Consider the following 115,343-nt stretch of genomic DNA (forward strand, 5'->3'; position numbering starts at 1 on the left):
CAACTTATTCGTAAAAATAAACGTGCAAAAAATATTCACTTTAAGGTCGTCAAAGGAAAAGATCACGGAGATAGTTTCTTATTACTCGAATCTGGTCGTGCCGATGCATTTGTTATGGATGCCTCAATTCTTGCTGGACATATTGCAAAATCAAAAAATCCATCTGATTATGTCATTCTTGACACCGTACTTTCAGTCGAACCTATCGCCTGCATGCTTAGATTACATGACAAAAACTTTGAACAAGCCATTAACGATAGTATCCTACATCAGATTAAAGACGAATCACTTGAAAAGCTTTATAATAAATGGTTTATGAAACCGATTCCGCCTGCTAATACTGTTATGAACCTTCCCTTATCACAACAAACAAGATATGCTTGGAATCACCCAAACAATAAGCCGCGCGAAAGCTACACAGAAAAAGATTTATAGAATTTAAAAAGAAGAACCACACTCTTTTAAAAATTGAGTGTGGTTTATATTTTAGTTCACTTTTTAATAAATTCTGCCTATGTAGATACGCTTGATTTATCGTCCTATTTGTGAATGACTAATTTGAGGGAATATCAATTAATGGACTTTTCTTTCCTTTGTAGAGATGACCTTACTCAAACACTGGTAACAGGGTGCTTGGGCACTCCCGGCGTGAGTCATACCTATTTAGATACACTTCTTGATGGCTTTAAAAATACGGTTATACTGTCCATCACTTCACTTATATTAGCGATATTTTGTGGTGTTATTATAGGAACAATGCGCACTTTACCTAAAACATCCATCATCAATTGTGTATGTCGCACTCTCGGTGCTCTTTGGGTGGAAATTATGCGTAACATTCCCCTCCTTGTACAGGTATTTTTATGGTATTTCGTTGTTCCTAAGATTTATCCACCAGCAATGAAATTTTCCCCCATTCTCTTAATAACATGCGCATTGGGATTCTTTACATCGGCACGCATTGCAGAACAGGTTCGTTCAGGCATTGAAGCGATTTCATCAGGACAACGTTATGCTGCCATGGCAATGGGGTTTACAACTTATCAAAGTTATCGCTATATTATATTACCGCGTGCTATCCGTGCAATTATGCCGCCGCTTACTTCAGAAGCAATGGGCATTGTGAAGAATTCATCTATAGCATTCGCTGTTTCAATCAATGAACTCATGCAATTTCAATACCAAGCAATTGAAGAGATAAGTCATGTTTACGAAAACTATTTGCTTGTTACGATTCTTTATATTTTTATAGCCTTATGCGTATTCATTGTAATGACAGTCATTGAACAAATGCTCAAAATTCCTCATTTTCGAACAAAGGGAAATTGAATATGATAAATTTCATAAGCTCTCAGTTTGGACTTTATTTCCCTTTCAATTTTTCCGACTTTGATTTTTCCTTTTTTACCTTTGATGTATTTCGTTCTTACATTTTATCAGGTTTGCTCTTTAGCGTTTTTCTAACGCTTTTTGCCACAGTATTGGGATTTGTTTTCGGCACGCTTTTAGCAATGATGCGCCTTTCTTCCATAAAAATTCTTTCTTGGTTTGCAATCGTTTATATAACAGCTATGCGTTCAATACCCCTTGTGATGGTTATCTTATGGTTTTTTGTGCTTCTGCCTTTTTTAACGGGGACATCCATCGGTGCCAATAAGTCTGCACTCATTACCTTTACCGCATTTGAAACGGCCTATTTTGCTGAAATTATGCGTGCTGGTATCAATTCAGTTCCGCAAGGACAAAAATATGCGGGGCAAGCTCTTGGGATGACCTATTGGCAAAGTATGTACATTGTCATTCTTCCTCAAGCCTTTAGAGATATGCTTCCTGTCTTTTTAACACAAGTCATTATCCTTTTTCAGGATACAACCCTTGTTTATGCCATCAGTGGTCATAGCCTTTTGAATGGTTTTGATATTGCTGCTAATAATTTTGGCGTAAAACAAGAAGCTTATATTTTAGCAGCTATTTTCTATTTTGTGATCTGTTTTATACTGTCACAAATCGTTTTATATTTACAAAAAAAAGTATCCATTATTCGCTAACAGGAAAAAAAATGTCTACACATATGATCGAAATAAAAAATGTTTCTAATTGGTATGGCGAAATTAACGTTCTTAAAAATTGTACAACCAATATTAACAAAGGAGAAGTGGTTGTAGTTTGTGGACCATCAGGCTCAGGAAAGTCAACACTCATTAAAACGATTAACGCTCTCGTCCCTTTTCAAAAAGGCGAAATTTGGATTAATGGAACACCAGTTCATTCAAAGAAAACGAATCTGCCTAAATTACGCAGCCACGTAGGAATGGTATTTCAGCACTTCGAACTTTTTCCCCATTTATCGGTCACAGAAAATTTGACAATTGCACAAATTAAAGTCCTAAAACGAAGCAAAAAAGAAGCACTTGAACGGGGTTTGTTATATCTTGAGCGTGTTGGACTCATTGAACATAAAGACAAATATCCGGGTCAACTTTCTGGCGGGCAACAGCAACGTGTTGCTATTGCCCGTGCTTTAACGATGGACCCACTCGTCATGCTCTTTGATGAACCAACCTCTGCTTTAGACCCTGAAATGGTAGGTGAAGTACTCGATGTCATGATCAGCTTAGCCGAAGAAGGGATGACAATGATGTGTGTGACGCATGAAATGGGTTTTGCACAAAAAGTCTCTGGGCGTGTTATTTTCATGGATCAAGGAACAATTCTTGAAGACTGTTCATCTCAAGAGTTCTTTTCTAATCCGCAAGAAAGAACACCAAGAACGCAAGAATTTTTGTCTAAAATCTTAAGTCATTAGCCATTATATCATCATAAAAAGCCATCTCTACTGTAAACTTGGACACAAGAAAGGAGAGTTTAATAACAGATGAGAGAATGTGAAAAAATATTACAATCAGATCGTTAAAAGTTCTTATATTTTAGAATATCAGCAACCAGTGAAATTGCTGTACGTCTTTCAAATTCATCACAAAGAGAAAAAGCCTGCTCTTGCAAAGGGCGAATCCAATTTCTATCCTTTACGTTCGCTTTTTCATAAGCAGCAGTTAGCATTGCCGTACCGCGAATGATTTTTCCTTCTTTAAGCAGCATATTTCCGAGCATCGCTTGAGCAGAAGGATTTCCTTTTTTTGCAGAAAGTTGAAACCATCGTGCTGCTTGTATAAGATTCTTCTCCCTTCCCTCTCCCTTTAAAAATATTTTTCCTAAATGATACTGAGCTTTAGGATTTCCGTAATTCACCGCAGCCTGCATATAAAGACGAGCCGCATAAGAAGGATTAGGTTTCACATGTGATTGAGGAATACCTTTTTTTATATACTGAGCAAGCTTAACCAATGCATCAGAAACATAACTTTCATCCTCTGAGCCAAGATCAGCACCTTTTTCAACGATATATGCAAAAAAATGATAAGCCTTGTAATCATCTTTAGGAACACCATCACCGTTTGCGTAGATAGAACCAAGTTTCCAATTCGCACCAATATAGCCCCTCTTAGCGGCACAACGTAGCGCTGAAAGTGCCTGATTTATCTGCCCATTTTTATAAGCAGACATGCCACGTTTCAAAAAATAAAACGAACCATCATGCACTTCCTGCAAGCTATTAACATCTATTGTATAAACAGTCGAAAAAAATCCCCCTAAAGTCACAACAATCGTAGCTTTTTTCCATATCTGAAATCTCTTGACCATTTCCCCCTCTCTCAATATTAATGTTCTATCTGTTACAAATTTCTTTATAGATCTGTAAACTCTTCTTTTTAGTAAGAAATACGAGAGATTTTAAAATAAAATTTTTAAAAGAAAAGACAAATAAATGAAATTTATCAAAAATATTCAATAAAATTAATCGTTCATTTTTATATACAACAATTTGATTTTTAAATACAAATCATCACTCTATATTTTGTAACACATCCGTTAACGTTATAGGATTGTGTTGTCTTTAAAATTTATATGAATGAGTAAAAATCGTTCAATAACACAACCTGCGCTTTGAATAGAATTTCGAGAATGGGGAGAATATATGATGAATTGTAAACATTTAAGTACAAAAAATAACATGAAAGATGGATAAATATAATGATGATCGTTATCTTATAACTTCACGACTGTCTCTCCAGTTGAAAGATGAAGTTTCTCACTCCCATCAATCGGTAAAAAATCTGGTTTTTTCGGTAGATTCTAACTGCTGTTCACTTTATATGCTTTGCTTCATAGATAAAATATTGATTGATAAAGATAAATTATCATTTTCAATTTGAATCATACCCTTCACTACAGGAGGATTCCTTCCCCCTATCATATTGAAGCAATGAAAATCACTTGCGCATAAACAATAAGCAGGGTTTGCGGATGAGCTTAAAAGAGCATTTAAAACGCCTCTAATAAATACATTCAAATACAAGAGCCATCACAAAGAAACTATAATGACCTTACCCGCTAGTACCTTTATACGCTCTACAAATAAAATCCCCCCTAAATATTCACCGCTACATATAAAAAATACCACATGTAAAAATTTTATATGCCTTATTGCCCTAAATGATGGTGTTTCACAGCAATAAGGTAACATATTGATTGATAAAGATAATATACTGTTTTGCTTATTGAACGAGCCCCCCGGATATCGTAAGATTCTCTCATTCCAAACCTGTTCCATGTTGAATCAATCAAAATCATACACTTTCACGTTACAAGCAGGGAGAACCGTATGGAGTGAAACTGTGTAAGGAAGGACTAAAAACACCAATTGAACCGTTTTAAGTGCCAAAGGCTATCCCCCCACAACATTGGGCCGCTGTCAAGTGTGTAATGACGCCAACTGGTTACTTCACAAGTGCAAAGATGGGGAAACTCAATGAATTTGCCATTATATCATTCACAGGCGCCAGCGCAAAATGAGCTTAAGTACCTTAAGAGGTGTCTCTTTAATGATGAACATAGAAACGGTGCCTCCCCAGTAGAGATTTCATGATCGCATTCACCAAAGATGAACAAAAGAAAAAGTTTTCTTAAAAAAAAATCGATACCAGCCGTAATGCACTGAAATCACCCATCTAAAAATAAGAAGTTAGGTTCAGCCCAACCGCTCTAAAGCAACAGATATTTTTTTCTGCGCCGCACGCAATTCTACAACCCTATTTTGTTCATTTTCAACAATTTCTGCTTTCGCATTCTCTATAAATTTGGGATTATTTAACTTAAGCGATATTTTTTCAATATCTTGTTCAATTTTACGAACCTCCTTCCTCAAACGAACACGTTCAGCCTCCAAATCAATCAACTGTCCTAATGGCAAACAAAAAACAGCCTCTCCCAAAATCATTTGTGCTGATACTTCCGGAGCTTTATCAGAGAAATCAATGACTTCAATACGCGCTAACTTTTTAAGAAGTGCATCATAACGCTGAACACGCTCTCGCGTCACTTCCCCTCCTTCGACAACAACAAGAGGTGCTCGTGTAGCTGCTGGAATATTCATTTCAAAACGTACAGACCGAATCCCCGTGACCACATCAATAAGCCAATTAATATCAGCAGCAGCAGCCTCATCGATCAATGTTTCCTCTGGCCATTTTGTCAATGCGAGCATATCCTCACGCTTGATCTCTTGCGTTTCTGTAAGAGACCACAGCTCTTCTGTCATATGAGGCATAAAGGGATGAAGCAGTTTATAAACTTCATCTAAAACCCAAGCAGTACAAGCTTGAGCCTCACTTTTAGCATCTTCATTTTCACCCTGAAAAATGGGTTTGAGAAGTTCCAAATACCAATCACAGAATGTATTCCAAATGAAACGGTAAAGTGTGGCTGCAGACTCATTAAACTTATAATGCTCAATACCGGCCGTCACTGCTGAAATCGTTTTAGAGAGCTCTGTTAAAATCCAACGATTAAGTGCCAGCTTTGCTTGTCCTGGCTTAAAAGTTGGATCATGCCTCACTCCATTCATCTGTGCAAAGCGAGTAGCATTCCATAATTTCGTAGCAAAATTACGATAACCAGCAATGCGGGAAGTGTCCAGTTTTACATCACGACCTTGCGCTGCCATAATAGCCAAAGTAAAACGAAGAGCATCAGCGCTATATTGATCAATAAGCTCTAAGGGATCAATAATATTTCCCTTTGATTTTGACATCTTTGCGCCCTTTTGATCTCGAACAAGAGCGTGCACATAAACCGTTGGGAAAGGAACTTCACCCATAAAATGAAGCCCCATCATCATCATACGAGCAACCCAGAAAAAAATAATATCAAATCCTGTCACGGATAAAGAGGTTGGATAAAAAGTAGATAATTCAGTTGTTTTATCTGGCCACCCTAATGTTGAGAAAGGCCAAAGAGCTGATGAAAACCAAGTATCTAAGACATCTGCATCACGGATTAATTCAACCATCTCACCGTAATGAGAAAAAGCCGAATCTAAAGCCTCTTTTTCACTTTTTTCAACAAAAACTGTTCCATCAGGACCATACCAAGCAGGAATCTGATGTCCCCACCATAATTGGCGAGAAATGCACCAAGGTTGAATATTTTGCATCCAATTGAAGTAGGTCTTTTTCCAGTTATCGGGAACAAACTGCGTTTTCCCTTGTTGAACAGCTTCTATCGCTGGCTTTGCTAATTCAGCAGCATGAACATACCATTGATCTGTCAAAAAAGGTTCAATAGGCACACCACTGCGATCTCCATGAGGAACCATATGAGAATGATCATCAACTGAAGCTAAATACCCTTGTTCTTCCATCAAAGAAATAATCTTCTGCCGTGCAACAAAACGATCAGCTTTATCGAGATTTTCGACTAATATTTTTAGTTCATCTGATAAAACTAAACCATCAAAAAACGCTTCATTTTCACAGAGAAAAATCTCGGCTTTTGAGGTAAAAATATTGATTAAGCGTAAACCATTACGCTGCCCTACTTCAAAGTCATTAAAGTCATGGGCTGGTGTGATTTTTACAGCTCCACTTCCAGCCTCAGGATCAGCATGTGTATCACCAACAATCAACAACCGGCGACCAACAAGCGGCAAAAGAGCATTTTTACCTATAAGATGTTTATAACGTTCATCTTCAGGATTAACAGCAATTCCTGTATCACCAAGCATTGTTTCTGGTCGTGTTGTTGCCACTGTTATAAAAGTTGTCGCATCATTTGGATCAAAACTCTTACCCTCAAGTGGATATCTAAAGTGCCACAAATGCCCTTGAACTTCTTTTTGTTCAACTTCAAGATCCGAAATCGCCGTCAACAATTTAGGATCCCAATTGACGAGGCGCTTATCTCTATATATCAATCCTTGTTTATAAAGCGTCACAAAAACTTCACGGACAGCCTGCGATAACCCCTCATCCATTGTAAACCGCTCACGCGACCAATCACATGAAACGCCAAGGCGGCGCAACTGGTTTGCAATAATGCCTCCCGTTTCATGACGCCACTCCCAAATACGCTCGATAAACTTTTCTCTCCCCATTTCTTGACGCGTTGGCTCTTGGCGTTCTGCAAGTTGACGCTCTACAACCATTTGTGTAGCAATCCCAGCATGATCCATACCAGGCTGCCACAACACATTTCTGCCACGCATCCGCTGAAATCTAACCATTATATCTTGAATTGTCGTATTGAGCGCATGCCCCATATGAAGTGAGCCCGTAACATTAGGAGGTGGAAGCATAACGCAAAAAGGCTCTGCACCACTTTTAGAGCCCGTTCCCGCTTTAAAAGCCCCACGAGCCTCCCATCTCTTTGCAACCCGTTGCTCTATGGAAGCAGCATCATAGTTTTTTTCTAACATTCTATCCATCCATAACGCCGCTGAAAAACACAATAACAATATATGACCAAAACATGATCAGAATCTTGCAAACCCCACTCAATCGAGAGACAGCAAAATCTCAAACGAAGTCTCATAAAATAAAAAACATGTAAATAATTAAGACTATTTTTTAATCGCCTTCACAATCTCTTCACGTAAAATATCTTCCAGCAAAACAGGCAATTTAGACTGCAACCATTCAGCTATAGCTGGACGCAACACATCCTTTGCAATCTTTTCTGCAGAAGAAACACAATACGCAGATAACTCCACACGACCATTTCCTCCAGTGTCTGACTGTAACTTTCTAATCTCATCTTCATATTCTTTTGCTTTATAAACAGAATTTCGTTCTTCAGAAGAAAGCTTCATCTTTTGTACATCCACACCAACTGTATCATTTTCTACCTGTGCATTCTCTTTCTCTTGCGCACTCCTTCCCCCTTGATTTTCAGTAGAAAGACCAATACGATCAGCTAAAGCCTTCATAGCATCATCAACCGATAGGGTTGTATCATAAACACCTTCTGATGCAGCTTCTGAGCGATCTTCTGAAGCATTTACGGCGACATCTTCATTTAAAAAGTGATCAGGTTGAACCGCATTTTCCTCGATTATTTCACGAATAGATGTCAAAATTTCATCCATACTTGGCTCACGTAACACGCTTGAACTCTGTACCATACTTTACAACCTCTCAAAGACGCAACAACAAATAGAATCATATTTTCAGTGTATGCAAAAGAATCATAAGATCAACATGACTCTCGTGATATTTTCAAATATGCTTGTTATAAAGAGGGCGCTACGCACAACTTTCTGTACTTAAAAAGAACATCACCACTTTGTTTTTCAACATACCCAACAACTGATTAACTAATTTTTAAAAAACTAAAATGATTTGAGATCAAAGAGCTACTTTTATGCATTATCGAATATATTGAATTGTTTTTAAGCCTAGATAATTTGCGGTCAATTTACCAATAGAAGATTGAACGCTATAGCTTGCCACAACAGCATTACGCTCTGCCATTGCAAGCGCAATTTGAGCATTAATCAACTGAGTACGAGAATTTAAAACATCTAATGTTGTTGCCTGCCCTACACGATTTTCTTGAACACGACCTTTAAGAGCAATTTCAGCAGCACGCACACTTTCACGGTAAGCAATAACAGATGCGCGTGCACCTTCCAACTGAAACCAAGCAGAAGTAAGTGCTTGTCTCGTATTACTATGCGCTAAATCGAGTTGAAGCTGTGCCTGTCCAAGCTGTTCCTTCGATTGGCGAATCTGGGCAGACGTACGCCCCCCTTCAAAGATTGGAACACTCACCGACAATCCGATTGATTTAGAAACGCCATCCTCTCCCGCACCACTGTAAATCCGATTATAAGATGCTGTTGCAGAAAAATCAACTTTAGGGAGCAACACCCCTTCTTTCGCCTTTACATTGTAACCACTCGCATTGACTAAATATTGAGCATAAAGGATTGCAGGATGCATCACAACACTCATTTGGTAAGCCGTATCAAGATTGACGGGAAGATCTGTAGCAACGGGTGGGCGTTTTAATTTTTCAGGATCAGAACCAATAATTTGACGATAGACTGCTTCTGCTGCTTTTACATCAGCACGAGCAAGACTCAGCTCTGAAACTGCCACGGAACGTGCAGCTTGAGCTTGAGCAAGATCAACGCGCCCTCCCTCACCCACATCAAATTTTGCTTTATTGGAACGAACTTGTTCTTCAAGAGCCGCTAAATTTTCTCTCCGAAGATCAGCAACACGACGTGCCTGATAGACATTAGCATAAGCCGTCACGGTCTCCAGAAACGTATTTTGTTCAGCATTACGAAGATATTCACGTTGCGCCTGCAGCTTAACTTGAGCTGAAGAAAACATATTTTGCGTGATAAAACCGTCAAATAATCTTTGATTTAATCTCACACCTATAGATCCAGAAGTGACATAAGGACCTGTAAAAGACTTATTCCGCCCATAACTCCCAATCCCTTCAACTTGTGGTAATAACCCTGATCGCGCAATGACAACGTCATCACTGGCTATACGAACAGCCGCTCGTTCACTATTCAACTTAGCATTGTGTTGATAAGCTTTAGAAAAAGCATCCATCAATGTTTCAGCACAAACAGTCTCTGATAATAAAAGACTCAAAACCAGCAAAAAACATGCCTGAAACTTCTTGTTTATTTTAAACGCAACACACACAATAATAAACCCCAAATAAATAACAGAATTATCTTCTATTTACCAAACGAACAAGCACTAAAATACAAAATCAGATGTTTTTAAAAAACAAGAAAGAGGCTTTACAGCGAGATTAAAAGCACGACGGGCTGAAATAATTCCATCTTCTTTGATGTAGATTCGTGCTACAGCTGCATTTCCATGCCCTTCAACCACCACAAGACGTCCACCGTCTTTCATTTGATCAAAGATACCTTGTGGAATAAAATCGACAGATCCCTCAATAAAAATCACATCATAAGGCCCCTCAACAGCATATCCCTGCTCTAATGGACCATGAATAACAACCACATTATCACATTGATTACGCTCTAAAGCTTCAACAGCACGCTCAAAAAGAGAATCATTACTTTCCAACGCAATCACAGACCCTGCAAGTTTCGAAAGCAAGGCTGCACAATAACCACTATTTGCACCAATATCTAAAACAACATCTGATGATTTTACAGCAGCAAGCTGTAATAATTTCGCAAGAGATGCAGGCTTCATCAAATAGCGTGCAGGAACCTCATCTCGCTCTGGACATACAACAATATCAGCATCAAGATAGCTTAATGCTTTCACATCTTCCGATACAAAATCTTCACGAGATATCGTTAAAAAAGCTTCAAGCACTGATAAATCCGTTACATCGACTGTACGAATTTGATTGTCAACCATTTTGCGACGAAGCTCAGCAAAATCTGCAACCATAACGACTATTTTCTCCTAACCTACAAAAAAAACAAAATAGCAACAATGAAGGACTAAGATCTCTTAAACGACGGGTGTTACAAAAAACACAATAGTTAATAACTTGATTCTAACAGCACAGTCTCTCACTCAAAAGTGTCTTTACAAGTGTTAGAGAGGAATAATCTCTTTTCTTATCCCCCCTAAAAGCCGTTTCGTTTAAAATCGGTTGGAGGCCTCGCCCGGAATCGAACCGGGATACAAGGATTTGCAGTCCTCTGCGTAACCATTCCGCCACAAGGCCTCATCAACAAATATAAAGGTTTCAATAAGGGAAGGTAAAGCATCCGTCAAGGTGTAGAAACCTTCTCTCGCCTTTTTTCTGCTTATTACACAATTTATCATATTTTTTTTTAAATAAAGTAATTTTATCCTTTGCAAATCAGTATTGCTTTGCTATAGCCTCTTCAGCTAAATGATTGAGCACCGTTCCCCGGTAGCTCAGCGGTAGAGCAACCGGCTGTTAACCGGTTGGTCGCTGGTTCGAATCCGGCCCGGGGAGCCACTTTTTTACTCCATTCAGAAAATTATTTTTATTCACATCTTTAAACATGAGAGGTTCGCTTAAAAGTGAAGAAAGAGATTTTTCGCAATAAAGTAGAAATGCAATATCCTACAGGATGTTTTTTCTAGTGAACACAAAAAACAATTATTTCGTTTTAAAAAGAAAATTATTGTACAAGTTTTTTTCTTATTGGTTAACTTTAAAATAATTACTTTTTTCAAATTACCGCATCTCTATCAGAGAGCATTGTAATTTTGGGCACGTTATAGTTTACGATTTCTTTTATGAGAGAGGGATATTAAATGCCACCAGTCATGAAAAAGCTTCCGTATAATCTTTGTTCCCCACCAAAAAATAATTTTTACTCAATAAAAAAATTAAAACAGTTAAGCACAAAAATTTGCTCTTGAAGCAAGCATTTTAAAAAATGGAAGAACAGCAATCAAGATCATCTATATTATCGCCGTCCCCCCCCATAATTCTCCCTGAAAACAGAAACTCCCTACCCAAAAGTTTGTAAACAGTCCAGCTTCTTACCTAACGAGTTCCTTCTACTCATCAATTCATAAACTCTACAAACAGTCCTTTGCCTTGAATATTCATTACACTGTCATAAAAACACTGAATGCGTAAAGCTTTATAGGCTTTATATCATGCCCCTAAACAAGAGTGTTTTTACAGTGCAAACAGTATAACAATCTAAGTTGTGAAGAATGCTGTAAAAACCTTCAACCAATCATAGGCGTTTTCTCCATTGTTTTTATCCATTGTCTTGTGAATCTACACACGTATTTTGAGTTTAGAAACATCTCTTAAATCTCCCCAACCCATTTCACAATGGCTCCCGTAAATGGTATAAAATACAATCCATGGATGAGTACCATCTTTGCTCCACAATAAAAGCGATACCATCATACTATTTTCTCACGCTCAATGTTAGAAATATTCCTTGTCTTTGCAATAGGTTACAAGAAGTATTTTATTGATTGCTTAAATTTTATCCACACGACCATCTCGTTTGTAACATGCAAACAAATAGTTTTAATGGATCAATATAAACAAATTCAAAATGAGAAAATTTTACGATAGCGATGAGGTATTTAATATATAAAACAATCAATTATCATTAGATAATAAAATTTTAAATTAAAAGTTATCATTAAAGATAAAACACATCTTTTATATCAATAAAATTTATCGTTATTCATATTTTTAAAAATGGAAATAAAGCAAATAAATAGTCGCCTCTACAATGAGACTCTTTTTTTCAAAAGATTTTTAAATCAGTCCAAACATTTAAAGGTTTTCATTTTGTAGAAATGAAAACCTTTGAAAATCTCTCTTATTTTGGCAAGAAGGTTGTATATCTCTCTTTTTAATGAAGAGGAATCGATAAAAGTAAAAAACTCCTAAAATACGATCTCTTTTCAAGATTCTGTTAAGCAGCCTTTTTAACTGACTTGCACTTTGCACGCTTTGCCGCTGCTTTTGCCTTTTTATGCCTCTCATTTGGAGATGAAGAATTCTTCCGCTGTAACTGTGCAGCATCATCTTTTCGACCTAAAAACCGTCTCTGGCGTTTAGATTTTTTTAAACGACGTTCTTTATTGTTTTCTTTTTCTCCACTTTGGAGCGCATTGAGCTTTTCTGGAAATGCTGCAAATTGTTCTGGAACAGAGTCAGACACCAATTTCATACGAATCAAGCGCTCTACAGCACGCAACCGTGTCCTTTCAATTTTTTCGTCAAAAAGCGTAAGTGCTTCACCAGATGCCCCATTGCGTCCTGTCCGACCAATACGATGCACATAACTTTCAGCTTCATCTGGTAAGTCGTAATTAATAACGTGGCTTATTCCTGGTATATCGATACCACGTGCAGCAATATCTGTTGCAACAAGGATCTTTACCGATCTTTCACGAAAAGCTTTTAAAGCAGATTGGCGAGCACCTTGTGATTTATTCCCATGAATTGTTGCAACTAAATAGCCATTCTTTGCTAAATGAAGTGTGACAGCATCAGCCCCATGTTTCGTTCGAGTAAAAACAATAACCGAATCAAAAGCTGGATTTGTCAAAAGTTTACTTAAAACATTCTTTTTTTCACTGGTAGGAACACAATATAATTTCTGGGTAATCTCTAAAGCTGTAGTACCTTGAGGAGCAACTTCAATCTTAACTGGATCATTGAGTAAACACTTTGCAAGCGCAGCAATTTCTTTCGGCATTGTCGCAGAAAAAAGGGCTGTCTGACGCTCTTGATGCAAAAGCTTTGCAATTTGCTTAACGTCATGAATAAACCCCATATCCAACATACGATCTGCTTCATCCAAAATCAAAAAACGAGATTGAGAAAGATCAACACACTTTTCACGAACAAGATCTCTTAAACGCCCTGGAGTCGCGATCAAGACGTCCACACCTGCTGCCATACGTTTGATTTGTTTTAAACGTGATACCCCACCAAAAACAAGACACGTCGAAAGATGTGCTCCTTTCGCCATAGTGCGAATCGCTTCATCAATCTGAACAGCAAGTTCACGCGTTGGCGCTAAAATCAAAGCACGTGCAGTTTTAGGACAGCGTTTATCACCCAAAGCTAAAATTTGACTTAAAATAGGTAAGCCAAATGCCAAGGTTTTTCCAGAACCTGTCTGTGCAATCCCTAAAATATCGTGTCCTTTCAACATCATTGGAATAGCTTGTTCTTGTATAGGCTTAGGTTTACTCATTCCAGCAATGCATAAATTTTTAATCAAAAGAGTAGGCAAACCTAACTTTGTAAAAACATCTTCTTTTTTTATAGGCAAAATAAAATCTTTCCTCAGCTGAACAACTTTCACAAAGTAACCCGCTGAACTCTCGACTCAAGAATCCGCGCAAGAGAAATCCTTGACATTTTAAACGAAGCAACACTTAAAAAGCGACCTGCGCAACTCATGAGAACCTTGAAATCAAGGTAAAGGCATACAATTCCATTTTATAAAAAGCTAACAAACCAGCTTAAATACCTTCACCCTTATTATCCTTGGATTATGATAAAAAAGCAAGGGCTTTACGAAATACATTTACCGCAACAAAAAAATATTAAATCGTTTATTTCTTGATAATTGTCTTCATCGGTAAATGTACCTTGATAAAATCAGGATAAATCTCAAGAAAAACTGGATTTTGTAAAGTTTTTTGACCGCCATAAATTAAATACCATTGAGCTTTATCGAAAATCGCCAAAGTTTTATATTGAATAATGCGATCCTTCATCTCAAGAACCGTTGGAATTAAAGCATATAAAGTACCATTATCTGTTTGAAGATACTCTATATTTTCTTTATCTAAACAATAAGCACCCGCAGGCAAATTCTCAAATTGCCTATGCAACTGTTGAAGAAAATTACCTCGCAAAGCATCCTCTGTTGTATTCAATCGACGTGCCATCTCTTTATAAAGCCGCTCAGGCATATAATGAGATATAAGCGAAAAATCCCCACTTTTTATAGCATTATTGACATCAACAACTATTTTTGAAAGTTCAGTTTTTTGTATTGTTGTTGGCTGAGATGCTAAACTCTGTTGATGAACAATCAAAAAGAAAAAGAGACTCACCACAAAATAAAAAATAGATTTCATTTTTACACTTCTTGTTTTCGTAAAATTTCAATTTCTCAAATAACAAAATCAAATAATGTTTGATCATCAGTAATATCACGATAGCGCCAACCTAACGCTTGAAATTTTTCCTCTAAGAGACGAAAATTATCGTATTTTTTTGTTTCAATCGCAACCAAAACAGAACCAAAGTTTCTCGCTGATTTTTTAAGATATTCAAAACGCACAATATCATCATCCGGTGATAATGTGGAAAGAAAATGACGCAACGCACCAGGATGTTGCGGAAAACTAAAAATAAAATACTTTCTCAAGCCTTGGAAACGCAAAGAACGCTCTTTAATCTCTGGCAAACGCTCAAAATCAAAATTACCTCCTGAAATAACGAGAAGAATTTTTTTACCCTTTAAATCTTGAGGTGGAATACTGTTAAGCGCATCAATCGATAAAGCACCAGCCGGTTCAAGGACCACACCCTCAACATTAAGCATTTCAACCATCGTAGAACAAACACGATTCTCAGGAACTGTAATGACAGAATCAGGGGGAAATTGCTTAAGAATTGTATAGTTTAGTGCACCAATTTCAGCCACCGCAGCCCCATCTACAAAAGTATCAATATTGTCCAGTTTGACTCGTTTTCCACTCTCCAAACAAGCAAGCAAGCTTGCAGCTCTTTGAGGCTCAACAAAACGAAGCTTTGTGTTCCAACCATATTCACGTAAAAACTTGCTCACCCCACTTGCCAAACCACCTCCTCCTACCGGCACAATCATTAAATCCGGCTCACTTTCTCCATTGAGTTTTTTCCATTGCAAAGCAGCTTCGCAGAGCACAGTTGCCTGCCCCGTAATAATGCGAATATCATCAAAAGGAGGCGCCATCACACCACCGCTCTCCACAACAAAGGATTGCGCAGCTTCATAACATTGATCAAATGTTTCACCAACCAAACGAATATTGATAAACTCTTTACCAAAAATACGTGTCTTCTCAATTTTCTGTTGTGGCGTTGTCATAGGCATAAAAATCACACCTTTACGTTTAAAATAACGACAAACAAAAGAGACTCCTTGCGCGTGATTCCCCGCTGAAGCGCACACAAATGCAGAATCTGTCTCTATACTGCTCAGCATTTCTGAAACAAAATTAAAAGCACCACGAATCTTATAAGACCGCACCGGTGTTAAATCTTCACGCTTCAAATAAATTTCTGCATCATATTTTTGGCTTAGAAAATCATTTCTTTGAAGGGGTGTTTCAGCAAACACGTGATGCAATCCCACCATAGCTTTTGTGACGTCTTGAATAAATTTACTCATAACACTGATCATTTCATGCTTTGTTTATATTATACAGGATTCTTCTAGCGATAAAGAAAACCATTGTCAGTCAAAATTTCACTAAAAAAAATGAATTTTTTTTCTTTTGTCATTAATTCTTGATTCAATAAAAGATATAGCTTATGAGAGAACTCTCATCGCGGACGTGATGAAAACGGTAAACATAGCAGACTTAAAATCTGCCGGTCGAAGACCTTGCGGGTTCAAGTCCCGCCGTCCGCACCATTTATATGCATTTTTTTGTTTTCTAATCATTTTGGAAATAATATCTTTAGACAATACGATAACAATATTATCAAATGAAACTGTAATAATGCGAAAGGTGGATTATCCCTTCTTTGCAAATAAGTGTTTTAGCCATGCTTTATGAATCATAAGAAATTTCATACTTAATAATTTAAGCAACTCTTCCTTACTTCCTCATCGTCACTCAAAGTCAAAGACTTTTTCTTCACCATCAAGTAACATTTACAATGCATAAAATTTCAAAAGATAAAGGTCCTATCAAAGATAGGACCTTTTAAACTTAAGTTTATTTATTTCCAAAAAACTAGAATTTATAAGCTATTCCTGCACGGAAGTCATTCGTCTTATATTTAATTTCAATTTCGTCTTTAAATTTCTTTTTACCAAAATCTGAATAACGATATTCCGCACGTACAACAAGATTATCTGTCATCGCAAAATCAACACCACCACCAAGAGTATAACCAACCATCGTTTTTGTCACATCCGATGTCTTATTAAAGGATTCATCTCCTGTAATGACTGTCGACAAAACATCTTGAAATTGTCCATAGGCGATACCACCTGCAATATAAGGCATCACACGATGAGCAGATAACCCTAAACGCACCCGTGTCGCACCCGTCCATTTTTGTTTGAATGTATGATTAAAAGTTAAACTATTTTTTTCTTCTTTATTCTCTGGATCAGATCGAGAAAAGCCTCGCCCCTGTAGTTTTACCCTTTTCAAACTCTTCTCTTCTGTACCTTCAGTTCCTTCAGTGCCTTCAGTGCCCGATCCACCAGGCTCAGTTCCTTCAGTGCCAGACCCACTAGCGCTAGATTCTTCAGTATGGATGAAAGTTTTTGTATCCTTTTTTTCCGTTAAAAGGATATCCGTATCAAGCCCAACAATCAAATTATTACCAAGATCAAAATTAACACCCGCATACAAACCACCTACAAACCCAGAAAGCTCAGGCTTATATTGTTTCTCAAGGGGCACCCATGGCTTATTTTTACTCTCCTCATCAGGATAGAGAGGAGTATCAACATCACGCGTTGTTCCAGAAATTTTACTTGAAAAGCCACCAATTTGACCTCCAAAATAAAAACCGCTCCAAGAAAAATCTGAAGAAGTAACAACTTCTGAAACAACATGTACTGGCTCTTCCGGAGCCACCACATCTGCAGCCTGTAGTATAGAAGGTGAAATTAAAGAAAAAACAGATGCTGTTATAAATTTTGTATTCATAAAATTATACCCCATTGCTAAATTAAATATAATAAAAAATCACATTTAGAAAAACAAAGTTTTATAAAATACTATGCCGCAAAATATTCTGCACTCCTTATATAGATAAATTTAAATATATTTAAAAATCTCTATATAAATATATCATTACATCAAAATTTAAGTTTGGCAAATAAATTTTAATAGATTTCAAAATATAATAATATAAATACTTAAAAAAATAAATGTTTAATGTAAATAATATATTTTGTTTTTAAATACAACAATATAAAAACATTTTGCATTAAAATTATATTATAAAAATACAAAATAAAATATTTTATGTCTCTTTTAATGAGATAAATGCTTAAAAACAATAAAGTAAATTTTTAAAATTTATAAAAATAATGTAATTATTTTGTATAAAATAAATATTTATTAAAATTATTATCAGTATTAATATTCTTATATCAAAAATACATACCATAGATTATCTCTATATATAAAATAATAGCTATTTTATATTAAAATAATCCATTATTTCCTACCCTTTTCAAAGAGAGAGATTATTAACACAAACAATATCTTTATTCTTCCAAAGTTTGTCTTCAAACAAAAATATTTCAATCATTTTATTTAAAAATTGCTCTTCCCTTACTAATTTCTATATTATCATCTACTTTTATTGCAAAACGATCTTTATTAGGAAAAGTAATAAAGCATCCCTTCATACAAATTGTTATCGTTTGATACGTATTTAAAGAAAATCTTAAAGGTATACTGCCTTCTACAACGATGATAGACTGCATCTTTAAATCAGTATTCTTCACTGTTGCAGCAAAAGATGTTATGGAAAAAATATTCAACAGAGTAACTGTAATAAAAGCATAAGTATATCTCAACATTCTAAGATTCCTTCCTCAATAAAACGCTTATATAAGACAAATCGAAGGGTGTTGGTTACATGAGAAGATGCGGTAATATTAGGTACATAAATAGCCAAATTAAAGGAAAAACTCTTGCTATCAAATGCCGTAAAACTCACCTGTGGGATAGGATTTTTTAAAACGCCTTCTGTCGAAGAAGCAATCTCTAACAAAATTTCAACAACATGCTCTGGAGTAACTTTAGATGATACAGCAACTGGAATATCAATTCGCCCTATTTTATTGCGTCGTGTCCAATTACTAACGTTATTATTAATAAGGCTTGAATTGGGAATAATAATCGTTTTACGTTGAATGGTCTCAAGTTCTGTTGCACGCACACTAATACGCTTAACAATCCCCCCTACGGATCCGGATTCTATATAGTCCCCTATTTTAAATGGTCTTCCAACTAAAATAATAAGTCCAGAGACAAAATTTTGAACAATATTCTGTAAACCAAAACCTATACCAAGTGAAAGTCCCCCAGCAATAAGAGCAAAATTTCTAAGATCCAAACCTGCCATTGATAATCCTGTCAAAGCAGACACAACAACGCCCCCATAACTTATCACTGTTTTGATAGAATTACGGATACCAGAATCGAATTCTCCGTGAGACAACACCACATGATCTAACCAACCAATAAATCGGCGAATAAGGAACCAACAGACACAAAAAGAAATAATTCCTGTTAAAAGAGAAATCAAAGAAAGAGTCATATTTCCAATCTGAAAACCGGTCACCGATTGCCAAAAAACTGCTTTTAAATCAGAATAGGAAAATCCAAACTGTGCAGCAATTGGCATTGCACAAAATACAACAACAAACAAATTGAGAAAAACGCTTACAACAATTCCCAATTGATTCATCGTTTTTTCTTCTAAACGAAACCTCTGCATCAAAAAATGACCAACCGCTGTTTTCATAAATTGTCCTTTAGTTCCAATTTCTTGAGCGCTTTTTATGCCTAAATACATGAGAACTAAGAATGCTCCATTAATCATAATCTGCTGCATAATAAAACGTGCAAGACCAACATAGCCTAAAAAATTCAACACGAAGAGCAGTAATCCCAAGCCAATAAAAGGAATGCGTATATAAAATGGCCAAAAATATGGTTCTCTTTTCTCTCCTTGAAAAGACTTATGTCTAAACTGCAAAGGGATAAATGCTATTATAAACAGTAATATTGCGACAAGAAAAACAGTAATAAAACTTTTAGCAATCGTCAAAGATAGAGGCGCTGAAATAATTTGATAAATACTATCAAAAACAGCATCAAATGCCAAAATACTTCCTAAAGAAGTGAGTAAAATCACCAATTGAGAAGCAGACGATGATGTAATATTGAGAAGACCTACATGGAGCCTATTCGATGATAGAAGAACAACCGCTAAGCGATTGATTAAAAATACTAAAATAATTTGACACCCTATCGTATCAAAAACAATCATAAGCTTACCCAGATCTAAATTAAGTTTACGAAACAAAAACAACACAAGATAAACGCAAAGAACACAGATAAGCGAAGGGAGGAAAACTGAAATAAAGGCAATCAATAAGCGTTGTAAATAAGATATTTCCTCGTTAAACTTAGTAAAATGGCAGTATACATGGACAAGAATCTTACGAGAAAAGTATGAAAGTCCCAAAGTAATCAAAAGTGGAATCAAAAAGCAAAGAAAAAGATGTAAAGGCTTGAAATAAAAGACAAAATTACACCAAGAGCTCAACAATAAAAGAAAATCTGATGAAGCCTCTTTTGTTTTTTGAACAAGATGTTTAATCATCGGGATCGAAAACTCAAGCCTATCGGTCAGTTTGCGTTTAAAAAGCTCACGAGATTGAGAAGTAGAAAGTTCAGCTATTCTATTTGTCGCCAAAAAAATTGCTTCAAACCGAAGCATAATACGATTAATTTTAGCCTTTTGCTCTATCAAATAAGCATATTCCTTCACTGAACTTTTCAGTTTTTTTACATCATGATGAAGCTCGGCTAATTGATCAAGAAGTGAATTAATCTCATTAAGAGGAGAACGCAAAACAAATGCTGCCTCAATAGCACGTTCACTGATATCTTCTGCACGTAAGCGCAGTTCTTCCAAAGCACGCTCGTCCTCTGTTTTTTTGTCAAAATCTCTTTTTAAAGCTTCAGTATTTTCTTCAAGATCCTTAATAATAAACTGTTGTTGTTGAATAATTTCATCAACCGAATAAGAAGCTATGGTCTGTTCGACAATTGTATTTTGTGCCCCCCTATTCCCCCATGCAACAGAATTAAAAACAAAGATAATCTCCAAAAGAAGGAAAATTATATGGGTATTTTTTCTACAAAATGAATACATATCTACCTTAGGCGCACAAAAAGGATTTTATATCCCCTTTTTTAATATAGTATAAGGTAGATAATTTCAACTTTTATAGAATAATCTTATAAAAGCTTTCCCTTATCCTATAATACTGATAAAAGAAAAGGATAATCGTAAGCTGAACTTAACAGATTAAAGAAGGCACTCTCGCATGCTTTTTTTGTACTTCTATTGCAAAAAAGAAAATTTGCTCCCTTTAACAACTTGGATTTTTTTGTCCAGTCTGGGTGTGTTTTTAACGAGCACCCTAGAAATGCGTGCTTATTTAATCAAACAATCACACACCAGTAATCTCATTAAAACGAATAAACTTTATTCACAAAACAAGTATGACCAGTTGAATGTTACCACAACTGAAAACAAGAAACCTGTAACATTCCATACAGAATCTATTTTTATGAAGATCTTTCAAAAGATCCTAACATTGAATCTCTTTTTAATAAAGATTCCAGCTATTGATACACGACTTCGTAATTTTCAAATGCAATATTTTTCAAATAAACGTGCTCCTCCCAATGAACAAACCTAATCCTCTTCCTTGAATGATAAAACTGAATTATAAAACGATCATCTTATTTTACTTGTGCTTTTAACTTTGAATAACTGTTAGATTGCCTATTAGCGGAATATATCATGCGTACACCAGGTTGGTTAACTACCCTTTATTGCTTTATTCTTTTGAGCAGCATTTATGTTGCCTTACCGAATTTATTTTCACACGAACAAGTTAAAAATTCAAAATTCTTACCCGACACCCGTGTAGCCCTTGGTCTTGATCTTCAAGGAGGCTCTTCTCTCCTGCTCGAAGTTGATAGCAAAACGTTAAAACGCGATCAATTACACATCGTTTTAAGCAACGTGCGCAATACATTGCGTGAAAAACAAATCCGTACCTCAAGTGTTCGTATCATTGAAGATAGCGTTGTTGTCCTCATTTCTGATGCATCACAAACTGAAAAAGCACGCGCTGCTTTAAAAACATTAATAACCCCCATACACAGTAGCTTTGGTACGACAGAACATAACATCACAATTAGTGCTCAAAATGAAACACTGCGCGTCACACTAACGGAGGCAGGTATAAAAGATCGCGTAAGCAACGCTATTGAACAAAGCTTAGAAATCATCCGTCGCCGTATCGATCAAGTTGGTGTTTCAGAACCAGCGATCCAAAAAGTTGGAAATGATCGTATTATGGTCCAATTGCCTGGCTTACAAGATCCAAAACAACTGCGAGATCTTTTAGGTACAACCGCTAAGATGAGTTTTCATCTTGTTCCTTCTAATGTGGATCCCAATAATCCCCCTATAGGTGTCTCCATTCTTCCTGGATATACGGATGAAACACAACGTTATGCAATTTATGATCAAATTGCCTTAGATGGAAATGTCCTTAAAGACGCCCGTGCTGGTTTCGACCCGCAAATTCCAGGACGTTCTATTATTTCATTTACGCTAGATTCGGCTGGTGCAAAAATATTTGCCGATATAACACGACAAAATATTAACCGTCCTTTTGCTATTGTTCTGGATAATAAGGTTTTAACAGCGCCTACCATCAATAGTGTCATTCCCAATGGACAAGGTCAAATTACCGGAAACTTTGATGCCAAAGAAGCCTCAACTCTGGCTGCTCTGCTCCGTGCTGGTTCCCTTCCCGCCCCACTCACGGTCATTGAAGAGAGAACGGTAGGTCCAAATCTTGGAGCTGATGCCATCCAAATGGGACTCTACACAGGCATAATCGGCTTTATGCTTGTTGCAATTTTTATTTTTCTTCTCTACCGGATTTGGGGATTGATTGCCAATATAGCACTAGCGCTCCACACGATTTTAACATTTGCCGCCCTCAGTCTCCTCGGTGCGACGCTAACCCTGCCTGGTATTGCTGGTATTATCTTAGGCATCGGTATTGCCGTTGATGCGAATATTCTCATCAATGAACGTATCCGTGAAGAAAGTCGAAAAGGTGTGAGTGCTTTTGCAGCTCTAGATCGTGGTTTTAAACAGGCTTTTGCAACCATTGTTGATGCAAATGTTACAGCAATTATAGCAACTGTTTTACTATTTTGGTTTGGCACCGGTCCCGTTCGTGGTTTTGCCGTCACAATGTTGCTTGGTATTATCATCTCTATGTTCACCAATATCACCATTGTACGCATCATCATGATTTGGATTGTTCGTAAATGGAAAATCAAAAATTTGCATATTCACTCTGCTTTCAGCATTATCCCTCAAAATACAACTTTCCATTTTATGAAAGCGCGATTCATTGGTATTGGTGTCTCAATTATTTTATCAATCGCTTCAGTTTTTCTCTTTTTTAAGCCTGGCTTGAATTTCGGAATTGATTTTATTGGCGGCAGCCAAATGAGTATTACCACAAAAGTACCAGCAGACCTAGCAACCCTGCGTTCCAAGCTTTCTGTCCTTAATATTGGTGAAATTACCCTGCAAAATATCGATAACGAAAACACCGTACTCATTCGCATGCAGAAACAAAGTGGGAGCGAAGCACAACAAACCATTGCCATTGATAAAGTCAAAACAGCTGTACAAAATATCTATCCCGATACTACATTTGATCAAATAGAAGTTGTTGGCCCCAAAATTTCAGGCGAACTTGCCACAGCGGCCTTTACGGCTGTTATTCTTGCCGCTATTGCTATGACTCTCTATATATGGTTACGCTTCGAGTGGTTCTTTGCCATTGGAGCCATTGTCACACTCATTCTAGACACCACAAAAATGATTGGCTTTTTTGCTTTATTTCAATTTGATTTTAATTTAACAGCCATCGCTGCGCTCTTAACAATTGTTGGATATTCTATAAATGATAAGGTTGTCGTCTATGATAGAATGCGCGAAAATATGCGCCTTTATAAAAAAATGCCGTTGCGTGAGCTGATTGATCTGTCAATTAACCAGGTTCTTGTCCGTTGCTTTTTTACATCAGCCACAACAATTCTTGCTATGCTTCCCATGGCGATCTGGGGTGGAAGTGCTGTTCATAATTTTGCATTGCCTATGGTCTTTGGGATTATTATTGCAACATCATCCTCTATCTTTATCGCTGCACCTATTTTACTCCTGCTCGGAAATTGGTGGCGTGAACGCAGTAATCGTGTAAATACTAAAGCGAAATGAAAATGTCCTTTAATTCATATGATACATCATTCCTCCCATCTCAAAGAAATAAGAGATATCTTCATTCCTTCGCTTTTTAATCAAGAATAGAAAATAATCCATGCTCCACGACACACCACTTATCACAACCATTGTTGCCGGTTTATGTTTAGCATTTCTTTTGGGAATGATTGCTAGCCGTTTGCGGATTTCACCCCTTGTGGGCTACTTGTTAGCTGGCGTTATCGTGGGGCCCAATACAGGCGGATTTAAAATAGATTCCGTTATTATCAACCAACTCGCTGAAATTGGTATTATTTTGCTCATGTTTGGGGTTGGATTACACTTTTCATTAAAAGACCTTTTATCTGTCAAAGCGATTGCTGTCCCCGCTGCTATTGCGCAGATGGCATTTTCTACTCTTCTAGGCTTATGCCTTGGTCTGATTATGGGATGGAGCCTTAGCGGAAGTTTGATCTTCGGTCTTGCTTTATCCATAGCAAGTACTGTTATCCTGTTACGTGCCTTGCAAGAACGTCATCTTATTGAAACAGAAAAAGGGCGCATTGCCGTTGGATGGTTGATTATTGAAGATTTAGCAATGGTCCTTATCCTTGTTCTCATCCCATCCTTAGCAAGCACCCTTAACAGTACCAATAAAGAAACATTGGATCCTCTCGTTCAATGGTTGGATTTAAGTATTTGGGGTGTTTTTGGTCTCACCATCTTGAAAGTAATTATATTTATCGCACTGATGCTCGTCATTGGACGACGCGTTATCCCATGGCTTTTAAAAATGAGCGCACACTCGGGATCACGTGAATTATTCCGTCTTAGCGTCTTTGCTATTGCCCTAGGCGTAGCTTTCGGAGCTGCTCATTTATTTGGTGTTTCTCTTTCTCTTGGTGCTTTTTTTGCCGGTATGGTCATGAGCGAATCTGAATTAAGTCATCGTGCCGCTGAAGAATCCTTACCCCTGCGTGATGCTTTTTCTGTTCTCTTTTTTGTTTCTGTAGGCATGTTATTTGACCCAGAAAAACTCTTGACTCATTTTTTTCCTCTCTTAGCAACCTTATTCATTATCGTCATTGGAAAATCTGCTGTTGCTTTTTTCATCGTTAAAGCTTTTCGCTATTCGAATGCAACGGCTTTGACGATTGCTGCAAGTCTTGCCCAAATCGGAGAATTTTCCTTTATCCTTGCTGGTTTAAGTCTAAGCTTAGGACTTTTAAACAATGACGCTCATGATTTAATTCTTGGAGGAGCAATTTTTTCTATTTTGCTCAATCCTCTTGTTTTCATTGCCTGTAATAAAATTAAAAAGCGTTTAGAAAAGTTTTCTGCCTCTTCACAAAATACCCAAACAATCATTGATATTGATCCACAAGATCCAGATCAAGATTTTTTACCAATGACCTTAAAAAACAACCATATCGTCATTATTGGCTATGGTCGTATCGGTAAGTGTATTGCATTATCTTTAATAAATAGAGATAAACCTATCGTAATTGTAGAAGAATCAAAACGCCTTTCTGATAAAGCAATTTCAGACGGCTTTGAAGCTATTTGCGGTAATATCATTCAACAAGAAATCATGAACGCAGCCAATATAAATAATGCACATAAAGTTGTTATTACAATGCGAAGTACCATTGAAGTAGGAGAATGTATTGTGAATATACGTGATATGAAGAAGGATATCCCAATAATCACTCATGCATTATCGGACACAGAAACAGCTTATCTCGTTGATTTAGGTGCTGATGTTGTAGTAACGGATGATGAAGAAATTGCCAATGGCATCATAAAGCATATAACAGAACCAAAATCTGTAAAGAATATGCATAATCATAAAAATTTATAGAAAACATAAAATGGATAAAGAAGCGTGAAAATAAAGCAATTTATATGGCCCTTAATTGGTATCTTAGCAATGCTGATATCTATTCGGATTCTTTATATAAAGCTCTCTGCCATTTCGTTTGGAGACGTATTGGAACGTTTGAGCGATTTAAATGCACAGCACTGGTTATTAGCCTGTCTATGTTCTCTCCTTGCTTATGCTGCTCTTGCTGGATATGATCGCATTGCCTTGCAACATCTAGGCCATAAAATTTCTTGGATTTTTATCGCTATCTGTTCATTTACAACTTATGCTCTTTCACACAATATCGGCGCTTCTGTTTTTTCTGGTGCCATTGTGCGCTATCGCGCTTATAAAATGAAAGGATTAAATGGAACAGAAATCGCCATATTAGTAGGTTTTTGCTCTTTTACTTTTATAATTGGCACAATCTTACTGTTGGGGATCGTTTTGGTTCTGCAACCCGAAATTATCACCCTCATTCATGAAGGACTTCCTGAATGGCTTGGAACAACAGTTGGAGCAGTTTTACTCAGTTGCGTAGCACTTTATACGTTTGGGAGCTGGCTTCAATTGAACCCCTTACGCTTGGGCAAGAAAATTCAGCTTTCCTATCCACGGCTAAAAATTGTTATTCAACAGCTCCTCATTAGCCCCCTAGAGCTTTTAGGAGCAGCAGGAATTATCTATGCTGTTCTCCCCTACAATGCAGATATTCATTTTATTTCTGTTCTTGGTGTTTTCCTAGCATCTTTTACGCTAACGCTTCTCTCCAATGCTCCAGCAGGCGGCGTAGGCGTTCTTGAAGCGCTCTTCATAACAGGTATGCCCAATGTAAATCCAACGGATGTTATCGCAGCACTTATTGTCTTTAGAATACTTTATTTGATCATACCATTCATCATTTCATTATTTGTGGTCGCCATTTTTGAAGCGCAACAATATTGGAAAAAAGCCCCAAAAACACCACCTAAATAAATAAAAGGCTATCAATGTCCTCTTCTTTGTGTGCCCATAAATGATATAATCATGCCGGAGTTCAATTGCATATGTAAAAGAATACAATTGTTATTTGTATTTATCTTTTTTACTTTCAAACCTGAAAGGCTCCCTTTATAAGAAGCTGCCCCCTGAGAAAAACATAGAAATATTTGTCTATTTTCCCGCAAAAAGACTCCCATAAAATTAAAAATATCTATCCGTATAGAAAATCGTTTCTACAACATACAAAACATTGATTTATAAAGATAATTTATCATTACTCAACTTAAATGAGAACCTTGAACCCCATAAGATTCTCTCATTTCAAACCTATTCTATGGTAAATCCAATAAAAAACACTCGCTTGCACATCACAAGCGGGAAGGACCGTGTGAAGTAAAACTGTGCAAGAAAGGACTAAAAATGCCTTTTCTGAAGAGTCTCAAACGCCAAAAGCTACCCGGTATAACACCCAAGAGCTCGCAAAGTGCGTGGCGTGCTGGCTTACTCCTACTCCTCAGTTTCACTTAGCCTCTTATATCCTAAAAATTTTTACACAACCAATAAATTATTTAGAGTACAACATAAATGGTGGGTGATGAGGGGATCGAACCCACGACCCGCTGATTAAGAGTCAGCTGCTCTACCGACTGAGCTAATCACCCATGAGCTTCCCAAAAGACGAGAATAAGCGTTTCTATAACGCTCCTAAGGATAGATGTCTAGATATTTTGTTGTTTTTTAATAGCCTTATCGTCTGTAGGATTTAAAATATGATATTCACCACTTGATCTTATATAAAAATAGACCCATTATAAGAAGCTCTATAAATAAATGTTCTGATTGTCATACAGAATCTATCGTTGGAGGATTATCGAGCATAATGCCCGAACAAAATTTAGAGGAACCTTCTTGTCGTTGTCAGCGGAATGGGGCATCGTTTCATTTTATCAATAATCATATGCGTTTAAGCAATATTTTTCTGTTTTTTTCTTTGAATGTAAATTTTTTACATTCAAAGTTCATGGTCCTATGCACGAATTAAAGCCTATGAATTTTTTTTGTCAATCACGCGCTTTTAAGCTTTTAAAAGGTGAGAAATGATAGAATGGATCACAGATCCCCATGCGTGGTTTGGTTTGATCACGTTGGTTTTTCTCGAAATTGTTTTAGGAATAGATAACCTTATCTTTATTGCAATTTTAGCTGAAAAATTGCCATTGCATTTGCGTGACCGTGCACGCTTGATAGGTCTTACTTTAGCACTAATCATGCGGCTTTTCCTTCTTACAGTTATTGGGTGGGTTATGAGACTCGATACGGTCATTCTTTCACTTTCATCTTTTGTCTTTAGTTGGCATAGCTTTATTTTAATTGGTGGTGGAGCCTTTTTGCTAGCAAAAGGAACATTAGAATTGCATGAAAGATTAGAAGGAGTATCGCATGAAAGAAAAACAGGCGCTGCTTATGCTGTTTTTTGGCAAGTCATTGTTCAAGTTGTAGTGCTGGATGCCGTTTTTTCTCTCGATAGTATTATTACCGCAACAGGTATGATTGCAAAAGAGCAAGCAGCAGTTATGTATATCGCAGTCATTGCTGCTATGGGAGTGATGATGTGTGGCTCTGGCTCTCTCATGCGTTTTATTAATCGTCATCCCACTATTGTCATCCTTTGTCTTGGATTTTTGATGATGATTGGTTTTACGCTCATTGTTGAAGGATTTGGTTTTCATATTCCCAAAGGATATTTGTATGCTGCTATTGGTTTCTCTGTTCTCATCGAAGCTTTTAATCAAATTGGACGTCGTAACCGAGAAAAGATGATTACAACAAATGATCTACGCAGTAAAACCGCTGGTGCTGTTTTAAGACTCTTAGGAGGGGGCAGTAAAGATAGTCATCTTGCTGAAACTGTAGATGTCATTGCTGAACAGGCTGCAGCTTCTGAGTTATTTAGACCAGAAGAAAAGGAGATGATTCGTGGTGTTCTCGATTTAGCTGATCGTCCTGTTCGCTCTATCATGTCGCCTCGAAATGAGATTGAGTGGTTAGATTTAAATGCTGATGAAAATGAAATGCGTGAAGAATTACAAAAGGTTAAACATAGCCGCTTAATTCTTGCGCGTGAAAAAGTGGATGAATTTGTTGGCGTCGCGTTAACAAAAGATCTTCTTTTGAATTTGGCTGAGGGTAAAAAGATTAATTGGAAAAAAGCGATGCGAGAACCCCTTGTTGTTCATGAAAACACAAGTGTTTTACGATTGATGGAGCAATTACGTCATTCTTCGATTCAGCTTGCAATTATTGTTGATGAGCACGGATCTTTTGAAGGGATTGCAACACCAACCGATATTCTTGAAGCTATTGCAGGAGACTTTCCTGATGATGATGAAGAGCTCATGATCGCAGAACAACTTGAAAATGGCAGCCTTCTTGTCGAGGGATATGCTGATATCCGCCGTTTAAGCGGTTATCTTGGGCGTAATCTTGTTGATGAAGCAGATCGTTATACGACTCTGGCAGGCTTTATGCTTTGGCAGTTTGGTCATTTGCCAAATGAGGGAGAAAGTTTTGAAACGGATGGTTTATGCTTTAAAGTAATTGAAATGGAACGCCGAAACATATCTAAAATCCTTATTTCTCCACTTGTTTTACCAGAAAAAAGCTGATTCTTTTGATCTATAAAGTAAGTAAAAAGTTTTCACTGATGATTTGCGAAGATCACTAAAAGAGAAAATGTGCAAAATTATTTATCAATGGTTATTAATCTTAAAAAAGAATGACTTTATACAATATAATGATTCATAATAATTATTTATCGTTTTTTTCATTAAAAGACTCTGTCACTTTCACATCAAAAAAGCAGCTTTCAAAGGTCAGATTGCCGTGTTAGGATAGGCGATTACTGATAAGTTCACTTAACTGATGAAAACGGCTTTGAGCTCTACCCTGAGATCGTTTTGAAAAGAAACTTAGAGAGTATATTGCTCGATGAATTGGAAATGTACCATTCAGCATCTGCAATTTCATCAATAAATGATGAAAAAAGCTTTAGAGATTTGATGGTTATCGATTACAGAGAAATAACTACAATGAAAATCGCTATAACCGATAGAATAACTGAAATAAGTGAGTTTGACAAACCTCTGACTGACTTGGGTGCTTAATTTTATTTCTTCAACTCTTAAAATGAAGACAACTTTCCTGATGAAATTCTGGAAAAATTGATGTCTTATTAATCTGGCATGCAAAAATAACAGAGAAAACAGCCAAGAAATTGCATAAATGTAAAATAGCAGGACGATTTGGTATCGGTTGTGAACAATTAGATTAAGAAGAGCTAAGAAAACACGGTGTTGAATTTGCTAACACCCTTCTTCTTGTATAGACGAAACCGCCGACGATTTAGCAAAAAATATGATAAAACATCGTAAGAAAACAATCTTAAAATATGCCGTCTCAAACATAAAACCATTGAGTTGGCTGTGTTCGGGAAAATAGGAAAAGAAACGCTAAAACGTTAAGACTTTTTAGATTCAAAATTCTTGTCTATGACCCATAAAGATGAAGATCTCGCTAAATCACTCAACGTCAAAACTTTTAAAAGATAGAAATGCACGTCTAGAATAATCTGATATGGTATCACTACACCTCCCTCTTACCAACAAAACATATGGGAATATTTCATTCAAAATGCCTCCAAAAGAGTAGAAAAAAAGCTATCTTTGTGAACCTCAAAAGGATAAAATATTCAGCGATTTTGATTGCTTAGAAAGCATCTAAGCGAAAATCCTAAGTTCCACGCATTCCCTGATATTTTCCCCATAGAACCACCCAATAGCCCCCTCTCATTAAAGCTTAGAGAAACGATACTTTCTGGTTATCTTCAAGATTGGTCATTAATCCATATAATACATATTTTTTTTAAAATCACACATATCGATATAAGAAAAAATATTGTTTCCCTAGTGATATCTTTTTTATATAAAAGGAAAAGAAAAACTTGGAGGTTTCCTATGATTAATAATATTTACTGTGTCGGACTCAATTATATTGAACATGTTCATGAAATGGGGAATGTTGTTGAAGATGAACCTGTTATATTTAGCAAACCGAATAGTTCACTCATCTTAGGAAATCAAATTGATCTTCCTGATTTTTCCAAAGAAATACATTTCGAAACTGAGATTGTGCTCAGAATCTCAAAGGATACCTTTATGGTCAATGAAAGAGAAGCTGAAGAATGTTATGATGCTGTAGCGGTAGGTCTTGATCTAACAGCAAGAGATTTGCAAACAAAATTAAAAGAAAAAAAGCTTCCTTGGCTTTTGTCTAAAGGTTTTAAAGGAGCCGCGTACGTCTCTGATTTCATAAACAAGGAAAAAATTAAGGCCCCAATAACCTTTACAATGAAGTTGAATAACGAGATAAGGCAAGTTGGCAATACGAAAAATATGATCTTTAGCTTTGAGAAAATAATATCATTTTTAAGTCACTACATTCAGCTAAGGCGTGGTGATATCATATATACAGGCACTCCACAAGGAGTAGGAAAACTCTCTAAATTTGACAGAATAGAACTCTATCTTGAAGATCAATTAATCTCAGAGCTAAAAGTAAAATGAGTCATCAAATACTGACCTTTTTCATTATTTCATTTTTTTAGTCATCTCACCGGGACCGAATATGGTTCTTAATAATTGATCATGCAACAAGGTTAGTAAAAAAGAAGGCATTTGCTAACGTCTTAAGATTGTGTACAGCAACATATGCACATGGAGCGTTTTCCAGGTGTATCAGCACGCATTCTCAACAACAAAACGCTCTTCCTTTTAGTAAAACTCATGGGAAGCTGCTATTTATTATATATGGGCTTTAAATCGATTAAATCTGGAATACATAGCTTAAATTCAAAAGAAAGAATATCAACGAATGAAAAAAGCATTGTCGGTAAAACAAAGCTTTTTACCAGCTATATGGACGGTTTTTTTAACACAAATACTAAATCCCAAAGTACCAATATTTTACATAGCAGCCTTTCCAAAATTCTTAGCTTTTGGCAGTAGCATAAAAAAGGCTTTGAACTTGTAACGATACATTCTTTCAACATCTTTGCATGGTTTACTTTAATGACCATTTTTATATCATTCGCAAGCGCCACTTTAAAAAAGAAAAAAATAAAAGGATGCATTAATAGTGCAACAGGAACAGTTTTATCGCTATTTTCTTTTTTCATTTTCTTTGGATAACACTTCCTCTTTTGATAAGAGGTTGCAAAGCTAACAGAGTAATCTTTTCATGATGTTGTCTTTCACTATGAATAGTCAAACCTCTCACAGAGCTTATATAATCCTGAATTTTTTCTTATTTTCTCTGTAAAACTGAAGAACATTGCTTTTTTATCGTAGTCTCAAAAACTTTTGTATAAGCGATATGAAATTATCGCAACGTTTTATCAATATCTAAATGAAATTCTTATTCACCACTTTAGAAAAAAGCTAAAACACCCCTCTTTTCTTTTGTGAAAAAAGTTTCCCCCTTTTCACTTATAATAGCATCATAAAAAATAAAACATTGATTTTAGAAATCATGTATTTTCTATCACTAAAGACTTTTCCCTATACTTAAGATGCCAACGCTCTAATGCTACTTCGGTAAAATTAAAACTCTCTCTATCATCAATAGCAACATATTGATTATAAAACTAACAACTTTCTGAAATAACTTTAAAGGCTCCTATAGGGTGATGCCTTTTTTTAGCCATTTATTTGTTATCAAAATAACAAATAAACTCCCGCTCCAAATATCTATCAGCTTATTTAAGAGGAAAACACTCTCTTTTTTTTAAACCATCTTCTTGTCGTTATCCACACAAAATCATAAAAAACGTTTTTTTCCTTTACACCTCATTTATATCATGCTTCGATACGAAATAATGCCTTTTTTAGTATAATTTAATCTCAAAATAATTAAAGGGAACCCCCAAAAAATGAACCGTAAAGAAAATTTAAAAGACGATCCTCAGAAGAAACTGCAACGTGGTCTAGATAACCGTCACGTACAACTTATAGCCCTTGGTGGGGCTATTGGAACAGGGCTCTTCATGGGATCAGGAAAAACGATTAGTGTAGCCGGCCCTTCCATCATACTCGTTTATGCTGTTATTGGATGTGCCCTATACTTTGTCATGCGTGCAATGGGAGAATTATTGCTTTCTAATTCACAATATCGGTCTCTTATTGATTTCTCAACCGATATGCTAGGACCAGGAATCGCTTTTTTTGTTGGCTGGAACTATTGGTTAAGCTGGGTTGTGACAGGAGCTGCAGATATTATTGCTATCATTAACTATATGCATTTCTGGTGGCCAACACTTAATCCATGGATTGTTGTTTTTGCTTGCATTGGTTTCTTTTTAATCCTTAACCTTCTTGCTGTAAAATTTTTCGGTGAACTTGAATTCTGGTTCGGTCTTATCAAAGTCGTAGCGATTTTAGCATTAGTTATTGTTGGATTTTATATGATCGCTACAGGTTTTACCTCTCCCAATGGTACTGTCGCTTCTCTTGGTCACGTATGGAATGGTGGAGATATATTTCCCCGAGGAATTACAGGTTTTTTTGCCGGATTTCAAATTGCCATTTTTTCTTTTGTTGGGATTGAAATTGCTGGAACAACAGCAGCTGAAGTCAAAGAACCTAAAAAAGTTCTCCCTAAAGCAATTAATGCAATACCGGTGCGTATTGTCCTCTTTTACATCTTTTCTCTTGCTGTGATTATGTCAGTTACACCTTGGGATCAAATCGTTCCAGATAAAAGCCCCTTTGTCTCCATGTTTTGGCTTGCTGGCATTCCAATAGCTGCTGGTTTGGTCAATTTTGTTGTTCTCACTTCAGCAGCCTCTTCAGCAAACAGTGGTATTTTTTCCACCAGCCGTATGATATACGGTCTTGCAACACAAAAAGGCGCTCCTCCAATTTTAGGAAAGCTTTCTAAATACCATGTTCCAGCCAATGCTCTATTCTTTTCCTGCCTATGTATTTTAGTAGGATATACAATTGCATCATCATCTCCAAGCATCATAAGTGCTTTTACAATTGTGACAAGTATTTCAGCGATTGCATTTTTATTCGTATGGTCCGTTATTTTGATTAGCTATATTGTGTATCGTCGCAATCACCCTCATCTACATGCTGAATCCGTCTACAAAATGCCGGGAGGGATCATTGTGTGCGGGATTGTGTTAGTGTTTTTTGCTTTCATGCTCTATTTGTTAACATTAGAACATGATACCCTAATAGCTTTAAAATACAGCATCTTTTGGTTTATTTTCTTAGGCATAATGTATTTTATGTTTATAAGAAAAAAAATTGCTCCAAAGAACAAATAACATCTATACAAAACGGCTCAAAAAAGGGTAACTAAAGTTACCCTTTTTCTCCTTAACCTCCTCCTCACACTTCAAAAGAAGAGGATTCCTCTCTGCGCCGGTTTGTAAACAATCTGACTTGTCAAGGGAGATGCTGTTGACCACTTATATGGTTCAGCTACATAAGGCTCTATGGAGCCCCCTGCCCTGAATACTCACCCACCACTCATTCTAAAAATACCTAATGTGTAGAGTTTTCCTCTATCACTACTCTAAACAACGGTGTTGTACAGCATAATAGGATAAGACATGAGTTATTCTGTAAAGAATTTTCTATAAAGTTCACTTAAATTGTTTACTAATAAAATATTTAGAGTTTACATACCCCCCAAATTTTTATGCAACTTTTTTCAAGATTAAAAACACATCTCTAAATGGAATATATCTTAACAGTCATCTACAACAACAAAAGTTTCTATGAAAATATTTTTTCTTTTTTTAAATAAATGGTAATTCTTATTTTTTAAAAACTATTTTTAATATAGTTTTTATATGTTAAAAAATTATTATAATAAATATATTTATTAAATTAATATATACAGATATATTATTTATTATTAATACTAATTAATTAATATAATTATAATATATATTTATATTAAATGTGTATAAATGTCCAAAAATTAAAATTTTATACTAAAATTTATATGATATTAATTTTTCATAAAATAATTATAACATTAATTAATAAAATTTTTTCTTTATTTATATAAATTCATAGAAAAAAATTCCTTTACTCCTTAACCATATCATGTTCCGATAGAAAGAATTACCTTTTTTAGGGTAATTTTCATCTTAAAATAACTAAAGGGAACTTCCCAAAAATGAACAAACAAAATTTAGAAAAAAAAACTAAGAAGAAATTGCAACGTGGACTACATAACCGCCACATACAACTTATAGCCCTTGGTGGAGCGATTGGAACAGGTCTCTTTATGGGATCAGGAAAAACAATCAGTGTAGCAGGTCCCTCAATCCTCCTCGTTTATGCGATTATTGGTTGTGCTCTATACTTTGTCATGCGTGCTATGGGGGAATTATTGCTTTCTAATACACAATACCGATCTTTTATTGACTTCTCCACTGATCTCCTAGGACCATGTGCTGGTTTCTTTATCGGCTGGACATATTGGTTATGTTGGATTGTCACTGGAACTGCTGAAATTATTGCTATTGTCACTTATGCACACTTTTGGTGGCCTGAACTCAATCCATGGATTCCTGTTATCATTGGGCTTATGTCCTTTTTAATCCTCAACCTCGTCGCCGTAAAACTCTTTGGCGAACTTGAGTTCTGGTTTGGTTTTATCAAAATCGTAGCAATTTTAGTCTTAATTGTTGTGGGATTTTATATGATCTTCACCGGCTTTGTCTCTCCAAATGGGTCAGTTGCTTCCCTTAGCAATATATGGAATGGTGGAAATCTTTTTCCACGAGGAATTACAGGCTTTTTTGCTGGATTTCAAATTGCTATTTTTGCTTTTGTTGGCATTGAACTCGCTGGAACAGCGGCTGCTGAAGTAAAAGAACCTCAAAAAGCTTTACCACAGGCTGTTAATTCAATACCAGTCCGCATTGTATTCTTTTATATTGTCTCTCTTCTTGTGATTATGTCTGTGATACCTTGGGATCAAATAAGTCCAGAAAAAAGCCCATTTGTAACCATGTATGCACTGATTGGTATTCCAACTGCCGCCGGTTTGATGAACTTTGTTGTCCTCACAGCTGCCGCCTCTTCAGCAAATAGTGGAATTTTTTCTACCAGCCGTATGGTATATGGTTTAGCGACACAAAAAGGAGCTCCTAAATTTTTAGGAAAACTTTCTCGTAACCACGTTCCAGCCAACGCATTATTGTTTTCATGTTTATGCATCTTATTAGGTTATGCAATTGTATCGTTATCTCAAACCCTCATAGCTGCTTTTACAATTGTTACGACGATTGCCGCAACTTTATTTATCTTTGTATGGTCTATCATTTTGATCAGCTATATCGTCTATCGTCGCAATCGTCCTCTCCAGCATACTGTCTCTCCTTATAAAATGCCAGGAGGTGTTGTTATGTGTTGGGCGCTTCTCGTTTTCTTTGCATTCATTATTTATTTATTGTCATTAGAAGCAGATACCGCCATAGCTTTAAAATACACGCCAACATGGTTTATATTTTTAGGCATTGTATATTTTCTTTTTGGAAGAAAGAATTATGCAAAAACTTAAAAATAAAGCCCCTAAAAAATAAAACCTATGTGCAAAAAACATATCAAAAAAGGGTAACTCAAGTTACCCTTTTTTGATATTTGTTTATAAAACTATAGGCGTGAAAAAATATCTCCTAGAGGCTTTAATTACGCTCTTTATCAACCAAAGCATTAGATTTTATCCAAGGCATCATAGAACGAAGTTTTTTACCAACTTCTTCAATAGGATGATTATCATTTAAACGCCGCATACTTTTAAAATGAGCAGCACCAGCTTTATATTCTTGAATCCAATTCGATGTAAATTTACCTGTTTGAATATCTTTCAATATACGTTTCATTTCTGCTCTGGTTTCATCCGTAATCACACGTGGACCAGACATATATTCGCCCCACTCAGCTGTATTAGAAATCGAATAATTCATATTTGAAATGCCCCCTTCATACATGAGATCAACAATCAGTTTAACCTCATGTAAACACTCAAAATAAGCCATTTCTGGTGCATAACCTGCCTGTGTTAGCGTTTCATACCCTGCTCGAATCAGTTCAACAAGACCACCACATAGAACTGCTTGTTCACCAAAAAGATCAGTTTCACACTCTTCTTTAAATGTTGTTTCAATCACCCCAGCACGTCCACCACCAAGTCCACATGCATAAGATAATGCTACACTATGAGCATGCCCTGAAGCATCTTGTGCCACCGCTATTAAACAAGGAACACCACAACCACGTTGGTATTCATGACGAACAGTATGCCCTGGACCTTTAGGAGCAATCATCACAACATCAACGGTTTTTTTAGGTTCAATCAAGCCAAAATGAATGCTCAAACCATGGGCAAAAGCAACCGCTGCCCCATCACGTAAATGGTCATGAATATGCTCTTTATAAATATCAGCTTGCAATTCATCGGGTGTTGCCATCATGATGAGGTCTGCCCATTTTGCTGCTTCAGCAACGCTCACCACTTCAAAACCATCAGCCGTAGCCTTTTTAACTGTTTCCGACCCTGAACGCAAAGCAATTTGCACATTTTGGACACCAGAATCTTTCAAATTTAAAGCATGCGCACGCCCTTGAGAACCATAACCAACAATGGCCACTTTTTTCCCTTTAATGAGATTCATATCCGCATCACGATCATAATAAACACGCATAAAAACACTTCCTTCTTTTTCTATTTAAACTAGATTTCAGATAAATTTATTAAATAAGAAACATTATCTTCAGTGCATCACATACTCATAAAGACAAAAAAATGCCGCTTATAAGAACACAGTAATTGAATAATCTTTAAAGTTTACATATTGTATAGAAAAACCTGTGGTCCCCAGACATTCCCAAAACATATACGGATCCCCAAATAAACTTCAACCGCTGTCCTACAAAAATGGTACTTACAAAAAAGCAATATTTCTAAAGAAAATATATCTGCTAAGATTCTATTTTTCTATCGCACAACAAAACATTATATCCTAAAAATTAAGATACAACATACAATTTCTAACATGAACCAAATCAATACGGATAGCAAGAAAAATTAGAAAATAACAAGTATTGTTTTAATACAACCTTTAAAAGCATATACAAAAAGATCTTTAGAATAATGGAAAGGATGCTTTTACTTTTTCCATTCTTTAATATCCACGCCTCTCACGAGAAACAGAATGCCCCCATACCGCCATTGTATTATTTACAGGGTGCTCTTATAAAAAATTTTAATGCGCTCGAGCCTTTTTCAAGAGGCCCCTATAATAACCTAAAATTTTAATAATCTAAGATTTATTGCGCACCACCCTCTTTACTTCATAAAGCGATAAGACGATATCATCATTCGATTTTCTTGCTCTCAATGTTGCAATAGCTCTTATTGCTTTAAGCCTATTCACAAAAAGAAGATTTTAAAACTTCCTCATAATGGATGCCACGAATAAAAAACATCCCATACACTCAAAAACAAAAGATAGAAAACGACCAAAAACAGAGCAGCAATAGAGTATTTATAATACACGCTAATGCTATTTATCTAAACATATATTATGTTTTAAGATAAATTGGCAAAGCTTTATAAAAATCTCTTTTCCAATTTTTATAGAGAGAAAAATTACGATAATAACCGGATAAAACGCTGAACAGTCTTATGCATTCCATACTCCAACGCATCAGCAATAAGCCCATGGCCAATAGAAACTTCATCAAGCCAAGGAATATTTTTGACCAGAGCAGGAAGATTCATAATCGTAAGATCATGTCCTGCATTCATACCCAACTGCAACTCTTTGGCTCTTTTTGCGGCTAAAACAAGTTTATTGAGCTCTTGATCTTGTGTTGTTTTGTCCTGAAATGCAGCACCATAAGGTCCAGTGTAAAATTCCACACGATCAGCCCCTATTGCTTTAGCAATATCAAGACCATCAATAGTAGGGTTAGCAAAAAGTGACACACGAATCTTTCTTTTTTTTAAACGCTGAATAATAGGGGCTAAAAATTCTGCATCATGAGCAAAATTCCAACCATGATCAGACGTTGACTGATCTGGATCATCAGGAACAAGCGTCATCTGATCGGCATAGTTTTCAGCGATATCCAAAAATTGATCACTTGGATAACCTTCAATATTAAACTCAGCAGGAGGAAAAATGTTCTTTATTAAACCGTATATATCTGGCAAATCCGCAAAACGAATATGCCTTTCATCGGGGCGTGGATGGACTGTCAAACCTGCCGCTCCAGCGGCAAGCGCTATATGCCCAATATTCTTGATATTTGGCCACGGAAGATTACGTCGATTGCGCAAAACAGCAACAGCATTAAGATTAACCGAAAGTTTTACCGCCATGCCTATTTCCATTTTTCTACAGTGTGTAACAAGATAGAAAAAAGGCATTTTCCATCTGAATTTCAGATGATACACATATTTTCTCTATCGAACAATCGTTAAATGCTCTGCTGCGCGGGTAATTCCCGTATAAAGCCAGCGTGCATACATATCACGAAATGCAAAGCTTTCATCAAACAAAACAACGTTATTCCATTGAGAACCTTGCGCTTTATGAACCGTCAATGCATACCCATAATCAAAATCATCATAGCGCTTTTTTAATTGCCATGAAATTTCCTGATCAGGATTTTCAAACGCTGCTTTTAAAAGTTTAATCTTTGCTACCCCACGCTCACTTTCTTCTGGTTTTACAAGAAGATTAATGCTTGGTTTAACTGTCTCCTTCTGTGAAGTCATCACCTTCCATAAAGAGCCATTTAACAAACCTTTAGGAGGATCATTGCGCAAACACACAAGCTTATCTCCCGCTTGCGGATAATCTGCTGTAAATCCCTTTAACATACGCAAACGCTGATTATAAAGGTGGCGCGTACGATTAATCCCTACCAAGACCTGATCAGCTTCCAAAACCAATTGTTGATTGACCTCTTTACGTGTCACAACGCGCGCTTCTCCATAATCACCATAAGCAATATCGCGTCCTTCACGCACATCCATAGCAAGACGTATAATCGGATTATCCCGCGCTTGGCGATGAATTTCTGAAAGAAGAAAATCTGGTTCCCCATTGGAAAAAAAACCGCCACCAGATATAGGAGGCAATTGACCTGGATCACCAAGAACAAGAATTGGTGTCCGAAAGCTCATTAAATCACGTGCCAATTGTTCATCGACCATCGAGCACTCATCAACAATAATGAGTTTAGCTTGTGCGGCAGCACTTCTTCGATTTAATGTAAATGTTGGAGCAATAGACTTTTTTCCCGTAATTTCATCGGAAACTTCCTCTTCTCCACGTGGACAATAAATAAGAGAATGAATCGTACAAGCATTGCTTGCACCTTTAGAACGTAAAACCTGCGCCGCCTTCCCTGTAAAAGCAGCAAACTGGACAGAACCATCAACTGTTTCTGCAAAATAGCGCGCAAGCGTCGTCTTACCGGTTCCCGCATAGCCAAAAAGGCGAAAAAGAGGAGAACGCCCTTCCCTCAACCACGCGGCAACAGCCTTCAATGCATTATCCTGTTCCCGTGAAAACTGCATAGCTTACCAACATAAGATTTGCATAAAAAGAGCAGTATTTTGAAAAAAACCGACTATCAAGAAAAACTTTTTTATTAAGAATTGCTGACACACGCTCATCTAACAACTTTCGTAGCACAATTATCAATTATTTACCCATTGCGTTTCAAGATATTATAACAATAGCAATTTATCTATACATCGATCTCCTTGCTAACACCTTATACTTATCAAATAAAATATCATCTTTTTACAACAGTAACACCAACAATGGAATATGCATATCTTAAATTTAAAATAACACCTATACACGCTTTTTCTAACCAAAATTGAGAATGAGAAAAAGAGCATTGCCATTGCAAAACCCTCGCTAGAAAAAATGTCCTTAACAGGATAAGAATAATGTAATTTTACGAATACTATTTTACATAATCAATCAACTTTCTTGCACATAAAAATAAAGTACATCCACTATGGCGAAATAATAATTAAATATATCAAAAACCTTTTGGCAGAAATAGAAATAGCTCTCAACAAAACGACTGAATCCTATGATAATACACCTATAAAGGTCTTCTCTCCCTCTTATCATGATTTTAATAAATTTACTCTTCATACGACAAATAAGTTATATCTCAATGAATAAAGAGAAACATCACGCTTATATGAAGCACGCTTTATCTCGCACAAATATATCGCTTTTTCTGTTTCGACAATAAAATCTGGTTCGTAAATATGGCCTTCTTGGTAGTCTATTATAAGAAAACTGGGACATGGTTTCATGTCCAGGGTAGCCCTTCAAATTCATCCTCCAGAATATGAGAAAAATGCAATTATCCATCTCCTGAGTCAAACTTTTTCTTTTTGTCGCAATGTGTTAAAGTTTATAAAAACGAACTGATTAATACTATTCTTATTGCTAGAAATAACAATGAAATCAAGGGAGATAATTTGTTAATAGACTTTATGTCAAAATATCCGCGGTGAGATTTGCTTTTTGGTTGTTTTAGCAATGAAATAATGAGCGCCAATATTGATGAGTGAAACGGGAGGTTTAAATTGAAAATATTAATTCCAGATGATTATCAAAAAGCCACCCTAACATTACAGTCTATTACAAAATTGATGAAATCGCATGAAGTGCTGGTTATAAATAATTTAGCGAAAGAATGTGATTTAGAAGATAAGCTCAAAGAGATCGATATTCTTATCTTAATCAGAGAACGGACTAGAGTTGATAGAAATCTTCTCCTGAAACTGCCAAATTTAAAATTAATCTGCCAAACAGGCCCTATAGGTTCACATATTGATATAGAAGCGTGTAGAGACTTAGGAATTGAAATATTAGATGGTGGTGGAGATCCAACTTCTGCTGCTGAATTTGCGTGGCTCTTAATGATGTCTGCGCGTAGAAAACTCTGTAAATCTGTGTCTGATATGCAAAAAGGACAATGGCAAACAACATTTGGCAACCAAATGAAAGGGGCTACTCTTGGAATATACGGGTTTGGGCGTATTGGTAAAATGGTTGCTCAATATGCTGAAGCTTTTGGCATGTCCATTTTGGTTTATGGAAGCGAGCGTGCAACGCAAGAAGCAAAAGATTTAGGTTATCATTTTACGTATTCAAAAGATGAATTTTTTACACGTCCTGACATTATATCCGTCCATTTACGTTTAAGCGATAAAACCAAAGAAATCATACAATTAGATAATCTATTGAATATGAAACCTCATGCTATTTTTGTCAACACAGCACGTTCAGCTTTGGTTGAAAAAGGGGCGATAGAAAAAATACTAAGTTTGGAAAATTCAATTTATTTTGCACTGGATGTTTATGACAGCGAGCCGGTATATGAGAGCAAATTATTGCAATCAGATAGAGTTCTTTGCACACCGCATCTTGGTTATGTAACTGGAGAAAGCTTTGAAAATTACATTGAAAAAGCTTGCCAAAATATAGAGTCTTTTATGAAGAGCGCTTAATGCCGGCTGAGCTAACGTTTGTAAAATTCATCTTATAACGCTAGCGTATCAAATTTGCACGACACATAACAGCTTATTTCCTTAAATTAAGCATATTTCTTAGCTTTCATATTAATACCAATCGTATTGACAGATTTTTATGTCATTAGCATAAAATCACTCATTTATTGTTGCAATCATTATTAAAAAAAGTACACTTTAATTGGAGGGGGCATCGTGCGCAATAATAAATTTACAGAAAAGAATTATTATAGATGGATTGTATTGCTTGTTGCCACTATCGTTCAAACATCAGCCTGCTTCTTTGTTCAAGGGATTGGTCCTTTAGCTGAATTTTTTAAGAAGGATTTCTCTCTTAGTGACTCTCAGATAGGTTTGCTATCTTCAGCAGCGTAGTTCCTACCTATTATTGGGTTACTTGTAGCTGGTGAATTACGAGACAAGTTTAACGAGCGTTATATTGTTGGCGTTGGCGCAGTCGGCGTTTCTGTCACTCTTTTGTTTGGAACAATCGCAAATAACTATATTTCCCTTTTGGTTCGTTTGCTCATTGTAGGGGGATTTTATAGTTCTGCTCAACCAGGTGACGCTCAATCTGTTTCTTCATGGTTTCCACAATCGCAGCGCGGATTTGCAATGGGAATAAGGCAGGCGGGGCTCCCATTAGGTGGGCTTTAGCTGGTATCGTTCTTCCTGCTAGTGCGCTTGTCTATGGCATACAGGGTGCGTTTTTGGTCGGTGCCATAGTTTCTTTTTTAGGTGGCTGTCTATTTATTATTTTTTATCATTCACCAGCAAAAGGTGTCGCTATCGTTCCAAAAAGTAAGGAAAGAGTTTCGTTCTATGCAAATGTAAGATCTCGTCTTGCAATGTTGGCTGCGCCGCATATGAAGAACATTATTTCTTCAGGCGTTTCACTTGTGATCGTTCAATATGTTTTAACCATTTTTATAACGATTTATTTTTATAGAATCTATCACCTATCTTTAGATAAAAGCGCTTATTTGTTTTTTGTTTCACAGGCTTCTGGTGCTTGAGGAAGAATTATTTTAGCAGCGTAGAGTGATCATTGTAGAAAAGGACGATTTTTTCCTGTCTTGTTTTACATGATTGCAATCGTTTTTGGATTTTTAATATTAATTTTGGGCATGAGTGGATCCATAATTTATTTAACTATTTTATCTGCTTGGTTAGTTTTTTTGGAATGGGATGGTATGGCCCTTGGGTTGCTTATATTGTAGACTCTTCGCCAAAAGAAAGCGTTGACTTTTCTCTGGGTTTAGCCATGTCTGTCAATCAAATCGCAATGATTACCGCTCCACCATTCTTTGGAATTAAGCCAAGATTTTACAGACAGTTATTTACGAACATGGCTGATTTTAATTATTGTTTTTTACTTTTCTTAATAAAAAAGTAGGGAAATATAACTGAGGAAGAAATTATAATGATCAATGAAAACACTTTTGAGTTGAGAAATGTCGAAAGAGACAAACTTTGGAAGGCTTTAGATCATGTTATTTATGATCCATACGGTGGTACTGAATATTCGCTTGAGCTAAAAAAGTAGCATTTTCGCTGCTACCCCATAAAATATTGACAATTCTTATGAATCAAAAGGGGCTATTACCCCTAAACCATATTTAATCTTTGAAAACTTTCCCGTTAGTAGACAAATTAATACGTCGCCTCATCCTTATAATTTAGATGCGTCTTGTAAAAGTGGCTATATTAGCGAAAATTTAATTATGATGTTTTCTTTATTAATCGGAGAGCCTTACTCAATGAAGTTTGAAGGCAAACATATAGTCAATAACTAGGTATCCTTTAGAGGATAATAAAAAAGATTATACAGGATTAGGATCTGAAGTTGAGTTAGATTTTCATATAGAAAATGCCGCACTACAATTTATAACGGGTTTAAATTTATCTCCTAAAGGGGGCCTTTATCTGGTGTTCGCAATGATGTTAATGGCCCGTTAACGAGAATATCTGATGCACATCTCGCTTTAAAACTTTTAAGTGAGGAGGATTTGAGGAGCTTAAGGGATAATTCATATATAATCAATATTCCCTATAGATGGAGAAAAAATGGGACAACCTCTACAAGTAAAGTGCCCCTCGTTCAAGGGAACCGTGAATTCCCAGATATCAGCGCTGTTTTTTATCCGGGCATGTTAGAACCCCAGTCAAAAAAAGCCAAGGAAGCTTTAGATCATTTTTATGAAGCTATTAAAGCTGTATCTTTTGGGATTAATGTACAACCAGGAAGATTATTATACATTGATAATAGAATAGCTCTACACTCTAGAGATAAATTTGGGGGATCATTTGATCATTATAAAAACCCAATGCGGTGGATTCAAAGAGTGTTTGTGTCTGCTGATTTATGGAATCATAGATATGTAGAACAAATAAAAGAAAGGGTATTTAATTTTCAATCTTAATGTCCTGATAATGATATGATGTTGAGTATTATTCTGGTTTAGACATATTGACGACACATCTCATATGATAGATTTCTCCCGCATAATCAGGTGAGGTTACGACCTGATTATAAGCTATGGTGGCCTATTGAATTTCTATGGCTGCATTTAATCTTCGTTATTTTTGCCCTTCCTTTCAAGCCGCTAGGGGGATTCTCCGATCAAGCCCTTGAAAGAACGATTGGGGATAATTTCATAATGCGAAACCAAAACATAGTGACAAACTTTTCTATTGTTTTCATAGTCATAACTGTTTGCATGGTTGCCCCCATCAAGCACGGTGGCTTTTTTTTGCACGACGGAATCTTTCCCATATGAGACAACATAATTAATTTATAATAGATAATTCAATGTATTATCTAAAAAATGCAACGAAATCGCTATTAATGTGAACACATGAATTTAAAAAAAACATCGTGTATAAATAAATTCAAACATAATTGGGCACACAGCTTATAACATTTTTAGATGAATAAATAATAAGATAGCCCATGTCTTTAAACAAAGAATGAAAATCATAAAATCAGCTCTAAGGCTAATAGATACTCTTCGCAAAGAAGAAACAGAGATGAAGCCTCCAAAGACTTCATCATCTCCATCCTTCACCATTTTTCTAACATATTCATTTTATACAAGAATTTTCCCTTCAGAAGAAACAGCATTTGCAATAGCTTCCTCACTTGCCTCATCGGGTAATAACATCTCATTATGGGCACATCCCGATGGAATCATAGGAAAACAATTTTCTAAATGATAAACACGACAATCAAAAAGAACAGGCTTATCACAGTCAATCATCTGCTGAATTTTATCATCAAGTTCATCGGGTTTTGAACAATAAATTCCCACCGCTCCATAAGCTTGTGCCAATTTCACAAAGTCAGGCATAGACTCCGTATAAGAATGAGAAAGACGATTACCATGCAGCAATTGCTGCCACTGGCGAACCATTCCCATATACTGATTATTTAAAATAAAAATTTTTACAGGTGTATCATGCTGAATAGCTGTTGCAAGTTCTTGAATATTCATCTGAATGGAGGCATCACCAGAAATACATACAACAAGTGCATCAGGATGGGCTATTTGAACACCAATCGCGGCTGGCAGACCATACCCCATCGTTCCAAGACCACCAGAAGTCATCCAATGTTTTGGTTCATCAAAGTGATAATACTGCGCGGCCCACATCTGATGCTGTCCGACATCCGTTGTGATATAAGCACGAGCATCTTTGGTGAGTGCATAAAGCCGTTCAAGAGCATATTGTGGCATGATAACATCTTTTTTTTCCGTATATGCCAATGAATTGCGTGATCTCCAGCGATTAATTTGTGTCCACCATGTTTTACGACTTTCTTGATCAAGCTTTGACTGATGCTTATGCAAATGTTGCATTATATCTGCCAAAACATGCGCCACATCGCCAATAAGTGGAACTTCTGCTTTGACAGTTTTATTGATGGAAGAAGGATCAATATCAATATGAATAATACGCGCATGAGGTGCAAATGCATCAAGGCGCCCCGTGATACGATCATCAAATCGTGCTCCAACAGCCAACATGACATCACAATCATGCATAGCCATATTCGCCTCATAGGTTCCATGCATTCCCAGCATTCCGAGCCAATTTTTTCCAGAAGCAGGATAAGCACCAAGTCCCATTAAGGTTGAAGTAATCGGAAAATCCCCCAATTGAACCAAATTACGCAAGAGCTGGACAGCCTCCCCTCCTGATGAAATGACACCTCCACCAGAATAAATAACAGGGCGTTTTGCCTCAACTAAAAGAGAAAGGGCAGCTTCAATAGCCTCACGATTATTTCCTTTCAACGATGGAAAAGAATGTAAAAGCTTCTGAACTTGAGGTGCTCTATAAAATCCTGAAGCAAATTGAACATCCTTAGGAATATCAATCAAAACCGGTCCTGGACGCCCTGATTGAGCAAGAGAAAAAGCTTCATGAATAATTTCTGCAAGATCATTGACATCTTTAACCAGCCAATTACCCTTCGTACAAGGCTTTGTAATTCCAACTGTATCAGCCTCTTGAAAAGCATTTGTTCCAATCACCGTTGTTGACACCTGACCAGAAAAACAAACAAGAGGGATAGAATCCATGAGAGCATCCTGCAAAGGTGTCACAGCATTCGTTGCCCCTGGACCAGACGTCACAAGCATAACCCCTACCTTTCCAGTACTGCGTGCATAGCCTTCAGCCGCATGCCCTGCGGCTTGTTCATGGCGCACCAAAATATGCCGGAGTGTATTTTGATGATAAAGAACATCAAAAATAGGCAAAACAGCCCCACCAGGATAACCAAAAATATGTTCAACGCCTTGATCTATAAGAGCCTGAACCACTATTTCAGCTCCCGACATTATTTTTCCATTTAAACTCTCTTGCTGTTTTGGATCATTTCGCATTTTTCCCACTCACCTACTTTGATAGGACAATAAAAAAGCCCCTAAAGGAGCCCATAAAAAAAGACCCCTAAGGAGTCTATTACACAACACATATTGTATGATCACCCCCCATTATTCCAACGCATAAAATATATAAAAAAATTCCTTATAGAAGGATTTCTAATTCCATTGAACCCATTCGTCAATAAAAAATTTATTCTTCACAAATTATCTTTTGCAAATTCTTCTATAAAGCTCTAGCTTTTTCATCAAGAAGTAAGCATCCATTCTTCATCAAATTGATGACGAAACCAAGTCATTTGTCTTTTTGCATATCTCCTCGTTTGTGTTTTCGCCGCTTCAAGAGCATTTTCAAAGCTTCTATATCCATCCAAATAAGCCATAAATTCAGGTATACCAATCGCTTTCATCACTGGTAACGAAGGAGAAAGCATAAGTTTCTTCATAGCCACCACCTCTTCTAAAACACCTCTTTCAATCATAGAGTCCAAGCGTTTATGAATGCGTTCATAAAGCAAAGCACGTGGTCGCATGAGAAGAATTTTTTCAGCACGACTGGGCGCAATGAGAGGCGTTGTTTTTTGCTTCTGCCACCAACTCAGCTTCTCACCAGTCGCATCATAAACTTCCAAAGCACGGACAATACGCTGTCCATCTTGCGAAGAAATTTTTTCAGCAACAACAGCATCAATCTGTAACAACTGGCGATAAAGACTTTCAGCCCCCTCTTTATTAAGCAGCAAGCGCCATTTCTGCCGTACAACATCTGGAACATGAGGGATTTTTGAAATTCCCTCCAAAAGAGCACGAAAATAAAGTCCTGTTCCACCAACAAAAATAACGGATCTCGACGTAAAAGTAACCAACAGCTTCTCAACATCACACAACCATTGTCCTACTGAATAATTCAAAGTAGGACTCACATGACCATAAAGATAATGGGGAACAATTGCGGTATCAGCCTCTCTTGGCCGTGCCGTTAAAATATTTAAAACGTCATAAACCTGCATTGAATCAGCATTAATAATAAGAGCATTTTTTTCTTGAGCCATTTGCAAAGCAAGTTCTGACTTCCCACTTGCCGTGGGTCCTGCTATCAATGTAATTGTTCTCAGTGTCATGAATAGCAATTCCTACCAATCAGCAACCTATTACAACAGGCATGGCTGCCCGCAAAGTTCCTGTATTTTTTCTCTATTCTCATCAAAGTAAAAACTTTAAACAAAAATACCAACAAGACTTCTCCTTAAGATCAAGCCTCCCTTATGAAAATTATAAAAAAGAAACTTCATAATAATATCAAAGGAGTTTCAAAGCATTTTTCGCTATCATAATTCAATAACCAATCACAGCCATAATAATTCTGTCTGTTCACGCAATAAAAATATACCCTTTGTCTCATTTATGAAAATAATACTGAGCTTAATCTATAAAATAGCTTTATTTTTTCCTATAAAAACAGCATGTAACTCTGATGGATAATAAGAAGCTCAGAATTTTTTCTTCACACTCTCTTTTTTATCACTCTTTTTTTATCTATCACAAAGAACGATCTCAATATACCGATAACCATTTGTTTATAATGTAATTTTACTCCAAGAGTTTTTTTTCAAACTGAAGAGAAAAAACGCCCTCTACAGCACACAAAATATAATCACAAAGCGCTGAAAATCTCACTCACATAAAACATTATTTATAATAATAATTGAGCGTTTTATTTATAATAGTTGAGCATTTTGCAATTTGCATGCAAGCCCCCAATATTATAAGATTGACTCATTTCGCCTCCTCTCTCATAAAGCATCATATCAATACCATTCACCTGTGCAATCTAAAGATATAAAAATCACCGTAAGAAAGACGGCGAATATCTCACCTATAACATTTTAAAGAAAAAGCTTTTGCAATATTGAAAACCGACAAATACTATTGCCAACTTGCACTTTTATTCAGCGCAAAAATGAAACCGTCCAATGGATTTTATGTTATATAATCCATACTCTTCATCGTGGAATGAGCTTTTAAAATACGAGATGTTACATGACTGAGCTCTCTAAATACGTATATTTAAAGCGAATAATAAAAAACAAAAAATGAATTCTTTAAACATCAATCCATTGGGATTGTTACGAACCGTAACTCGCCATCTGGGCGCGCTACGATAAATAGAGCATTTTTACGTCCAGCTTCACGTAATTTATGAAGACGTTTTTTAGCCTCATCAATTGTTGTAATAGCACTCTGATTGATATCAACAATCACTTCACCAATGCGAATACGCTTTCTATCCGCAGCACTATTTTGTGCAACAGATGTCACCACGAGTCCTCGAAGTTTATCTGAAATTGAATAACGATAACGCAAGTCCTCTGTCAGTTCAGATAATGTCATGCCCATCAATTGCATTGTTACACTTTTCGGCAAATCATTATTTTTTTTATCATCAACTTCTTCTTCTGTCTCTTCATTGGCATCGGTCTCAATCAAACGTCCCAGCTTAACTTTTACTGTTTTTTCTTGCCCATTCCGTAAAATAGTAACATCCACAACTCTTCCCTCTGAACTCTCCGCAACTAAACGCGGCAAATCACGTGCATACTTAATTTTGGAATTCCCAAAGGAAAGAATAACATCTCCAATTTGCAACTGGCTATTATCGACATCATTTCCTTCCGTCTGTTCTATTTTACCAGCCACCAATGCTCCTACAGCACTGCCTAATTTTAAACTTTTTGCAATATCCTCCGTCACCGGCTGAATACGAATAGCCAACCAACCACGTCTTATTTCTCCAAAATCACGCAATTGATTAATAACAGAAAGTGCCATATCCGATGGAATAGCAAACCCTATACCGATAGATCCTCCAGAAGGGGAAACAATTGCTGTATTAATGCCAATAACTTCACCATTCCTATCAAACAACGGACCACCAGAATTGCCTCGATTAATCGCAGCATCTGTTTGAATAAAATTATCATAAGGACCTGCATTAAGATCACGGTTACGTGCAGAAATGATACCAACCGTCACACTCCCACCAAAACCATAAGGGTTACCAATAGCCATAACCCAGTCACCAATACGTGCTTTTTCTGAATCACCAAAACGCACAGCTTTTAATTTTTTATTGCCCGCATCCACTTGCAGCAACGCTAAATCCGTTTTGCTATCTTTTCCAAGGAGCTTTGCCTTTAGTTTTGTCCCATCCGTAAAATTAACTTCAATATCATCAGCATCAACAATAACATGATAGTTTGTAACAATAATCCCTTTTTGCGCATCAATCACAAAACCAGATCCCAAAGAACGTACCTTTTGAAATTGACTATCTTTTTGACCATCTTTGGGTGTAAAAAAATCACTAAAATATTCCTCCAACAATGAATCTTTTGGAATAACAGGTATCGAAGTATTCTCATCCTGTTCTGTTCCTTCAACAGTCTGTGCTGTAGAAATATTCACAACCGTCTCCAAAAGCTCAGAGGCTAAATCAGGAATAGAAAGTAATCCCTTGCTTGTCTCTGCCCCCCAGGACAAACCTATTGATCCTGATAGAAATAAAGCCACACAAAAAATAACTCTTGTAATAAAAGATTTCAAAAACTTACTTTTACTCACAACACTACCATCCATGACATGCCTTTAACCAAAGCCGTAAAGAGCCTTACTCAATTTATTATGCAAAATCCGTATGGCTTAGCACTCTCTTACATTCATCATAAAAACAAGCAGCTATAGAACATACTTCTTATACGAAATAGTATCCTTAATACATTCGTTTTATCTATTCTCCATCAGACTTTGAATCCGTTTTGCTCAAACTAGGACCCATTGTTGATGAAAGTTTTTTCTTTGCTTGCGGAGAATTGCGAAAATTAAAAAAGAAAACCTCATTTGGTGAAATGACCATCGGCGTTTTCTCTAAATTCTTATATTGTTCCATCGCTAACCAAAAATCGTAAAAAGATGGATTTGCTTCCCGAGCATTTAACAAAATGCGAATACTTTCAGCCTGTCCTTCACCCCGCGTAATTTCAGCATCACGCTTTGCAGCTGCCACAATTTCCTCATATTCACGGTTTGCTTCTGCCACAATACGATCTCTCTCTTGTTGACCACGGGCCCGAATATTTTCCGCAACTGCTTCACGTTCAGCAGCCATTTGCCGATAAACATCTTCTGAAACAGCATCCGTTAAATCGGTTTTTCGGATACGCACATCAACGATAGCAATACCCAGAGAACCAGCATCTATAGAAAACTGCCGTTGTACCTCAGCCATCATCGCACCTCGTTCATCTGATAAGGCTGCTTTAAATTCTCGCTTACCATAAACAGCACGTAAAGCGTCAATAAAGCGCGGTGCAAGATTTTCACGTGCTGCAATTTGCGGGCGCCCTGAAGCAATACGCTGTAGAAACAATTTAGGATCCGTAATACGATAAATAAAGAACGCATCCACTTCATAATAAGCACCACCACGAACTTGCACCGATTGCGTAGGAACATCGTAACGCAACAACCGGTTATCCACCACAATCATCTTATCCACAAAAGGCATTTTAAAATAAATTCCAGGATTAGATTCTACCTTAACGATTTGTCCAAAACGCTTAATGGCGACTTGTTGACGAGGATAAACAATAAAAAATGACATCCATAAAATGATCAAAAGAACCATTATGCTACTAAAAACAAACAAAAAACGTGACTGCTGCATTATTAACGTCCTCCAGAAATCTGATAATCCAAGAGCGATGTAGAAGTAGAATGTGCTGATTTTATTTTTGCTTTTTCTGGTAAATTATTACGCAGCAATTCGTTTAGAGGAAGATAAGGCACCGCTGGAGAATTAATTTGATCGAGAACTAATTTATTGGGTGAAGAGAAGATACGCCCCATCGTCTCCATATAAAGACGATAACGCGCAGCCTCTGGTGAAATTGCTGCCTCACGGGCTATGGCTTGAAAACGTTCAGCACGACCTGTTGCCTCTTCAACCATTTGTGCTTTTTCACCTTTCGCAATTTCCCGTGTCCGTGAAGCTTCACCATTTGCTAAACCAATCTTCGTAAAACGCACACGATTTCCTTCTTCAATCATTCGTCCCCGTTCTTGCTCTGCCTGCTGCACAGAATTAAACGCCGCAGCAACTTTGGTAGGAGGAGCAGCCTCACTGATCGATACACGGCTTATTTCGACTCCAAGTTGATATTTATCTACAGTCAACTGGGTAATCTTTCTCACATCGTTAGCAACTTCTTCTTTTTTATCGCGTAAAACATCATCAACGGGTCTTGAACCAATAACCTCTCGCATTGCACTTTCAGCAACCTGACGAACAGTTCCTTCTTGATCATTCACATTGAATAAAAATTGTCCTGGATGTGAAATACGATAATAAACAGAAAAATTAACATTCACAATATTTTGATCACTCGACAGCATCAAACCTTCACTTTGTTGTTTCTGTCCAGGGTGCCCACCAATTGCAATTGTTTTTTCCGTTAAAGGCACTTTCATATAAGTCTCAATTGGCCAAAAATGAAAATGCAAACCATCACCGATAATTCCTTCCTTAGGTACACCGAAACGCAATTCTACTGCTTGCTCATTTTGTTGAACAATATAAAGTGACTGATAAAGCAAAAAACACACAGCAAGAAGAAGGAATAAAACAAAAAATCCGCCTCGACTAAATTGTTTAAACTGATCCTGCCCTTTACGCAAAATATCATCAAGATTAGGACCATTATTTCCACCATTACTGCCACCAGAACCAAAAAAATTCTTAGCGGATGTTTTTTTGTCACCACTGTTCTTGTTTTTATCGCCACTCCACGGGCCACCACCATTTTGATTTGTCCAGGGCATTATCACCTCTTTAACTGACTACTATTCATTTAAATACTAACCCTTCACTTAAAGCTTATAGGGTTCCTCTTATTTCAATTACGCGACGGATAACCCCTTTCCACTTTATATTACAAAAAATTATTTCCGCTCATAAACAACAAAACGTGTCGGATGACTATCTTTATCCCCTTTTGGAATATCTTGTGTTTGCACAATAGTCCACTTTTCTTTATCAAAAATAGGAAAAAAACTATCCCCTTCTATAGAGGCTAAAACTTCTGTAAGGAATATTTTATCAGCAAGACGAAATCCTTGTTGAAAAATTTCCCCCCCACCAATAATAAAAATTTCCTCTACATCATTTTGGGAAGCAACGCCTTTTGCAAGAGAACAAGCCTGCGATAAAGAGTGCGCAACAACAGCCCCTTCAGCACAGAAGGTATAATCTCGTGTAATAACGATATTTGTGCGCCCTGGTAAAGGTCTCCCGATAGAATCCCAAGTTTTTCGCCCCATCATAATGGGCTTCCCCAACGTCAACGCTTTAAAGCGTTGCAAATCTGTCGATAAATGCCAAGGCATTGCACCTTCACGACCGATAACACCATTCTCTGCAACAGCAGCAATTAAACAAATGGAAATCGTCATATTGCTACCGGCGCTTTAATATGGGGATGTGCTTCATAATTAAGCAATTCAAAATCCTCAAATTTAAAAGAAAAAAGATCTGTTACCGCTGGATTTATGCGCATACATGGCAAAGCATTGGGTATACGAGACAATTGATATTGTGCCTGTTCAAAATGATTAGAATAAAGATGAGCATCCCCGAACGTATGAATAAAATCACCTACTTTAAGGCCACTGACTTGCGCGATCATCATCGTTAACAATGCGTAAGACGCAATATTGAATGGAACCCCTAAAAAAATATCCGCTGAACGCTGGTAAAGCTGACAGGACAATTTACCCTCATCAATGTAAAATTGAAAAAGACAATGGCAAGGAGGCAAAGCCATTTCCTCTATTAATGCGGGATTCCAAGCTGATACAATCAAGCGACGAGAATCCGGCTTTTCCTTAATCATCCTTAAAAGATTGTCAATTTGATCAATATGGCGTCCATCAGGAGCAGGCCAAGAACGCCACTGATACCCATAAACAGGACCAAGATTTCCTTGTTTATCAGCCCATTCGTCCCAAATAGATACACCATGCTCTTTCAACCATGCGATATTTGTATCGCCTTTAAGAAACCACAAAAGCTCATAAATAATTGAACGTAAGTGTAGTTTCTTTGTCGTCAACAACGGAAATCCCGCTTGTAAATCAAAACGCATCTGATACCCAAAAATAGATCGCGTCCCAACACCCGTCCGATCTGTCCGATCAATACCCTGATTTAAAACATGAGATAAAAGAGCAAGATATGATTTCATAGGGTTATTATGTCCGATTCTTTTCATTATAGAAAATAAAAACTGTAAAATCCGTACAAACATAATTTAAATCTTTTTCCGAAAACATCTTACACAAGAAATTATCATGATCTGACTAAAATTTTGATGCAAAAGATAAAATACTATAGACAGTTTCTACGAAAATAACATAGAGGGATAATGAACAAAGATGGATGAATGTAAAATGAAGGGATCGACTATGGAAAAACAAGAAACTTTAGCACTACATGATACAAGAAAACGTGTTCTTTCGATCATATCGAGCGCATCAGGTAATCTGGTGGAATGGTATGATTTTTATGTTTATTCTTTTACATCTATTTATTTTGCCTCACAGTTTTTTCCTTCTGATGGGGATGTTGTTACCGAACTTTTAAAATCTTCCATTGTCTTTTTTATCGGCTTTCTTATGCGCCCAATCGGTGGCTGGCTCTTTGGTTTTATTGCTGACCGTTATGGTCGTAAACGCTCGTTACTTATTTCTGTTTTTATGATGTGTGGCGGCTCTTTCCTTATTGCCCTCCTTCCTACCTATGAAACAATTGGAACGACAGCAGCCGTTTTACTTGTTTTACTTCGTATGATCCAAGGACTTTCCGTTGGTGGTGAATATGGCACAACGGCAACTTATATGAGCGAAGTTGCTCTAAAAAAACGTCGTGGTTTCTTTAGCTCCTTCCAATATGCCACGCTTATTGGCGGTCAACTTCTTGCAAGTCTGGTTATGTTTATTCTCGCCCTCTATCTCACAGAAGATCAGTTAAAAGCATGGGGCTGGCGTATTCCTTTTGTGATTGGTGGCTGTGGTGCAATTGTTGCAATTTATCTGCGTCGTTCTCTTCATGAAACAACTACAGAAGAAAGTCGTTCTCAAAAACATACAGGTAGTCTTAAAGAGCTTCTCCGTAATCACGGAAAAGCGTTTCTTTTAGTCATCGGTTTTACAGCTGGTGGATCGCTCATATTTTATACCAGCACAACTTATATGCAAAAATATCTAATCACAACGAGCAAATTTGATAAACATACTGCTAACACAATAATGACGGCTGCACTGTTTGTGTTTATGTTACTCCAACCCATTTTTGGTTCTCTAGCGGACAAAATTGGCACAAAAGCTTCACTGCTTATTTGGAGTACCCTTTCCATCATCTTTATCATTCCAGGGCTTAGAATCATAGGAAGCACCCATGACTCTTGGGTTGCGCTCTTGATCGTCATAGGAATGCTGTGTATTTTGAGTTTTTATACATCCGTCTCTGGTATCGTAAAAGCAGAAATGTTTCCTGCTTCAGTGCGTGCCATGGGCGTTGGACTCTCTTATGCTATTGCCAATGCGCTCTTCGGTGGTTCTGCTGAAGCTGTAGCACTCGAGTTTAAAAAGCATGGATATGAATCATACTTCCATTTTTATATAGCCGGCATGATGATCATCGCCTTCATCGCAATTTTTCTAATGCCCGATGCTCGCAAAAAGGGGTATTTACAAGGAGACGACATCCATTAACTTTTGATGTCAACAAAAAAGCCCAGTAATATGGGCTTTTTTGTATATCCGTTCTACAAAAATTTAAAGCTTATAATTTTTTATTTTTATCCCTTCAAATATTCTAAAGAAGAATTTTTTCTCCCGCATAGACTGTTTATAAAAATAAACAGCCTTGTATTGTTATGAAGAGATACTTCTTTGACCGAATTTAGCTCACTGAAGATAAAAAACGTTTGATTTATTTTAATACTTCCATTTCTCATCAAAATCGAAGCCAAACGATTATCTTTCAAGGAATTTTATTAATATATATTATGTATTGTCTCATGGCTTTTGTGTAATATATTTTTTTATGATCCTCCCCTGCAAAACAAAGCCTCCATGAAAAATAGAAAATACCACTATGTTATGAATTCTCTCATTTTTTTAAGAAACTTTTCTCAAATATACCCAACTCCATTTCACGCTGGCGACCGTAAATAGCATAACGATACCCTCCGTAAAGGGTAAACATTACACAACACATTGATTTATAATAACATATCTAGCGTCATTCAACTTGAATTAAAACCCTGCATAGCGTAAGTTTCTCTCATTTCAAGTTTGTTTTATGTTGAATCAATCAAAACCACTCGCTTGCACATTACAAGTGGGAGAAAAGCCATGCGGATAAAACTGTAAAAGAAAGGGCTAAAAATGCCTCGTATGAACCGTCTCAATGGCTCAAAGGCTGCGCAACATTGTGTATCATCATCTTTACACTTAATAAAAATGCACGCCGCTATCATTATACTATTTGTTGGCGCTATACTATTCCCTAGCCCTTAAATATTACACGCTCTCTTGATACTTAAGATGGTTTATAAAGAGATTTTTACGCACACACCAACCTCACATGTAATAGCTAATAGCATCATTTTACGACACAACATCAAGCAGATAAACCAAAGAGTATCATATTCTCACAAACACTCTCATATACAAATAATTCACAATGAAACAAAAAACAATATTTCCTTAAAAAATCACAAAAGCGCATGATTTACACAATAAACCATAAGCCCAAAACAGCATTGATCACTCTAGAAAAAATCTTACAGTGAAACCACTGAACTTTAAGTGTGCAAAATTATTCTTTTACCATCGTAAGTTTTTCTCCTCTACATTAGCCTCTACAAAAGAATATAGTTATGAAATAAAATTTCATTTAATATATATCAACAGTATAAATTAAGTTATACGTCATAATATAATTAAATTTAATTGCTTTATTTATCGATAATATACAAAATATATTAATATAAATATTTTTTATTCTTTTAAGTTGCAAAGCAAAGCCCTTAAAAAAATAAAAATACAATAAATGATCTTAAGTGTTTTCTTAAGAAATTATCATGATACAATTACGTTTTTATGATACACATCATCAACAACTTTAACGAGCAGAAAAGTTATCAATGTAAAAGGGGAAAACCTCATGAATCACCAAACAACTTTAGATCCACATGATACAAGAAAACGTATTTTTGCTATCATATCCAGTGCATCAGGAAATCTGGTAGAATGGTACGACTTTTATGCTTATTCCTTTGCATCGGTTTATTTTGCATCACAATTTTTTCCAGAAGATGAAGATATTGTTACACAACTGTTAAAAACTGCAGGAATATTTTTTATTGGCTTTCTTATGCGTCCAATTGGAGCATGGCTCTTTGGCTTCATTGCTGACCGCTATGGACGTAAACGCTCCATGCTTATTTCTGTTTTTATGATGTGTGGCGGTTCCTTTCTCATTGCCATACTTCCTACTTACAAAACCTTGGGAATAACAGCAGCTTTTCTTCTCCTTTTAGTCCGTATGTTTCAAGGACTTTCCGTTGGTGGTGAATATGGTACAGCAGCCACTTATATGAGCGAAGTTGCGCCCAAAAATCGCCGTGGACTCTTTGCTTCTTTTCAATATGCAACAACGATCTCAGGTCAACTTCTCGCGAGTTTTATAATATTTATTTTAGCCATTTACCTTAACGAGAATCAGTTAAAAGCGTGGGGATGGCGTATTCCTTTTGTCATTGGTGGCTTTGGAGCAATCGTTTCAATTTATCTGCGTAGCTTGCTTCATGAAACAACAACTCTCAAAAGCCGCTCTGAACAACATGCCGGTAGCCTTAGAGAGCTTTTTCGCAATCATAAAAAAGCGTTCTTTTTGGTTGTTGGCTTTACAGCTGGCGGATCACTCACATTTTATACATATACTACTTATATGCAAAAATATCTGATCACAACCACCGGCTTTGATAAACAAACCGCAACAACGATAATGACTGCCGCCCTCTTTATTTTTGTGTTATTCCAACCCCTTTTAGGTTCCCTCGCCGATAAAATTGGAGCAAGAGCTTCACTCATTATTTGGAGTGTCTTATCCATTATCTGTACCATTCCTGTCCTTAAAATGATTGGAAATGCTCAAAATGCATGGACAGCGCTCTTCATCATCATTGGAATACTCTGTATTATGAGTTTTTATACATCCATCGCCGGTATTATAAAAGCAGAATTGTTCCCTGCTTCAATTCGAGCAATTGGTGTTGGATTTGCTTTTGCCATCGGGAATGCGCTCTTTGGCGGTTCTGCTGAATATGTAGCACTTGGATTAAAAAATATAGGATACGAATCTGTTTTCTTTTTTTATATCGTTGGGATGATGATCATTGCCCTCATCTCTATTCTCCTTATGCCCGATATCGATAAAGGAGGATATCTCGATAAAGACCACCTTCATTAAACTTATTTACTGGATAAAAAAGCCCAAGAAATTGGGCTTTTTGTCATGAATGCTATAAAATCTTAAAAAATAACAAATATAAAATAATTCATTTTCTTTTGTTTACCTTATTCTTTTGTTTACCTTATAGGAAAAACTATTATACTTCTTACACAAGGTGGAGAATCTATAAATCTATATTGCTGAGATTTTTTCAAAAATCTTTAATTATTGAGTAACAAAAAATTACATAACTTTCTCGTACGCTTTAAATATCCAATCGAAAATTTTTAAAACAGCCATTTCAGTATTCTTTTTACCAACATTTCATCCAGCTTAAGTCTTCTTTTTCAATGCCCCCTTCTCCTTACATTCGCTGTGACGCACTTTATCCTACAGCGCAATAACGCCCCCAAAAAGCTCAAACCTATATACAAATAGATTCTCTTAAATAGCTTTCATAAAAAATTACTATGGTACAATTAAATTTTAGTGATACAAATCATAAAACAAACTTAATAATAAAAAATAAATTATAAATCTAAAAGGGGAACAATTCATGAAAAGTGAAACAACTTTAGCATCAAATGATAGGAAAAAACGTATTTTTGCTATTATAGCAAGTGCATCAGGAAATCTCGTAGAATGGTATGATTTTTACGTTTACTCATTTGCGTCGGTTTATTTTGCATCACAATTTTTTCCTTCAGATGGTGATACGATTACGCCCCTGTTGAAAACAGCAGGTGTATTTTTTATTGGCTTTCTTATGCGCCCTATTGGAGCTTGGTTTTTAGGATTTGTCGCCGATCGTTATGGACGTAAACGCTCAATGCTTGTATCCATTTTTATGATGTGTGGTGGCTCTTTTTTCATTGCCATACTTCCCACCTACGAAACTCTTGGCGTAACAGCAGCAATTCTTCTGCTTTTAATTCGGATGATGCAAGGACTTTCCGCAGGTGGCGAATATGGTACAGCAGCAACTTATATGAGTGAAGTTGCCCTAAAAAAACATCGTGGTTTCTTTGCTTCTTTCCAATCTGGCACACTTATCTCGGGTCAACTTCTTGCCAGTTTTATTATATTTATTCTAGCATCTTATCTCTCTGAAGATCAGTTAAAAGCATGGGGATGGCGTATTCCTTTTGTGATTGGTGGATTTGGAGCACTCATTGCGATTTATCTACGTCGTGCACTCCACGAAACAACCACGAAAGAAAGCCGCTCTCACAAACGCTCTGGTAGTCTTAAAGAACTTCTCACCAAACATACAAAAGCCGTTGTCGTAATTGCCTGCTTTGCATCAGGAGGGTCACTCACATTTTACACCTTCACGACTTATATGCAGAAATATCTGATCACAACCACCGGCTTTGATAAACATACCGCCACAACGATTATGACGGCTGTACTATTTATCTTCATCCTCTTCCAACCCATAGCGGGTATCATCGCCGATAAAATTGGAACAAAAACTTTACTCATCATTTGGAGTATACTCTCTATCATCTTTACCTTTCCTGGACTCTGGATAATCGGTAACACCCATAGTATATGGGTCGCTGTATGCGTTATTATTGGCTTGCTCTTCATTATGAGCATGTATACATCCATCTCTGGTGTCGTAAAATCAGCCATGTTTCCCTCTTCCATACGTGCATTAGGCGTTAGCATCTCTCATGCCATCGGTAACGCCTTATTTGGGGGGTCTGCTGAATATGTTGCGCTTGGATTAAAAAAATATGGTCATGAATCACTGTTTTATTTTTACATAACCATCGTGATGATCATGGCTTTCATTGCGCTTCTCTTTGTCCCGAGTATGCGTAAAGGAGGCTACCTCCAAGAGGATGAAAAACATTAACGCCCTCTATAAACGAAAAAGCCCAAGAAATTGGGCTTTTTTATCATTGTCATAAATTTAATATTGTTTAAATTTTATGAAGTGCATTGAGTTGCTTAGCGACTAAATAATAAAAAGTTATACGACTTTTTCGACGCTCTCCAGCCATCATCTCTGCAACTTTTGAAACAGCCATTTTAGCACTCTTCTCATCAGCTTCCAAAACATCTTGAACCCATTTTTCAACACGTTCTAACTCTTTTGGATCTGACGTCGCAACAAGCGCTGCATCCTGCTTTTTCATCACCAAAGCTAAACGATGCTCAAGTCGTTCAACGGCTGCTGCATCAGGGTTTGAATCATATACTTTAATATCTGCTAGATTATTTGTCATTTTGCATCATCTCCTCTCCAAAAATGAGCGGCTATACTTTACAGCCGCCTGATATAGCTTCATAAATAATTAGAGGATTAAAAATATTAACAACCCCCCCCTTTTCCTAAGACTGTTCTTCATCTATATTTAAAGAGCTGGCTTTCCAGCTATGGTAATAAATGGACGGTGAAATAAACCTATTGGACCCGGGGGCGGTACCCGGCGCCTCCACCAAAGTATAAACAACCAAAATTATATTTTGGTGGGGGCGAAATAGGATCGACAAGGGTGTAAAGATCGCTCTTTTACTCGGCATTGTACCACCGTTATCGGGCTAAATGAGTAGTTGCAAATGACAACTATGCGGAAGCACGTCTCGCTGCTTAAGGTAGTGTGAATGTTTCAAATTGACTCTTAAACCGTCGCAGGTTTAAGCGGGGTTGGAAGGCACCTGGCAACAGAAGCCTTCACTTTGTTAAAATGTTATTGATTGATCTTTCAGACATTATCAGACATTATTTTTCGTGTTTTTTCGATTCAATGAGGTACCTTATAGACAAAATACCGCTCGTTTTTAAATGGATTCTCTTACACAATATCAATAATACATCAATACGACCCATTCTGCTACGTGAAATAAAAGGAATAAACTTCGATGATTACAGATCAAATCCGTTACGATATTCTCGTTCAGGATGCGCTTCGTGGAGTTATCCGTAAAGTTTTATCGGAAGTTGCTAAAGCAGGTCTTCCGGGAAATCATCATTTTTTCATAACTTTTTTTACAAATGCCCCCGGTGTTAAAATCTCTCCTCGGCTAAAGAATCGCTATCCTGAGCAAATGACGATCGTTTTGCAACATCAGTTTAGAGATCTCAGTGTTTCAGAAACAGCTTTTGAAGTAACCCTCTCTTTCAGAGAAATTACTGAAAAACTCGTGATTCCTTTTACTTCCATTCAAGTCTTTTACGACCCAGTAGCAGCATTTGAAGCCGCATTTGATCTTCCCTCAAAACTTCCCTCTGGAGAAAGTGAAGATGCAGAAAATACCCCTTCTACGCCCATCGCTCTATCAAACCAACAAAAACAAGAAAATACACCCACAAAAGAACAAAATCTCAGTACCAAGAAAGAACCATTAAATAACGATACAAAACAAAGTGCTGATGTTGTCTCGTTAGATTCTTTTCGGAAAAAATAAATTTTCTCATGACTAAACCGGTAAATCTTCGCCAATTTCGAAAACAAAAAAAGCGTGCAGAAAAAGCTCTTCATGCTGAGGAAAATCGTTATCGTTTTGGACGAACAAAAACTGAAAAACTTTTCGAGCAACAAAAATCTTTCAAAACGCAAAAATTTCTTGATCAAAATCGTTTACAAAACGACAAATAAAGGAGGGGAAATGAACGAACATAATTCTATCGATTGGTCAAAAGTTACGCCACAAAAAATATCTGTTCGCGTTGATGGACACGCAACAAGTGTCTCTTTAGAACCGCCATTTTTAGATATTCTCAAAGATATAGCCCGCAAAAAAGGACAATCTTTAGCCTTTATTATCACTGATATTGATAGCCAAAGACCACAACAAGTCAATCTTTCGGCCTCGTTACGTGTTTACGCTCTTCAAAGTATTCTGACAAAACGTCTTTAATACTTACTTTTGTTTTAACATCTCTCGTTCAATGAGGACTGTTGTAGCTTTTAAAAGAAAAGTTTTTTAAATCTAGCACTTTAATGAAAAAAAGATTACAAAAAGGTATAATGAATAATTTTTCCGATCACATACCTTTCTTTGAAGAAGATACCCCCCCAGCCCATGATGAGGAAAACTCGGGGTTTTCTTTCCCTGTTCTAAAAGAAAAAAAATCATATAACACAGACTATTTAGGACAACTCAATCCAGAACAGCAACAAGCTGTTATAAATACTGAGGGACCTCTTTTAGTTCTTGCAGGTGCTGGTACTGGAAAAACACGCGTTTTAACAACCCGTATTTCTCACATTCTGCGCTCTGGGCTTGCCTCTCCTCAACAAATACTCGCTGTCACTTTCACCAACAAAGCAGCCCGTGAAATGAAAATACGTATTGGTGAACTCATTGGTGAAGTTGTTGAAGGGATGCCTTGGCTTGGAACTTTTCATTCCACTGGTGCTAAAATTTTACGCCGCCACGCAGAGCTTGTTGATTTAAAAAGAAACTTTACAATTCTCGATAGTGATGATGTTCTTCGACTTTTAAAACAGCTTATTCAAGCTGCAGGCTTAGACGATAAACGTTGGCCCGCACGAAATCTTGCCATGATGATTGATTCTTGGAAAAATCAAGGTTTTTCACCAGTACATATCTCAAAAAGTGAGGCGCATTCTTTTGGTAACGGTATGGGACGCGAACTTTATCGCAGCTATCAAAATCGACTAAAAGATCTTAATGCTTGTGATTTTGGCGATCTTCTGCTTCATTCTATCTCTATCTTCCAACACAATCCAGATATTCTTCGCGAATATCATTCTCAATTTCGCTATATTCTTGTCGATGAATATCAAGATACAAATACAGCACAATATCTTTGGCTTCGCCTTTTGGCACAACATCCTCAAGATCAAAATGTTAATCTTTGTTGTGTTGGCGATGATGATCAATCCATTTATGGATGGCGTGGTGCAAAAGTCGAAAACATATTACGATTTGAAAAAGATTTTCCTTCTGCCAAAATTATTCGTCTAGAACGCAATTATCGCTCAACATCCCATATTCTTAAAGCCGCCTCCCATCTGATTGCGCATAATGAAGAACGGCTGGGAAAAGTTCTTTTTTCTGCTCAAATAAAGAGTGAAGAAGAAAAAGTAAAAATTCATTCAGCATGGGATTCGGCAGAAGAAGCACGAGCAATCGGAGAAGAAATCGAACGCGCCCAACAAAGCGGTCATGCATTAAATCATATGGCTATATTGGTACGCGCCTCATTTCAAATGCGTGAATTTGAAGATCGCTTTGTAACACTTGGACTTAACTATCGCGTCATTGGTGGTCCACGTTTTTATGAGCGAATGGAAATACGTGATGCCATGGCTTATTTACGCGTTGTTGTCCACCCTGCTGATGATTTAGCTTTTGAGCGTATTATTAATACACCTAAACGCGGCATAGGAGACGCAACTCTGCGCATTCTTTATGAGAGTGCGCGCGCACGTGCTGTTTCTCTTTTTTCCGCTGCCGCTGATATCATTGAAACAGATGAGCTCAAACCTAAAGCACGCAGTGCTTTACGAAGCCTTATTGAAAATTTCCGCCGCTGGCAAAATATGCTGCAATGTACACCCCATAGAGAGCTTGCCGAGATCATCCTTGACGATTCTGGTTATACAACCATGTGGTTAGAAGATCGCTCACCAGAAGCGCCCACACGGCTAGAGAACCTTAAAGAAATGATCCGTTCCATAGAACAATTTGAAAATCTTCAAAACTTTTTAGAACATGTTGCACTGGTTATGGAAACGGAAAATAATGAAAACATGGATGCCGTCAACATCATGACACTTCATTCCGCTAAAGGGCTTGAATTTGAAACAGTTTTTCTTCCAGGCTGGGAAGAAGGGCTCTTTCCCCACCAACGCTCATTAGATGAAGGTGGACGCTCAGGACTAGAAGAAGAACGGCGCCTTGCTTATGTGGGGCTTACAAGAGCAAAAAAACATCTACATATATGGTTCGTATCCAACCGTAGAGTTCACGGACTTTGGCAATCTGCTCTTCCCTCCCGTTTTCTAGATGAATTACCAGCAGAACATATAGAAGTCATAGCCATGGAAACATCTTATGGTGGTTATGGGAAATCCTCCTTTCAACATCATGATTTCTTTTATAATGACTATGCAACACCAAGACAAAAGCGTGCACAAAAAAACAAAAATATTGAAGGCAAAATTATCGCTCAATCAGTCTCTGAAGCACCATCAAATTTTGCAATCAATGATCGAATTTTTCACATAAAATTTGGTTATGGGCACATTACAGCGATAGACGACCATAAATTGACAATTATGTTTGAAAAAGCTGGAGAAAAGCGTGTACTGGATAATTTTGTAGACAAAGCTTAACGAAAGAAAAACATGATCAGTTTTTTCAAAAGGTCACTTTATTTTATTCTGAATGTCTATTTCCATTTGCGAACAAAAGCTCCAATGGGTAAATTTTGCATATCAGGCAATGCGTTGTAAATTTTATCAAGCGACCAATCCCACCAAGCCATATCTAAAAGATCTTCTATCACATGCGTGGAAAAACGCATCCGCAAGCGTTTAGCAGGAACCCCAACAACAATCGTATAAGGCATCACATCTTTCGTTATAACAGCATTGGCTCCAATAATTGCCCCATGTCCCACTGTTATCCCAGGCATAATAACCGCTCCGTGCCCAATCCACACATCATGTCCAATGATAACGCGTTTTTCACACCGCCTTTCACGAAAAGAACGATCGAGTGTCCTATAACGAAAATATTCGTTTGGACGATAGGTTATTTTATGCGTTGAAACGCGCTCCATGGGATGCTCCAACGCATTCATCCGTACATGCGATGCAATAGAACAAAAACGCCCAATATCGCTATAAATAGCCTCACTATTCCGTTCTAAATAAGAAAAATCTCCAACGGTTACATCCCGTAAAATCACCCGCTCATTAATTTCCACATAGCGCCCTAATTTACAACCATGCAGCCGTGCTGTCGTATGAATACGGGGATTACTTTCATGAAATCGCAGATCATTCTCAATATTCATAATATTGCCTTCCATCAATTGTTTCATCAAGAAATATGGGAAGACATACCAACCAAACCCATAAAATCAACCGTGAAACAAACATTGCAAAACAAACCAGCCAATGCTAGAATTTTTTGGCACTTTTAAGAGAGAAAAGCGATGAAAAATGTAATCCGCATCTTCAGCCTAACAGTTATATTTCTTGGGGGGGTTTTTATTTATGATATATTTGTAAATAAGCCTTTAGGTGATAACTTTACTCTCACTGATTCAAATGGAAAAACGATTACCGAAGCTGATGTCCGCAGTAAACCTTCAATTATTTTCTTCGGTTTTACAATGTGCCCTGAAATCTGTCCTACGACATTGATGAATCTTGATCGATGGCTTACAGCCCTTGGACCTAAAGCGGATAAATTAGGAAAATGGTTTGTGACTGTTGATCCTGAACGTGACACCCCTGAAGTACTTCATGAATATCTCAGTAATTTTACCAATGAAATTGTTGGCATTAGTGGAGATCCTGAAAAAGTTCATAAAATGGTCAATTCTTTCAACATCGTTGCTGAAAAAGTGCCTGGGACAGATGGAAACTATACTTACGATCATACGGCAGCAATTTTTTTACTCAAAAAAGGCGGAAAGTTAGCAGGTGTTATCCGTTATGAACCCAAAGAAGACGACAATGAATTAAAAGACGAAATCACCATTGAACGACTCAAAAAACTTGTCTCAAACTAAATAAAAAGCCGATTATAAAGAAAGAACAAGATGTCACAGCAAATTCGTCTGTATTATACTGCTCCTAAAAGTGAAGCAGAACGATTTTATACGCTTATAGAAATAGCTTTTGAGGAAGAAGGATATCCTCTGGCTCTTGTAGAGATAGACGAAAAAAATGCTGTATATGAGCTTTCTCTGTATATCGATCAAGATAATCAAGAGCGTATTTCGAAGCATTTTGCAAAAATCCTTTCTATAGATCCCCATGAAATTAACCATGAAGTTTTACCTAATATTGATTGGGTACAAAAAAGTCTAGAAGGACTACAACCTGTACATGCTGGTCCTTTTTTCCTTCATGGAAGCCATAACCGTAATGACATCCCACAAGGTGTTTTTCCTATTGAAATTGATGCGAATCAAGCTTTTGGCACTGGACATCATGGAACAACAGCAGGTTGTTTGGAAATGATTGCCAAAGTCATAAAACACGAAAATCCACAAAATGCCCTTGATCTTGGAACAGGCAGTGGAGTCTTAGCCATTGCCATAGCAAAGCTCAAACCTATTGCTATACTTGCAACTGATATTGATCCAATCGCTATCAAAGTTGCACAACACAATATGGCACTCAATGGCGTAGAAAAATATATTACAGCAATTACAGCAACAGGTTTTACCCATAATGAAATTACATCACGTGCGCCCTTTGATCTCATCATTGCCAATATCCTTGCCAATCCGCTTATTGAACTTGCACCAGAAATGGTTCAAGTACTTCAAAAAGGTGGATCACTTATACTCTCTGGAATTCTTGAAGAACAACATGATCTTGTCTTGGAAGCTTATGTAAAACAGGGACTTAAATATCTTGAAACATACCACCGTCAAGGATGGGTTACAATACATCTTAAATAAATGAAAAGGACGTTGTTATGTATCAATCTTTTGAAGCAATAACAAACCCCACCCATGCCCTCGGACGTATTTCCTCTCTTCGTAAAGAACTCGATCGGCTTGGACTCGATGGTTTTCTTGTTCCACGAAGCGATGAACATCAAGGAGAATATGTCCCCCCCCATGCTCAACGCCTTAGCTGGCTTACTGGTTTTACCGGATCAGCAGGAATCGCTCTTATTTTAAAAAATAAAGCTATTATCTTTACAGATGGACGCTATAAACTCCAAGTTCGCCAACAAACTGATCCTCATATTTTTGAATATGAAGATCTCGTAACGTGTACTCCCTCACAATGGCTTGAAAAAAATGGAAAACAACTTTCTATTGGTTTTGATCCATGGCTCCACACGATCGCCGCTACAGATGCATTGAGAAAATCCTTAGAGATAAAAACAGGTGGAAAGCTTATAGCAGTCCAACAAAATCCCATTGACCTTATTTGGCATGATCAACCACCATCACCACAATCTGCCTTATCAATTCATCCTCTTCAATATGCGGGATGGGATAGCGATGAAAAGCTATCTTTAATTCGCAAAAACATACAACAAGCCCGTGCAGATGCTTTTATTTTTACAGATCCCTCCTCTATTGCATGGATATTCAATATACGTGGCAATGATGTTTCCAATACACCTTTTTCTCTTTGTTTTGCCCTGATACCCGTAGAAGAAATACCAGCCTTATTCATTGATAGCAAAAAGCTTGGTATAGAAGAAAAACAATATCTGGAACGTTATGCAAAATTATATGAACCAGAACAGTTTATTGTAAAGATCAAAGATTATAATCAAAAAGGCATGATTTTTGCCTTAGATCCACAGTTAACATGCGAAAAGTTACGCACTGTAATTGAAGAGGATGTAAAATCTTTCATTACACTGACCGACCCTGCTGCTCTACCCCGTGCCATTAAAAATAACACAGAACTAGAAGGGGCGCGGAGAGCACATCTATGCGATGGTATCGCTCTTACCCGTTTTTTTGCTTGGTTAGACAAACAAACATCAGGCACAATAAGTGAAATTTCTGCTGCTCAGAAATTAGAAGAATTTCGTATAAATACAGCAAAAGATATGGGAAAAAAACTTGAAGATCTCTCTTTTGATACAATATCAGCAGCAGGTGCAAATGGAGCGATCATCCATTACCGTGTAACGAATGAAACCAATAAACAACTCAAGTCTGGTGAACTTTACCTTGTGGATTCAGGTGGACAATACCGTGATGGTACCACAGATGTCACACGCACGGTAGCAATTGGGAATATTGGAGAAGAAGAAAAACGCTGTTTTACTCTGGTCCTAAAAGGCATGATTACTCTTTCAACCGCTTGCTTTCCAAAAGGAACACGCGGACAAGATATTGATGTTCTAGCACGCATTGCCCTATGGAAAGCCGGTTTTGATTATGCTCATGGCACGGGTCATGGCGTTGGGTCTTATCTTTCTGTTCATGAAGGACCACAAAATATTTCATGCAGAGGGAGCCAAGAATTGATCCCTGGAATGATTGTTTCTAATGAACCTGGATATTATCGCGAAGGTGCTTTTGGTATTCGTATTGAAAATTTACTCATTGTGAAACCAGCACAAAAAATTACTGGTGGAGAGAGAGAAATGCTCTCATTTGAAACACTCACCCATTGCCCTATTGATCGACGGTTAATCCTTCCAGAACTTTTGACACAAGAAGAACGACAATGGCTGAATGACTACCATGCGCATGTTTATCAAGTTAATGCACCTTTCTTGAACGAAGAAGACAAAAAGTGGATAAAAGAAGCAACAATACCCATTTAAATTAAGCAACCTATAAACTTTTACCCTTTCTACAAAAGACAGTATCTTTTCTTTTTTAGAGAAAAATATGTATTTGTGTCAGGAAATACAAAAAATATTTTCACAAGATGCTTCAAATTTTTTGCTGGTATGAAAAACGCGAACCAAGATAAAATAGAGCAGAATGCGCTTACACGTAGCCACGCTTATCTTGACGACTAATTGGCTTATTACGGTATTTTTATTCTCAATTTTTACCTTTTGAGTTTAAACTCAAAGTTTCTGCATATTGCCTTGCAAGAATGATCTATATCTTTTTTAAATTTTTGAACCATTTCCAATAATAGTGAACCCTTAATAACACGTATTGATATAATTAAATAGAATCAACTATGAAAAAGGAGTTAAGTTATTAAAATTTAAAGGAAGTAGAATGATTATGACATAAGAATTTTAAGTTTTTTTTTATTTCAATAGTTAACACCACAATATTATTTTCTAAATATTACTGTTGAAAAACAATTCATACACAATTCAACAATATAGATCGTTTTCAACTGCGCAGTGTGAAAGCAGTATATATGGGAATGTGTATTTGTACCAAAATATGTTATTTAGCTAAAAAATAACAAAAATAATAGAAGGTACGAAAAACTACATAACACAAAAACAGTCATATAAACAAAAAATATTTAGGTTTACTACAAAATTTCACAAATACTCTGAAAAAGACACAATGAAATATATATCTTACGGCTTATCATGGCAACAAACTCTAAGCACATATCTTAATAATCTATATCCTTATACAGCATTTTAGCAGTAAAGTGATTATTCTAATGCGTGTAATTTTATTTTGTTCTGTAATATTATTATTTGGATACTATATTGGGACTTCTGTATTGAAGGAAATTATTACATCTAAGCGAGTTCCTCTTGCTGTATTTTCTGAAAGTCCAGTCATTACTCCAAATCAGTACAATACATTATACGAAGAGTACGTAAAGACACAATATCCTTATAATATATACGAAAAGCGCCTAGAAATTGCAAAAAAATATCTGGATAATAAGAGTTATGGTGTATATCATGTTCTAACTCCTGGTATGATAGTGCTAATTCCTGAAAATACAAATCTTATCCATACAAAAGTTGTTTGGTGTGCATGCCTTGTGGATTTATTACAGGGAAAGTATAATAAGAAATTTCCAGCGTTATCCCTACCCACCTACATACATAAGCTACGCTCTCAATATAATTGGAAAGAAAGCGATTTCGTTTGGGCAAAAATTTGGTCATGAACTCAACAGATCCAATGTTAAAGTACGCTCAAATGCTGTTTGATTATGAAATTTTATCATACCAAATACTAGCTTTAATAAATGAGATTTCCCGTGCTGAGAAATTTGAAAGAGATAAAGGTAATCAAGAAAAAAATTATGATGCTAGACGCATTAGGGAATACCCGAAATTTTGTAATGAAATTGGGCAAGTGTACCATATAATGATGCCTGACAAATATAGATAAAATCATGATACATATCCGAAACACGACCGCTATTTGTTATATATAATGATCAATAGTCTTTATATGGACTAAACACACCAATAATGAACAGCTAAACGATTAATCTCTTATTTTCTTTATGTGGAAGCTTTCGTTGCCCTGAAGAACAATGTTTTACAACACTAAAAAGAGTGATAGGATTCCTTAAGAGCTATATATTAACTTTTACTGTCAGGAAATTACACTCGATAAAGCACGATAAATGCCCGTGAATTATTGTTCGTGAAGGGGATTTATCCTTAAATATTATGCCCCTTAATCAACCGCATCCAAGCCTCTTCATCGATAACCTGAACACCAAATTCTTGTGCTTTAGTCAATTTTGATCCCGCACCAGGCCCTGCAACAAGAAGATCTGTTTTTTTAGAAAGTGAACCTGAAGTCTTTGCCCCTAATCGCTCTGCCAATGCTTTTGCCTCATCACGTGACATATGTGCTAAAGTTCCTGTAAAAACAATAATCTTCTCCGCTATTGGTGAAGAAGCTGTCATGATAGGTACTTCATCGAGAGGGGTTATTTCTTCAAGCAAAACAGCTAAAACTTCACGATTATGCGCTTCTTGATAAAAATCAACAATTGCGCTCCCTACCTGTGGTCCAATTCCTTCAATATTGGTAAGCTCCATCCAAGCTTCATTGCCTTCTTTATTATCCTGTTTACATGGCATAAGTGCTTCCATCGCCGCCGTTTCAAAGGCTGTATAAGTTTGATAAGCCCGTGCAAGGCGACGTGCATTCACCTCTCCAACATGACGAATTCCCAATGCAAACAAAAAACGGCTTAAAGGAATTTCGCGGCGTGCATTAATGGCATCATACAATTTCCGAACTGAAACAGTCCCAAACCCTTCTATATTTTCCAAACGTATCAGAGACTTTTCTTGGCGCCGTTCTAAAGTAAAAATATCAGCTGGTGTATGAATACAAAGCGCCTCATCTTGAGCATGGAAAAAAAACTCTACCTGTTTTTTCCCAAGCCCTTCAATATCAAAAGCATTGCGAGCAACAAAATGACGAATACGCTCAATCGCCTGTGCAGGACAAATAAGCCCCCCCGTACAACGACGCACTGCTTCTCCCACTTCACGAACAGCATGACTCCCACAAGCAGGACAGAGATCAGGAAAAACAAAAGCAGAAGAGTCTTTTTGGCGTTTTTCCAAAACAATATCAACAACTTGAGGAATGACATCACCAGCACGTTGTATAATCACCGTATCGCCTATACGAATATCGCGCCCTTCACGAATGGGCTCCCCTTTATGACCAATTCCTTTAATATAATCCTCATTATGCAAACTGGCATTGGTCACCACCACCCCACCAATAGTAATAGGCGTAAGACGTGCAACAGGCGTCAAAGCTCCCGTACGACCGACTTGAATGTCAATGTCTTCCAAAAGCGCCATCGCTTTTTCTGCTGGAAATTTGTGCGCTATCGCCCAACGTGGTGAACGAGAAACAAATCCCAAACGCTTTTGGAGCATCAAATCATTAACCTTATAAACAATACCATCAATATCATAGTTTAAAGAATAACGGCGCTCTTCGATATCACGATAATAGGAAATAATATCTTCGACTGTCTTAAAGACTTTTGTTAATGGATTGATAACAAAGCCATACTCTTTTAGCTTTGTCATCATCTCCATTTGACTTTCTGCAAATATTTCACTCACTTCACCACAAGCATAAGCAAAAAATTGAAGCTTTCTGCTGGCGGTTATCCGTGAATCAAGCTGACGGAGCGAACCAGCCGCTGCATTTCGAGGATTAGCAAAAGTTAACTTTCCCTTCTCTTGTTGGCTTATATTAAGAGCTTGGAAATCTTCCCGTCCCATATAAACTTCACCACGCACCTCAATGACATCAGGAAAATCACCTTGCAAAACTTGTGGAATATCAGCAATTGTTCGAGCATTTGCCGTCACATTTTCACCAACAGTTCCATCCCCACGCGTTGCCGCACGCACAAGTCGCCCCTTTTCGTAGCGTAAAGACAAAGATAAACCATCAATTTTGGGCTCCGCCGTTATTTCCAACACTTGTGTTTCTGGAAGCCGTAAAAAACGACGAATACGCTCAACAAATTCGTACACATCTTCAGCACTAAAGGCATTATCAAGTGAAAGCATCGGTTGTGCATGAACAGATTTTTCAAACTTTTCAGAAATTGCTGCCCCAATTTTATGTGAAGGAGAATCGACACGAATAAGCTCTGGAAAGAGAGCTTCAATTTCTGCATTACGGCGGCGTAAAGCATCATATTCTGCATCAGAAATTTCAGGCTGATCATCACGATTATAAAGCACATCATGACGTGCAATCTCTTTTGCCAACCATTCTAATTCACGTTCTGCTTCAACAACCGTGAGGTTTTTAATTCCGTCCTTGTTCATAAAATCTATTCCAAATGCTGGGCTATAGCCATAAAAATCCCAACTCTTTCATCATGAAGTAAATTCAAATGAATACATGCTCATCAGTAAAATAATCGATAAGCGATATTTTATCATTGAATCACTTAAACCCTCATGCCAAAAGCTTTTGAGCAGCAGCCCGCGCTTCATCAGTAATCTGTTCTCCTGCCAACATACGGGCAATTTCTTCTGCACGCTCCTGCTTTTCCATTTTATGGATAGCCGTAGCAAAGCGCCCTTTATCATGACTCTCAATCTTTGAAATAAGAAAATGACTATGCGCCTTTGACGCGACTTGTGGTGCATGGGTAATAGCAAAAACCTGAATCTTTTCCGACAAACGTTGCAACCGTTGCCCAATAGCCGCTGCAACAGCGCCCCCAGCGCCTGTATCAATTTCATCAAAAATCAGTGTAGGAGCAGATCCACGATCAGATAACACAACCTTTAATGCGAGTAAAAAACGAGACAACTCACCGCCAGAAGCCACACTCAGCATAGGACCAGCACATGTTCCAGGATTTGTTCGAACCCAATATTCAATACGATCACACCCCTCCGCACTTCGCCTTTCAACATCAGTCTGCATTTCAACAATAAATTCTGCCTTTTCTAATTTCAACGCCGGCAACTCAGCCATAACACTTTCAGATAAATGCTTTGCTGTTTCCCGACGCTTTATTGTTAAGACTTCTGCCAATGTATCATAATTTTTTTTTGCCTGCTCTGCCTCATCTTCAAAACGTGTTAACGTGTTCTGAGCCTCTTCAAAATCCGTAAGTTCAGCATCCATTTTATCGCGCAACTGGACCAATTCATCGGCAGAGACCTGATATTTACGAGCAAAACCGCGAAGCGTAAAAAGGCGTTCTTCTATCCGTTCCAATTCATCAGGTTCAAAATCCAATGCCCGCATTGCCGCCTCAATTCCCTCCTGTGCTGTTGCAAGTGCACACAATGCCTCATCAATAGATTTCACCACTGGTGCAATGAGCTCCTCTGCCTCAGGAATTTTCCGCTCTAAGCGCCTTACCAAATTAGAAAGCATTGGAATGGGCGATTTTTGACCACTTAAAAGATCATCCGCTTCTTTAATATCCGTCGCTATTTTTTCTAATTTTAGCATATCTGCGCGACGAAGAGAGAGAGCCTCCTCTTCACCAACTTGAAAATCAAGCTTTTCAAGTTCTTCCACACACGCACGCAGATAATCCATCTCGCGCGTTGCATTTTCCACTTTAAGACGCTGTTTTTGCAAACGCTCTTCACATTCATGCCATACCCGATAACACTGGCGCAAATTTTCGACTTCATCTTCAAGCCCACCAAAAGCATCTAGTAATTGGCGATGTATAGCAACATCAACAAGCGCACGATCATCATGCTGTCCATGGATTTCAACCAGAAGACGGCCAACACTCCGCATTAAGGAAACACTTGCCACCTGATCATTGATAAAAACACGACTACGACCATCACTCGATTGCACACGCCGTAAAATAATATCGCCCTCATCATCAAAACCATTCTCACGAATAAGCTGACGTGCAGGATGTGAAATAGGGACATCAAAAACAGCCGTAACCTGCCCCCGGTCAGTACCATGACGCACAAGCGAAGCATCCCCCCGTCCTCCAAGAGCAAGAGACAAAGCATCAAGGAGAATAGATTTTCCCGCCCCTGTTTCTCCAGTTAAAACCGTCAACCCCGCCGTAAAATGAATATCGAGCGTTTCGATCAAAACAATATTATGAATCGAAAGCTGTATCAGCATAGAGAATCAACGTGCCCTCTTCTTATCACCACCTAAAGCATGTGAGATCCAAGAAGTTTTGTGCTCCTGTGGTACTATTTTATTCTTCTGCAAGAGATTATAAGAAAATTTATACCACTCACTTTGGGGATAATTACGTCCTAAAATAGCGGCTGCCGTCTGTGCTTCCGCCGTTAAACCAAGAGCAAGATTAACTTCTGTTAAACGGAAAAGCGCCTCTTCAATTTGATTTGTATCGGAATACTCTTCAACGACAGTACGAAACCGTCTACTTGCAGCAAGATAGCGCCGCCCCTCTTCATAATAACGGCCAATCTGCATTTCTTTACCAGCCAGCTGTTCACGCCCGAAACGTATTTTATCCTTAGCATCCTTGACATATTCAGAATTCGGATAACGCTCTATAAGGAGCTGCATCGCAGCAATAGCACGTTTCGTATCACGTTGATCACGCGTAACATCAGGAATCCGACGGAAAGAAGAAAGACCAATAATATAGTACGCATAAGCCGAGTCAGTAGACCCTGGATAAAGCGTAATATAGCGTTGAGCCATACTAATTGAATCATCATACTTTCCAAGCCGATAATTTGTAAAAGCACCCATGACTAAAGATTTACGTCCCCAGTCTGTATAAGCGTACTGTTTTTCAATCTTCAAAAATTTTTTCGCTGCATCTGCAAGACGCCCACTCTCAAGGCTGGCAAGCCCCTGATTATAGAGAACATCTGGTGGATCTATTTTCAAAACATAAGCAGATGGATCAAGGGTATTTTTCTCTTTAAAGAGACATCCTGCTAACATACAAGTACTTCCCAAAAGCATCACCCCCAATATTTTGCGTACAATATTAGATTTTCTATATGCCATATTTCTAATGTACACATGAGATTTTTTCATAATTTTTCCGGCCTCCAGAGAATATCACCTTGTAGCAAAAATAATTTGTTAAAAGTTTTTATACCATATCACTTTAAAATGCACATAACCAATTTAGCAGTTTAGGTCAATCATCCCCTTAAAAATCAAATAAACGATAAAAAAGTCTTGTCAATTTTCTTTTATTCTTTCTCTAAAGAGTTTTTTTCATAATATGATTCGTCTGCCAAAACCGCTCTCACCAATTGTGCATTAATTCTATGCCCACTACAATAAGAACGAAATAATCCAATAAAAGGGCCTCCGAGCAAAGCAGTATCACCAATCGCATCAAGCATCTTGTGCCGAACAAACTCATTTTCCCAATAAGGACCATCGGGATTTAAAATTTTGTCATTAAGACCAATAACAAGAGAATTTTCCAAAGAAGCACCTCTCGCCTTTCCAGAAAGTCGTAATTTTTCCACGTCTTTTATAAAACCAAAAGTGCGCGCACGTGACAAATCATCTCGAAATCCTCGTGTAGTAAAATCAAAACTGAAATGTTGCTTACCAATAGCAGCAGAAGGAAAAGAGATCGTTACATCAAAACGACGCCCATCAAATGGCAAAAACTCTGCAAAACCATGCGCTCCTTCAACCCGCAACGGCTTTTTTATAATGAAATAGGAACGCAATGCATTCTGCTGGACAAAGCCAGCATCTTCAAAAGCTTGGCAATATTGCCATGCTGAACCATCCAAAATAGGGATCTCATTATGCGACACTTCAATAACAAGATTGTCCAAATTATAAGCCGCAATAGCTGCCATCAAATGTTCAATTGTTTCAACCCTTAGCTCTCCATCTCCAAGCATGGTTGATAACTCGGTTTCTCCCGTTTGCGATACATGGGCCTGAAATATTTTCTCTGTTCCATCTAATCCACAACGCTTAAAAATAATACCACACCCAACATCAGCGGGACAAACCTTTACCACTGACAAACAGCCACTGTGAACGCCAATCCCCTTAAATGTCACTGCTTTTTTAAGAGTAGACTGATATTTTGGTAGCAAGTTCATCATATTATTTTATTATATTTTTTACGCCTTTTAACAAAGTTTATAAAACTATTATAAAAAATAGTCATAGTAAATAATAAAGAACCCGCTTATAATTAAGCGGGTTTGAAAAAGTAAAGTATTTTATCCAAAAAACAGTATATTTTATTGTATAATTTCTAATTTAGCATCAAAGATGATCATAATATTTCTTACTGCCTCATTTTTTATCAATTAATTTACCTGACGACGTAAAAATGCTGGTATTTCTAACTGATCTTCTTCACTGATAAAAGTACGCTGATCTTGTGGCACCTGAGGATGCAACTCACCAGAACGGCGTGGAACATAAACAGAAGCATCTTGAGAAAGCGCCTGAGAATTTTTATTGTAAACATGAGACTCTTGCTGCTGTGACGATCTCACAGCAGGTTCCAACCTTGCTTCTGGCTCTGCTTCCTCACGATGTGTCAAGCTCTGTTTCAAACGCTGCCAAAGATTACGAGGACTTTGATCAGTCACAGATGTTCTTTGACTTTGTCCATGAGCAACAGGAGGAAAATCCTTCAACTCAGGCATACGCATTGGTGCGCGCGTTTGCATCTGTTGCATTTGTTTTGGTTGCACTGGCTTTTCTTTTTGCTTCACGATCCCGGTCATCTCATCAAGAACATGCGCTGTTGCCTCCATGCTCACAGGAGCCGTCATAGCTTGTTGAGAACCTCGATTTACTTGCATACGTGGACCATTTGATATCTGATCCTGCACAGCATTTGAACCATAGGCAACAGTTTTTGTCGCACTGCGTGTCATCATTGCTTCTGCAGGTTGTGCAAAAATTTGACTTTTGGGACGAAACTGTTCTCCTGTTGGCTTCTCCTTTTCTATTTCAAGTGATTCAATAACTTCTACCATTGATTCAGAACGCAAGGGTGATGATTGAACATGAAAAGAACCGTGTGGCGTTCCAGGATCGTTCTTGCGTATTGAAGAGGTTGATCTTTGAAGCTGAGGCTGAGAAGACTGAATCACATCACTAACCTCACGATCAATACCGGTAGCAACCACGGATACACGAATAACCCCTTCCAATGACTCATCATCAATGGCCCCAAAGATCACATTCGCATCAGCATCCACTTCTTCACGAATACGATTAGCAGCTTCATCCACCTCGAAGAGAGTCATATCACGCCCCCCCGTAATAGAAATCAATAAACCACGTGCTCCACGCATAGAGGTATCATCCAACAATGGGTTGGCAATAGCAGCTTCAGCAGCAGCCAAAGCACGCCCTTCACCAGATGCTTCCCCCGTTCCCATCATAGCTCGGCCCATTTCATGCATAACAGAACGAACATCAGCAAAATCGAGGTTAATCAAGCCTTCTTTAATCATCAAATCTGTAATGGAAGCAACCCCAGAATAAAGCACTTGATCAGCCATAGCAAAAGCATCAGCAAATGTTGTCTTATCATTTGCAATACGGAAAAGATTTTGATTGGGAATAACAATCAATGTATCGACAGACTTTTGTAATTCTTCAATACCAGCCTCTGCCGTTTTCATACGACGAGCCCCTTCAAACTGAAAGGGCTTTGTCACAACACCAACAGTCAAAATACCTTTTTCACGCGCTGCGCGAGCAACAACGGGAGCAGCCCCTGTTCCAGTACCTCCCCCCATACCAGCAGTAATAAAAACCATATGAGAGTCTGCAAGATGATCGATAATTTCATCAATACATTCTTCTGCCGCCGCTTGTCCAACTTCTGGTAAAGCCCCAGCACCCAAACCTTCTGTCACAGCAGCACCAAGCTGGATAACACGTTCAGCTTTTGACATAGCCAAAGCCTGTGCATCCGTATTTGCAACAACAAAGTCAACTCCCTGAAGACCAGCATTAATCATATTATTCACGGCATTCCCGCCACCACCTCCAACACCAAAAACGGTAATGCGTGGCTTCAATTCCGCGATATCTGGCCGATGCAGATTAATCGTCATTTTCTTTTCCTTCTCATAAGACACCGCAAGCCAAAGCGATGAAATTTATCCAACTAGACTTAACTAAAAACTCTCACGCAACCACTGACCAACACGCTGAAAATACCCACGCGTGCCCATCGATAAATGATTTCCTGCCACCTGCATTGTTTTTTCTTCAAAACCCACCAATTGTGGATAAATTAACAACCCAACAGCAGATGTAAACGCCGCCCCTTTTGCAAGAGAAGGAAGCCTCGAAATACCTAAAGGCCGCCCGATACGAACATTTCTTCCTAATATAGTACGTGCCATTTCTGGCAATCCTGTTAACTGGCTTGCTCCCCCAGTCAAAATAACACGCTTGCCAATGATGTGACCAAAACCAGAACGATTTAAACAATCACGGACCATTTCTAAAATTTCTTCAATACGTGCACGAATGATGCGCCCAAGAATCGCGCGAGGATATTGAGTTTCACGTTGTTCACCCCCAATTTCCGCTACATTAATCATTTGCCGCTCATCAGCACTTGTTAAAAACGCTGAACCATAAACAACTTTTAAGCGTTCCGCCTCTGCTAAAGACATAGAGAATCCACGCGCAACATCAAGAGTGACATGATGTCCCCCAACAGCAAGAGCATCCGCATGGACAAATTTTCCCTCAAAAAACACTGAAAATGTTGTCGTTCCACCACCAAAATCAATACATGCTGCCCCCAAATGCGCCTCATCATTCATCAAAACAGCAAGGCCACTTGCAAAGGGAGTAGCAACCATTGCTTCAACACTCAAATGTGCACGATTAATACAAGTTTCTAAATTACGCAAAGAGGCTGTTTCCGCTGTTACCACATGCACATCGACACCAAATGTTTCCCCTGCCATTCCGACAGGATCAGAAATTCCTTTATCCCCATCCAAGACATAAGAGACTGGAACTGAGTGCATAACATGACGTTCAACATCAAAAGCTTTACGCGAAACATCTGCAAATGCCATACGCACGTCACGCTTAGTCACTTCACGACCACCCAAACGTACCATGCCATTAATAAGAGCACTTTGTAATCGACTTGAAGAAAAGTTGACAATTACTGAATCCACCACCAAACCAGCCATTTTTTCTGCCGCATCAACAGCCAAGCGTATTGATTGTTCTGCTGCAAACATATCTACCACTACACCAGATTTAATACCGCGTGAACGTTGTACGCCAAAACCTAGGATTTCCATAGAATGTGTACGACCATGTAAATAGTGCGTATGCTTTAAAGGACGCAAACAAGCAATAAGACAAACAATCTTACTTGAGCCGACATCAAGCACAGTTAAAAAACGTGTCTTGCGTCCCCCCACATGATGTGATCTGAGCAACATTATGGGTTTCCTGCCTTTCGTGCCTTTAAAATACGTTCTTCTTCTGCAACACCAGCATCATAACGCTCTAACGTTTCATCGGATAAAGAAACAGTAATTCGATCAGCAAGACGTAAATCAACACTGAGAATATCGCGCGATAAAAGATCTTGCATTGTACCAGACGAAACAAGAGAGGAAAGCCTTTCAAGAGCACCATTTTCAGGCAACATAACACGCATTCCATTATCCAAAACCAGATCCCAACGCCGATCACCCACCCGCACAAAAGCACGAACACGATCATACACTGGCCGATAGAATGACAGTGCTTGAATAAATCCTTTAGCTGCATTTTGCGCACCCTGCCCAACCACAAGAGGCAAATCCCGAACGTTTTCTCCTTTAAAGGGCACAATGACACGCCCTGTATTATCAACAATATCCATTGTGCTATCATGTTGCCAAATAGCATAAGGTTCACGCTCCACGATGGAAATGCGCATTCTATTGGGATAAATCTTCTGAACATTTGCCGATTGAACCCAAGCCTGTTTTTCCAAAATAGAACGTGCTCTTTCAACATCAAAAGTGAATATAGAGGGCGCAACATCAAGTTCTAAAATTTTCAAAATATCCTGCTTTGCTAAGCGCTTATTACCGCTTATATCGACATCAACGACCACAAAACCACTATCCGATATGATCGTGTTCACGATCACAGCCATCTGACCGCTTGATGAAAGTCCATAAAAAGCTGTAACAAAGAAAAACCATACAACAGAAAAAGTGCCGAAATGACGTGGAATATGAATATTGACCAAAACAAACTCAAACATAAACCGAAGAAAACGACGATAAAGACGTGGTAAAGCCGGCACTGAAAGCACCTCCATCGGAACATTTGTTTTATTAACATTCAACGCATACATGATGCGTCCTCCACCATCCATTGAACAATATCGCCGTAAGTACGGCCACTCGCTTTTGCAATATCAGGAAGAAGAGACGTCGATGTCATACCGGGTTGCGTATTAATTTCAAGCCAAACCAATTCTCCTGTTTTCTCATCAAAACGAAAATCAGAACGACTAACACCTCGACACCCTATCGCCTGATGGGCTGCTAAAGACATTCTTTGCACACTTTGGTAAATATTTAGTGAAAGTTTTGCAGGACAAATGTGAAGAGAACCACCTGTTTTATATTTTGAGTCATAATCGTAAAATGCAAAGTGTTGATCGGGAAGAATTTCGCACACGTCCAACACTTCATTCCCTAAAACAGCACAAGTCAATTCACGACCAGGAATATATTTTTCAACCATCACCTCATCTGCATATCCCCACTCAGATCCCCCGATATTATGCGGTGGTACAGCCTCATTTTCCTGAACAATAACAACACCAAAACTTGATCCTTCACACACAGGTTTAATCACATAAGGAGGCTCCATGGGATGCGTTTTCCCAATAGAAAAGCGGTTCATAATACGAGAAGGAGCAACACAAACCCCAGCATTTGCAGCAATAATTTTCGCACGCCCCTTATCCATGGCCAAAGCGGATGCCATCACACCAGAATGGGTATAAGGAATTTTTAAATATTCAAGAATCCCCTGAATCCGACCATCCTCACCAAATGGACCATGCAATGCATTGAAGGCAATATCGGGCTGCAACTGTTCAAGAACAGAAGCAATATGAGCGCCAACGTCCACACGGCTCACGCGATACCCCTGCTCCTCAAGAACATCAGCACAAGCCGCCCCTGAAGATAAACTGATAGACCGTTCAGAAGAAAAACCTCCCATTAACACAGCTATATGTTTATCTTTCATAATAAAATCACCCTCTTTTGCATACTATATCTAGTCTATATAGAAGACATCAGTACCACATACACGAAAAGCAAAGTTTATTCTTGCGAATCAATAACCTAGCATTTTGCATAATGAATCAGACTCAAAAGCCTGATGCAAGAGATTCTTTGTTAATTTATTGATTCTTAATGGTATTTTTTTATTATCTCTTTGAAATGACTCAATTTTTTATTGATACTTTTTTAGTGAACAAAAAATCAATGAAATGGATCAAAAGAAGCGACACTTCGACCTTGTTCAAATTGACCGATACGCTCTATTTCCCATTGTAAAAGATGAGCTGAATGCGCAAAAACACGCGCCCGCACTGTTTCTCCCAAAGCTTCAAGATCATATCCTGTTGCTTGCCCTGTATTAATCATAAAATTACAGTGCATTTCACTCATTTGAGCGCCACCAATCTGTAAACCACGACACCCTGCTTCATCAATCACGCGCCACGCGGATGTATCTTTAGGATTTTTGAAAGTTGATCCCCCTGTCTTTTCGCGAATAGGTTGCACTGTTTCTCTGTGGAGAGCAACTTCATCCATAGCAGCACGAATGGCATCTTTATTACCGGGTTCTCCTTCCAATAAAGCTGCCGTAAAAATAAAATCTTCAGGAATATCACAATGGCGATAGGAATAATGCATATCTTTCAAACTCAAGATATGACGTTGTCCTTTACGATCCAACGCATAGACTTCAACAACACGCGCTGCGGTTTCAACACCATTCGCACCCGCATTCATTTTAAGAGCGCCGCCAAGACCACCAGGAATACCATGATAAAAATGAAACCCCGCAATTTCTGCCTTTAACGCGGCAGCAGCTAAATGTTTATCCGCCGTACCAGCGCCAACTAAAAAGCCTTTTGAAGAAACTTGCTGCACTTGCCCAAAATTTTTTGGTGAAAGACGAATCACAACCCCAGGAACGCCCCCATCACGCACCAGAAGATTAGAGCCGATACCGACAATTGTTACAGGAACACATTCAGGCAAATTGTGAAGAAAGAGAGCCAAATCTTCTTCATCAACAGGCTGATAAAAAAGCTCTGCCAACCCACCCGTGCGAAACCATGTTACCTTACGCATCTCAACATTAGGGGTAAGCTTGCCTCTGATATTACCCAACAGCGGTTGCAATTGCGCCAATAGCGCCTCACCATCAATGTGCTGAAAATTTATCATAACCATCAAGTCCCGACAACCGATGAGGCAACGCACAAGCCCATTGTGTGATATTGCCAGCACCAAGAAAAACAACATAATCCTCTGCCTGAGCAAATTTTGAGACAAGAGACACAACATCTTCCAGATCGTGTATCAAGCGCACATCACGATGACCAGCCATTTTTATATGCTCTACCAATTCTTGCGAACCAAACCCTACAATAGGCTCTTCACCAGCCGCATAAACAGGAGTAATCAACACTGTATCTGCATCATTAAAACAAGCAGCAAAATCATCAAATAAATGATACAAACGCGAATAACGATGAGGTTGTGCAATTGCAATGACACGCCCTTTTGCACTCTCACGTGCCGCACGCAAAACAGCCTTTATTTCAACAGGGTGATGTCCATAATCATCAAATATTTCAATACCACGCCAACTTCCTGTTCGCGTAAAACGCCGTTTTACGCCACCAAATTCCGCTAAGCCCTTCTTGATCAATTCATTTGAAATGCCAAGTTCATGCGCAATAGCTATCGCTGCTGTTGCATTGGCAACATTATGCTGTCCTGCCATGGGTAAAAGCAAATTTTTCAACTCAATCTTTCTTCCTGTCTTGCGTGAACGAACAAGAACATCAAAATGCGTTTTTTGACCATCTCTCGAAAGATTAAGAAAACGAACATCCGCTTGTGGATTTGCACCATAAGTAATCACCCAACGGTCATCAATACGACCCGCCAATGACTGAACCTCTGGATGATCAACGCACAAAACAGCAAAACCATAAAAAGGAACATTTTCCACGAATTGCCGAAAAGCTGTGCGAACAGCATCAAAGCTCCCATAATGATCCAAATGCTCAGCATCAATATTGGTCACAACAGCAATATCAGCAGGAAGCTTTAAAAATGTACCATCACTTTCATCAGCTTCAACAATCATCCAATCTCCCTCTCCTGTACGAGAATTCGTACCATAAGCATTAATAATACCACCATTAATCACCACCGGATCAAAATGACCAGCATCAAGAAGTGCTGCGACCATTGATGTGGTCGTTGTTTTACCATGTGTCCCCCCTACGGCAATTGCACGCCGAAAGCGCATCAGCTCTGCCAACATTTCTGCACGTCTAACAAGCGGCAAATGTCTTTCTTTTGCAGCAATATACTCAGGATTTGTTTTTTTAACGGCAGTAGAAAAAACAACAACCTCTGCATTTCCTAAATTTTCAGCATAATGACCGATATGAACATTAATTCCTTTTCTCCGCAAACGTTCAACATTGGCACTCTCAACTTGATCGGACCCTTGAACTTTATAGCCGAGATTATAAAAAACCTCCGCAATTCCACTCATACCAATCCCCCCAATTCCAATAAAATGGATAACACCTATATCAAGTGGCATTTTCATCAAAAAGCTCCTCTTTTATATCTGACAACAATCGTCCTGCAATCAAGGCTTCAGCCATATCAGCAAGGCAACGGGTTGCATAAGGTTGCCCAACTTTTTTTGCAGCAAGCGCTTGTTTTTCCAATAAATGGGGTGCACAACAAGCTTGCGTTAAAAGAGCAGCAAGTTTTTGTGCGCTCAAATCCTTTTCTGATATAATTTGCGCACCACCCACACGTGCAAGAAGAGCAGCATTTTCTGCTTGATCATAATCTAAAGCATAAGGATAAGGAATAAGCAAAGCAGGTCTACCAATCACTGCTATTTCACAAACCGATGAAGCCCCAGCACGTGACAAAATAAAATGGGCATGTGCCATCCGTTCAGCCATATCATCAAAGAAAGGAGCAACCTCAGCTTGTACACCCATATCACGATAGATTTTGATCAACCCCGCAGCATCACCACGAACTTGCTGTACAATTCGTAAGCGTTTACGGTTCTGATCATCGAGCAAAGCGACCGCTTCTGGAACAATATGTGAAAAAAAAGAAGCTCCTTGGCTACCCCCAAAAACCAAAAAATTAAATGGCTCTTCCCCCACAGGAGAATGATAAGGAATTTCAGCCGCCTTCAACACAGCCTCACGCACAGGATTTCCCGTTAAAAGTGTTTTATGAGCATAAGCACCTTTTGGCGACAACAAACCACCAGCGATGGCACGCACAAAAATTGCCAATACCCGATTGGCACGCCCCATAACAGCATTTTGCTCATGAATAAATGTTACACGCCGCATTAAGACTGCAATAAAAAGAGGAGGAAAACTCGGATATCCTCCAAAACCACCAACAAGAACAGGACGTAATTTATAAAATAACCTCAACGATTGTCCCATACCCTTAAGCAAAGACAAAATTGTTTTTATCAAAGCAAAAGGATGGCACCGTGTAAATGTTGCCGATGAAACGATATGTGTATGCTCTTCATCAAAGCGCCGTACAAAAGATCGCGCTCTTTCATCGGTTATCAAATGAACATCATATCCACGCTGCCTTAATTCAACAGCAAGTGCTTCAGCAGGGAAAAGATGTCCACCTGTCCCACCCGCCGCTAAAACAATAACTTTTTTATCATTCATGAAGAGGTATCCAAAACAGAAGAAGGAAAAGCTGAAAGACGCGCTTCTGGCCAACGACGTGTTAAACTAAGTAAAATTCCCATTGAAAACGCAATGGCTACCATTGATGAACCACCATAAGAAATAAATGGCAATGTCATGCCTTTGGGAGGGATTAAGTGAAGATTAACAGCCATATTAATCGCTGATTGAAAACCAATCATCATGGCTATGCCCGTAATACCAAGACGTATAAAGGAATCACGTGTATTCATGGCTATATACAATGAACGCATAACGATAAAGGCAAAAAGCATCATAATGAACAGACAAAGAATAATCCCATATTCTTCAGCAGCCACAGAAAATACAAAATCTGTATGGCTATCAGGAATAATACGTTTTACTGTTCCCTCTCCAGGACCTCGCCCAAACCAACCACCATTCAAAATAGCCTCACGCCCTACATCCACTTGAAAGGTATCTCCTTCCCCTGTCAAAAAACCATTGATACGATCACGCACATGAGGCAGAAAAAGATAAGCGAAAACAATTCCTACAGCACCTAAAATGAGAAAGAAAAAAATAACCGTAAGAGGCACACCAGCAATAAAAAACAGCCCCCCCCATGTTGCACTTATTAAAATTGTTTGTCCAATATCAGGCTGTAAAACCAGAAGAACACAACAAAGAGCATAAAGAAGAGTTGCTAATATGTAACCCGGAATTCCTCTCCTACGTATCTGTTCTGAAAACAGCCAAGCAGACACCACCACAAAAGCTGGTTTCATAAACTCTGATGCTTGTACAGAAAAACCAAAGAGCAAAATCCACCGCCGGGCTCCCTTTAATTCAGGCCCCCAAAATAAGGTTGCAACCATAAGAGCAAGCGTTACAATAAGTAAAAGAGCACATAAACGACGAATATTAGGAAGCGAAAAAAAAGAAATGGTAACCATCGTAAAAAATGCTGCAATGCTAAAAATGATATGCCAGCGAACAAAATAAAAACTATCAGCAATTCCGATTTTTTTTGCAATAGTGGGGCTGGCAGCAAAAGACAGCATAATGCCAATCCCCATTAAAATTAAACAAGCTGCAAAAATAGAGCGATCAATCGTCCACCACCAATTCGCAATGGGATCTCTGTCGGCACGCGTAACCATTTATATTCACCTTATCCGTTTTATAAATTGTCTCAAAGTGATAAGGTTCCCAACCTGTTTAACAAACACTTTAAAAATGAAATTACACAAAAAAAGATTCTGGAGTCTTAACGCAAAAATATTTTTTTATAATTGATGCTTCTTTTTATTGTAACTGCATCACCAAAGAAACAAATGCTTCGCCCCGCACTTCATAATTTTTAAATTGGTCATAACTTGCACAAGCAGGAGACAAAAGAACGACCACCTCCTTTGCCTTGCAATGCATTGCGTCAATGGTCGCTTCACGCACCGCATTTTCTAAAGTTAAGCTCATAGAAAAAGGAAGAGCAGAACCAATGATACGAGCAAATTCTTCCGCTGCACTCCCAATTAAATAGGCTTTACGGATTTTAGGAAAAAATTCTCTAAGAGACTCAATTCCTCCCTTTTTTGCCTGTCCCCCAACAATCCAAAAAATGTCATTAAAGGCGCAAAGCGCAGGTGCTGTTGCATCGGCATTCGTCGCCTTGCTATCATTGATAAACAAAATCGTCCCCATTTTACGGACCTGCTGCATACGGTGGGGCAATCCTTTGTAGCTTGCCAAATGCTTGTTTAGAGAGCGATCGGTTATTTTTAAAGCCTGCAAAGCTGCCAATGCCATAAGAGCATTTTGCGCATTATGATCTCCGCGCAAAGTAGCCACCGACGCGAGATTTGCAAGCATATGTCGTTCTCCTTGACGAACAGAAAAGAGCTTGGTCCCCTCTGCATAAAAACCGTTTTCAACAAAATGATCTTTGGAAATTGCCTCAATTTTATGCCCCTCGTGAAGCAACTGTTGGTACAAAATCTCACAAGCGGCATCATCAACTGAAATAAAAGCCTGAGAAGCCTGAGCAACCAGCTGCTTTTTGGTTTGTACATAACGGGCAAAACTCCCATGGCGATCAATATGATCAGGGGTCAAATTCAATAAAAGTCCAATGGTTGGCTGAAGAGAGGGAGCAAGATCAATTTGAAACGATGAACATTCAATCACATAAATACGTTTTTTAGCAAAGGGCTCAAGCGTTAATATTGCCTGTCCAATATTTCCCCCTACCTGCACATCATAGCCCATTTTTTCCAATAAATGCGCAAGCAAAGCCGTTGTTGTTGACTTTCCATTCGTCCCCGTAATCGCAATGAAAGGAATATCTTGGTCACAAAAATCATAATGCTGTAAAAAATGATGGCGCGCACGAACAAATAATTCAATATCACCGATAATTTCTATATTTTCTTTTCGTGCTTTTTCAACAACCCAATGAGGCTTTGGATATATTAAAGGAACACCAGGAGCAAGAACCAATGCAACAAATTCTGACCAGTCCTCATTGTGAAGATCTCTTGTTGGAATATTTTTCTCAAAAGCTTCTTGCACGCTCGCAGGATGATCATCCCATGCTACCACTTCTGCACCGCCACGCATCAACGCTTGTGCCGTTGCTAATCCAGACATCCCTAATCCAAACAGAGCAACTTTTTTCCCCTTATAACACGCAACAGAAATCAAAATCTCACCGCAATTTAAGTGTTGAAAGACCAATGAGAGCAAGAACAATTGAAATAATCCAGAAACGTATCACCACTTGGCTTTCAGTCCAGCCTTTTTTCTCAAAATGATGATGGATCGGTGCCATAAGAAACACGCGTTTTCTTGTCAATTTGAAATAACCAACCTGAATAACGACTGAAAAAGCTTCCACAACAAACAGCCCACCAATAAGAACCAAAACGATTTCGTGCTTCGTAGCGACCGCAACAGTCCCCAATAATCCTCCAAGAGCCAATGAGCCAGTATCCCCCATAAAAATAGCAGCCGGTGGTGCATTAAACCATAAAAAGCCAAGCCCTGCTCCAACAACAGCCCCCAATAAAACAGCCAGTTCACCTGTTCCCGATACATAGTGTATTTGGAGATAATCAGCAAAATTCATATTACCACAAAGATAAGCAATCAGAGCGAAAGATAAGGCTGCCACCATCACAGGAACAATAGCAAGCCCATCAAGTCCATCCGTCAAATTAACCGCATTCCCCGTCGCGACAATAACAAAAGCAGAAAAAGGAATGAAAAACCAACCCAAATGGATAAGATAATCTTTCAAAAAAGGCAAAGCGAATCCAGATGAGCCAATTTGCAGAATGATAAAAGCAGCAATTGCAGCAACAAAAAACTCCAAGCTTAACCGTGCTTTCCCAGAAAAGCCTTTGTCTGTTTGTTTTGTAACCTTAAGATAATCGTCATAAAATCCAATAGCCCCAAAAGAAAGCATAACCAAGAGCGATACCCAAAAATAAATGTTCGATAAATTACACCATAAAAATGCCGATACGACAATACCGGTTAAAATCATCAATCCACCCATTGTAGGTGTTCCAGCCTTTTTAAAATGTGTTTGAGGACCATCGGCACGAATCGGTTGCCCTTTGCCCTGACGCAATTTAAGAGAAGCAATGATGCTAGGTCCAAACAAAAAAACAATAAGCCCCGAGGTCAGCATCGCTGCTATCGTGCGAAAAGTAATATAACGAAAAACATTCACACCTGGAAACCAATCACTAAACGAAGAAAAAAACAGCATCATGGGACAAAAAACCTCTTAAAACTATCAAGAAACCGCCTTATAGCGATCCAGCAATGCAGTCACAATATTTGATGAACAAAGGCTATTGGATGATTTAATCATAAGCAAATCGCCAGGAGAAATTTCTGTCAAAAGAAGCGGTAAAATTTTCTCAATATTTTCAGCATAATGAACCTTAACATCAGCAGACAAATCACTAACTAAAGATTTCATCGCCTCACCAAATAAAAAAACGGGATTAGCACCAGAAAGACGGATTGGCTTTATTAAATCACGATGAAGCTTTTCACTATACTCTCCTAGCTCTAGCATATCCCCTAAAACAGCAATTCGCCGTCCCTTCTCTCCTACTGGTCCTGTAGCAAGAAGCTCAAGAGCAGCACGCATAGAAGCAGGATTAGCATTATAGCTTTCATCAATGAGATAAAATTCACCTCCATTTGATAAAGACAATCGATAACGAATACCCCGCCCCTTTTGAGGAGAAAAATGGCTCAAAGAAAACACAATAGAATCCAAATCAACACCAACGGCATCACAAGCCGCAATAACTCCTAAACTATTTTGCACAATATGACGCCCCGGAGCTCCAATTTGGACTTCCCTATCCTGTCCTCCAATACGCACAATCATAGAAGAATGATTGGTTAAAAGACGTATATCCCGCGCCTGATAATCAGCATTTTCAGTCTCACCAAAGCTTAAGATCTTTTTCACACCGCATTGCTTTGCTTTTTGAACGAGATAAGAAAAAAAAGCACTATCCGCATTTAAAATGGCAATACCTTCTTCATCCAATCCTTCAAAAATTTCAGCTTTTGCCTCTGCTATTTCTTCAAGATCTTTGAAAAAACCCATATGTCCTGCACAAATATGCGTAATGAGAGCAACATGCGGACAAACCAGCTTGACCAGAGGACGAATTTCATCTTTATGATTCATACCAATTTCAAAGATACCATAATCACTCTCCACAGGCATCCGTGCTAAAGTCAGTGGAACCCCCCAGCAATTGTTTAAAGAAGCAAGATTCGCATGAACGTTCCCAGCCGTTGCAAGGACTTGTTTCAAAGCTTCTTTTGTTGTTGTTTTTCCCACTGATCCTGTTATCGCGATAATTTTAGCTCTTGAACGTTTGCGTGCAGCTTTCCCAAGTTTTTCTAAAGCTTGCAAAACATCCGGAACAACAATGAGTGGTGCCGATATCTTTTCCATATCCCTCAAACGGTGTTCTGCCACAATAAGAACGCCTGCACCCCTTGCATAAGCTTGTAGAGCAAAATCATGACCATCAAGATGATGCCCCTTAATGCAGAAAAAAATATCGCCTTCTGCAAGAGCACGGCTATCAATGGAAACCCCATGAAAAGTTTCTGGTATGTTTCCAATCACGACACCATCAATAGCAGTGATGAGTTCCTGTTTATTCCACAAAGCTGTCATCTCTTTCGGTCCTCTAAAGCTTCTATCGCTTTCAAACGATCTGAAAAAGGATAGGTTTTCTGCCCTATAATTTGGCCATCTTCATGACCTTTTCCAGCAATGATAAGTGTATCACCAGCTTTCAAAAGACCCACCGAATAAGAAATAGCTTCACCACGATCTGCTATCTCTATTGCTGTTGGTACCGCCTGTAAAATATCCTTGCGTATTTTTTCTGGATTTTCTGTGCGAGGATTATCATCCGTTACAATAACAATATCCGCTTTATCCGCTGCAATTTTTCCCATCAAAGCTCTTTTGCCTTGATCTCGATCCCCTCCACAACCAAAAACAACAATCAAACGCCCTTGCGTAAAGGGGCGAACAGACAGCAAAACTTGCTCCAAAGCTTCTGGTTTATGCGCATAATCAATATAAACAGGCGCATTCTTTTCTGTCTTTCCAACAAACTCTAACCGTCCAGGTGCTCCCTGCAAAGTTTCAAGTGCAGAAAAAACCTTATCCGGAGAAAGACCTGTTGCAATAGCTAATCCTGCCGCCACAAGCGCATTGGCCACCTGAAAGTCTCCTGCTAAAGGCAAATCAAATGTATAAATCTTATTTTCCACACGACACTCAATACACTGTTTTGAACGTTGATGTTCAACACGATTAATTGTGATAAAGTGCCCTTTACGTCCAATTGTCAAGACGCGGCGGCGCGCTTGTGTAACAGCATCAATAACCTTTTTTGAATAGACATCATCAGCAAAAATCAGAGCAGGCGCAGATACAGGCAAAAGTGTATCAAACAACCGCATTTTAGCCCGCAAATAATCCTCTACGCACCTGTGATAATCCATGTGATCTCGCCCTAAATTGGTAAAGGCCCCTGCTGTTAAACGGACTCCATCAAGTCGTCCTTGATCAAGCCCATGTGAAGAAGCTTCAAGAGCTGCATGTGTCACACCTTCATGAGAAATTTCACAAAGAAGACGGTGCAAGACGACTGGATCAGGTGTTGTAAGAGAACCATAATCATTCCGTTGAGGAGAAACAACACCAACCGTTCCTATACTCGCAGCACACAATCCAACATGAGTCCAAATTTGCCGGATAAAAGAGACAACAGATGTTTTACCACTTGTCCCCGTCACAGCAACAACCGTTTCAGGCTGAAAACCGTAAAAACGTGCTGCTGCCAACGCGAGACTATGACGAACATTCAAAACACGTAAAACTGGAACAGATAAATCCTCAAGAACAGCCTGACAATCCGTAACGATTGCGCATGCTCCACGCTTTATCGCATCATTGATATAGTGTCTTCCATCTCCTTTTTTTCCTTGAACAGCAACAAAAACATAGCCCGGCAAGACTTGTCGAGAATCTGCACTGATTCCTGTTATTTCTATTGAAGAAAGCTTCTTATCTTCAAAACATTCTGTAAAAACTGTTCCAAACAACATAACGACGCACCTTTATATTCATTTTACCGTTGTTTAACGAAACTTGAATGGCTCTTTTTACCTAAAAGAGACTCATATTCTTTTTTAAAATCGGGCTTTACACCAAGAAAACTTGCTGAGCGACGAACAATATTAGCAAGCATTGGTCCGGCATTCATCCCTGCTGTTGCGGAATTTTTTCCCTCTTCTGGCTTAGGTTCATCAATAATTGTTAAAACAACATAAGCAGGATCATCAATCGGAAAAGCAGCCAGAAAACTATTGAAATTTTTTGTCTTAGAATATTTTCCATTTTCAACTTTCTCAGCTGTTCCTGTCTTTCCACCCACCCGATAACCTTCTACTTTTGCATTACGTCCAGAACCAATATCACTATTTAATTGATAAAGGTAACGCATATTTTGACTTGTTTTAGCCTGCAAAACCTGTTTTGCATGGTGCAAAGTTTGTTCTTTTGTCCGTTTTAAAAATGTCGGCGCAATCAACCAACCACCATTCATTAAAGCAGCAGCCCCAACAGCTGTTTGCAAGGGTGTTGTTGCCATACCATGCCCAAAAGAAATTGTCATAGAATGGATATCCTTCCAATGATGTGGTACAATAGGATGAGCGATTTCAGGCAACTCTGTTGTGAGACGATCCAAAAGCCCCAATTTTTGCAAAAAATCACGATGTTTATCAATCCCTATCGCTAATGCCTCTTTAGCAGAACCAATATTGGAAGAATAAATAAAAACCTCCCATAATGTTAATGGACGATTTTTTCCATGAAAATCATGAATCGTATAGCCACTACTTGCTTTTATGGGCTTTGAAGCATCAATAATACTGTTTAAATGAAAAATATTGGAATCAAGGGCCATGGCTGTCGTAAAACTTTTAATGATTGATCCCATTTCAAAAGTTCCAGCCGTCATCCGATTAAGACGATCACTTTTTAAAGCTTCAATAGGATTTCCAGGATCAAAATCTGGGAGTGATGCCAAAGCCAAAACTTCCCCCGTATGGATATTTAAAATAACAGCGCCTGCAGCAATTGCCTTATAACGCTTCATAGCCTGAATAAGTTCATCATGAACAATTGCCTGAACACGCACATCAATCGAAAGATGAACTTGTTTTAATGATTCTTCCATAGCAAGACCAGCAGCACGCAGAGCACTCAACCCCGTATCATCGATATATTTTTCCATACCTGCAATACCCTGATTATCCACATTGACCATGCCGAGAATATGGGAGGTTATAGGTCCATCGGGATAAAAACGACGAATTTCAGTCCGAAAACCAATTCCTGGAATACCAAGAGCCATAATTTGCGTCTTCTGCATGGGCGTTAACCCACGCTGTATCCAAGAAAAACCGGTTTTTCTTTTTAAACGCTTATAAGTTTCCTGCCAATTCAGATCAGGCAAAACTGTTGAGAGCAATTCAATTGTTTCATCCACATCAATAATACGTCGTGGCTCAGCAAAAAGTGAATAGGTTTTAATATCTGTTGCTAATAAACGACCATTACGATCAACAATATCAGGCCGTGCCATCAATGGAAGAACGCCTGGTCCCCTAGCTTCTTCAATCTGACCACCTTCCACCCCATAAGAAATCAGGCAAGCCCCCATGATGCCATATAAAATTAAAAAGCAGAACAACGAAAAAAGCAAACGTGGACGACTAGAATAGGGACGACGAACAGAAACATTATGATTATTCAATGAATTCTTTAAGCACTTTTTTTTTTGTGAGAATAAAAAGGTCGATTTCATTGCTGTACGCCTTTTTGAACAACGCGATTGATTTGAGAAGCCCGATTATTTGCCCAAATATCTTGATTATCTTCCAAGATATTTTGTTTAATCAATTCTTCAATTGGATCGTGTTCCCGTACCGGAATGTCTTTAAACTCCACGATTTGACGTGGCTGTATAACTTCTAACTCAAGTTCTTTTTGATAACGTTTCGCAAGTTTTTGCATACGTGAAGGCTTTATCATGACAGCCCACTCAGCATGAAGCAAACTCACCGTATTTTTTGCAGCAGCAATTTCCTGCTCAAGGTGACGAACTTCGCTCATTCGTTTTTGAACATCATATTTTACTTTATAAGTAAGCCCTGCCATACAAATCATAATCATCACTAAAATCATATCAAATGTACGGAAAACTGTCATTTCTTGCCACCTTCAAAACTGGCAATTTCTGCTAAACCAAATAATTTCATATCTTCCGCAAGAGCCTCTGCGTTAGTCCGCACCCCCATACGCAATCTTGCAGAACGTGAACGAGGATTCTGCTGTAATTCCTCTTTATTTGCCGTTATTCCCCCTTTAAACAAAGGGAAAAATGTTGCTGGAGAATGCTTTATTTCAGGTAAATGGCGTGATCTCATACCTTCTCCAGAACGAGAGACAAAAAATCTTTTAACCATACGATCTTCAAGAGAATGAAAACTGACAACCCCCAAACGGCCTCCAGCTTTTAAAACGCGTTCAGCAGCAAATAAACCACGCGCTAATTCACCAATTTCATCATTAACATAGATACGAAGAGCCTGAAAGACACGTGTTGCAGGATGAATGCGATCTCCTGGCTTACGCCCTACCAACGCTTCAATAGCATAGGCTAAATCACCCGTACGCAAAAAAGGCTGAACAGCACGACGCTTTTCAATCATTCGTGCAATTCGCCCTGCATAACGCTCTTCTCCTAATATCTTAAAAATACGCGCTAAATCCTTTGCTTTTAAATGATTGACAACATCACTGGCTGAAAAACCCGTCTGAGCCATTCGCATATCTAAGGGACCATCTTTTTGAAAAGAAAAGCCTCTTTCTGCTTCGTCAAGCTGCATTGAAGAGACACCAATATCCAAAATAACCGCATCCACCTTCTCTTCAACAACACGATCGAGCTGTGAAAATTCCATATGGACCAAACGAAGCCGTGGAAAAAATTCATCAACAAGGGATTGTCCCGCAGCAATGGCATGAGGATCACGATCAAGAGCAATCACTTGTGCCCCTGCCTTTAACAAAGCACGCGTATAACCACCAGCACCAAAGGTGCCATCAATCACTTTTGCACCAACCAATGGCATAAGCCCAGCCAAAACTGGCTGCAACAACACTGGAATATGGCGTTCAGCTCTTTGATCTTGTTTTGTCAAAATAATCCGTCTTGAAGTTATACTGTTTCAAATCAACAGCGCCCTCATGGCAACCGATACCAGAATAACGAACCCTCAACTTTCATATACATAACCATGAAAGAAAAAAGTTAAAGATATTCCAAGACACATCCTAACGTATTATACTTAAAGAAATGTTATAGTTTTTTAAAACACTCTTTCATTCAAGTGTTCATTTAAAACACAAACTCCATAAAAGACCATATGTCATTGAACATACAAAATATCGCGTATTATCCATAAAATATCAGTCGGCCTATAAGCCGGGTTCTGTAGTGTAAAGCTTGTACTTTACATGGCAACCATTCATCTGGGACGGATGTTACCACCCGCCTCGTGCAACCTACCCGAATGACTCGCCCGGAAATTGGCTGCAAATTAAATCTTGCACGTCATTTCTATTTGGTCTTGCTCCCGGTGGGGTTTACCTTGCCACATTCATTACTGAATGTGCGGTGGGCTCTTACTCCACCCTTTCACCCTTACCTATAAAAATAGGCGGTTTGCTTTCTGTGGCACTTTCCCTAGGGTCACCCCCGCCGGGTGTTACCCGGCACCGTCTTTCCATGGAGCCCGGACTTTCCTCACCTGCCGCTTTTCAGCATTGGACAAGCGCGGCTGCCCAGCCGACTGACACATTAATTTATAAAACATTTTCTGCTCCGTGAAAATAGCATCTTAAAATATTTTATAGTCAATCTCTTTGATAAAGATGTTTTTATTTTAATGAAGCCAAATACATTTTCACTTTTGCGCAATATTTTGCCGAAATGGAATTCATTTTTTTTGCTGCATGACCTGCATTATACTTAAGAATTGTACCACACGTACTTCCCCCACTGAGTTTATAGGCCCGTGCCAAATAACGCATACCATATTCAAGATTAGTCGCAGGATCGTACAAATCTTTTACAGAACCACTAAAGCCCAACCCTCGTGCCGTAGAGGGTTTTATTTGCATCAAACCTATTTCGCCCGCGGCCCCTTTTATGCGTGCCTTATAATTACTTTCAACTTTTACAACAGCATGCGCTAAATTAACGGGAACATTATGCTTAGTTGCAAGTTTCTGAATAAGAAACTCATAAGGACGAGCAGATGTCTTAGAAGAAACAATCACTGAGTTTTCTTTTGATTCTGAAACGTTTAAGGCACTCTGAGTCCAGCTTATATCAAATACAAAAAATACAGCACACGCTGTATTTAATAAGATGTTCAAAAATTGCATTTTCTTTCTCTTCACAACCTTCTCAAATTCTATCTGCAAATAATTTGCAAGCGTATTGTACAAAAAAAGAAAGCAAAAGAACGGCTTGAAAAAGGAAATACTAAGACAATTTCAAGATAAAATTCTGCAGCAAAAGAAAATCCCTTTATGCACAAATTATAGATTTCTCTATATCATAAAATAAAAAAAATAAAGAGACTACTTTAATCTTATAGTATATTCAATAAAATGATATACTCTATCCATCTCTATTACTTCTTTTGTATCACTCAATTTCTATAGTACAAAAATAGCAATTTAAATAAACATAATATTTTTTATAAATGACGATTAAATTCTTTATTAAGATCAATTCCACAAAGCAATGCAGAGACAAGACAATCTTTATCGAAGATCCTCGATATTGCAAAAATTTCAAAAAAATAAAAATCGTTATCAATGCTTTCCCCTCGCCAATAAATGCTCACCATACTCTTTAATACCCAATAAACCATCAAGCAAAGCCAATCGCAAAACCTATATAGATATGCAAAATCCTCATACTTTTTACGCATTTTAAAATATTACAATAGCCTTTGATATTTGAGATGACTCAAAAAAAGCTTTTTACTTCTTTCTTTAAACCACGCCGCTCCCCGCTTTAATGTACAAGCAACTAATTTTGATTGCTTCACCATGAATAAATTTGAAATGGGAGAATTTCACTATATTCAATTCGATGTTCTCAAAAATGATAAATGACCATTACAAAATCATATCCTTCTTTGTTTCTACAACAAAGCTTAACGATTATTTTTGTCTGTCTTTTTAAATTCTCGAAAATGCAATCCCCTAAAGCCTTTTGAAGGAAAATGGACCTCTCATCCTCATCCAAGTATCTTTTGCTTTATCCCAGATTAACATCTTATCAACCTTACGCCGCATCTCCAGACACCATGCAAGCGAATCAACATCCTAAAGTCTGCAAGAAAAAGAAAACTCAAGCCTTTTGAGAATTTTCTATCTTCTCTATCAAACTAAAAAATAACTGGTATATAAAATGCGCTTAACACGTTTTCTTACAGCAATTTATTCATTTTCTATTCTACAAACGAGCGCTCTCAGATTATTCTCACCCTTTATGAAAATACTGCCTCGATTTGAGCTGTTTTTTATTCCTTTTGTCGTTGTAAACATTGATAATGCGAATTAATCTGAAGCGCTATCGATAAACTTGCGACCACTCTTGTAATGATCGCAGCCTTATTTTTATACTCTGATTGATACCCTTTTGGATAAGATAAATTTTGCTAATTACCTTACAAATTGATTATTCCCCTCACGCTTTGTAAAACTTCACAAAAAGCTCTGCCCCTTAAAGTAAAACCCAAAAACGCAATTTAAAAAATAGTTAAAAATAAGCATTCGCAATGGAAGGACGAGACATCGCTTTTGAGAGAGCCATAGCAACAGTTTCACCAAACTTATTCGCCTTCTCACGACTCTGACCACTTTCAGAAGCAAATGAAACCGCATCGCGACGCACTTGCTCAATAAACTGTTCTTGTTGCTGAGGATTCATCTTAGAAAGGTGCACGATAATATCTGGGAAAGCCATCGCCCATCTCTCTAGCAACAACTCCTCTGTTACCTCAACCTGCTGAGAAGAAGAAGAAGAAATGTAGCCAGAGAGAAACTTGTGAACAACAACGCTGCGAGAAGCAAGAATGCAAGCGCCAAAAATAAGAAACACAAATAAAATTAAAGCAACACGATTGGAGAAAAATCCCATTATCTCTTACCTAAAGATTATAGAATCAAATACGGATTCTCTTTATAACATTCAACGATTTTTCAATAAAGAAAAACTCGCATCATCAAAAATGAACTCGATAACACAAACCACTCAATAAACTCTTATCCCCCTAATACGAGATGCTATACAACAGTAAACACCATGCTTTTTAAGGCTCCTGAGAACACCTTACAAACCCCTAAAAACAATTTACAAAAAACCTGACTGAGGAAATCCTCAGTCAGGCCAGACAATCTAGGGGATCCACGCGGGGGGGGGGGGGAGGAGGTTCCCCGATCGTCCTCTCACATCAACCACTAAGATAGCCGATGCAATATCTTTGCTATGGAATAAAATGCTTTAAACAACAAGAAATTCTTATCATCTTCTATGCAAAAAAACACAAAAGAATTATAAATTGTTTAAAAATGGTAAAATTTAGGCAAAAAAAATTCAAAATGACCCAATTTGAAGCAATTTTATTCCAAGAAACATCAATCAGAATCGACAGCCATTATAGTTTTTTATAATAATCTCTCTCACAACACTGGTGATCATAATTAAAAAACAAGTAATCCGCATATATTTACCTTATAAAAATAAAACATAGAATCAGCAGAATCACTTGTCCAACAGCGATCACCACGAAAGAAAAACGTCGTTTTTTAATCTTGTGCAATAACAGCAGAAACGTCTGTTCAAAAGAAAATATGAATTATTTAAATTAAAACAATCAATTAGAGAGAGAAAAGTCTTATCTACCTTCATGAAATTTTCTGAAAATGATCATTTAAAAATATTGTCCAATCTCTTACACAACAACATCCATGAAGAATTTAAACAGCTTACAAAAAAAATGAAACCTCTAAAGGTATTTATTTCGAATCATATCCTATGATCATTCCCAATAACGATAAGCTACCTTACAATAGCCACCACGTTCCTATATGTGTTTAGAAAATCAGAGAATAAAGCACGTTAACGAACGCGACTTATGCAAAATCTACTTTTTTATCTTTGATATCATCAACCAATAAACGGGGATCACGAGCAAGCCAAAGTGTCACCACACACGCCTCACTGTTTTTACTTTGTATAGGCGTAAGACAAATCGTTTGTTCTAAAACAAGTCCCGTATTTTTAAGCCATTGTTCTATTTGTAAAGCCGAAAATCCAAACCCCATATGCGCTTGATCAGAATGTGAAGATTTAGCTTTATGATAACTAAAATCCACAATCAATAAACGCCCATGAGGACGCAAAACACCTGATATCTTATGAAGAACCATTTCAGGGTTTTCAAGAAAATGTAAAACCCAATGAAGAATGACTAAATCAAAAGCTGTCTCTTCAACAGGCAAATGCAAAACATCACGATCAAGCACGATTTCAATCGCATGCGTATAAAGATCAGAAAACAATTTTAAGACAGAATCTCCCCCTATTCCAATATTTAGCATCGTCTGAAATGGCTTATCACCCACGATTTTAAGTAAAGCATTTTCCACACTGTGATCTGCCATATAGGACGATCGTAAGAGATCCCATTGCGACATATTTTGTAAAAAATGCTTCTTCCTCGTTTTTTGACACTGCTTTTTGACATCCTTCAAACGTTCTAAATCATGCGCTAACAACACATCATGCTTTGGCAAAGACGAAAGAATGCTCATCACAATGTCTTTACCCCAAAAATCATGACAAAGCTTAAAATAAAGATAACCTCCCTTCTGATAACGCTTAATCAATCGTGCTTCGCACAATAAATATAAATATCGTGATATACACGCTTGCGACTGATCAAGGATAAAAATAAAATCAGGAATTGTTAAATCTTCATGATGCAAGAGTCTAAGAACACGTAAATGATCCACTTCTGCTACCGCTTTCAGCAGCACAATCATTGCATCTAAACTTGCACTTTTTTTCATAATTACCCCCTAAACCTTCCTATAAACATTTGTTTATAGAAAAAAAAGTCAAGCTTAATGCGCATATTCTCATCTATTTCGTTCCCGCTATTTTATCATACTATGAAAAAAATAACCTACTGTAAAAGATGAACAGATCCTATCCCATTGCCCATAAGTAATTCTAACATATTGATTTATAATAAATATTCATCATTTTTAACTTAAATAAAAGGCTAAAGTATCGTCATTTTTTCCGATTTCAAACTATTCATGGTGAATCAATTAAACTATTCTCTTGCACCTCAGAAATGGCTGCCTATGAACAAAAAACACAGACAATGAGTGAAATGCCTCTTATAGCTATCTCAAAAAAAAATATCCAACATTGGGAGAGAATAGTTTCAACTTATAGTTTTTTTAAGTAAAGACACTAATGCTCAAGGACCAGAGCACTTGCAGAATAGCACTTTTCATAAAAAGATTTCCCCTCTTCATGGCAATTTTACAAATATAGCTTTATTGACGCATGGGGTCATAAAGAGCCTCTCCTCTTTCCCATGAATAAAAACTTCCAAGGAATACACACGACATTATTGATGAATAACATAAGCACAAAAGCACACTATCTTCTCAATCAAATTTCCATAAGATAAGAAATTCTAGCGTGTAAGAGGCTTATAATTTGCGTGCTTAGAATTAAGGGATTCAACCCCAAGACGGCGAACTTTATCAGCCTCATATTCAGCAAAATTACCTTCAAACCATTCCACATGGCCATCACCTTCAAAGGCTAAAATATGCGTTGCCAATCGATCAAGAAACATACGATCGTGCGATATGATCACGGCACAACCAGCGAAATTTTCTAATGCATCTTCCAATGCACCCAACGTTTCAGTATCCAGATCATTTGTCGGTTCATCAAGAAGAAGCACATTCCCCCCTTCTTTTAGAAGTTTTGCTAAATGGACGCGATTGCGCTGCCCTCCTGATAAATTTGCCACTTTCTGCTGCTGATCGGCCCCCTTGAAATTAAAAGCCCCGCAATAAGCACGACTATTCATCTCATATTTGCCTAACTTAATGATGTCATTTCCACCAGAAATCTCCTCCCAAACAGTTTTATCACCCGCCAAGGAATCGCGACTCTGATCCACATAACTCATGTGAACTGTTTCACCGATACGTATTTGACCTGAATCGGGCTGTTCTTGCCCTGTCAACATTTTAAACAAGGTCGACTTTCCCATACCATTGGGCCCAATAACGCCGACAATACCCCCAGCAGGAAGTTTAAAAGAGAGAGAATCAATCAACACACGTTCGCCATAAGCTTTAGAGAGATGATCAACTTCAATGACAACCTGACCTAATCTTTCTCCAATAGGAATAATGATTTGCGCTTCTCCAGGACGGCGTTCACGTGCCGCCTGAACCAACTCATCATAAGCTTTAATCCGCGCTTTTGACTTTGCCTGTCGCCCTTTTGGACTAGAAGCAATCCATTCTTGCTCACGTGATAAAGCACGTTGACGCGCAGCCTCTTCACGACCCTCTTGAGCCAAACGCTTGGCTTTAGCCCCCAAATAGGCGGAATAGTTCCCCTCATAAGGGATACTTCTACCGCGATCTAATTCTAAAATCCAACCTGTGACATTGTCGAGAAAATAACGATCATGGGTTATCAAAAGCACAGCACCAGGATATTCACGCAGATGCCTTTCAAGCCAAGCTGTCGTTTCAGCATCTAAATGGTTTGTCGGTTCATCCAAAAGCAACAAATCAGGTTTTGACAAAAGCAATTTACAAAGCGCCACACGCCGCTTTTCACCACCCGAAAGTTTTGTCACATCCCCCTCAGCTGGTGGACAACCAAGAGCAGCCATTGCCATATCCACTTGACTTTCTAAATCCCAAAGATTCTGACTGTCAATAATATCCTGAAGCCTTGCACTTTCATCAGCCGTTTCCTCGCTATAATTCATCATCAATTCGTTATAACGCTCAAGAATGGCCTGTTTATCTGCAACACCCTCCATCACATTAGCACGCACATCTTTGCTTGCATCAAGCACAGGCTCTTGTGGGAGATAGCCACAACGTGCTCCTTCAGAAAGCCATGCTTCTCCCGTATATTCCTTATCGAGCCCAGCCATAATACGTAAAATAGTTGATTTACCTGCACCATTTGGTCCTAAAATACCGATCTTCGCATCTGGATAAAAAGACAAATGAATATTTTCTAAAATTTTTTTATTGCCGTAAGACTTGTTGAGCCCAGCCATATGGTAGATAAATTGACGTGCCATAAATTTCTCTTTATATTATGCGATATCAAAGATTAGGATTTTGAAAAAACTGCTTTCGCTTTTTGAAACTGTACAGTAAACAAAGCTTACACCATTTCAAAAGCTTTTCGCTTTAATATTGGTACATTTTTTCTAATCTCACAAGCCCCAGTCTGGTCCTAAATGCAAAAAAACATCTCCTCAAGAAGCAAAAAGCAAATCTTTTTAGCTGTACCTGAAACCTGTTACCAAACATTGCCTCTCTTTTCTATACCAGATATCACATTACACTTTTACCGTATTAAACCAACCTATCAATGTAATATAGAACCAAAAAGAAAAGTAATTCTCTATGCACCTTCTTTTTTTGCTTTATGGGCTTTATATTACGCAGTAAAAAAACCTTCCCTTTTTTCATCAATTTTTTGTTACGGGAAACAATGGACTTCACCTCTTGCCTTGATGTGGCTTAAATTGCGTTTACAAAACGACCGCCGCCTTATGGGATCTGATGTCCCAAGCCCAATGATCATGAAGGCTTTGCACAAACATGTCGCAACAAATGACTACAGTGCACTTCCCATTGGTATGTGGTTACACTTCGTAAAAAACTATAAAATGAATTGTAAAAACTTATCCATTCCTCTCTTTTGGCTTGATAATTGCAAAAATAAGATCAATATCCAACAAATCATTTCAAAACTTCAAGACGAAATATAGCTTTTTAAAAATACGATAAAAGCTCACCTCCTATAGGAATATATTTATGAAAAAAGAAGCCTTACTCGTCATTGATGTTCAAAATGACTTCTTACCCGGTGGAGCACTTGCAGTACCACAAGGTGATACTATTTTACCTGCTGTCAATAATCTTATCCATCATTTTGACCACGTTATCTTAACCCAAGATTGGCATCCCAAGAACCACTGCAGCTTTGCTTCCACCTATCCTGAAAAAAAGCCCTATGATACCATTGATCTTGACTATGGTGCTCAAATACTTTGGCCTGATCATTGCATACAAGGAACACAAGGAGCAGAGTTTTATCCATCTCTCAGAGTGGAAAAGGCACAACTTATCCTTAGAAAAGGCTATAATCAAAATATGGATAGCTATTCTGCTTTTCTTGAAAATGATCAAAAAACACCAACAGGTTTACAAGTTTATCTCAAAGAACACGGTTTTACCAAGCTTGTTATGTGCGGCTTAGCAACAGATTTTTGTGTTGGATTTTCTGCTCTTCACGCCATACAATGTGGTTTTAAAGTCAGTGTTTCATTAAATGCCTGCGCTGGTATTGATGTAAACGAATCCCTGAACACAATGCTTAAAACGATGAACGAAGCTGGTATCGAACTGTTAATGAATTCTTAAATATTATTTCTAACTATCTATTATGAGGCACTAATTTATAAGAAATAAATTATTCTCTTACACAGCATAAATAAGATAAATATAGAAGTAAAAATCATTCAAGAACGCAAAAAAAATACTTCTTATGAATCGTTAAATATAAAAGCTGTCGTCGTACTGAAAACTGGTAAAAAGTATAGCATCCCTTCGCACCTTGTATTTAAGCCAAAGTTATCCAAGAGATTTTAAATTACTCCCTTCATGGGAAGAATCATGCCATGGCTTCAACTCTAAAATAAAGACGTCAATCAAAAAAAACGATAGCATTTTGTTTTGCATGAAAGTTCCCTTCTATTGGGAATATGCAATAAACAAAAGCATGAAATCTCCATTACTTAAGATACAACATGTTTCTCCAATTGACGATGCTTAAAACGAATCGAAGAATACAATGCTATTCCAATAATACAAATTCCCACAAGTCCTGTTAAAACTTCAGGAACCGGTATAATTGTTTGCAGATACATAATCACGGCAAGAACTAAAATTGCATAAAAAGCACCATGCTCCAAATAACGATAATGCAACAATGTCCCTGATTCAACCAACATAATTGTCATAGAACGAACGTAAAATGCACCAATACCAAGACCAATTGCGATAATAAAAAGGTTATGTGAAAAGGCAAAAGCACCAACCACACCATCGAAAGAAAAACTCGCATCAAGAACTTCTAAATAAAGGAACGCCCCTAGTCCCCCTTGAGCCACTGTCGTCAAAGTCTTTTTAGGAGCATCCAAGAGATGACCGACAGCTTCAACACCTATAAAAGTCAAAAGCCCATAGAGGGCTGCTAATAAAAAAGTGACTCTATCCTCTGCAACAATCTGCCCTGACACGAATAAAATCAAAATCAAAACAATTGCAATATCAATCCCAACAAGCGCCCCCAATTTTTGAGCAGATCTCTCTATAACACTAAGCCAATGCACCTCTTTTTCAGAATCAAAAAAATATTTTAAGCCAACCATCATAAGGAAAGTTCCTCCAAAAGCGGCAATTCCCATATGCGCATCGGTTAAGACTTCGGCATATCGATGGGGTTCTCCTATCGCTAATTTAACTGCCGCAATTGGATTAATTCCAACAGCAACGACAACCACCAATAATGGAAAAACAATCCGCATTCCAAATACAGCGATCAGAATACCCCATATAAGAAAACGACGACGCCATAACGGATCCATTCGACCAAGAACACGTGCATTGATAATAGAATTATCAAAAGATAAAGAAATTTCCAAAACCCCTAAAACACAGCAAATAAAAAAATATTTAAGAAAACCAGTAATACTTCCCGTTTCAAACCAACCAATAGCCCCTCCTAAAAAGACACCAATAATCGTGAAAAAAAAAGCAAACCCAAAATAGCGTAATAGGGCCATGATCATTCCTCAATGTTTATTTTCTCATTCGTCTACAGCATACACATAATGCAAATTGAAAGTTTGTAGCTCTTTAAAGTTGCATCTCTTAATGCAGAGGTGTATAAAGTATATATGGTAAAGTTACATGAAAATTTTCTCAAAAAAAGCAAGAGATAAATCCTGTAAACAGAGAATTTTGTTTTGAAATGAATATTAATCGTCAATACAATAGAGTTGAGAGATTATTTTTTATCCATAAAAATAAAAAAATAAAGAAAAATTAAAACAATAAATATTGACATTATGTGATAGAATATTAATACATAGTGTGCTTTTATTATTTAATAATTTATACCATGATGATTTACTGAGGGAGATAATTCGTGGCACGTCCTGAAACTGAATCAAAAACCATATTTGGAAAACGTTTACGTTATGTACGTCTTGCTTTAGGCGATCCATCGCGTGAAACCTTAGCTAAAAGTTTTAGTATGACAAAAAATTCTATTGCTTTTTATGAGCGTGGAGAAAGAGAACCCAATCTTAGTGTCTTACAAACATACCGCACGTTATATGGTGTCAACATTAATTGGCTTTTAACCGGACAAGGAAAAATGTTTGACGCCGAATATACAAAAGGTGATTTTGATTGGAATTATTTTATTAAAAAAATTGAGGGACTAGAAGAAACACTTGCAAAGTGCGATCGTAATGAAAAACCAAATCAGGAAAAAATCGACAGCTCTTATGAAAAATTGCAGCAATATTTGTCAAGACAAGGTTTATCAAACGGCCCTAACCCTAGAACTGCAACCTCTCTGATCGATATGAAAGCCAAAATGGCTAATTCTTATACCCTTAGCTTATTTATTGATTTACTCATTCGAAGCGTATCCCAAAAAGAAGTTATAGCGAATCAATAAACGTCCATTTTAAAAGAAAAACAAGAAATGACTAAGTATAACCAGTATGGAGAGAAGTATTTTTCCTTTATCCATGCTGGTGAGAAGTTGTGTGTTCTATAAAATTTATCTCTATAAAAGAAAAATATTGCTATTGAAAATGAACATATAGTACTATTAAATTAAAAGAAATAATTTTATAGTATAAAATTCTCATCCACATCTTATTGACAAATTTTTTTTTCTTGTTAAAAAGTTAGTAGCTCTCATAGAAATTATTTTTAAAGGTCAGAAAATTTAAGGGGAATATGTTGACGACTTCCTATAGAGACATACATTAGTATTCGTAAATGGGTTAGTCGAGTATTTATCCTGAAAATTATCAGCTATTTTATGAGGTGGGAAACATGTATTTTGAGGTGTTTCAAGGAGTTCACAATCAATGGTATTGGCGTTTAATCTCGGGAGATGCACAAAAAGTTGCTTTTTCTAGTAAAGGGTATCCAACAAAACAAGATATCCTCATGAATATTGAACAAATCAAAGAAATTACCCATAAAGCTCTTATTAGAGAACTGCAATCTTAGCATTCTTTACCATTAAGATAGGAATTTAATTTGTATAAATGGGATTTGGGGTTACGTTTTTGTAGCAAATAATAAAATGACTGGTTTTTTCTCAATGAAAGAGAAGTTTTTGTGTTACTTTAAACATATATAAATAACAATTAAATTTTTGCGGGATATATGTTTGTTTTAAACATAAGTGAGTTTTGATAACCCTTATCATGAAGCCTCCCCCCTCAAGTTTTGTATCTTTTCATAAAAATACCTAGGAAGAGAAAATGAATCATAAATTAGGAATGTGATTGCGTTCCTAGATATCAATATCTTTTACGTTCACCTTCCTATTCTGTGTATCGGATAATCATGACTGACTTATCCCCCTTCATCTTCATAAAAAACAAATATCTCCTTACTTTTATTATCATGCAATTTTTTATGCCTATTAATTAAAACTATCGCAACATTATAGCTAAAACACAAAAGAAACGCGCAAAATTGTTTTCTACAATTGCTGAATCGTATAGATACCCTTTTTAAATATCCCCAGTATAGCGATAAACTGGGGCACAATCATAAACTTTTATTTTGCTGCCAACAGCTACCTTTCTATCAACTTTAATGATTTTATAAATTATAGATCAGAGTACTTGAATATTCCCTTTCAATACAATCTCTCCACAAGCATCGTAATGGATTTCATAAAAGTCTCTCTCTCATTATTTTCAATCCTTCTAACTCATCTCGAAATCCTTTAATGCATAAATTTGATGCGCAATATGAATACATATCACTCTCTATCATTTTCAGATTTAGGTCCTTTTTGATATTTTTTTTCATTTTCTTCATATTTCTTAATTTGTTTTTTCAGTTTTTCAATTGCTTGCTCGCGTCTTTTAATCACCATATTCTGCTCTCTAAGAACTCTATCTCGTTCTTCAGTCATCTTCATAGAATCCCTTAAAAACTCATGCTTTATCCTTCTGGATTCCTCTTTTAGAGCTTTAATTTGACCGCGATAATATAAAGCAAATCGAAATATAATCCCGCTGAACAACAAAACAACCATCATTGCTCCCAATAAAATTTCGTTTATATTCATTTTGATCTCCTCTCATTGCCGCTCAAGTGACGTAAGCAATTTGTTTTGTTTCATCCTCCATCAAAAAAGAAGGCAATAAAACACATACTCCAAGTGCGAATAATCACCCTCGGCATTCGTATTTTCTCCATTAAAACATTGATAAATGACGCAAAAAAACACCCTGAAAGCAGCTAAGTCTAGATGCTCTCACCAATTATTTGCGACATATTTATTGATCCAAAATATAAAAAATAAGAAACTTCCAACAAAACGAACAACGTGATAAAATCAATATCCACCTTCCCCGAAACGTTCCTATCCTCTTTTACACTATATGGAATATGGCTGTATGTGGGAGTTTTTTCATTATTACAAAAATCTTCTGTCTTACAAAGCGCAGCTTTTCTGTAAAAGTTTTACCTTCCCACAAATCTTTACATCACCACAAACCAAAGCATCCCTAAAAACACGAGACTTTCTATAATCACGAGTATTACTACAAACTTCAATATATTGAGTATTCAAAATTTGCCCTAAAACGACTACATTCGTGTAAACATATGCCTCTCTACTCATATTCAAATGACAATAAAGTTCCCCCTTTCGTAAACATGCAAATTCTTGGCTCCTCCCTAGACAACCAATACATTAGCGCATTGTCATAAACAAAAATACCCTCAAAAACACAAACTTTATTATAAACTGTCGCATCATCAAAAGCCCCCCCATCCTCATAAGAGCATTGATCGCGTGTATCACATTGTGCCAAACGACCACCTTCATACTTCAAATTATTTTTGTGTTCTATAAAAACACCAAAATCACTTTTTTTGATATTTCCAAAGTTTTTGAACGCACACATACGACATACCATTTGATAGTGACCTAATTTATTACAATAAAAGAGAAATGGGCTTTTTAAACCTATGAATTTATGTTTTTTCTCCAATCACGATCTTGTCTCTTAATGTTGTAAAGCTTCGTTATATGCTCACATACCGGCTTAACACAGAATTTTTTACAAATGCTGATGTTGGGGTATATCTTGATTTATAATGCTGCTACGTATACTATCATAGCGAAATCTCATGAACATACGCGTGCGTATCACCGTTTCCGGTATACGTGCTGATTTCTTCACAACCGTGGAACTAAGGAACCATTTTTACTGATTCGAATCTAAAAGTGTATGGGGACATTTTGTTATTAGTTAAAAACAACTCTATATGCTTCATTAGCGAAGAGCTACGCATGGATATTTTCACGCTCCTTGTATCATATATTCTGGATTCGCGACGCAATATTAACGCTATAGCGTAAATGTGTAAAGGTCTAAAAATGACAAAGACTGAAAAAGATTGGTTCCAACGCTTAATTGAATTGATAAAAAGTGACGGACGAACGATGATCGAAATAAGCAGAGCAGCAGGCTGTGGACAAAACTATGTCCAACAAATGATAAAAGGAGGAAAGCGACCTTCAGTCGATAAACTTATGGCTATTCTCAACACACTCGGAAATGCTAGTGCCATATATGTCATAACTGGCTTCAACATCTCCGATGAAGACCTAAAACTTATAGCTTTGATTTCGTCTGGAGATAAAAAGAAGATTGAGGCTTTAAATGTTCTGTTGAATGAGAAGCAGTTGTAGAATTTTCTACTCTATCCAATATCGCTTGCTTTTGAGATGTCGATAAAGACTCCCATTTCACAATAATATCCGATAAAGCCGTCTCAAATTTTTCATTATTCTTCATAGTGATACTCCGTATTGTCAAATTATATAACGCTAAAGCGTTTAAAAATATCTCATACCTTAGAAAAAAATATTTGCAATAGGCAGTATAGAAGCAATTGTGTACAAACCGATTTTATAAAATCAGATAAAATTCTATGCGTTATATACCATGGTGAAACAGAAAGCATCGCTTGATCCAGACCTTCTTATGAAAATTGGTATGATCTATCAACAACGCGAATAATGTTACGCAAATCTTATGATTCGAACCAATAACAAATTAACACGAAAATATCTCTGAAGATAATCCTGAACGCTTTAATAAGAGGACACGAAAAAGCTTATTTTAAAAGAAAAATGTAGTCATAATTTTATTTTACATAGCATCATCTATGTTTTTTAAGCAATATTGCAAAGCAAGAATATAACAATGTTATAGGAATAAGTTCTTATAGACAGCCGCGCCACCTAAAGAAAAACGATTAACGCATTTACAAGGCAATCGCCCCTCTGCAAACACTGTTTAAATACTGATTCTCTATCATGAATAAAAATGACAATGTTAAAGAGATACAATGAATCATCACCCATGATCTCCGTACGTAAATTGTAGAATTTACAACAAAGAAGAAATTCTCTCACGTAAATGAAGAGTGATGATCTTTGAAGAAGAAAGGTACTTTTCCAACAAAAAATCACCTCCCTTACCAGTCATTTTGCAGAAAAGAGAAAGCTCTCTTCACAATCAATACGAGAAGATTTTAAGCAACATAAAAAAGAGCAAAGTTTACCGAAATACTGCCAATACCTTATAAGAGTAAAATCAAAAAAGATCTTGTGATTTCAATAACAACTTGAATGACGTAAAAACTATAATTTGAGCATTAGACAGAAAACATACAATGGTAAAAAATATCAACAAATATTACCATCTCTACTCCCATGCTTCCTATAAACCTCTATCATACCCTTTCATATACAATCTTTTATCATGATGATATTATTCAAATATCTCAAAGACGTAAAGATCATTCAAAGAAAGCGGATTTGAACTCTCTATTTTCAGGACTTTTTTTATGAACAAGCACAAAATTCAGCATTGTTTTTGTGGATCAAACCCATTTGTAGAACATGCATAACTCACCTCATAAAGGTGTTAACCTCCCGCTTTTGAAGAACATCACACAGAAAAAATAAAAAACAGCATATAAATTAAGGAAGCGAACAAGCAACACATATCAACTTAATCCAGATGCTTCAATGTTGTAAATGAAAGCGTTTCTTTTATGAGACCGAAAAGTCTATCATCACTTCATATATTAAAGTAACTTATAGAAAAATAGTGCAACAAAAAAACGACAAAAGAATTCAGAATAAACAGAGAAATAAATCAAAAGAACGAAAGATACAGAATCGCCAAACTTTTACGAAGCTATCCATTTTTCTCTTGGATAATTCCCCATTGGTGGGCCCGGAGGGACTCGAACCCCCAACCAAGCGGTTATGAGCCGCTGGCTCTAACCAATTGAGCTACAGGCCCCACATAGGTGGTCTTTCTCTAAACTAAAATGCTCTATGATACAAGAGCTGACCCGAATTATAACCCATCTTTTTCTCTTTTCTATTGGTTTTTTTTCTAACGCCCTAATTTCTTTACAAGAACTCTCAAAAATGAGAGAATAGTGATGACAAATGTAAAGGAATAGATATGATAGAAAAGAAAACTCAACCACTGAAGAGTTCTTTGGTTAAAATAGCCATATTAACATTCACACTCTTAGCCGCTTCATTGGCGGGTGTGCGTGCTTATGCTGAAGACAATAAAAGAGATGCAACGATTACAGTAACTGCAACCGGAGAAAGTCAAGCTGCACCGGATATGGCGATTATTAATCTCGCCGTTGTTACTGATGATAAAACTGCTCAAAAAGCATTAGCCGCGAATAATAAATCTATGAATGATATTGTAAATGCCTTTAAAAGCAATGGCATCCAAGCAAATGATTTACAAACATCGGGCTTATCTATTTATCAATCTCATGCCGATAAACATCACGAAAAAAAGAGTAATGAAAAACTCTATCATGTTTCAAATTCTTTAACCGTGCGCATTCGTGATCTTAGCAACGCTGGTAAAATCTTTGACCAAGCGATGACACTGGGGGTTAATTCAGTGAATGGCATTACTTTTACCAATGCAGATACGAAGCCATTTTATCAAGAAGCACGTAAAAAAGCCATTACTGAAGCCATTGAAAAAGCGCAAACAATAGCACAAGCGGCTGATTTAAAATTAGGGAAAATTATTAAAATTAATGAAAAAGAGGATTACTACCACCCAACACCGCGTCTCATGAGTAGAGCAGCTGATGCAAGCTACGCAGACACAAATTTTGCAGGGGGTGAATTAAATTATAATGTGACTGTCACTGTCGTCTTTGCGATCGATTAAAGCACCAACCATTGTATAAAGCACTCATATTACTGGCTTTCACATAGAAGACCAGTAATATGAGTGAGATAATCTTCTTCAGATGATAATTCATCTTCGTAGATTTCTATATATCCGCGTGCGGAAATGTGTACTTTATGCACCGTTTGATAATCTCCTGATACCAATGGATGCCACCATGGAAGATCTTTTCCTTCATGAATTAACTTATAAGCACAACTTTCTGGAAGCCAACGCGCTGTTTTAACGGTTGTAATGTCTAACGATATACAATCTGGTACAATTGATTTACGATGAACATAGTCTCGACACTGGCAAGTTTCCCCATCTAAAAGACGACAAGCAATACTGGTTGCGTACAGATCACCCGTATCATCATCCTCAACTTTATGGAGACAACAACGACCACAGCCATCACAAAGGCTCTCCCACTCTGAGAAGGAAAGCTCTTCTAATTTTTTTACTTTCCAAAAAGGAAGTTCTCCACTCATAAACTCGGACACACCTTTTTTAATTAAGACAATCGATAAAAAAAGAAAAAATTAAAAGTTTAATTTCTATCATCCCATCTATTTCTGTCTCTTAAAAAATTCAACTCAATACGTACTTCATAGAATTTTCTTAAAATTTATCTAAAAAAGGGCGTATTCAAAAAATAGCGCATATAATAAATGAACGTAACCTATTAAAAAATTCCTTTGTGAACGGACAAAGAATGAAATGCGTCACCTAAAGAGATAAAATATTCTGCAAAAAATACACCTTTCTCATCAAAAAGACAGCACACTGTGCTATTAAATCTTCTTAAGATATCCTATCTCTTAAGAAACGCATCGCTCTAGCCAAGATAATATTTTGTCGTTCATTTCTTGAAAGCCCCCTCTACTCCATAAACATTCTTTGCCCTATATCTATCCCTACGTGACAAGTTTTTTTTATGCCGCGTCACTTTGACGTTGCTGTTTTGCTTGTTCGATGACATTCAAAAGATCCGATTGTAACCAACGGGATAAAAAACCAAATTTTAAAGGTTTTGGGAGAGAGCCATTGGTAACATGGCGGCGGAATGTTGAGACACTCATGTGAAGCAATTTTGCACTTTCACGGTCCGTTAAAAGAAGATCATTTTCTGTCATAATAAAATCCTTTCATTTTCAAAAATGGAAACAAATCATAAGCATTTATTAAGCACATTTTGGTTCATTTTTAAGGTATTTTATTTATAAAAAACAATATTTTATCATATAATTTGTAATGTGATAATTTATGAGTCTTATTGAGAGCGAATGAGAGAGGAGAGAGCTAAAGTTATCCACAGATCATGGGGTTATGCACCCCATATCTTAAGATTCATAAGCCGCCCGTTTATCCATATAAAACGCGGCGCTGTTCTAGATAGTCAGTACGACGATAGGCACGCTCTACTTTACCGCCGACCGTATGAGCTAAAATAGTTTCAGCGACCTCATAGGGGGCATTGGTTGTTTCAGCGAGCCAATTGCGTAGACTAGAACGAAAACCATGCGGACGTGCTTCAAGTCCAATCTGTTGCATATCAAGTCCAATCTGTTGCATATATTGTGACATGCAATTCTCACCAAGAGGACCCCGACCGGTTGCAGAAAAGAAGAAATCATTGCGAGAGAAAGCGAGCGCGCTTGTTTCAAAATTTCTAATGCCTCTAATGATAAGGGGACGCGAAATTCTGTTGTAGCATCACGCCTTCCTTTCATATTTTCAGCAGGAATAGTCCATATATCTCCATCGACTTGATCTTTATGCATATGACGTAAAGGATTGCTACGGCCCCCTAGGATAAGTAAACGCAAAGCTAGTTGTGTTAGGGGTGATGCTTCGCAAAGTATTTTATAAAAAGCCGGCACATCTTTCCAATCCATGACTGATCTATTCGTGATCTCATGGCGTTGTTTTCCTAAGAGAGCTTGTGCTTTTGTTGTTGCTTGTAAATCAACATCCAGACCCAAAGCTGCCGCATGCTTGAGACAAAGATCAAGACGATTCAGTACTTTCTCTGCTGTTGAAGCTTTTGAATGCTAGATAGGAGCAAGAACATTACGTATCTCTTGTTTATGTAATCTCTGAAACGGGCAGACAGCCTAATTTAGGGAGAATATGAAGACGTAAAGGTAAAAACCAATCACAAGCCTTACCATCATCTTTTAATTCAGCTTTACGGCTTTCAAAAGCATCTACGGCAATATCTTTTAAGTAATGAAGATTGCTTATTGCCTCACGCTTTTGTTTGTTGCGTTCTTTAATGGGGTCACGACCTTCGCGTAAAACAAAGCGCCACCCAGTTGCCAATTCACGGGCTTGTTTTAAAGAGACATCTCGCAACGCTCCCAAGCCCATTTCGCGACGAAGCCCGTGAAGGGTATAACGATAAAGCCATTGAGCACCTCCATCTTTACGTTTGTGAAGTAACAAGCCAGCGCCATCACACACTTTGCCAGCTCTCAATGTTGCGACATATCTTGCATTTGAGAGCGTTCATAAGAGCCATTTTTAGTCCTTTCTTATACAAATTTGATCCACACACTCATCCTGCT

General features: G+C 37.6%; 88 protein-coding genes, 5 tRNA genes, 2 other RNA genes and 1 pseudogene (1 of these 96 cut by a window edge). 38 read left to right on the plus strand and 58 right to left on the minus strand.

The genetic code is table 11. The features are described from left to right. The 4 genes from BTR_RS07285 to BTR_RS07300 form a co-directional block, all read left to right on the plus strand. A protein-coding gene (locus BTR_RS07285; RefSeq protein WP_012232001.1) for a transporter substrate-binding domain-containing protein crosses the window boundary here: on the plus strand, positions 1-435 show its end. It extends 471 nt beyond the left edge of the window; the window shows 435 of its 906 coding nt (coding positions 472-906); its start codon lies beyond the left edge, outside the window; its stop codon occupies positions 433-435. A 141-nt stretch (positions 436-576) separates the two neighbouring features. Then, the gene (locus BTR_RS07290; RefSeq protein WP_012232002.1) at positions 577-1,329 is read left to right on the plus strand and encodes an amino acid ABC transporter permease; all 753 of its coding nucleotides are present in this window, start codon (positions 577-579) and stop codon (positions 1,327-1,329) included. Positions 1,330-1,331: 2 nt separating this feature from the next. Next, on the plus strand, positions 1,332-2,048 hold the full coding sequence (locus BTR_RS07295) for an amino acid ABC transporter permease (protein WP_012232003.1): 717 nt from the start codon (positions 1,332-1,334) through the stop codon (positions 2,046-2,048). Between the two features lie 11 nt (positions 2,049-2,059). After that, positions 2,060-2,806, plus strand: coding sequence for an amino acid ABC transporter ATP-binding protein (locus BTR_RS07300; protein WP_005773257.1), 747 nt, complete (start codon positions 2,060-2,062; stop codon positions 2,804-2,806). A gap of 104 nt (positions 2,807-2,910) precedes the next feature. Here BTR_RS07300 and BTR_RS07305 read toward each other — a convergent pair whose 3' ends face one another. The 6 genes from BTR_RS07305 to BTR_RS07330 all read right to left on the minus strand — a co-directional run bounded on the left by BTR_RS07305 (position 2,911) and on the right by BTR_RS07330 (position 11,079). Beyond that, complete coding sequence (locus tag BTR_RS07305; RefSeq protein ID WP_012232004.1) at positions 2,911-3,702, minus strand: tetratricopeptide repeat protein; 792 nt, start codon at positions 3,700-3,702, stop codon at positions 2,911-2,913. A 1,387-nt stretch (positions 3,703-5,089) separates the two neighbouring features. Further along, entirely contained in the window at positions 5,090-7,813 is a 2,724-nt protein-coding gene (locus tag BTR_RS07310) for a valine--tRNA ligase (protein ID WP_038473746.1), read from the minus strand. Positions 7,814-7,957: 144 nt separating this feature from the next. Beyond that, the gene (locus BTR_RS07315) at positions 7,958-8,518 is read right to left on the minus strand and encodes a DUF2497 domain-containing protein (RefSeq protein ID WP_012232006.1); all 561 of its coding nucleotides are present in this window, start codon (positions 8,516-8,518) and stop codon (positions 7,958-7,960) included. 244 nt (positions 8,519-8,762) lie between these two features. Further along, entirely contained in the window at positions 8,763-10,064 is a 1,302-nt protein-coding gene (locus BTR_RS07320) for a TolC family outer membrane protein (RefSeq protein ID WP_012232007.1), read from the minus strand. Positions 10,065-10,121: 57 nt separating this feature from the next. Next, positions 10,122-10,796: a protein-L-isoaspartate O-methyltransferase family protein gene (locus BTR_RS07325; protein WP_012232008.1), complete on the minus strand. Its 675-nt coding sequence runs from the start codon at positions 10,794-10,796 to the stop codon at positions 10,122-10,124. Between the two features lie 209 nt (positions 10,797-11,005). Continuing rightward, a tRNA-Cys gene (locus tag BTR_RS07330) sits at positions 11,006-11,079 on the minus strand. Between the two features lie 186 nt (positions 11,080-11,265). Between BTR_RS07330 and BTR_RS07335 the strand changes: the two genes are divergently transcribed. Further along, positions 11,266-11,340: transfer RNA gene (locus BTR_RS07335), tRNA-Asn, on the plus strand. Positions 11,341-12,778: 1,438 nt separating this feature from the next. Here BTR_RS07335 and BTR_RS07340 read toward each other — a convergent pair. From BTR_RS07340 to ilvA, 3 genes are all read right to left on the minus strand, one after another. Continuing rightward, entirely contained in the window at positions 12,779-14,149 is a 1,371-nt protein-coding gene (locus tag BTR_RS07340) for a DEAD/DEAH box helicase (RefSeq protein WP_171815227.1), read from the minus strand. A 286-nt stretch (positions 14,150-14,435) separates the two neighbouring features. Continuing rightward, entirely contained in the window at positions 14,436-14,966 is a 531-nt protein-coding gene (locus tag BTR_RS07345) for a hypothetical protein (RefSeq protein WP_012232010.1), read from the minus strand. A 35-nt stretch (positions 14,967-15,001) separates the two neighbouring features. Continuing rightward, a complete protein-coding gene (gene ilvA / locus BTR_RS07350) occupies positions 15,002-16,279 on the minus strand; it encodes a threonine ammonia-lyase IlvA (protein ID WP_012232011.1) in 1,278 nt (425 codons plus the stop codon). Positions 16,280-16,427: 148 nt separating this feature from the next. Here ilvA and BTR_RS07355 point away from each other — a divergent pair. Then, positions 16,428-16,513 (plus strand) — tRNA-Leu (locus BTR_RS07355). 325 nt (positions 16,514-16,838) lie between these two features. Here BTR_RS07355 and BTR_RS07360 read toward each other — a convergent pair. From BTR_RS07360 to BTR_RS07370, 3 genes are all read right to left on the minus strand, one after another. After that, on the minus strand, positions 16,839-17,768 hold the full coding sequence (locus tag BTR_RS07360; RefSeq protein ID WP_012232012.1) for an outer membrane protein: 930 nt from the start codon (positions 17,766-17,768) through the stop codon (positions 16,839-16,841). A 611-nt stretch (positions 17,769-18,379) separates the two neighbouring features. Further along, the gene (locus BTR_RS07365; protein WP_012232013.1) at positions 18,380-18,652 is read right to left on the minus strand and encodes a hypothetical protein; all 273 of its coding nucleotides are present in this window, start codon (positions 18,650-18,652) and stop codon (positions 18,380-18,382) included. Further along, a complete protein-coding gene (locus BTR_RS07370; protein WP_012232014.1) occupies positions 18,646-21,021 on the minus strand; it encodes a mechanosensitive ion channel domain-containing protein in 2,376 nt (791 codons plus the stop codon). Before BTR_RS07370 ends, BTR_RS07365 begins: the two co-directional genes overlap by 7 nt. Positions 21,022-21,196: 175 nt before the next feature. On the opposite strand from BTR_RS07370, the gene BTR_RS13450 reads away from it, so the two are divergent. The 4 genes from BTR_RS13450 to BTR_RS07390 all read left to right on the plus strand — a co-directional run bounded on the left by BTR_RS13450 (position 21,197) and on the right by BTR_RS07390 (position 27,013). Further along, positions 21,197-21,574 carry a hypothetical protein gene (locus BTR_RS13450; RefSeq protein ID WP_012232015.1) on the plus strand — a complete coding sequence of 126 codons (378 nt, stop codon included), beginning with the start codon at positions 21,197-21,199 and terminating at the stop codon, positions 21,572-21,574. Between the two features lie 104 nt (positions 21,575-21,678). Next, positions 21,679-24,192 (plus strand): protein translocase subunit SecD, encoded by a 2,514-nt coding sequence (gene secD, locus BTR_RS07380; protein ID WP_012232016.1) that lies wholly within the window; start codon positions 21,679-21,681, stop codon positions 24,190-24,192. A gap of 100 nt (positions 24,193-24,292) precedes the next feature. Then, a complete protein-coding gene (locus BTR_RS07385) occupies positions 24,293-26,035 on the plus strand; it encodes a cation:proton antiporter domain-containing protein (protein ID WP_012232017.1) in 1,743 nt (580 codons plus the stop codon). Positions 26,036-26,059: 24 nt separating this feature from the next. Then, entirely contained in the window at positions 26,060-27,013 is a 954-nt protein-coding gene (locus BTR_RS07390; RefSeq protein WP_012232018.1) for a lysylphosphatidylglycerol synthase transmembrane domain-containing protein, read from the plus strand. Positions 27,014-27,605: 592 nt separating this feature from the next. On the opposite strand, the gene BTR_RS07395 is transcribed toward BTR_RS07390, so the two are convergent. Then, positions 27,606-27,681, minus strand: a tRNA-Lys gene (locus tag BTR_RS07395). A gap of 435 nt (positions 27,682-28,116) precedes the next feature. Here BTR_RS07395 and BTR_RS07400 point away from each other — a divergent pair. The 4 genes from BTR_RS07400 (at position 28,117) to BTR_RS07425 (ending at position 36,661) form a co-directional block, all read left to right on the plus strand. After that, positions 28,117-29,685, plus strand: coding sequence for a TerC family protein (locus tag BTR_RS07400; RefSeq protein ID WP_012232019.1), 1,569 nt, complete (start codon positions 28,117-28,119; stop codon positions 29,683-29,685). 1,347 nt (positions 29,686-31,032) lie between these two features. Further along, entirely contained in the window at positions 31,033-31,641 is a 609-nt protein-coding gene (locus BTR_RS07410; protein WP_012232020.1) for a fumarylacetoacetate hydrolase family protein, read from the plus strand. Between the two features lie 1,364 nt (positions 31,642-33,005). Next, on the plus strand, positions 33,006-34,406 hold the full coding sequence (locus BTR_RS07420) for an amino acid permease (RefSeq protein WP_012232021.1): 1,401 nt from the start codon (positions 33,006-33,008) through the stop codon (positions 34,404-34,406). Positions 34,407-35,269: 863 nt separating this feature from the next. Further along, positions 35,270-36,661 carry an amino acid permease gene (locus BTR_RS07425; RefSeq protein ID WP_012232022.1) on the plus strand — a complete coding sequence of 464 codons (1,392 nt, stop codon included), beginning with the start codon at positions 35,270-35,272 and terminating at the stop codon, positions 36,659-36,661. 124 nt (positions 36,662-36,785) lie between these two features. Here BTR_RS07425 and ilvC read toward each other — a convergent pair whose 3' ends face one another. From ilvC to BTR_RS07440, 3 genes are all read right to left on the minus strand, one after another. After that, positions 36,786-37,805: a ketol-acid reductoisomerase gene (gene ilvC / locus BTR_RS07430; protein ID WP_012232023.1), complete on the minus strand. Its 1,020-nt coding sequence runs from the start codon at positions 37,803-37,805 to the stop codon at positions 36,786-36,788. A 947-nt stretch (positions 37,806-38,752) separates the two neighbouring features. Continuing rightward, positions 38,753-39,487, minus strand: a complete 735-nt coding sequence (locus BTR_RS07435) for a pyridoxine 5'-phosphate synthase (RefSeq protein WP_012232024.1) — start codon at positions 39,485-39,487, stop codon at positions 38,753-38,755. An 84-nt stretch (positions 39,488-39,571) separates the two neighbouring features. Further along, on the minus strand, positions 39,572-40,693 hold the full coding sequence (locus BTR_RS07440) for an ATP-dependent DNA helicase (protein WP_012232025.1): 1,122 nt from the start codon (positions 40,691-40,693) through the stop codon (positions 39,572-39,574). 1,038 nt (positions 40,694-41,731) lie between these two features. On the opposite strand from BTR_RS07440, the gene BTR_RS07445 reads away from it, so the two are divergent. The 5 genes from BTR_RS07445 (at position 41,732) to BTR_RS07455 (ending at position 45,102) form a co-directional block, all read left to right on the plus strand. After that, complete coding sequence (locus tag BTR_RS07445) at positions 41,732-42,658, plus strand: D-2-hydroxyacid dehydrogenase family protein (protein ID WP_012232026.1); 927 nt, start codon at positions 41,732-41,734, stop codon at positions 42,656-42,658. Between the two features lie 216 nt (positions 42,659-42,874). Then, a complete protein-coding gene (locus BTR_RS13455) occupies positions 42,875-43,054 on the plus strand; it encodes a hypothetical protein (protein WP_244393419.1) in 180 nt (59 codons plus the stop codon). A 63-nt stretch (positions 43,055-43,117) separates the two neighbouring features. Then, positions 43,118-43,336, plus strand: coding sequence for an MFS transporter (locus BTR_RS13460; protein ID WP_244393522.1), 219 nt, complete (start codon positions 43,118-43,120; stop codon positions 43,334-43,336). Continuing rightward, complete coding sequence (locus BTR_RS13465; RefSeq protein WP_244393421.1) at positions 43,264-43,695, plus strand: MFS transporter; 432 nt, start codon at positions 43,264-43,266, stop codon at positions 43,693-43,695. The genes BTR_RS13460 and BTR_RS13465 overlap by 73 nt, the downstream gene beginning before the upstream one ends. Before the next feature lie 948 nt (positions 43,696-44,643). Next, positions 44,644-45,102: a TauD/TfdA family dioxygenase gene (locus tag BTR_RS07455; RefSeq protein WP_244393524.1), complete on the plus strand. Its 459-nt coding sequence runs from the start codon at positions 44,644-44,646 to the stop codon at positions 45,100-45,102. A gap of 183 nt (positions 45,103-45,285) precedes the next feature. Here BTR_RS07455 and BTR_RS12895 read toward each other — a convergent pair whose 3' ends face one another. The 8 genes from BTR_RS12895 to BTR_RS07490 all read right to left on the minus strand — a co-directional run bounded on the left by BTR_RS12895 (position 45,286) and on the right by BTR_RS07490 (position 54,869). Continuing rightward, positions 45,286-45,438 carry a hypothetical protein gene (locus BTR_RS12895; RefSeq protein ID WP_158305292.1) on the minus strand — a complete coding sequence of 51 codons (153 nt, stop codon included), beginning with the start codon at positions 45,436-45,438 and terminating at the stop codon, positions 45,286-45,288. Between the two features lie 330 nt (positions 45,439-45,768). After that, positions 45,769-47,571, minus strand: coding sequence for an acetolactate synthase 3 large subunit (locus BTR_RS07460; RefSeq protein WP_012232027.1), 1,803 nt, complete (start codon positions 47,569-47,571; stop codon positions 45,769-45,771). A gap of 248 nt (positions 47,572-47,819) precedes the next feature. After that, positions 47,820-48,692 carry a tRNA (adenosine(37)-N6)-dimethylallyltransferase MiaA gene (gene miaA / locus BTR_RS07465; protein ID WP_012232028.1) on the minus strand — a complete coding sequence of 291 codons (873 nt, stop codon included), beginning with the start codon at positions 48,690-48,692 and terminating at the stop codon, positions 47,820-47,822. Between the two features lie 988 nt (positions 48,693-49,680). Continuing rightward, a complete protein-coding gene (locus BTR_RS07470; protein WP_012232029.1) occupies positions 49,681-51,207 on the minus strand; it encodes a Do family serine endopeptidase in 1,527 nt (508 codons plus the stop codon). Between the two features lie 151 nt (positions 51,208-51,358). Beyond that, positions 51,359-52,294, minus strand: coding sequence for a protease modulator HflC (hflC, locus tag BTR_RS07475; RefSeq protein ID WP_012232030.1), 936 nt, complete (start codon positions 52,292-52,294; stop codon positions 51,359-51,361). Positions 52,295-52,296: 2 nt separating this feature from the next. Continuing rightward, complete coding sequence (gene hflK / locus BTR_RS07480) at positions 52,297-53,448, minus strand: FtsH protease activity modulator HflK (RefSeq protein WP_012232031.1); 1,152 nt, start codon at positions 53,446-53,448, stop codon at positions 52,297-52,299. A 120-nt stretch (positions 53,449-53,568) separates the two neighbouring features. Continuing rightward, positions 53,569-54,078, minus strand: coding sequence for a dihydrofolate reductase (locus BTR_RS07485; RefSeq protein WP_012232032.1), 510 nt, complete (start codon positions 54,076-54,078; stop codon positions 53,569-53,571). Further along, positions 54,075-54,869 carry a thymidylate synthase gene (locus BTR_RS07490; RefSeq protein ID WP_012232033.1) on the minus strand — a complete coding sequence of 265 codons (795 nt, stop codon included), beginning with the start codon at positions 54,867-54,869 and terminating at the stop codon, positions 54,075-54,077. Before BTR_RS07490 ends, BTR_RS07485 begins: the two co-directional genes overlap by 4 nt. 220 nt (positions 54,870-55,089) lie before the next feature. Between BTR_RS07490 and BTR_RS07495 the strand changes: the two genes are divergently transcribed. The 3 genes from BTR_RS07495 (at position 55,090) to BTR_RS07505 (ending at position 61,010) form a co-directional block, all read left to right on the plus strand. Then, positions 55,090-56,397: an MFS family transporter gene (locus BTR_RS07495; protein ID WP_012232034.1), complete on the plus strand. Its 1,308-nt coding sequence runs from the start codon at positions 55,090-55,092 to the stop codon at positions 56,395-56,397. Between the two features lie 1,459 nt (positions 56,398-57,856). Continuing rightward, positions 57,857-59,164: an MFS family transporter gene (locus BTR_RS07500; protein WP_012232035.1), complete on the plus strand. Its 1,308-nt coding sequence runs from the start codon at positions 57,857-57,859 to the stop codon at positions 59,162-59,164. 538 nt (positions 59,165-59,702) lie between these two features. Beyond that, positions 59,703-61,010, plus strand: coding sequence for an MFS transporter (locus tag BTR_RS07505; protein ID WP_012232036.1), 1,308 nt, complete (start codon positions 59,703-59,705; stop codon positions 61,008-61,010). 67 nt (positions 61,011-61,077) lie between these two features. Here the strand turns inward: BTR_RS07505 and BTR_RS07510 are convergent, their stop codons facing one another. Next, on the minus strand, positions 61,078-61,383 hold the full coding sequence (locus tag BTR_RS07510) for a DUF2853 family protein (RefSeq protein WP_012232037.1): 306 nt from the start codon (positions 61,381-61,383) through the stop codon (positions 61,078-61,080). Positions 61,384-61,480: 97 nt separating this feature from the next. Between BTR_RS07510 and ssrA the strand changes: the two genes are divergently transcribed. The 5 genes from ssrA to BTR_RS07530 all read left to right on the plus strand — a co-directional run bounded on the left by ssrA (position 61,481) and on the right by BTR_RS07530 (position 65,466). Further along, positions 61,481-61,837, plus strand: a transfer-messenger RNA (tmRNA) gene (gene ssrA / locus BTR_RS12060). A 183-nt stretch (positions 61,838-62,020) separates the two neighbouring features. Continuing rightward, positions 62,021-62,566 carry an SspB family protein gene (locus BTR_RS07515; RefSeq protein ID WP_012232038.1) on the plus strand — a complete coding sequence of 182 codons (546 nt, stop codon included), beginning with the start codon at positions 62,021-62,023 and terminating at the stop codon, positions 62,564-62,566. 8 nt (positions 62,567-62,574) lie between these two features. Further along, the gene (locus BTR_RS07520) at positions 62,575-62,757 is read left to right on the plus strand and encodes a DUF4169 family protein (protein WP_012232039.1); all 183 of its coding nucleotides are present in this window, start codon (positions 62,575-62,577) and stop codon (positions 62,755-62,757) included. A 10-nt stretch (positions 62,758-62,767) separates the two neighbouring features. Then, positions 62,768-63,019, plus strand: a complete 252-nt coding sequence (locus BTR_RS07525; RefSeq protein WP_012232040.1) for a ribbon-helix-helix domain-containing protein — start codon at positions 62,768-62,770, stop codon at positions 63,017-63,019. 110 nt (positions 63,020-63,129) lie between these two features. Next, positions 63,130-65,466 (plus strand): ATP-dependent helicase, encoded by a 2,337-nt coding sequence (locus BTR_RS07530; protein WP_038474625.1) that lies wholly within the window; start codon positions 63,130-63,132, stop codon positions 65,464-65,466. A gap of 56 nt (positions 65,467-65,522) precedes the next feature. On the opposite strand, the gene BTR_RS07535 is transcribed toward BTR_RS07530, so the two are convergent. Next, entirely contained in the window at positions 65,523-66,152 is a 630-nt protein-coding gene (locus tag BTR_RS07535; RefSeq protein ID WP_012232042.1) for a DapH/DapD/GlmU-related protein, read from the minus strand. A 141-nt stretch (positions 66,153-66,293) separates the two neighbouring features. On the opposite strand from BTR_RS07535, the gene BTR_RS07540 reads away from it, so the two are divergent. The 5 genes from BTR_RS07540 (at position 66,294) to BTR_RS13470 (ending at position 71,126) form a co-directional block, all read left to right on the plus strand. Next, positions 66,294-66,875 (plus strand): SCO family protein, encoded by a 582-nt coding sequence (locus tag BTR_RS07540; protein ID WP_012232043.1) that lies wholly within the window; start codon positions 66,294-66,296, stop codon positions 66,873-66,875. A 30-nt stretch (positions 66,876-66,905) separates the two neighbouring features. After that, entirely contained in the window at positions 66,906-67,775 is an 870-nt protein-coding gene (locus BTR_RS07545) for a 50S ribosomal protein L11 methyltransferase (RefSeq protein WP_012232044.1), read from the plus strand. Positions 67,776-67,792: 17 nt separating this feature from the next. Beyond that, on the plus strand, positions 67,793-69,619 hold the full coding sequence (locus BTR_RS07550; RefSeq protein WP_012232045.1) for an aminopeptidase P family protein: 1,827 nt from the start codon (positions 67,793-67,795) through the stop codon (positions 69,617-69,619). Between the two features lie 818 nt (positions 69,620-70,437). Then, on the plus strand, positions 70,438-70,899 hold the full coding sequence (locus BTR_RS07555; RefSeq protein WP_244393423.1) for a hypothetical protein: 462 nt from the start codon (positions 70,438-70,440) through the stop codon (positions 70,897-70,899). Next, entirely contained in the window at positions 70,896-71,126 is a 231-nt protein-coding gene (locus BTR_RS13470) for a hypothetical protein (RefSeq protein ID WP_244393425.1), read from the plus strand. Before BTR_RS07555 ends, BTR_RS13470 begins: the two co-directional genes overlap by 4 nt. Before the next feature lie 278 nt (positions 71,127-71,404). On the opposite strand, the gene ligA is transcribed toward BTR_RS13470, so the two are convergent. The 24 genes from ligA to ettA all read right to left on the minus strand — a co-directional run bounded on the left by ligA (position 71,405) and on the right by ettA (position 103,272). Beyond that, entirely contained in the window at positions 71,405-73,564 is a 2,160-nt protein-coding gene (ligA, locus tag BTR_RS07560) for an NAD-dependent DNA ligase LigA (RefSeq protein WP_012232046.1), read from the minus strand. Positions 73,565-73,697: 133 nt separating this feature from the next. Next, the gene (recN, locus tag BTR_RS07565; RefSeq protein WP_012232047.1) at positions 73,698-75,359 is read right to left on the minus strand and encodes a DNA repair protein RecN; all 1,662 of its coding nucleotides are present in this window, start codon (positions 75,357-75,359) and stop codon (positions 73,698-73,700) included. Between the two features lie 6 nt (positions 75,360-75,365). Then, on the minus strand, positions 75,366-76,259 hold the full coding sequence (locus tag BTR_RS07570) for an outer membrane protein assembly factor BamD (protein WP_012232048.1): 894 nt from the start codon (positions 76,257-76,259) through the stop codon (positions 75,366-75,368). A 161-nt stretch (positions 76,260-76,420) separates the two neighbouring features. Beyond that, positions 76,421-77,305: a UDP-3-O-acyl-N-acetylglucosamine deacetylase gene (gene lpxC, locus BTR_RS07575; RefSeq protein ID WP_012232049.1), complete on the minus strand. Its 885-nt coding sequence runs from the start codon at positions 77,303-77,305 to the stop codon at positions 76,421-76,423. A gap of 210 nt (positions 77,306-77,515) precedes the next feature. Then, complete coding sequence (gene ftsZ / locus BTR_RS07580; protein ID WP_012232050.1) at positions 77,516-79,288, minus strand: cell division protein FtsZ; 1,773 nt, start codon at positions 79,286-79,288, stop codon at positions 77,516-77,518. Between the two features lie 63 nt (positions 79,289-79,351). Then, positions 79,352-80,650, minus strand: coding sequence for a cell division protein FtsA (gene ftsA / locus BTR_RS07585; RefSeq protein ID WP_012232051.1), 1,299 nt, complete (start codon positions 80,648-80,650; stop codon positions 79,352-79,354). Then, positions 80,650-81,561, minus strand: a complete 912-nt coding sequence (locus BTR_RS07590) for a cell division protein FtsQ/DivIB (RefSeq protein WP_012232052.1) — start codon at positions 81,559-81,561, stop codon at positions 80,650-80,652. The genes ftsA and BTR_RS07590 overlap by 1 nt, the downstream gene beginning before the upstream one ends. Continuing rightward, positions 81,549-82,469 (minus strand): D-alanine--D-alanine ligase, encoded by a 921-nt coding sequence (locus tag BTR_RS07595; protein ID WP_012232053.1) that lies wholly within the window; start codon positions 82,467-82,469, stop codon positions 81,549-81,551. Before BTR_RS07595 ends, BTR_RS07590 begins: the two co-directional genes overlap by 13 nt. Positions 82,470-82,708: 239 nt before the next feature. After that, positions 82,709-83,686, minus strand: a complete 978-nt coding sequence (gene murB / locus BTR_RS07600; protein ID WP_038474629.1) for a UDP-N-acetylmuramate dehydrogenase — start codon at positions 83,684-83,686, stop codon at positions 82,709-82,711. Next, positions 83,664-85,091 carry a UDP-N-acetylmuramate--L-alanine ligase gene (gene murC / locus BTR_RS07605; RefSeq protein ID WP_012232055.1) on the minus strand — a complete coding sequence of 476 codons (1,428 nt, stop codon included), beginning with the start codon at positions 85,089-85,091 and terminating at the stop codon, positions 83,664-83,666. The genes murB and murC overlap by 23 nt, the downstream gene beginning before the upstream one ends. Further along, on the minus strand, positions 85,075-86,211 hold the full coding sequence (gene murG, locus BTR_RS07610; protein WP_012232056.1) for an undecaprenyldiphospho-muramoylpentapeptide beta-N-acetylglucosaminyltransferase: 1,137 nt from the start codon (positions 86,209-86,211) through the stop codon (positions 85,075-85,077). Before murG ends, murC begins: the two co-directional genes overlap by 17 nt. After that, the gene (locus tag BTR_RS07615; RefSeq protein WP_012232057.1) at positions 86,208-87,356 is read right to left on the minus strand and encodes an FtsW/RodA/SpoVE family cell cycle protein; all 1,149 of its coding nucleotides are present in this window, start codon (positions 87,354-87,356) and stop codon (positions 86,208-86,210) included. Before BTR_RS07615 ends, murG begins: the two co-directional genes overlap by 4 nt. 145 nt (positions 87,357-87,501) lie before the next feature. Then, positions 87,502-88,896 (minus strand): UDP-N-acetylmuramoyl-L-alanine--D-glutamate ligase, encoded by a 1,395-nt coding sequence (murD, locus tag BTR_RS07620; RefSeq protein WP_012232058.1) that lies wholly within the window; start codon positions 88,894-88,896, stop codon positions 87,502-87,504. 4 nt (positions 88,897-88,900) lie between these two features. Beyond that, positions 88,901-89,971, minus strand: a complete 1,071-nt coding sequence (gene mraY / locus BTR_RS07625; protein ID WP_012232059.1) for a phospho-N-acetylmuramoyl-pentapeptide-transferase — start codon at positions 89,969-89,971, stop codon at positions 88,901-88,903. Positions 89,972-89,995: 24 nt separating this feature from the next. Then, on the minus strand, positions 89,996-91,414 hold the full coding sequence (locus tag BTR_RS07630; RefSeq protein ID WP_012232060.1) for a UDP-N-acetylmuramoylalanyl-D-glutamyl-2,6-diaminopimelate--D-alanyl-D-alanine ligase: 1,419 nt from the start codon (positions 91,412-91,414) through the stop codon (positions 89,996-89,998). Further along, entirely contained in the window at positions 91,411-92,862 is a 1,452-nt protein-coding gene (locus tag BTR_RS07635) for a UDP-N-acetylmuramoyl-L-alanyl-D-glutamate--2,6-diaminopimelate ligase (RefSeq protein ID WP_012232061.1), read from the minus strand. Before BTR_RS07635 ends, BTR_RS07630 begins: the two co-directional genes overlap by 4 nt. Before the next feature lie 23 nt (positions 92,863-92,885). Then, a complete protein-coding gene (locus BTR_RS07640) occupies positions 92,886-94,628 on the minus strand; it encodes a peptidoglycan D,D-transpeptidase FtsI family protein (protein ID WP_012232062.1) in 1,743 nt (580 codons plus the stop codon). Further along, on the minus strand, positions 94,625-95,032 hold the full coding sequence (gene ftsL / locus BTR_RS07645) for a cell division protein FtsL (protein ID WP_012232063.1): 408 nt from the start codon (positions 95,030-95,032) through the stop codon (positions 94,625-94,627). Before ftsL ends, BTR_RS07640 begins: the two co-directional genes overlap by 4 nt. Continuing rightward, positions 95,029-96,027: a 16S rRNA (cytosine(1402)-N(4))-methyltransferase RsmH gene (rsmH, locus tag BTR_RS07650; protein WP_012232064.1), complete on the minus strand. Its 999-nt coding sequence runs from the start codon at positions 96,025-96,027 to the stop codon at positions 95,029-95,031. The genes ftsL and rsmH overlap by 4 nt, the downstream gene beginning before the upstream one ends. A 264-nt stretch (positions 96,028-96,291) precedes the next feature. Beyond that, positions 96,292-96,682, minus strand: an RNA gene (gene rnpB, locus BTR_RS12035) — RNase P RNA component class A. An 84-nt stretch (positions 96,683-96,766) separates the two neighbouring features. Beyond that, a complete protein-coding gene (locus tag BTR_RS07655) occupies positions 96,767-97,276 on the minus strand; it encodes a lytic transglycosylase domain-containing protein (RefSeq protein WP_012232065.1) in 510 nt (169 codons plus the stop codon). Positions 97,277-98,666: 1,390 nt separating this feature from the next. Beyond that, positions 98,667-99,047, minus strand: a complete 381-nt coding sequence (locus BTR_RS07660; RefSeq protein ID WP_012232066.1) for a hypothetical protein — start codon at positions 99,045-99,047, stop codon at positions 98,667-98,669. A 995-nt stretch (positions 99,048-100,042) separates the two neighbouring features. Then, a complete protein-coding gene (locus BTR_RS07665) occupies positions 100,043-100,981 on the minus strand; it encodes an ArsR/SmtB family transcription factor (protein WP_012232067.1) in 939 nt (312 codons plus the stop codon). 641 nt (positions 100,982-101,622) lie between these two features. Next, complete coding sequence (gene ettA, locus BTR_RS07670; RefSeq protein ID WP_012232068.1) at positions 101,623-103,272, minus strand: energy-dependent translational throttle protein EttA; 1,650 nt, start codon at positions 103,270-103,272, stop codon at positions 101,623-101,625. A 162-nt stretch (positions 103,273-103,434) separates the two neighbouring features. Between ettA and BTR_RS07675 the strand changes: the two genes are divergently transcribed. Both BTR_RS07675 and pncA read left to right on the plus strand, forming a co-directional pair. Further along, entirely contained in the window at positions 103,435-103,971 is a 537-nt protein-coding gene (locus tag BTR_RS07675) for a hypothetical protein (protein ID WP_012232069.1), read from the plus strand. A gap of 46 nt (positions 103,972-104,017) precedes the next feature. After that, on the plus strand, positions 104,018-104,626 hold the full coding sequence (pncA, locus tag BTR_RS07680) for a bifunctional nicotinamidase/pyrazinamidase (protein ID WP_012232070.1): 609 nt from the start codon (positions 104,018-104,020) through the stop codon (positions 104,624-104,626). A 374-nt stretch (positions 104,627-105,000) separates the two neighbouring features. On the opposite strand, the gene BTR_RS07685 is transcribed toward pncA, so the two are convergent. After that, a complete protein-coding gene (locus BTR_RS07685; protein ID WP_012232071.1) occupies positions 105,001-106,050 on the minus strand; it encodes a DUF475 domain-containing protein in 1,050 nt (349 codons plus the stop codon). Positions 106,051-106,415: 365 nt separating this feature from the next. Between BTR_RS07685 and BTR_RS07690 the strand changes: the two genes are divergently transcribed. Both BTR_RS07690 and BTR_RS07695 read left to right on the plus strand, forming a co-directional pair. After that, positions 106,416-106,955, plus strand: coding sequence for a helix-turn-helix domain-containing protein (locus BTR_RS07690; RefSeq protein WP_012232072.1), 540 nt, complete (start codon positions 106,416-106,418; stop codon positions 106,953-106,955). Positions 106,956-107,341: 386 nt separating this feature from the next. Then, complete coding sequence (locus BTR_RS07695) at positions 107,342-107,521, plus strand: YegP family protein (RefSeq protein WP_012232073.1); 180 nt, start codon at positions 107,342-107,344, stop codon at positions 107,519-107,521. Positions 107,522-108,287: 766 nt separating this feature from the next. Here BTR_RS07695 and BTR_RS07700 read toward each other — a convergent pair. Further along, positions 108,288-108,599, minus strand: a complete 312-nt coding sequence (locus BTR_RS07700) for a hypothetical protein (protein ID WP_012232074.1) — start codon at positions 108,597-108,599, stop codon at positions 108,288-108,290. A gap of 550 nt (positions 108,600-109,149) precedes the next feature. Then, positions 109,150-109,443: a hypothetical protein gene (locus tag BTR_RS13065; RefSeq protein ID WP_162467691.1), complete on the minus strand. Its 294-nt coding sequence runs from the start codon at positions 109,441-109,443 to the stop codon at positions 109,150-109,152. Between the two features lie 476 nt (positions 109,444-109,919). Here BTR_RS13065 and BTR_RS07715 point away from each other — a divergent pair, with 476 nt between their 5' ends. Then, positions 109,920-110,234, plus strand: a complete 315-nt coding sequence (locus BTR_RS07715) for a helix-turn-helix domain-containing protein (protein ID WP_005773173.1) — start codon at positions 109,920-109,922, stop codon at positions 110,232-110,234. Here the strand turns inward: BTR_RS07715 and BTR_RS13475 are convergent. Together BTR_RS13475 and BTR_RS07720 are read right to left on the minus strand one after the other, a co-directional pair. Further along, positions 110,158-110,340: a hypothetical protein gene (locus tag BTR_RS13475; protein WP_081458166.1), complete on the minus strand. Its 183-nt coding sequence runs from the start codon at positions 110,338-110,340 to the stop codon at positions 110,158-110,160. The two genes, BTR_RS07715 and BTR_RS13475, sit on opposite strands and share 77 nt — an antisense overlap. Before the next feature lie 1,444 nt (positions 110,341-111,784). After that, positions 111,785-111,861, minus strand: a tRNA-Ile gene (locus BTR_RS07720). Positions 111,862-112,029: 168 nt separating this feature from the next. Between BTR_RS07720 and BTR_RS07725 the strand changes: the two genes are divergently transcribed. Then, positions 112,030-112,773: an SIMPL domain-containing protein gene (locus tag BTR_RS07725; protein ID WP_012232076.1), complete on the plus strand. Its 744-nt coding sequence runs from the start codon at positions 112,030-112,032 to the stop codon at positions 112,771-112,773. 29 nt (positions 112,774-112,802) lie between these two features. Here the strand turns inward: BTR_RS07725 and BTR_RS07730 are convergent, their stop codons facing one another. The 3 genes and pseudogenes from BTR_RS07730 to BTR_RS12315 form a co-directional block, all read right to left on the minus strand. Further along, positions 112,803-113,264, minus strand: coding sequence for a YcgN family cysteine cluster protein (locus BTR_RS07730; protein ID WP_012232077.1), 462 nt, complete (start codon positions 113,262-113,264; stop codon positions 112,803-112,805). 444 nt (positions 113,265-113,708) lie between these two features. Next, positions 113,709-113,909: a helix-turn-helix transcriptional regulator gene (locus BTR_RS07735; protein ID WP_012232078.1), complete on the minus strand. Its 201-nt coding sequence runs from the start codon at positions 113,907-113,909 to the stop codon at positions 113,709-113,711. A 207-nt stretch (positions 113,910-114,116) separates the two neighbouring features. Further along, a pseudogene (locus tag BTR_RS12315) lies at positions 114,117-115,297 on the minus strand (tyrosine-type recombinase/integrase). Positions 115,298-115,343: the final 46 nt, after the last annotated feature.

The sequence above is a fragment of the Bartonella tribocorum CIP 105476 genome, assembly GCF_000196435.1.
GTDB classification, from domain to species: domain Bacteria; phylum Pseudomonadota; class Alphaproteobacteria; order Rhizobiales; family Rhizobiaceae; genus Bartonella; species Bartonella tribocorum.

Bases quoted from the DNA above. Each gene is read 5' to 3' on its own strand.
- BTR_RS07290 (WP_012232002.1), top strand. From the start codon at position 577: ATGGACTTTTCTTTCCTTTGTAGAGATGACCTTACTCAAACACTGGTA.
- BTR_RS07295 (WP_012232003.1), top strand. From the start codon at position 1,332: ATGATAAATTTCATAAGCTCTCAGTTTGGACTTTATTTCCCTTTCAAT.
- BTR_RS07300 (WP_005773257.1), top strand. From the start codon at position 2,060: ATGTCTACACATATGATCGAAATAAAAAATGTTTCTAATTGGTATGGC.
- BTR_RS07305 (WP_012232004.1), bottom strand. From the start codon at position 3,702: ATGGTCAAGAGATTTCAGATATGGAAAAAAGCTACGATTGTTGTGACT.
- BTR_RS07310 (WP_038473746.1), bottom strand. From the start codon at position 7,813: ATGTTAGAAAAAAACTATGATGCTGCTTCCATAGAGCAACGGGTTGCA.
- BTR_RS07315 (WP_012232006.1), bottom strand. From the start codon at position 8,518: ATGGTACAGAGTTCAAGCGTGTTACGTGAGCCAAGTATGGATGAAATT.
- BTR_RS07325 (WP_012232008.1), bottom strand. From the start codon at position 10,796: ATGGTTGCAGATTTTGCTGAGCTTCGTCGCAAAATGGTTGACAATCAA.
- BTR_RS07345 (WP_012232010.1), bottom strand. From the start codon at position 14,966: ATGAAATCTATTTTTTATTTTGTGGTGAGTCTCTTTTTCTTTTTGATT.
- ilvA (WP_012232011.1), bottom strand. From the start codon at position 16,279: ATGATCAGTGTTATGAGTAAATTTATTCAAGACGTCACAAAAGCTATG.
- BTR_RS07360 (WP_012232012.1), bottom strand. From the start codon at position 17,768: ATGAATACAAAATTTATAACAGCATCTGTTTTTTCTTTAATTTCACCT.
- BTR_RS07365 (WP_012232013.1), bottom strand. From the start codon at position 18,652: ATGTTGAGATATACTTATGCTTTTATTACAGTTACTCTGTTGAATATT.
- BTR_RS07370 (WP_012232014.1), bottom strand. From the start codon at position 21,021: ATGTATTCATTTTGTAGAAAAAATACCCATATAATTTTCCTTCTTTTG.
- BTR_RS13450 (WP_012232015.1), top strand. From the start codon at position 21,197: ATGCTTTTTTTGTACTTCTATTGCAAAAAAGAAAATTTGCTCCCTTTA.
- secD (WP_012232016.1), top strand. From the start codon at position 21,679: ATGCGTACACCAGGTTGGTTAACTACCCTTTATTGCTTTATTCTTTTG.
- BTR_RS07385 (WP_012232017.1), top strand. From the start codon at position 24,293: ATGCTCCACGACACACCACTTATCACAACCATTGTTGCCGGTTTATGT.
- BTR_RS07400 (WP_012232019.1), top strand. From the start codon at position 28,117: ATGATAGAATGGATCACAGATCCCCATGCGTGGTTTGGTTTGATCACG.
- BTR_RS07410 (WP_012232020.1), top strand. From the start codon at position 31,033: ATGATTAATAATATTTACTGTGTCGGACTCAATTATATTGAACATGTT.
- BTR_RS07420 (WP_012232021.1), top strand. From the start codon at position 33,006: ATGAACCGTAAAGAAAATTTAAAAGACGATCCTCAGAAGAAACTGCAA.
- BTR_RS07425 (WP_012232022.1), top strand. From the start codon at position 35,270: ATGAACAAACAAAATTTAGAAAAAAAAACTAAGAAGAAATTGCAACGT.
- ilvC (WP_012232023.1), bottom strand. From the start codon at position 37,805: ATGCGTGTTTATTATGATCGTGATGCGGATATGAATCTCATTAAAGGG.
- BTR_RS07435 (WP_012232024.1), bottom strand. From the start codon at position 39,487: ATGGCGGTAAAACTTTCGGTTAATCTTAATGCTGTTGCTGTTTTGCGC.
- BTR_RS07440 (WP_012232025.1), bottom strand. From the start codon at position 40,693: ATGCAGTTTTCACGGGAACAGGATAATGCATTGAAGGCTGTTGCCGCG.
- BTR_RS13465 (WP_244393421.1), top strand. From the start codon at position 43,264: ATGGTTTCCACAATCGCAGCGCGGATTTGCAATGGGAATAAGGCAGGC.
- BTR_RS07460 (WP_012232027.1), bottom strand. From the start codon at position 47,571: ATGCGAAATGATCCAAAACAGCAAGAGAGTTTAAATGGAAAAATAATG.
- miaA (WP_012232028.1), bottom strand. From the start codon at position 48,692: ATGACACTGAGAACAATTACATTGATAGCAGGACCCACGGCAAGTGGG.
- BTR_RS07470 (WP_012232029.1), bottom strand. From the start codon at position 51,207: ATGGATGGTAGTGTTGTGAGTAAAAGTAAGTTTTTGAAATCTTTTATT.
- hflC (WP_012232030.1), bottom strand. From the start codon at position 52,294: ATGCAGCAGTCACGTTTTTTGTTTGTTTTTAGTAGCATAATGGTTCTT.
- hflK (WP_012232031.1), bottom strand. From the start codon at position 53,448: ATGCCCTGGACAAATCAAAATGGTGGTGGCCCGTGGAGTGGCGATAAA.
- BTR_RS07485 (WP_012232032.1), bottom strand. From the start codon at position 54,078: ATGACGATTTCCATTTGTTTAATTGCTGCTGTTGCAGAGAATGGTGTT.
- BTR_RS07490 (WP_012232033.1), bottom strand. From the start codon at position 54,869: ATGAAATCATATCTTGCTCTTTTATCTCATGTTTTAAATCAGGGTATT.
- BTR_RS07495 (WP_012232034.1), top strand. From the start codon at position 55,090: ATGGAAAAACAAGAAACTTTAGCACTACATGATACAAGAAAACGTGTT.
- BTR_RS07500 (WP_012232035.1), top strand. From the start codon at position 57,857: ATGAATCACCAAACAACTTTAGATCCACATGATACAAGAAAACGTATT.
- BTR_RS07505 (WP_012232036.1), top strand. From the start codon at position 59,703: ATGAAAAGTGAAACAACTTTAGCATCAAATGATAGGAAAAAACGTATT.
- BTR_RS07510 (WP_012232037.1), bottom strand. From the start codon at position 61,383: ATGACAAATAATCTAGCAGATATTAAAGTATATGATTCAAACCCTGAT.
- BTR_RS07515 (WP_012232038.1), top strand. From the start codon at position 62,021: ATGATTACAGATCAAATCCGTTACGATATTCTCGTTCAGGATGCGCTT.
- BTR_RS07520 (WP_012232039.1), top strand. From the start codon at position 62,575: ATGACTAAACCGGTAAATCTTCGCCAATTTCGAAAACAAAAAAAGCGT.
- BTR_RS07525 (WP_012232040.1), top strand. From the start codon at position 62,768: ATGAACGAACATAATTCTATCGATTGGTCAAAAGTTACGCCACAAAAA.
- BTR_RS07530 (WP_038474625.1), top strand. From the start codon at position 63,130: ATGAATAATTTTTCCGATCACATACCTTTCTTTGAAGAAGATACCCCC.
- BTR_RS07535 (WP_012232042.1), bottom strand. From the start codon at position 66,152: ATGAATATTGAGAATGATCTGCGATTTCATGAAAGTAATCCCCGTATT.
- BTR_RS07540 (WP_012232043.1), top strand. From the start codon at position 66,294: ATGAAAAATGTAATCCGCATCTTCAGCCTAACAGTTATATTTCTTGGG.
- BTR_RS07545 (WP_012232044.1), top strand. From the start codon at position 66,906: ATGTCACAGCAAATTCGTCTGTATTATACTGCTCCTAAAAGTGAAGCA.
- BTR_RS07550 (WP_012232045.1), top strand. From the start codon at position 67,793: ATGTATCAATCTTTTGAAGCAATAACAAACCCCACCCATGCCCTCGGA.
- BTR_RS07555 (WP_244393423.1), top strand. From the start codon at position 70,438: ATGCGTGTAATTTTATTTTGTTCTGTAATATTATTATTTGGATACTAT.
- BTR_RS13470 (WP_244393425.1), top strand. From the start codon at position 70,896: ATGAACTCAACAGATCCAATGTTAAAGTACGCTCAAATGCTGTTTGAT.
- ligA (WP_012232046.1), bottom strand. From the start codon at position 73,564: ATGAACAAGGACGGAATTAAAAACCTCACGGTTGTTGAAGCAGAACGT.
- recN (WP_012232047.1), bottom strand. From the start codon at position 75,359: ATGCTGATACAGCTTTCGATTCATAATATTGTTTTGATCGAAACGCTC.
- BTR_RS07570 (WP_012232048.1), bottom strand. From the start codon at position 76,259: ATGAAAAAATCTCATGTGTACATTAGAAATATGGCATATAGAAAATCT.
- lpxC (WP_012232049.1), bottom strand. From the start codon at position 77,305: ATGATGAACTTGCTACCAAAATATCAGTCTACTCTTAAAAAAGCAGTG.
- ftsZ (WP_012232050.1), bottom strand. From the start codon at position 79,288: ATGACGATTAATCTGCATCGGCCAGATATCGCGGAATTGAAGCCACGC.
- ftsA (WP_012232051.1), bottom strand. From the start codon at position 80,650: ATGTTGCTCAGATCACATCATGTGGGGGGACGCAAGACACGTTTTTTA.
- BTR_RS07590 (WP_012232052.1), bottom strand. From the start codon at position 81,561: ATGTATGCGTTGAATGTTAATAAAACAAATGTTCCGATGGAGGTGCTT.
- BTR_RS07595 (WP_012232053.1), bottom strand. From the start codon at position 82,469: ATGAAAGATAAACATATAGCTGTGTTAATGGGAGGTTTTTCTTCTGAA.
- murB (WP_038474629.1), bottom strand. From the start codon at position 83,686: ATGATAAATTTTCAGCACATTGATGGTGAGGCGCTATTGGCGCAATTG.
- murC (WP_012232055.1), bottom strand. From the start codon at position 85,091: ATGAAAATGCCACTTGATATAGGTGTTATCCATTTTATTGGAATTGGG.
- murG (WP_012232056.1), bottom strand. From the start codon at position 86,211: ATGAATGATAAAAAAGTTATTGTTTTAGCGGCGGGTGGGACAGGTGGA.
- BTR_RS07615 (WP_012232057.1), bottom strand. From the start codon at position 87,356: ATGGTTACGCGTGCCGACAGAGATCCCATTGCGAATTGGTGGTGGACG.
- mraY (WP_012232059.1), bottom strand. From the start codon at position 89,971: ATGATGCTGTTTTTTTCTTCGTTTAGTGATTGGTTTCCAGGTGTGAAT.
- BTR_RS07630 (WP_012232060.1), bottom strand. From the start codon at position 91,414: ATGACAGCTTTGTGGAATAAACAGGAACTCATCACTGCTATTGATGGT.
- BTR_RS07635 (WP_012232061.1), bottom strand. From the start codon at position 92,862: ATGTTGTTTGGAACAGTTTTTACAGAATGTTTTGAAGATAAGAAGCTT.
- BTR_RS07640 (WP_012232062.1), bottom strand. From the start codon at position 94,628: ATGAAATCGACCTTTTTATTCTCACAAAAAAAAAAGTGCTTAAAGAAT.
- ftsL (WP_012232063.1), bottom strand. From the start codon at position 95,032: ATGACAGTTTTCCGTACATTTGATATGATTTTAGTGATGATTATGATT.
- BTR_RS07655 (WP_012232065.1), bottom strand. From the start codon at position 97,276: ATGCAATTTTTGAACATCTTATTAAATACAGCGTGTGCTGTATTTTTT.
- BTR_RS07660 (WP_012232066.1), bottom strand. From the start codon at position 99,047: ATGGGATTTTTCTCCAATCGTGTTGCTTTAATTTTATTTGTGTTTCTT.
- BTR_RS07665 (WP_012232067.1), bottom strand. From the start codon at position 100,981: ATGAAAAAAAGTGCAAGTTTAGATGCAATGATTGTGCTGCTGAAAGCG.
- ettA (WP_012232068.1), bottom strand. From the start codon at position 103,272: ATGGCACGTCAATTTATCTACCATATGGCTGGGCTCAACAAGTCTTAC.
- BTR_RS07675 (WP_012232069.1), top strand. From the start codon at position 103,435: ATGCAAAAAAACATCTCCTCAAGAAGCAAAAAGCAAATCTTTTTAGCT.
- pncA (WP_012232070.1), top strand. From the start codon at position 104,018: ATGAAAAAAGAAGCCTTACTCGTCATTGATGTTCAAAATGACTTCTTA.
- BTR_RS07685 (WP_012232071.1), bottom strand. From the start codon at position 106,050: ATGGCCCTATTACGCTATTTTGGGTTTGCTTTTTTTTTCACGATTATT.
- BTR_RS07695 (WP_012232073.1), top strand. From the start codon at position 107,342: ATGTATTTTGAGGTGTTTCAAGGAGTTCACAATCAATGGTATTGGCGT.
- BTR_RS07700 (WP_012232074.1), bottom strand. From the start codon at position 108,599: ATGAATATAAACGAAATTTTATTGGGAGCAATGATGGTTGTTTTGTTG.
- BTR_RS13065 (WP_162467691.1), bottom strand. From the start codon at position 109,443: ATGTGTGCGTTCAAAAACTTTGGAAATATCAAAAAAAGTGATTTTGGT.
- BTR_RS07715 (WP_005773173.1), top strand. From the start codon at position 109,920: ATGACAAAGACTGAAAAAGATTGGTTCCAACGCTTAATTGAATTGATA.
- BTR_RS13475 (WP_081458166.1), bottom strand. From the start codon at position 110,340: ATGAAGAATAATGAAAAATTTGAGACGGCTTTATCGGATATTATTGTG.
- BTR_RS07725 (WP_012232076.1), top strand. From the start codon at position 112,030: ATGATAGAAAAGAAAACTCAACCACTGAAGAGTTCTTTGGTTAAAATA.
- BTR_RS07730 (WP_012232077.1), bottom strand. From the start codon at position 113,264: ATGAGTGGAGAACTTCCTTTTTGGAAAGTAAAAAAATTAGAAGAGCTT.
- BTR_RS07735 (WP_012232078.1), bottom strand. From the start codon at position 113,909: ATGACAGAAAATGATCTTCTTTTAACGGACCGTGAAAGTGCAAAATTG.